General features: G+C 69.8%; 109 protein-coding genes, 2 tRNA genes, 3 pseudogenes and 1 riboswitch (2 of these 115 cut by a window edge). Of the genes and pseudogenes, 66 read left to right on the top strand and 48 right to left on the bottom strand.

What is annotated here, in order from left to right:
- The 10 genes from LQ757_RS18260 to LQ757_RS18215 all read left to right on the top strand — a co-directional run.
- Positions 1–857: the 3' portion of an Rv2578c family radical SAM protein gene (locus LQ757_RS18260; protein WP_231048694.1), read on the top strand. 247 nt of this gene lie to the left of the window's left edge; the window shows 857 of its 1,104 coding nt (coding positions 248–1,104); its start codon lies beyond the left edge, outside the window; its stop codon occupies positions 855–857.
- A 135-nt stretch (positions 858–992) separates the two neighbouring features.
- Positions 993–1,421 carry a hypothetical protein gene (locus tag LQ757_RS18255; RefSeq protein WP_231048693.1) on the top strand — a complete coding sequence of 143 codons (429 nt, stop codon included), beginning with the start codon at positions 993–995 and terminating at the stop codon, positions 1,419–1,421.
- Positions 1,422–1,523: 102 nt separating this feature from the next.
- Complete coding sequence (locus LQ757_RS18250) at positions 1,524–2,750, top strand: sensor histidine kinase (RefSeq protein WP_231048692.1); 1,227 nt, start codon at positions 1,524–1,526, stop codon at positions 2,748–2,750.
- The gene (locus LQ757_RS18245) at positions 2,747–3,985 is read left to right on the top strand and encodes a hypothetical protein (protein WP_231048691.1); all 1,239 of its coding nucleotides are present in this window, start codon (positions 2,747–2,749) and stop codon (positions 3,983–3,985) included. The genes LQ757_RS18250 and LQ757_RS18245 overlap by 4 nt, the downstream gene beginning before the upstream one ends.
- Positions 3,986–4,304: 319 nt before the next feature.
- Positions 4,305–4,919 carry a thymidine kinase gene (locus LQ757_RS18240; RefSeq protein ID WP_231048690.1) on the top strand — a complete coding sequence of 205 codons (615 nt, stop codon included), beginning with the start codon at positions 4,305–4,307 and terminating at the stop codon, positions 4,917–4,919.
- Between the two features lie 78 nt (positions 4,920–4,997).
- Entirely contained in the window at positions 4,998–6,770 is a 1,773-nt protein-coding gene (locus LQ757_RS18235; RefSeq protein WP_231048689.1) for a DUF4012 domain-containing protein, read from the top strand.
- Between the two features lie 317 nt (positions 6,771–7,087).
- Complete coding sequence (locus tag LQ757_RS18230) at positions 7,088–8,557, top strand: sugar transferase (RefSeq protein ID WP_231048688.1); 1,470 nt, start codon at positions 7,088–7,090, stop codon at positions 8,555–8,557.
- A gap of 78 nt (positions 8,558–8,635) precedes the next feature.
- Positions 8,636–9,511 (top strand): glucose-1-phosphate thymidylyltransferase RfbA, encoded by an 876-nt coding sequence (gene rfbA, locus LQ757_RS18225; RefSeq protein WP_231048687.1) that lies wholly within the window; start codon positions 8,636–8,638, stop codon positions 9,509–9,511.
- A complete protein-coding gene (gene rfbB / locus LQ757_RS18220) occupies positions 9,508–10,518 on the top strand; it encodes a dTDP-glucose 4,6-dehydratase (protein ID WP_231048686.1) in 1,011 nt (336 codons plus the stop codon). The genes rfbA and rfbB overlap by 4 nt, the downstream gene beginning before the upstream one ends.
- A gap of 80 nt (positions 10,519–10,598) precedes the next feature.
- Positions 10,599–11,978: a sugar nucleotide-binding protein gene (locus tag LQ757_RS18215; RefSeq protein ID WP_231048719.1), complete on the top strand. Its 1,380-nt coding sequence runs from the start codon at positions 10,599–10,601 to the stop codon at positions 11,976–11,978.
- 42 nt (positions 11,979–12,020) lie between these two features.
- Here the strand turns inward: LQ757_RS18215 and LQ757_RS18210 are convergent, their stop codons facing one another.
- A complete protein-coding gene (locus tag LQ757_RS18210; RefSeq protein ID WP_231048685.1) occupies positions 12,021–12,470 on the bottom strand; it encodes a GtrA family protein in 450 nt (149 codons plus the stop codon).
- A gap of 61 nt (positions 12,471–12,531) precedes the next feature.
- Here LQ757_RS18210 and LQ757_RS18205 point away from each other — a divergent pair, with 61 nt between their 5' ends.
- The 5 genes from LQ757_RS18205 (at position 12,532) to LQ757_RS18185 (ending at position 18,404) form a co-directional block, all read left to right on the top strand.
- A complete protein-coding gene (locus LQ757_RS18205) occupies positions 12,532–13,311 on the top strand; it encodes a glycosyltransferase family 2 protein (protein WP_231048684.1) in 780 nt (259 codons plus the stop codon).
- A complete protein-coding gene (locus LQ757_RS18200) occupies positions 13,308–14,876 on the top strand; it encodes a hypothetical protein (protein ID WP_231048683.1) in 1,569 nt (522 codons plus the stop codon). Before LQ757_RS18205 ends, LQ757_RS18200 begins: the two co-directional genes overlap by 4 nt.
- 108 nt (positions 14,877–14,984) lie before the next feature.
- The gene (locus LQ757_RS18195) at positions 14,985–15,836 is read left to right on the top strand and encodes a universal stress protein (RefSeq protein WP_231048682.1); all 852 of its coding nucleotides are present in this window, start codon (positions 14,985–14,987) and stop codon (positions 15,834–15,836) included.
- Positions 15,837–15,950: 114 nt separating this feature from the next.
- Positions 15,951–17,066 (top strand): heparan-alpha-glucosaminide N-acetyltransferase domain-containing protein, encoded by a 1,116-nt coding sequence (locus LQ757_RS18190; protein ID WP_231048681.1) that lies wholly within the window; start codon positions 15,951–15,953, stop codon positions 17,064–17,066.
- Between the two features lie 36 nt (positions 17,067–17,102).
- Positions 17,103–18,404 (top strand): UDP-glucose dehydrogenase family protein, encoded by a 1,302-nt coding sequence (locus LQ757_RS18185; RefSeq protein WP_231048680.1) that lies wholly within the window; start codon positions 17,103–17,105, stop codon positions 18,402–18,404.
- A gap of 143 nt (positions 18,405–18,547) precedes the next feature.
- On the opposite strand, the gene LQ757_RS18180 is transcribed toward LQ757_RS18185, so the two are convergent.
- From LQ757_RS18180 to LQ757_RS18170, 3 genes are all read right to left on the bottom strand, one after another.
- A tRNA-Pro gene (locus LQ757_RS18180) sits at positions 18,548–18,621 on the bottom strand.
- Between the two features lie 74 nt (positions 18,622–18,695).
- Complete coding sequence (locus LQ757_RS18175) at positions 18,696–19,670, bottom strand: metallophosphoesterase (protein WP_231048679.1); 975 nt, start codon at positions 19,668–19,670, stop codon at positions 18,696–18,698.
- Between the two features lie 7 nt (positions 19,671–19,677).
- Positions 19,678–22,329, bottom strand: coding sequence for a transglycosylase domain-containing protein (locus LQ757_RS18170; RefSeq protein ID WP_231048678.1), 2,652 nt, complete (start codon positions 22,327–22,329; stop codon positions 19,678–19,680).
- 155 nt (positions 22,330–22,484) lie between these two features.
- On the opposite strand from LQ757_RS18170, the gene sp36 reads away from it, so the two are divergent.
- Positions 22,485–22,718 (top strand): Sp36 family protein, encoded by a 234-nt coding sequence (gene sp36, locus LQ757_RS18165; RefSeq protein WP_231048677.1) that lies wholly within the window; start codon positions 22,485–22,487, stop codon positions 22,716–22,718.
- Positions 22,718–23,188 carry a RidA family protein gene (locus LQ757_RS18160; RefSeq protein ID WP_231048676.1) on the top strand — a complete coding sequence of 157 codons (471 nt, stop codon included), beginning with the start codon at positions 22,718–22,720 and terminating at the stop codon, positions 23,186–23,188. Before sp36 ends, LQ757_RS18160 begins: the two co-directional genes overlap by 1 nt.
- A gap of 75 nt (positions 23,189–23,263) precedes the next feature.
- Here the strand turns inward: LQ757_RS18160 and acs are convergent, their stop codons facing one another.
- Entirely contained in the window at positions 23,264–25,216 is a 1,953-nt protein-coding gene (gene acs / locus LQ757_RS18155; RefSeq protein WP_231048675.1) for an acetate--CoA ligase, read from the bottom strand.
- Positions 25,217–25,672: 456 nt separating this feature from the next.
- Here acs and LQ757_RS18150 point away from each other — a divergent pair, with 456 nt between their 5' ends.
- The 5 genes and pseudogenes from LQ757_RS18150 (at position 25,673) to LQ757_RS18130 (ending at position 28,758) form a co-directional block, all read left to right on the top strand.
- Positions 25,673–26,701 (top strand): TadA family conjugal transfer-associated ATPase, encoded by a 1,029-nt coding sequence (locus tag LQ757_RS18150; protein ID WP_231048674.1) that lies wholly within the window; start codon positions 25,673–25,675, stop codon positions 26,699–26,701.
- Positions 26,698–27,732: a type II secretion system F family protein gene (locus tag LQ757_RS18145; protein ID WP_231048673.1), complete on the top strand. Its 1,035-nt coding sequence runs from the start codon at positions 26,698–26,700 to the stop codon at positions 27,730–27,732. The genes LQ757_RS18150 and LQ757_RS18145 overlap by 4 nt, the downstream gene beginning before the upstream one ends.
- 61 nt (positions 27,733–27,793) lie before the next feature.
- Positions 27,794–28,024, top strand: coding sequence for a DUF4244 domain-containing protein (locus tag LQ757_RS18140; protein ID WP_231048672.1), 231 nt, complete (start codon positions 27,794–27,796; stop codon positions 28,022–28,024).
- Positions 28,005–28,217 (top strand): annotated as a pseudogene (locus LQ757_RS19315) (TadE family type IV pilus minor pilin); the annotation flags it as partial. The gene LQ757_RS18140 and the pseudogene LQ757_RS19315, both read left to right, overlap by 20 nt.
- A 130-nt stretch (positions 28,218–28,347) precedes the next feature.
- The gene (locus LQ757_RS18130; protein ID WP_231048670.1) at positions 28,348–28,758 is read left to right on the top strand and encodes an Rv3654c family TadE-like protein; all 411 of its coding nucleotides are present in this window, start codon (positions 28,348–28,350) and stop codon (positions 28,756–28,758) included.
- Between the two features lie 12 nt (positions 28,759–28,770).
- Here LQ757_RS18130 and LQ757_RS18125 read toward each other — a convergent pair whose 3' ends face one another.
- The gene (locus LQ757_RS18125) at positions 28,771–29,007 is read right to left on the bottom strand and encodes a hypothetical protein (protein ID WP_231048669.1); all 237 of its coding nucleotides are present in this window, start codon (positions 29,005–29,007) and stop codon (positions 28,771–28,773) included.
- A 207-nt stretch (positions 29,008–29,214) separates the two neighbouring features.
- Between LQ757_RS18125 and topA the strand changes: the two genes are divergently transcribed.
- From topA to LQ757_RS18100, 5 genes are all read left to right on the top strand, one after another.
- Positions 29,215–32,001 carry a type I DNA topoisomerase gene (topA, locus tag LQ757_RS18120; RefSeq protein ID WP_231048668.1) on the top strand — a complete coding sequence of 929 codons (2,787 nt, stop codon included), beginning with the start codon at positions 29,215–29,217 and terminating at the stop codon, positions 31,999–32,001.
- Complete coding sequence (gene tmk, locus LQ757_RS18115; protein WP_231048667.1) at positions 31,998–32,621, top strand: dTMP kinase; 624 nt, start codon at positions 31,998–32,000, stop codon at positions 32,619–32,621. The genes topA and tmk overlap by 4 nt, the downstream gene beginning before the upstream one ends.
- A gap of 77 nt (positions 32,622–32,698) precedes the next feature.
- Positions 32,699–33,895 (top strand): DNA polymerase III subunit delta', encoded by a 1,197-nt coding sequence (locus LQ757_RS18110; protein WP_231048666.1) that lies wholly within the window; start codon positions 32,699–32,701, stop codon positions 33,893–33,895.
- Positions 33,892–35,460, top strand: coding sequence for an alpha/beta hydrolase (locus LQ757_RS18105; protein WP_231048665.1), 1,569 nt, complete (start codon positions 33,892–33,894; stop codon positions 35,458–35,460). Before LQ757_RS18110 ends, LQ757_RS18105 begins: the two co-directional genes overlap by 4 nt.
- A 76-nt stretch (positions 35,461–35,536) precedes the next feature.
- Positions 35,537–35,609 (top strand) — tRNA-Thr (locus tag LQ757_RS18100).
- A 169-nt stretch (positions 35,610–35,778) separates the two neighbouring features.
- On the opposite strand, the gene LQ757_RS18095 is transcribed toward LQ757_RS18100, so the two are convergent.
- Positions 35,779–36,567 (bottom strand): SGNH/GDSL hydrolase family protein, encoded by a 789-nt coding sequence (locus LQ757_RS18095; protein WP_231048664.1) that lies wholly within the window; start codon positions 36,565–36,567, stop codon positions 35,779–35,781.
- 121 nt (positions 36,568–36,688) lie between these two features.
- On the opposite strand from LQ757_RS18095, the gene LQ757_RS18090 reads away from it, so the two are divergent.
- Genes LQ757_RS18090 through LQ757_RS18070 form a run of 5 tightly spaced genes read left to right on the top strand, consistent with a single transcriptional unit; the run spans position 36,689 to position 41,920 of the window.
- Positions 36,689–37,675 (top strand): Gfo/Idh/MocA family protein, encoded by a 987-nt coding sequence (locus tag LQ757_RS18090; protein ID WP_231048663.1) that lies wholly within the window; start codon positions 36,689–36,691, stop codon positions 37,673–37,675.
- A 51-nt stretch (positions 37,676–37,726) separates the two neighbouring features.
- Complete coding sequence (locus LQ757_RS18085; protein ID WP_231048662.1) at positions 37,727–39,220, top strand: D-alanyl-D-alanine carboxypeptidase/D-alanyl-D-alanine-endopeptidase; 1,494 nt, start codon at positions 37,727–37,729, stop codon at positions 39,218–39,220.
- A gap of 35 nt (positions 39,221–39,255) precedes the next feature.
- Positions 39,256–40,497: a M20/M25/M40 family metallo-hydrolase gene (locus LQ757_RS18080; RefSeq protein WP_231048661.1), complete on the top strand. Its 1,242-nt coding sequence runs from the start codon at positions 39,256–39,258 to the stop codon at positions 40,495–40,497.
- Positions 40,494–41,147 (top strand): isochorismatase family protein, encoded by a 654-nt coding sequence (locus tag LQ757_RS18075; RefSeq protein WP_231048660.1) that lies wholly within the window; start codon positions 40,494–40,496, stop codon positions 41,145–41,147. The genes LQ757_RS18080 and LQ757_RS18075 overlap by 4 nt, the downstream gene beginning before the upstream one ends.
- Positions 41,144–41,920: an alpha/beta fold hydrolase gene (locus tag LQ757_RS18070; RefSeq protein ID WP_231048659.1), complete on the top strand. Its 777-nt coding sequence runs from the start codon at positions 41,144–41,146 to the stop codon at positions 41,918–41,920. Before LQ757_RS18075 ends, LQ757_RS18070 begins: the two co-directional genes overlap by 4 nt.
- 21 nt (positions 41,921–41,941) lie before the next feature.
- Here the strand turns inward: LQ757_RS18070 and LQ757_RS18065 are convergent, their stop codons facing one another.
- The 9 genes from LQ757_RS18065 to hpaH form a co-directional block, all read right to left on the bottom strand.
- Positions 41,942–42,796, bottom strand: coding sequence for a glycosyltransferase family 2 protein (locus tag LQ757_RS18065; protein ID WP_231048658.1), 855 nt, complete (start codon positions 42,794–42,796; stop codon positions 41,942–41,944).
- A 21-nt stretch (positions 42,797–42,817) separates the two neighbouring features.
- On the bottom strand, positions 42,818–44,020 hold the full coding sequence (locus LQ757_RS18060; protein WP_231048657.1) for an FAD-dependent oxidoreductase: 1,203 nt from the start codon (positions 44,018–44,020) through the stop codon (positions 42,818–42,820).
- Positions 44,017–44,439, bottom strand: coding sequence for a sugar 3,4-ketoisomerase (locus tag LQ757_RS18055; protein WP_231048656.1), 423 nt, complete (start codon positions 44,437–44,439; stop codon positions 44,017–44,019). Before LQ757_RS18055 ends, LQ757_RS18060 begins: the two co-directional genes overlap by 4 nt.
- Before the next feature lie 47 nt (positions 44,440–44,486).
- Entirely contained in the window at positions 44,487–45,653 is a 1,167-nt protein-coding gene (gene hpaD, locus LQ757_RS18050) for a 3,4-dihydroxyphenylacetate 2,3-dioxygenase (protein WP_231048655.1), read from the bottom strand.
- Positions 45,654–45,732: 79 nt separating this feature from the next.
- A complete protein-coding gene (gene hpaE / locus LQ757_RS18045; RefSeq protein ID WP_231048654.1) occupies positions 45,733–47,268 on the bottom strand; it encodes a 5-carboxymethyl-2-hydroxymuconate semialdehyde dehydrogenase in 1,536 nt (511 codons plus the stop codon).
- 29 nt (positions 47,269–47,297) lie between these two features.
- Entirely contained in the window at positions 47,298–47,999 is a 702-nt protein-coding gene (locus LQ757_RS18040; RefSeq protein WP_231048653.1) for a GntR family transcriptional regulator, read from the bottom strand.
- Positions 47,996–49,573, bottom strand: coding sequence for a fumarylacetoacetate hydrolase family protein (locus LQ757_RS18035; RefSeq protein ID WP_231048652.1), 1,578 nt, complete (start codon positions 49,571–49,573; stop codon positions 47,996–47,998). The genes LQ757_RS18040 and LQ757_RS18035 overlap by 4 nt, the downstream gene beginning before the upstream one ends.
- A 201-nt stretch (positions 49,574–49,774) precedes the next feature.
- A complete protein-coding gene (locus tag LQ757_RS18030; RefSeq protein WP_231048651.1) occupies positions 49,775–50,602 on the bottom strand; it encodes an aldolase/citrate lyase family protein in 828 nt (275 codons plus the stop codon).
- A complete protein-coding gene (gene hpaH, locus LQ757_RS18025) occupies positions 50,587–51,372 on the bottom strand; it encodes a 2-oxo-hept-4-ene-1,7-dioate hydratase (RefSeq protein ID WP_231048650.1) in 786 nt (261 codons plus the stop codon). The genes LQ757_RS18030 and hpaH overlap by 16 nt, the downstream gene beginning before the upstream one ends.
- 159 nt (positions 51,373–51,531) lie before the next feature.
- On the opposite strand from hpaH, the gene LQ757_RS18020 reads away from it, so the two are divergent.
- A complete protein-coding gene (locus LQ757_RS18020) occupies positions 51,532–52,431 on the top strand; it encodes a TIGR01777 family oxidoreductase (protein ID WP_231048649.1) in 900 nt (299 codons plus the stop codon).
- Positions 52,432–52,594: 163 nt separating this feature from the next.
- A complete protein-coding gene (locus LQ757_RS18015) occupies positions 52,595–53,983 on the top strand; it encodes an MFS transporter (protein WP_231048648.1) in 1,389 nt (462 codons plus the stop codon).
- Between the two features lie 243 nt (positions 53,984–54,226).
- On the opposite strand, the gene LQ757_RS18010 is transcribed toward LQ757_RS18015, so the two are convergent.
- Positions 54,227–55,891, bottom strand: a complete 1,665-nt coding sequence (locus tag LQ757_RS18010) for a thiamine pyrophosphate-binding protein (RefSeq protein ID WP_231048647.1) — start codon at positions 55,889–55,891, stop codon at positions 54,227–54,229.
- A 189-nt stretch (positions 55,892–56,080) separates the two neighbouring features.
- Positions 56,081–56,242, bottom strand: coding sequence for a hypothetical protein (locus tag LQ757_RS18005; RefSeq protein WP_231048646.1), 162 nt, complete (start codon positions 56,240–56,242; stop codon positions 56,081–56,083).
- A gap of 171 nt (positions 56,243–56,413) precedes the next feature.
- Here LQ757_RS18005 and LQ757_RS18000 point away from each other — a divergent pair, with 171 nt between their 5' ends.
- Entirely contained in the window at positions 56,414–56,722 is a 309-nt protein-coding gene (locus LQ757_RS18000) for a VHS/ENTH/ANTH domain-containing protein (RefSeq protein ID WP_231048645.1), read from the top strand.
- Between the two features lie 74 nt (positions 56,723–56,796).
- Here LQ757_RS18000 and LQ757_RS17995 read toward each other — a convergent pair.
- The 3 genes and pseudogenes from LQ757_RS17995 to LQ757_RS17985 form a co-directional block, all read right to left on the bottom strand.
- Positions 56,797–56,880, bottom strand: a pseudogene (locus LQ757_RS17995) (aldehyde dehydrogenase family protein); the annotation flags it as partial.
- Positions 56,881–56,889: 9 nt separating this feature from the next.
- Positions 56,890–57,216, bottom strand: a pseudogene (locus LQ757_RS17990) (AraC-like ligand-binding domain-containing protein); the annotation flags it as partial.
- Complete coding sequence (locus tag LQ757_RS17985) at positions 57,213–57,707, bottom strand: FAD-dependent oxidoreductase (RefSeq protein ID WP_231048644.1); 495 nt, start codon at positions 57,705–57,707, stop codon at positions 57,213–57,215. The pseudogene LQ757_RS17990 and the gene LQ757_RS17985, both read right to left, overlap by 4 nt.
- Before the next feature lie 290 nt (positions 57,708–57,997).
- On the opposite strand from LQ757_RS17985, the gene LQ757_RS17980 reads away from it, so the two are divergent.
- From LQ757_RS17980 to LQ757_RS17970, 3 genes are all read left to right on the top strand, one after another.
- Complete coding sequence (locus LQ757_RS17980; RefSeq protein WP_308195658.1) at positions 57,998–59,509, top strand: glyceraldehyde-3-phosphate dehydrogenase; 1,512 nt, start codon at positions 57,998–58,000, stop codon at positions 59,507–59,509.
- Positions 59,510–59,713: 204 nt separating this feature from the next.
- Positions 59,714–60,889: a thiolase family protein gene (locus tag LQ757_RS17975; protein ID WP_231048643.1), complete on the top strand. Its 1,176-nt coding sequence runs from the start codon at positions 59,714–59,716 to the stop codon at positions 60,887–60,889.
- A gap of 149 nt (positions 60,890–61,038) precedes the next feature.
- Positions 61,039–61,827: an SDR family NAD(P)-dependent oxidoreductase gene (locus LQ757_RS17970; protein WP_231048642.1), complete on the top strand. Its 789-nt coding sequence runs from the start codon at positions 61,039–61,041 to the stop codon at positions 61,825–61,827.
- A gap of 68 nt (positions 61,828–61,895) precedes the next feature.
- On the opposite strand, the gene LQ757_RS17965 is transcribed toward LQ757_RS17970, so the two are convergent.
- The 3 genes from LQ757_RS17965 to LQ757_RS17955 all read right to left on the bottom strand — a co-directional run bounded on the left by LQ757_RS17965 (position 61,896) and on the right by LQ757_RS17955 (position 64,849).
- A complete protein-coding gene (locus tag LQ757_RS17965) occupies positions 61,896–62,867 on the bottom strand; it encodes a hypothetical protein (RefSeq protein WP_231048641.1) in 972 nt (323 codons plus the stop codon).
- On the bottom strand, positions 62,864–63,205 hold the full coding sequence (locus LQ757_RS17960; protein WP_231048640.1) for a PadR family transcriptional regulator: 342 nt from the start codon (positions 63,203–63,205) through the stop codon (positions 62,864–62,866). The genes LQ757_RS17965 and LQ757_RS17960 overlap by 4 nt, the downstream gene beginning before the upstream one ends.
- A gap of 201 nt (positions 63,206–63,406) precedes the next feature.
- A complete protein-coding gene (locus tag LQ757_RS17955; RefSeq protein ID WP_231048639.1) occupies positions 63,407–64,849 on the bottom strand; it encodes an XRE family transcriptional regulator in 1,443 nt (480 codons plus the stop codon).
- A gap of 128 nt (positions 64,850–64,977) precedes the next feature.
- Here LQ757_RS17955 and LQ757_RS17950 point away from each other — a divergent pair, with 128 nt between their 5' ends.
- Together LQ757_RS17950 and LQ757_RS17945 are read left to right on the top strand one after the other, a co-directional pair.
- Positions 64,978–66,834, top strand: coding sequence for a phosphoenolpyruvate carboxykinase (GTP) (locus LQ757_RS17950; RefSeq protein ID WP_231048638.1), 1,857 nt, complete (start codon positions 64,978–64,980; stop codon positions 66,832–66,834).
- Between the two features lie 133 nt (positions 66,835–66,967).
- A complete protein-coding gene (locus LQ757_RS17945; protein WP_231048637.1) occupies positions 66,968–67,354 on the top strand; it encodes a DUF1622 domain-containing protein in 387 nt (128 codons plus the stop codon).
- A gap of 63 nt (positions 67,355–67,417) precedes the next feature.
- On the opposite strand, the gene LQ757_RS17940 is transcribed toward LQ757_RS17945, so the two are convergent.
- From LQ757_RS17940 to LQ757_RS17920, 5 genes are all read right to left on the bottom strand, one after another.
- Positions 67,418–67,918, bottom strand: a complete 501-nt coding sequence (locus LQ757_RS17940) for a 2'-5' RNA ligase family protein (protein ID WP_231048636.1) — start codon at positions 67,916–67,918, stop codon at positions 67,418–67,420.
- A 66-nt stretch (positions 67,919–67,984) separates the two neighbouring features.
- Positions 67,985–68,827, bottom strand: a complete 843-nt coding sequence (locus tag LQ757_RS17935; RefSeq protein ID WP_231048635.1) for a hypothetical protein — start codon at positions 68,825–68,827, stop codon at positions 67,985–67,987.
- A 147-nt stretch (positions 68,828–68,974) separates the two neighbouring features.
- The gene (locus LQ757_RS17930; protein WP_231048634.1) at positions 68,975–70,909 is read right to left on the bottom strand and encodes an ABC transporter ATP-binding protein; all 1,935 of its coding nucleotides are present in this window, start codon (positions 70,907–70,909) and stop codon (positions 68,975–68,977) included.
- A 93-nt stretch (positions 70,910–71,002) separates the two neighbouring features.
- Positions 71,003–71,893, bottom strand: a complete 891-nt coding sequence (locus LQ757_RS17925; RefSeq protein ID WP_231048633.1) for a carbohydrate kinase family protein — start codon at positions 71,891–71,893, stop codon at positions 71,003–71,005.
- Positions 71,877–72,797: a pseudouridine-5'-phosphate glycosidase gene (locus tag LQ757_RS17920; RefSeq protein ID WP_231048632.1), complete on the bottom strand. Its 921-nt coding sequence runs from the start codon at positions 72,795–72,797 to the stop codon at positions 71,877–71,879. Before LQ757_RS17920 ends, LQ757_RS17925 begins: the two co-directional genes overlap by 17 nt.
- A gap of 81 nt (positions 72,798–72,878) precedes the next feature.
- Between LQ757_RS17920 and LQ757_RS17915 the strand changes: the two genes are divergently transcribed.
- From LQ757_RS17915 to LQ757_RS17900, 4 genes are all read left to right on the top strand, one after another.
- The gene (locus tag LQ757_RS17915) at positions 72,879–73,805 is read left to right on the top strand and encodes an ABC transporter ATP-binding protein (RefSeq protein WP_231048631.1); all 927 of its coding nucleotides are present in this window, start codon (positions 72,879–72,881) and stop codon (positions 73,803–73,805) included.
- Positions 73,806–73,864: 59 nt separating this feature from the next.
- Positions 73,865–74,701, top strand: coding sequence for an ABC transporter permease (locus tag LQ757_RS17910; protein WP_231048630.1), 837 nt, complete (start codon positions 73,865–73,867; stop codon positions 74,699–74,701).
- 5 nt (positions 74,702–74,706) lie between these two features.
- A complete protein-coding gene (locus tag LQ757_RS17905; protein WP_231048717.1) occupies positions 74,707–75,531 on the top strand; it encodes an ABC transporter permease in 825 nt (274 codons plus the stop codon).
- A gap of 151 nt (positions 75,532–75,682) precedes the next feature.
- Positions 75,683–76,279 (top strand): DnaJ family domain-containing protein, encoded by a 597-nt coding sequence (locus LQ757_RS17900; protein WP_231048629.1) that lies wholly within the window; start codon positions 75,683–75,685, stop codon positions 76,277–76,279.
- A gap of 43 nt (positions 76,280–76,322) precedes the next feature.
- On the opposite strand, the gene LQ757_RS17895 is transcribed toward LQ757_RS17900, so the two are convergent.
- On the bottom strand, positions 76,323–76,841 hold the full coding sequence (locus LQ757_RS17895; RefSeq protein WP_231048628.1) for a hypothetical protein: 519 nt from the start codon (positions 76,839–76,841) through the stop codon (positions 76,323–76,325).
- Between LQ757_RS17895 and LQ757_RS17890 the strand changes: the two genes are divergently transcribed.
- Positions 76,840–77,352 (top strand): SRPBCC family protein, encoded by a 513-nt coding sequence (locus tag LQ757_RS17890; RefSeq protein ID WP_231048627.1) that lies wholly within the window; start codon positions 76,840–76,842, stop codon positions 77,350–77,352. The two genes, LQ757_RS17895 and LQ757_RS17890, sit on opposite strands and share 2 nt — an antisense overlap.
- Positions 77,353–77,506: 154 nt before the next feature.
- On the opposite strand, the gene arfB is transcribed toward LQ757_RS17890, so the two are convergent.
- The 4 genes from arfB to LQ757_RS17870 all read right to left on the bottom strand — a co-directional run bounded on the left by arfB (position 77,507) and on the right by LQ757_RS17870 (position 80,854).
- The gene (gene arfB, locus LQ757_RS17885; RefSeq protein ID WP_231048626.1) at positions 77,507–77,944 is read right to left on the bottom strand and encodes an alternative ribosome rescue aminoacyl-tRNA hydrolase ArfB; all 438 of its coding nucleotides are present in this window, start codon (positions 77,942–77,944) and stop codon (positions 77,507–77,509) included.
- Between the two features lie 158 nt (positions 77,945–78,102).
- Positions 78,103–79,047 (bottom strand): leucine-rich repeat domain-containing protein, encoded by a 945-nt coding sequence (locus LQ757_RS19490; RefSeq protein ID WP_231048625.1) that lies wholly within the window; start codon positions 79,045–79,047, stop codon positions 78,103–78,105.
- 175 nt (positions 79,048–79,222) lie between these two features.
- Positions 79,223–80,239: an alpha/beta fold hydrolase gene (locus LQ757_RS17875; protein ID WP_231048624.1), complete on the bottom strand. Its 1,017-nt coding sequence runs from the start codon at positions 80,237–80,239 to the stop codon at positions 79,223–79,225.
- A gap of 126 nt (positions 80,240–80,365) precedes the next feature.
- Positions 80,366–80,854 (bottom strand): dihydrofolate reductase family protein, encoded by a 489-nt coding sequence (locus tag LQ757_RS17870; RefSeq protein WP_231048623.1) that lies wholly within the window; start codon positions 80,852–80,854, stop codon positions 80,366–80,368.
- 24 nt (positions 80,855–80,878) lie between these two features.
- Here LQ757_RS17870 and LQ757_RS17865 point away from each other — a divergent pair, with 24 nt between their 5' ends.
- The 3 genes from LQ757_RS17865 to LQ757_RS17855 all read left to right on the top strand — a co-directional run bounded on the left by LQ757_RS17865 (position 80,879) and on the right by LQ757_RS17855 (position 82,567).
- Positions 80,879–81,316 carry a VOC family protein gene (locus LQ757_RS17865; RefSeq protein ID WP_231048622.1) on the top strand — a complete coding sequence of 146 codons (438 nt, stop codon included), beginning with the start codon at positions 80,879–80,881 and terminating at the stop codon, positions 81,314–81,316.
- Positions 81,317–81,434: 118 nt separating this feature from the next.
- Positions 81,435–81,983 carry a hypothetical protein gene (locus LQ757_RS17860; protein WP_231048621.1) on the top strand — a complete coding sequence of 183 codons (549 nt, stop codon included), beginning with the start codon at positions 81,435–81,437 and terminating at the stop codon, positions 81,981–81,983.
- Positions 81,984–82,123: 140 nt separating this feature from the next.
- Positions 82,124–82,567, top strand: coding sequence for an SRPBCC family protein (locus tag LQ757_RS17855; RefSeq protein WP_231048620.1), 444 nt, complete (start codon positions 82,124–82,126; stop codon positions 82,565–82,567).
- A gap of 91 nt (positions 82,568–82,658) precedes the next feature.
- On the opposite strand, the gene LQ757_RS17850 is transcribed toward LQ757_RS17855, so the two are convergent.
- The 3 genes from LQ757_RS17850 to LQ757_RS17840 form a co-directional block, all read right to left on the bottom strand.
- Positions 82,659–83,069 carry a hypothetical protein gene (locus LQ757_RS17850; RefSeq protein ID WP_231048619.1) on the bottom strand — a complete coding sequence of 137 codons (411 nt, stop codon included), beginning with the start codon at positions 83,067–83,069 and terminating at the stop codon, positions 82,659–82,661.
- 223 nt (positions 83,070–83,292) lie between these two features.
- Positions 83,293–83,775 (bottom strand): hypothetical protein, encoded by a 483-nt coding sequence (locus LQ757_RS17845; protein WP_231048618.1) that lies wholly within the window; start codon positions 83,773–83,775, stop codon positions 83,293–83,295.
- Positions 83,772–84,422, bottom strand: coding sequence for a uracil-DNA glycosylase family protein (locus LQ757_RS17840; protein WP_231048617.1), 651 nt, complete (start codon positions 84,420–84,422; stop codon positions 83,772–83,774). The genes LQ757_RS17845 and LQ757_RS17840 overlap by 4 nt, the downstream gene beginning before the upstream one ends.
- A gap of 232 nt (positions 84,423–84,654) precedes the next feature.
- On the opposite strand from LQ757_RS17840, the gene LQ757_RS17835 reads away from it, so the two are divergent.
- The 13 genes from LQ757_RS17835 to LQ757_RS17775 all read left to right on the top strand — a co-directional run bounded on the left by LQ757_RS17835 (position 84,655) and on the right by LQ757_RS17775 (position 97,723).
- Positions 84,655–84,924 carry a hypothetical protein gene (locus tag LQ757_RS17835; protein WP_231048616.1) on the top strand — a complete coding sequence of 90 codons (270 nt, stop codon included), beginning with the start codon at positions 84,655–84,657 and terminating at the stop codon, positions 84,922–84,924.
- A 274-nt stretch (positions 84,925–85,198) separates the two neighbouring features.
- Entirely contained in the window at positions 85,199–86,443 is a 1,245-nt protein-coding gene (locus LQ757_RS17830) for a DUF1254 domain-containing protein (protein WP_231048716.1), read from the top strand.
- A 382-nt stretch (positions 86,444–86,825) separates the two neighbouring features.
- Positions 86,826–88,559, top strand: a complete 1,734-nt coding sequence (locus LQ757_RS17825; RefSeq protein WP_231048615.1) for a nitrite/sulfite reductase — start codon at positions 86,826–86,828, stop codon at positions 88,557–88,559.
- 35 nt (positions 88,560–88,594) lie between these two features.
- Positions 88,595–89,362, top strand: coding sequence for a phosphoadenylyl-sulfate reductase (locus tag LQ757_RS17820; RefSeq protein WP_231048715.1), 768 nt, complete (start codon positions 88,595–88,597; stop codon positions 89,360–89,362).
- Positions 89,359–90,369, top strand: a complete 1,011-nt coding sequence (cysD, locus tag LQ757_RS17815) for a sulfate adenylyltransferase subunit CysD (RefSeq protein WP_231048614.1) — start codon at positions 89,359–89,361, stop codon at positions 90,367–90,369. Before LQ757_RS17820 ends, cysD begins: the two co-directional genes overlap by 4 nt.
- Positions 90,369–91,721 (top strand): sulfate adenylyltransferase subunit 1, encoded by a 1,353-nt coding sequence (locus tag LQ757_RS17810; protein ID WP_231048613.1) that lies wholly within the window; start codon positions 90,369–90,371, stop codon positions 91,719–91,721. The genes cysD and LQ757_RS17810 overlap by 1 nt, the downstream gene beginning before the upstream one ends.
- The gene (locus LQ757_RS17805) at positions 91,718–92,830 is read left to right on the top strand and encodes an ABC transporter substrate-binding protein (protein WP_231048612.1); all 1,113 of its coding nucleotides are present in this window, start codon (positions 91,718–91,720) and stop codon (positions 92,828–92,830) included. The genes LQ757_RS17810 and LQ757_RS17805 overlap by 4 nt, the downstream gene beginning before the upstream one ends.
- A 9-nt stretch (positions 92,831–92,839) precedes the next feature.
- Entirely contained in the window at positions 92,840–93,583 is a 744-nt protein-coding gene (locus LQ757_RS17800; RefSeq protein WP_231048611.1) for an ABC transporter ATP-binding protein, read from the top strand.
- Positions 93,573–94,604 carry an ABC transporter permease gene (locus tag LQ757_RS17795; protein ID WP_231048610.1) on the top strand — a complete coding sequence of 344 codons (1,032 nt, stop codon included), beginning with the start codon at positions 93,573–93,575 and terminating at the stop codon, positions 94,602–94,604. The genes LQ757_RS17800 and LQ757_RS17795 overlap by 11 nt, the downstream gene beginning before the upstream one ends.
- A complete protein-coding gene (cobA, locus tag LQ757_RS17790; RefSeq protein WP_231048609.1) occupies positions 94,601–95,413 on the top strand; it encodes a uroporphyrinogen-III C-methyltransferase in 813 nt (270 codons plus the stop codon). Before LQ757_RS17795 ends, cobA begins: the two co-directional genes overlap by 4 nt.
- A gap of 103 nt (positions 95,414–95,516) precedes the next feature.
- Complete coding sequence (locus LQ757_RS17785; protein WP_231048608.1) at positions 95,517–96,932, top strand: FAD-dependent oxidoreductase; 1,416 nt, start codon at positions 95,517–95,519, stop codon at positions 96,930–96,932.
- Positions 96,929–97,270, top strand: a complete 342-nt coding sequence (gene fdxA, locus LQ757_RS17780) for a ferredoxin (RefSeq protein ID WP_231048607.1) — start codon at positions 96,929–96,931, stop codon at positions 97,268–97,270. Before LQ757_RS17785 ends, fdxA begins: the two co-directional genes overlap by 4 nt.
- Before the next feature lie 99 nt (positions 97,271–97,369).
- Complete coding sequence (locus LQ757_RS17775) at positions 97,370–97,723, top strand: hypothetical protein (RefSeq protein ID WP_231048606.1); 354 nt, start codon at positions 97,370–97,372, stop codon at positions 97,721–97,723.
- 28 nt (positions 97,724–97,751) lie between these two features.
- On the opposite strand, the gene LQ757_RS17770 is transcribed toward LQ757_RS17775, so the two are convergent.
- Positions 97,752–98,051: a four-helix bundle copper-binding protein gene (locus LQ757_RS17770; protein ID WP_504751514.1), complete on the bottom strand. Its 300-nt coding sequence runs from the start codon at positions 98,049–98,051 to the stop codon at positions 97,752–97,754.
- Between LQ757_RS17770 and LQ757_RS17765 the strand changes: the two genes are divergently transcribed.
- A complete protein-coding gene (locus LQ757_RS17765) occupies positions 97,960–98,229 on the top strand; it encodes a hypothetical protein (RefSeq protein WP_231048604.1) in 270 nt (89 codons plus the stop codon). The two genes, LQ757_RS17770 and LQ757_RS17765, sit on opposite strands and share 92 nt — an antisense overlap.
- 353 nt (positions 98,230–98,582) lie before the next feature.
- Here LQ757_RS17765 and LQ757_RS17760 read toward each other — a convergent pair whose 3' ends face one another.
- Positions 98,583–99,947: an MFS transporter gene (locus LQ757_RS17760; protein WP_231048603.1), complete on the bottom strand. Its 1,365-nt coding sequence runs from the start codon at positions 99,945–99,947 to the stop codon at positions 98,583–98,585.
- 317 nt (positions 99,948–100,264) lie between these two features.
- On the opposite strand from LQ757_RS17760, the gene LQ757_RS17755 reads away from it, so the two are divergent.
- Positions 100,265–100,714: a DUF2269 family protein gene (locus LQ757_RS17755; protein ID WP_231048602.1), complete on the top strand. Its 450-nt coding sequence runs from the start codon at positions 100,265–100,267 to the stop codon at positions 100,712–100,714.
- Positions 100,715–100,784: 70 nt separating this feature from the next.
- On the opposite strand, the gene ribH is transcribed toward LQ757_RS17755, so the two are convergent.
- From ribH to LQ757_RS17730, 5 genes are all read right to left on the bottom strand, one after another.
- Positions 100,785–101,261 (bottom strand): 6,7-dimethyl-8-ribityllumazine synthase, encoded by a 477-nt coding sequence (gene ribH, locus LQ757_RS17750; RefSeq protein ID WP_231048601.1) that lies wholly within the window; start codon positions 101,259–101,261, stop codon positions 100,785–100,787.
- Positions 101,258–102,556, bottom strand: coding sequence for a GTP cyclohydrolase II (gene ribA, locus LQ757_RS17745; RefSeq protein WP_231048600.1), 1,299 nt, complete (start codon positions 102,554–102,556; stop codon positions 101,258–101,260). The genes ribH and ribA overlap by 4 nt, the downstream gene beginning before the upstream one ends.
- On the bottom strand, positions 102,553–103,218 hold the full coding sequence (locus LQ757_RS17740) for a riboflavin synthase (RefSeq protein WP_231048599.1): 666 nt from the start codon (positions 103,216–103,218) through the stop codon (positions 102,553–102,555). Before LQ757_RS17740 ends, ribA begins: the two co-directional genes overlap by 4 nt.
- A gap of 1 nt (position 103,219) precedes the next feature.
- Positions 103,220–104,308 carry a bifunctional diaminohydroxyphosphoribosylaminopyrimidine deaminase/5-amino-6-(5-phosphoribosylamino)uracil reductase RibD gene (ribD, locus tag LQ757_RS17735; RefSeq protein WP_231048598.1) on the bottom strand — a complete coding sequence of 363 codons (1,089 nt, stop codon included), beginning with the start codon at positions 104,306–104,308 and terminating at the stop codon, positions 103,220–103,222.
- Positions 104,309–104,380: 72 nt separating this feature from the next.
- A riboswitch (FMN riboswitch) is annotated at positions 104,381–104,526 on the bottom strand.
- A 58-nt stretch (positions 104,527–104,584) separates the two neighbouring features.
- A complete protein-coding gene (locus LQ757_RS17730; RefSeq protein ID WP_231048597.1) occupies positions 104,585–105,574 on the bottom strand; it encodes a sugar-binding transcriptional regulator in 990 nt (329 codons plus the stop codon).
- A gap of 151 nt (positions 105,575–105,725) precedes the next feature.
- Here LQ757_RS17730 and LQ757_RS17725 point away from each other — a divergent pair, with 151 nt between their 5' ends.
- The 3 genes from LQ757_RS17725 (at position 105,726) to glpK (ending at position 110,098) form a co-directional block, all read left to right on the top strand.
- Complete coding sequence (locus LQ757_RS17725) at positions 105,726–107,486, top strand: glycerol-3-phosphate dehydrogenase/oxidase (RefSeq protein ID WP_231048596.1); 1,761 nt, start codon at positions 105,726–105,728, stop codon at positions 107,484–107,486.
- Positions 107,487–107,750: 264 nt separating this feature from the next.
- The gene (locus tag LQ757_RS17720; protein ID WP_231048595.1) at positions 107,751–108,524 is read left to right on the top strand and encodes an MIP/aquaporin family protein; all 774 of its coding nucleotides are present in this window, start codon (positions 107,751–107,753) and stop codon (positions 108,522–108,524) included.
- A gap of 59 nt (positions 108,525–108,583) precedes the next feature.
- Positions 108,584–110,098 carry a glycerol kinase GlpK gene (glpK, locus tag LQ757_RS17715; RefSeq protein ID WP_231048594.1) on the top strand — a complete coding sequence of 505 codons (1,515 nt, stop codon included), beginning with the start codon at positions 108,584–108,586 and terminating at the stop codon, positions 110,096–110,098.
- Positions 110,099–110,235: 137 nt separating this feature from the next.
- Here glpK and LQ757_RS17710 read toward each other — a convergent pair whose 3' ends face one another.
- The 4 genes in view from LQ757_RS17710 to LQ757_RS17695 are tightly spaced (at most 33 nt apart) and all read right to left on the bottom strand, a layout consistent with a single transcriptional unit that may run on beyond the window.
- The gene (locus LQ757_RS17710) at positions 110,236–110,982 is read right to left on the bottom strand and encodes an HAD family hydrolase (protein WP_231048593.1); all 747 of its coding nucleotides are present in this window, start codon (positions 110,980–110,982) and stop codon (positions 110,236–110,238) included.
- Positions 110,979–111,557, bottom strand: coding sequence for a GNAT family N-acetyltransferase (locus tag LQ757_RS17705; protein WP_231048592.1), 579 nt, complete (start codon positions 111,555–111,557; stop codon positions 110,979–110,981). Before LQ757_RS17705 ends, LQ757_RS17710 begins: the two co-directional genes overlap by 4 nt.
- Position 111,558: 1 nt before the next feature.
- Entirely contained in the window at positions 111,559–112,569 is a 1,011-nt protein-coding gene (gene trpS, locus LQ757_RS17700; RefSeq protein WP_231048591.1) for a tryptophan--tRNA ligase, read from the bottom strand.
- A gap of 33 nt (positions 112,570–112,602) precedes the next feature.
- A protein-coding gene (locus tag LQ757_RS17695) for an exodeoxyribonuclease III (protein WP_231048590.1) crosses the window boundary here: on the bottom strand, positions 112,603–112,688 show its 3' end. Its footprint extends 754 nt past the window's final position; the window shows 86 of its 840 coding nt (coding positions 755–840); its start codon lies beyond the right edge, outside the window — the gene reads right to left on this strand; the stop codon is at positions 112,603–112,605.

The raw sequence follows: 112,688 nt of genomic DNA, 5'->3' as shown, positions 1-112,688 counted from the left end.
AGTACCTCGACTTCGATGCGGGCGACGACTTCAACCGGCAGATCATCGTCAAGGTCAACGTCGGCGACGTGTTGCGCACCGAGCTGGCGAAACCCAAGTGGCGGCACGAGCCGGTGGCGCTCGGCACGAACACCGACCCGTACCAGCGGGCCGAGGGCCGGTACGAGCTCATGCCGGGCATCATCGGGGCGCTCGCCGAGAGCGGCACGCCGTTCAGCATCCTGACCAAGGGAACGCTGCTACGACGCGACCTGCCGCTGCTCGCCGCGGCGGCGGAGCATGTGCCGGTCGACCTGGCGATGTCGATCGCGATCTACGACCACGAGTTGCAGCAGTCGGTCGAACCCGGCACGCCGAGCGCGAAGGCGAGGCTCGCCACGGTCACGGCGGTGCGCGAGGCGGGCTTCGACTGCTCGGTGTTCCTCATGCCGATCCTTCCGTACCTCACCGACACGAGGGCACACCTCGATGAGGCACTGCGGCAGGTCAAGGCATCCGGTGCGACGAGCGTGCTCTACGCAGCGCTGCACCTGCGCGGCAGCGTGAAACCCTGGTTCATGCAGTGGCTCGAGCAGGAGCATCCCGAACTCGTTCCGAAGTACCGGTCGATGTACTACGGCAACAATGCCTACGCACCCAAGGCCTACCGACGGTGGCTCGGTGAACGCATTCGCCCGCTCATCCGGGCGCACGGCCTCGCACGCGCCCGCGAAGACCCGGTCACGGGCGGCATCCGTTCGTCGGCACTGGCGCAGGCAACACGATCGGCGACGGCGGGCAACTCGACCGGTCCGCTCTCGGACACCGAGCTGCCGACCGCGTTCGGGTCTCCGCCCGACCCGTCGGCCCTCTTCTGACGAGTTGTCTCGGTCGAAAGTGCAGGCGTCGCCGCATTCGAGGGCGGGGAGTGCACTTTCGGCGAGGTGAGGCGAGGTTGGGTGGGGTTGGGGACTCGACCGGCGAGTGACGCGCGTCGCTCGTAGGCTGGTCGAGTGACTCCTCCCGACCGGGCACGGCGCTGGGCACTGCTCATCCTCGCGATCTACTCGGCGCTGGTCGCGGTCGTCGGGATCATGCCGCGGCCGATCGATCGAGGATTCACGCCGTGGATCCGCGGGCAGATGGCCTATCTTCATGGTCACGGCCTCAGGGGCTGGATCAACTACGAGGTCGTCGAGTATGCCGCGCATGCCCTGGCGTTCGTGCCGATCGGGATCCTCGCCGTGGTGGTTGCCGGCCGAAGGCTCGCATGGCTCGCGACTCTCGTCGTGATAGGTGTTGGCGTGCTCGCCGAGTACGGTCCGTCGATGCTGGAGTTCGGGTCATCCCCATTGACGCTCGACGCGCTGCTCAACGCGGTCGGTGCTGCCGCCGGCGCTGCGATCGGGTACTGGGCGATGCCGGGCCGGCGGGAGACCTGACAGGTCCGTCAGTTATGACGAACGCCGTCGCAATTGCGATAATTCGCTGACCCGATTCGCTGACGCGCGCCTCGGGCACGCTCGCGATACGGAGGACGCACGATGACCCTGGGGTTGCCGGGCGCTCTCGCGCGCGCCACGCTGAGCCATTCGCTCGCGCGCGCCGGGCACGCCGCGGCCTTCGTGGCGCTCGGGCTCGCGGTCATCCTGGCGTTGCTTGTCGCGTCGACGGGCTATGCGCCGGCGGGCTGGTCGGCCGCGGGACTCGTGGCGGGCATGGCAGCGCTGCTGTTCCTCGTCGCGCGATACCCGACGGTGCCGCTCACTGTCGTCTACCTCGTCGTCGGCACGGGCATCGTGTTCGCGATCACCACGCTCGTCATGAACACGGAGGTGTTCGAGAGCACCAACAACGTGGTGCTCGCCTTGCCGTGCCTCGCGCTGATGCTCGTCGGCGGGGCCGGCGCCGGATCGGTCATCGCGATCGTCTGGGCGACCCTCGGGTACGGGCTCGGCGAAGCCGCGCTGCTCCTCGGCTCGCGGCTCGTCGGCGCCGAGTTCGCGCCCAGCCTCGCGACGACGGCGGCGTTCATCATCCTCGTCATCGTGCGTGCCTTCGACGGGCTCTCGCGCCGCCGGAACCCGCGGGGAGCCACCGGGCTGCACGACGCGAGTCGGCATTCGCGCGAGCTCGCCATCCGCCACGAGTACGAGCTGCGGGCCACCGCACGCCTGCACGACACCGCGCTCAGCCACCTGATCGCCATCTCCGCGGCGGGTTCGGGGCCCGTCGACGAGCGGCTGCGCGCCGGCATCCGCGAGGATCTCGGCCTGATCATCGGCCGCGATTGGGCGAGCGGGCTCGCACCGGCGCCCGCGGCACCGGCGCTCGCGACACCGGCGCCCGCGACACCTGGCCCTTCCCCCACCCCCGACGACGCCTACCCGCCGCTGCGCCACGCACTCGCCGCCGCCAGGAACGCGGGACTCGAGGTGCGCATCACGGGCGACCTCGCCGTGCTGCGCGCCCTCGACCTGACCCGCGCCCGCGCGGTCGACGAGGCCGTCGCGCAATGCCTCGTCAACGTGGCTCGGCACGCGCAGGTCGCCGAGGCCGAGCTCGTACTGGGCATCGGCGGCGGCGACGTGACCGTCGCGGTCATGGACACGGGCGTCGGCTTCGACGTGCACGACGTTCCGTTCGACCGCATCGGCCTGCGCACGTCGATCCGTGCGCGCATCGAGCAGGTGCAGGGCAGCGTTCGCCTGTGGTCGACGAAGGGCATCGGCACGACGATCGTGATCACGGTCCCCGAGGGCGACGCATGAGCGCGGGCGAGACGGGCGAGCGGATGTCGCAGCGCGAGCGGATGACCCGGCCGCGAACGATCCCCGAAGCCCGCGGTCTGAGTGGGGGAAGCATTCGCCTGACCCAGCAGGAGGCTGACCCGATCGGCGCGATCACGGCATCGCCGATCGTGGCGATCGGAGCGATCCTCGCGTTCGTCGGCTCGATCGCCCTCACGATCGCCCACTGGGGCGAGGTGAGCTCGACGCTCGCAGCGGTGCTCGCGATCGTGTTCGTGGCGGGGGCGGGCTTCGTCGCATCGCGGTCGGCTTCGCCTGCGCGGGCGCCGTTCACCGCCGATCGGCTCTGGCTCGTCGTGTCACTCGCCGTCGGCGGGGCCATCGCCGAGTACGTGAGCACGATCGGTGCGAACCGCTACCTCTACGACGACTTCGGGCCCTTGGTGATCGGCATGATGATCCTCTCGGTGGCGCCGTACTGCACGTGGAGGTCGCTCGTGTTCGCGGGGCTGACGGCGTCGGCGGTGCTGTCGATCCTGGTGGCGGGCGGTTCGCCCACCATCGCCACGGGCGCCCCACCGCTCGCCCTCATCGTGGTGGGTTCGGCGCCGGTGCTCGCGATGACGGCCGCCGCAGCGAGCTACTCGTACACCGTCGTCGCCGCGACGCTCGCGTGGCACCGAGAGGCCAACCGGGCAGCGCTCGAGCATGACGTCGCGCTGCGTTCGGGGTTCGCGCAGTCGGGGTCGCCGAGCAGGGTGTCGGTGCTCAGACGCGAGGTGCTGCCGTTCCTTGCGGGAGTGATGACGGCCGAACGCGTCTCGGTCGCCGACGCCGATCGCGCGCGCGAGCTCGCCGAGGCACTGCGACGCGCGCTGCGCGCGGGCATCGAGTCGACGTGGCTCGACGCACTCGCGGCGAGCCTCAGCGCGACGAACGAAGTGACGATCGGGATCGTCGACCCGATGGGCGCCGCGGTCGAGCTTCGTGAGGACCAGCGGTCGGTGCTGACCGCGCTCATACTCTGGCTCGGCGACGCGGGGCGAGCGCGGAGCATCCGCGTCTCGTTCACGACCGGCGGCGACCACGGATGCATCGTGGTCGACGCCGACCTCGGCGAGCAAGCGCCCTCGAAACGCGAGATCGACCGTTTCGTGGCCGTGGCACGCGCCGCGGCGCTCGGCGCTGAGGGGCAGGTGACGCACGAGCATGTGCGCGTGCAGCTGACCTACCAGCTCGGAACGTCGGTCGAGTAGCGACGAAGTCGCGCATCGAGACTTCCTCGCCCCCCGGTTGTAGGCTCGGGTGGCGGAGAAGTGGGACTTCTACGACACCTTGGCCGTCATGCAGCGGCTGGGACTCACGTCGGAAGCAGAGCCTCCCTCGCGAGCTAGTGTCGTGCGTCCTGGGTCTCGCGCGATCGGCGGCACCTCACACAGCACCCCCGGGAACCGGGCGAGGTCGCGGCCGAGCGTCACCCAGGTCGCGACGTCCACGCGCCGATGAACGCGTCGAGCCACGCCCACGACTGCAAGAATGTGCGAGTGCAACTGACCTACCGGCAAGGCGAGTGAGATGGCGAAACTGTACTTTCGCTACGGGGCGATGAACTCGGGCAAGTCGACGGCGCTGCTGCAGGCTGCCTTCAACTACGAGGAGCGAGGGCACGAGGTGCTGCTCGCGAAGCCCGCGATCGACACCAAGGGCGATCGCGACATCGTGAGCCGACTCGGTGTCGTGCGCGAGGTCGACTTCACGATCGCGCCCGACTCGAGTGTGCTCGACGTGTTCCAGCAGCATCGCAATCGGATCATCGAAGACCATGGCCGCGACGTGAGCTGCCTGCTCATCGACGAGGCGCAGTTCCTCAGCGCTGAGCAGGTCGACGACCTGTTGCGCATCGCCCTCATCGACGATGTGCCGGTTCTGGCGTACGGCATCCGCACCGACTTCCAGACCGTGGCGTTCCCGGGCAGCCGTCGCCTGCTCGAGGTGTCGCACAGCCTCGAAGAGCTGAAGACCATCTGCCGGTGCGGCCGCAAGGCGATCTTCAACGGTCGACGCATCGACGACGTTTTCGTGTTCGACGGCGACCAGGTCGCGATCGACGGCGAGCTCGTCACCTACGAGTCGCTGTGCGGCGTCTGCTACCTGCAGGAGAGCGGCGGGGTGCTGAACGGGCGTCACTGACCGCGCTGGCGCCACGACGCCTGAGAATCAAGCTGGTGAGTCGCTGATTCCCGCGCGTGACCACCTAATATTGCTCGGGTGACCACCCGAGCCGAGAAGCAGAAGCGTCCGTTGATCCGCAGCGCCCGCCTGTGGGTGCCGATCGGCATCCTCGTCGTGCTCATCGGGCTGGTCGTATGGGGCGTCGTCCTGGCCAACAAGGCGTTCGCGACGCAAGACGCGCTCGAGTCGGCGATTCCGCTCGCCACCGAGACGCAAGACCTCATTGCAGCCGGTGATGTCGAGGGTGCGAAGGCGTCGGCGAGTCAGCTCACCGAATACACCGCCGAGGCGCGTGCGAACACCGACGATGTGCTGTGGCGCTCCGCCGAGTGGGTGCCGATCGTGGGCCCGAACATGGCGGCAGTGCGCGTCGCCTCGACGGGGGCCGACGAGCTCGTGAACGGTGCGGTCATTCCGGCGACCGAGATCAGCATGGACGCGTTGAAGCCGAACGGCGGCGCGATCGACGTGGCCGCCGTGCAAGAGCTCGCCGACAAGGTCGAGCAGGCGTCGGGCGCGATCGACCAGGTCTCCGCCGAGCTCGACGGGGTCGACCGCGATGCGCTCATCGGCCCGGTGGCCGCGGGCATCGACCGGCTCGACGAGGCCGTCGGGCAGCTGAAGCCCACCCTCGACGCCGCGAACACGACCCTGCAGGTGCTGCCTGCCGCGCTCGGCGCTGAAGGGCCGCGCAACTACCTCATGCTCTTCCAGAACAACGCAGAGTCGCGGGGCACGGGTGGCAATCCGGCCGCAATCGTCATGATCAACGTCACCGACGGCAAGCTCACGATCACGCAGCAGGCGCACAGCGGCGACTTCAACAACAACCGGCCGACGCCGATCATGGAACTCGACCCCGAGACCGCCGCCCTCTACGGCGACAAGATCGGGCGCTTCATGCCCGACATCACGCTCACGCCCGACTTCACCGAGAGTGCCGAGCTCATGCGGGCGTACTGGGCCGAGTCGTTCGGCACGCCCATCGACGGGGTGCTCTCGTTCGACCCGGTCGCCCTCAGCTACCTGCTCGGCGCCACCGGCCCCGTCAAGCTCGCGACCGGCGAGACCCTCACCGCCGACAACGCGGTTTCAGAACTGCTGAACCAAGTGTACTTCCGCTACGAGCCCGAGTTGCAGGACGCGTTCTTCGCGTCGGCCGCCGCATCGATCTTCACTGTCGTCAGCTCGGGTGCCGGCGACACGAGTGACCTCGTCGAGGCGCTCAGCCGCGCGGTCGACGAGGGGCGCCTGCTGTACGTGCCTTCGGCCGAGGCCGAGGCCGCACTCATCGATGGCAACCGCGTCGATGGAAAGCTGCCGGCCGACAATTCCGAGAAGACCATGGTCGGCGTGTACGTCAACGACGTCACCGAGGGCAAGCTCGACTACTACGCCAAGCTGTCGGTGGCTGCGACATCCGATCAGTGCACTGCAACCGAACCTGCGTTCACGACGACCGCGACGTTCGCGTCGACGCTCGACCCGAATGCGGTCGACGGGCTCGCACGCTACATCTCGCCCGCCAGGTTCTTCCCGAAGGGCGTCATCGCGACCGAACTGGTGTTGTACGGTCCGGTCGGGTCGACGTTCACCGGCGCGACCGTCGACGGCGCGCCCTCGGTGGCGACCGCCGTGCCGCACCTCGACCGGCCGGCCGTCAAGGTCAGCATCGTGAACCAGCCGGGGGCGTCGCACACCGTGGTCGCGAACTTCACCGGGGCGGCGGGGGAGTACGGGCCGCTCGAGGTCTGGCACACGCCCATGGTGCAGCCGACCGAAGTGACCATCGAGACCCCGGGCTGCTAGGGCGCCGGTACCGGTAACGGCACCGCCGGCCGCGCCGGTGGCCGCCAGCGCCGTCGGCGCGGCCGCCGGAGCCCGCTGCTCCGGTGAATGGCCCCCCAATCGGGGGATGTGCCACGCGGCCGACCGCGCCTAAGGTAGGAGCCTGGGCCGTGTGCCCGACCACGACACCCCTTCCCGAAGGGGCCGAAGGCCCCTTACCCGAGGGGTCCAACCCCTTCCCCGAGGGGCCCGACACCCGATACACCCGACCGATCGCGTAGCGATCTCCACCGACGGCACCCGCGCGCGCGGGTGCCTGCGGTGACTGAGGCGGCATCATGGCGCTGAGCGAGTACACCGAGACCACGTCGAGTGCGCTCGTCGACCGGTGGCAGCGTGGCTATGCCACGAGATTGTTCGCCACCGACCTGCTCGTGCTGGTGGTCGTGGTCTACGGTTCTCAGTTCCTGAGGTTCGGCGCGGATGCCGCCGAGCAGCTCATCGCTCGCAGCGAGGCGCAGCGCTTCGAGATCACCTATTCGCTCGTCTCGGCCCTGCTCATCGTCGCGTGGCTTGCCGCACTCGGACTCTTCGGCACGCGCGACCAGAAGATCATCGGCAGCGGCTCCACCGAGTACAAGCGCATCGCCGACGCGACGATCCGCGTGTTCGGAGTGCTCGCCATCATCGCCTTCCTGCTGCAGGCGCAGCTCGGTCGCGGCTACCTGCTCATCGCGCTTCCCACCGGACTCGCCCTGCTGCTCGCCAGCCGGTGGCTGTGGCGCCAGTGGCTCAACCGTCGGCGCGCCGAAGGCGAGTACAGCTACCGGGCGATCCTCATGGGCGAGCGGGCATCGTCGGCGCACGTCGCGCGGCAGATCATGCGCGACCCCAGCAACGGCTTCGTCATCGTGGGAGCGGTCACGCAGGGCGGCAGCGCGGGCGAGCTCGCGCCCGGTGTACCCGTGCTCGGGTCGTACGACCGTGCGATCGAGGCGGTCGACGCGTCAGAAGCCGACACCGTCGTCTTCACCGGAGCCGACATGATCAGTCCGCGACAGCTGCGCCAGTTCGGCTGGGATCTCGAGACCCGCTCGGTCAACCTGATCGTCGCGCCGGCATTGACGGATGTCGCAGGACCGCGCATCCACGCACGACCGGTCGCCGGGCTGCCCCTCATCCACGTCGACTATCCCGTGTTCGAGGGCAACAAGTACGCGGCGAAACGCGCCTTCGACCTGATCGCGTCGTTCGCAGGGCTCGTGCTGCTCAGCCCGCTGTTCCTCGCGCTCACCATCCTGATCCGCAGCGACAGCCACGGGCCGGCGGTGTTCCGCCAGGAGCGCGTCGGGCTCAACGGGCGGCGGTTCAAGATGCTGAAGTTCCGCTCGATGGTGGTCGACGCCGAGCAGCAGCTGCCGAGCCTGCTCGACCAGAGCGAGGGCAACGGCGTGCTGTTCAAGCTCAAGTCCGACCCTCGTGTCACGAAGGTCGGCGCGATCCTGCGCAAGTACAGCCTCGACGAGCTGCCGCAGCTCGTGAACGTGTTGCGCGGAGACATGTCGCTCGTCGGTCCGCGGCCGCCGCTCGCCTCCGAGGTCGAGCGTTACGACGAATCCGCCCAACGCCGGCTGCTCGTCAAGCCCGGCATCACCGGCCTCTGGCAGACCGAGGGCCGCAGCAACCTGTCGTGGGACGACAGCGTGCGTCTCGACCTCTACTACGTCGAGAACTGGTCGTTGACCGGCGACATCATCCTGCTCTACCGCACGGTGCGCGCGGTGGCCCGGCCCGACGGGGCGTACTAGGTCTCGAGACGGCGCTGGCGCGCCTCCTCGACCCACGGCTGGTCGCTACTCGACCGGCGTGTACGGCAGGATGGAGTGGTGAAAGGCATCATCCTCGCCGGCGGCTCGGGCACGCGACTGCACCCCATCACGCTCGGGATCTCGAAACAGCTCGTTCCGGTCTACGACAAGCCGATGATCTACTACCCCCTGTCGACGCTGATGCTCGCGGGCATCCGCGACATCCTGATCATCACGACGCCGCACGACGCCGCACAGTTCCAGCGGCTCCTCGGCGACGGATCGCAGCTCGGGGTCTCGCTGCAGTACGCGGTACAGCCCGAGCCCAAGGGGCTCGCGCAGGCGTTCACGATCGGCGCGGACTTCATCGGCGACGACCGGGTGGCGCTCGTGCTCGGCGACAACATCTTCTACGGTCCCGGAATGGGCGCACAGCTGCGCCAGTACGCCGAGGTCGAGGGCGGGGCGATCTTCGCCTATTGGGTCGCCGATCCCACGGCCTACGGCGTCGTCGAGTTCGACGGCGACGGCCTCGCCCGCTCGCTCGAAGAGAAGCCGGCCCACCCCAAGAGCAACTACGCGGTGCCCGGCCTGTACTTCTACGACAACTCGGTCGTCGACATCGCGGCGGGCCTGAAGCCGTCGGCGCGCGGCGAGCTCGAGATCACCGATGTCAACGCCGCCTACCTGCGCGAAGGGCGACTGCGCGTGAGCGTGCTGCCGCGCGGCACCGCGTGGCTCGACACCGGCACGTTCGACGCGATGGCCGCCGCGAGCGACTACGTGCGCACCATCGAACAGCGGCAGGGACTCAAGATCGGCGCACCGGAAGAGGTCGCCTGGCGGCAGGGCTGGCTGTCGGATGACGCGTTCCGCGCCTGCGCCGAATCACTCACGAAATCGGGGTACGGCAGCTACCTGCTCGACGTGCTCGCGAGGGGGAAGGACGCATGACCCGCCTGCTGGTCACCGGCGGCGCCGGATTCATCGGTTCGAACTTCGTGCGATACGTCGTCGCGAACACCGACTTTGAGGTCGTCGTGCTCGACAAGCTCACGTATGCGGGCAACCTCGCGTCGCTCGAGGGGTTGCCCGACGGCCGGGTGCGGTTCGTGCGCGGCGACATCGCCGACGCCGCGCTCGTCGAGCAGCTGACGGCCGAGCTCGACCCCGGCACCGACGCGATCGTGCACTACGCCGCCGAGTCGCACAACGACAACTCGCTGAGCGATCCCCGGCCGTTCCTCGACACCAACGTCATCGGCACCTACACGCTCATCGAGGCGGCTCGTCGTCGCGGCATCCGCTTCCACCACATCTCGACCGACGAGGTCTACGGCGACCTCGAACTCGACGACCCGGCGCGCTTCACCGAGGCGACCGCGTACAACCCGTCGAGTCCGTATTCGTCGACGAAGGCCGCATCCGACATGCTCGTTCGCGCCTGGACCCGCAGCTTCGGGCTGCGCGCCACGCTCAGCAACTGCTCGAACAACTACGGGCCCTACCAGCACGTCGAGAAGTTCATTCCCCGCCAGATCACGAACGTGCTGCGCGGCGAGCGACCGAAGGTCTACGGCACGGGCGCCAACGTGCGCGACTGGATCCACGCCGACGACCACTCCGCCGCGGTGCTCGCGATCCTCGCCGGGGGCAGGATCGGCGAGACCTACCTCATCGGCGCCGACGGCGAGCGATCGAACCTCGACGTCGTCGGCGACATCCTGTCGGCCCTGGGTCGTGAGCGCGACGACTTCGACCTCGTGAGCGACCGGCCCGGGCACGACCTGCGGTACGCCATCGATTCGACCAAGCTGCGCGACGAGCTCGGCTGGCGCCCGCGCTACCAGGACTTCGCGTCGGGGCTGCAGGCGACCGTCGACTGGTACCGCGCGAATGAGGATTGGTGGGGGCCGCAGAAGCAGGCGACCGAAGCCAAGTACGCGGAGCTGGGGCGGTGAGCGGTGGCGACCGTCGGTCGAGTAGCGCCGGCGGAGCCGACGCGCATCGAGACCCCGCCGCGGCCGCTGCGCCGCGAGCGCTGGCGGTGCATCCGACCGTCATTCCCGGCCTGCTGATCGTCGACCTGCCCGTGCACCGCGACAACCGCGGATGGTTCAAGGAGAACTGGCAGCGCGCCAAGATGACCGCGCTCGGCCTGCCCGACTTCGGGCCGGTGCAGCAGAACATCTCGTTCAACGGCGACGTCGGCACGACGCGGGGCATCCACGCCGAGCCGTGGGACAAGTTCGTGTCGGTCGCCACCGGGCGCATCTTCGGCGCGTGGGTCGACCTGCGCGAGGGGCCCGCGTTCGGGTCATCCGTCACTCTTGAAATGGGTCCCGATCAGGCGGTATTCGTGCCCAGGGGAGTCGGCAACGCCTACCAGACGCTCGAGCACGACACCGCATACGCCTACCTCGTGAATGCGCACTGGCGGCCCGACGCCGAATACCAGTTCGTGAACCTCGCCGACGAGACGGTCGCGATCGAGTGGCCGATCGCGTTGGAGTCGGCCGAGCTTTCCGACAAGGACCGGGCGCACCCTCGGCTCGCTTCCGTTCGGCCGGTTTCGGCGGCCCGACCGGTCGTCATCGGCGGAAACGGCCAGTTGGGGCGCGCGTTGCGTCGGTTGATTCCGGATGCCACGTTCCTGACACGCGCAGAACTCGACGTGTCGGATGCCTCGGCGCTGGAGTCACTCGATCTCTCCGGTTGCTCGGCGATCATCAACGCCGCCGCGTACACGAACGTCGACGGGGCCGAGACGACCGCCGGCCGCGCGACGGCGTGGCAGGTCAATGCGACCGCGGTGGGCGCGCTGGCGGGGCTCGCTGCGCGGCTCGGCGTGCCCTTCGTGACGGTGTCGAGCGACTACGTCTTCGACGGCACGGTCGAGTCGCACGCCGAAGACGAGGCCTACAGCCCCCTCGGCGTGTACGGGCAGAGCAAGGCGGCGGGCGAGCTCGCGGCCCGGGCTGCTCCGCGCCACTACATCGTGCGCACGAGCTGGGTCGTGGGCGACGGGCCGAACTTCGTGCGCACCATGGCCTCGCTCGCCGCGAAGGGCGTCGACCCGCAGGTGATCTGCGACCAGCAGGGGCGCCTCACCTTCGCCGACGACCTGGCGCGGGGCATCCTGCACCTGCTCTCGTCCGAAGCGCCGTCCGGCGTCTACAATCTCTCGAGTTCGGGGCCCGTGATGTCGTGGTTCGACGTCGCACGCGCGGTGTTCGAGCTCACGGGACACGATCCCGAGCGTGTGGTCGCGACGACTGCCGAGGCGTACGCGTCCGGGCGTGGAGCGGTGACGACGGCCCCGCGGCCGAGGCACAGTGCGTTCGACCTCGGGCGCCTCGAGGCGACCGGGTTCGTGCCGCGCGATACCGTGGTCGCGCTCAGGGAGTATCTGGCAGGGTAAGGGCACGGTAGGCGTCCGTTCTCGACATGCGGCGACCGCTGGTCAGGGCGTCTTCGGGGGAGCCGTGCGGAACACGACGCTGTGGTACAGCCAGAAGCGCACGAGCACCACGATGACGATGCTGACCAGGTTGACGCCGTTCACGATGAATGGCCCGACCTCGCGACCGAGAAGGGCACTGGCGGCTTCGATGCCGGCCCACACGAGCAGTGCGCCCAGCGCGGTGCAGATCGCGTTCGCCAGCACGAAGAGCACGATCTCCTGTGTGCGGCCACGGCGGTCGCGGTGGCGGAACGTCCACTCGCGATTGCCGAAGTACGCGTTCACGAGGGCCACGAGCGACGCGACGACCTTCGCCGGCACCGGGTCCCACCCGAGCGCGAGGTACAGCAGGTTGAACACACCGATCTCGATGAGCGTGCTGATTGCACCCACGGTGAGGAACCGGGCCCCGAGCCCGGCAATTCGGCGCCATCGGGCTCGTTGCGACATCTCGACTACGCTACTACCCAGACTCGTGCAACCACTGCACGTCAGCTGCTTGGGAGACGGCGTGCGCCTGAATCACCTCGCCGTGGTCATGCCGGCATACAACGAAGCCGTCGGCATCCCCGGCTTCGTGCGAGAACTGCACGCGAACCTCGCTCCGCTCGCCGAGCGGCTCGACATCGTCGTGGTCGACGATCGATCGACGGATGCCACTGCCGGGGTGCTCACCGACCTCGCGGCCGAGCTGCCCGGCCTGCACGTGATCACCGCCGAGCAGAACCGCGGGCACGGTCCCACCGCGCTCTCCGCCTACCATGCCGGCCTCGAACTCGAGCCCGACCTGATCGTGCACGTCGACGGCGACGGCCAGTTCCACGGCGCCGACCTCGCACGACTCGTGACCGCCTCCGTCGACACCGGCGCCGACGTCGTGCACGGCGTCCGAACCGGTCGCACCGACCCCTGGTTCCGTCGCGTGCTCACGGCATCCGTCGGCGTGCTCGTCACGGTCGCCGCCGGGCGGCGCATCCCCGACGTGAACACCCCGTTGCGCGCCTACCGCCCGACCACCCTGCGCACCCTCGTGGCCGCGGTGCCCGAGGGCGCGCACGTGCCGCACGTGCACTTCTCGATCGCCGAAGCCCGCGGTGGTGCCTCGGTGCGCTACCTGCGCGTGGCGAGCCTGCCGCGCCGCGGCGGCGACGCCCAGGGCACGATGTGGAGCGAGGGCGACGCGGTGGTGCAGCCGCAACCGATGCTGCCGCCGAAGCGCCTGCGCGAGTTCGTGCGCGCGGCAGCGGTCGAGCTGTGGCATGTCTCACTGAAGCCGGGGAAGCGATCGTGACGGTCGAGGCGCCGCCCCGCGGCATCCGCTCGGTCGATCTGTCATTCCGGCCGATCGACCTGGTCTTCTGGATCGCCGTCATCGGCGTCGTCCTCGCGAATCTCGCGGTGCTCGGGCCGGCGCTCACGAGCGTGCGCCTCTGGGAGGACGAGGCCTTCAACCTCACCGTGCCGCTCAACCTGCTGCGTGGGCTCGGGTATTCGAGCGACGGCACGCTCTCGGGCAGCACGATCACGCCGTTCGACGTGCGCATCTCGACCGGGCCGGTCGTGATGCTGCCGATCGCAGGGCTCCTGGCGCTCGGCATCGAGCCGGTGCTCGCCGGCCGGCTCGTCGGACTGCTCGGCTGGATCCTGCTGCTCGGCAGCCTGTGGCTCATCGGCCGGCGTCTCGGCGGGCGATGGGCCGGGCTCGTGGCAGCAGCGGTTCCGCTCGCGTACGCGGCCGACCCGCTGCCGTCGCCGATCCAGACGCCCATCGACGTGCTCGGCGAGGTGACCGCCGCCGGGCTGCTCGCGGCGGCGCTCGTGGTGCTGCACCGGCGGCCGTGGCTCGCGGGACTGCTCGTCGGCCTCGCCATCCAGACCAAGTTCATCGCGCTGCTCGCCGTGCCCGCCTTCGCCCTCGCGGCGTTGCTCGACGCGCCCGGCTCGAGCATCTGGCAGCGCGTGCGCGCCACACTGCCGAGGGTGTTCGGCGCCGCCGGTCTCGCGGCCGCGCCCACGTTCGTCTACGAGGTCGTGAAGTTCCTCTCGCTCGGGCCCGAGGCGGGCATCGAGAACCTGCGCAATTTCGGATGGTTCCTGCTCGGCGGCGGGCAGTTCGGCTACAAGGTGCCGCCGATCGACAAGCTCAACGTGTTCATCGGGGCGTGGCACCTGCCCGCATGGGTCGTGCTCGGGCTCGTCGCGCTCGGCATCATGCTCGCCGTGCTCGGGGCGATCGCCGTCGTGCGACGGCCGAGGCTGCTCGCCGAGGCCGGAGCGTCGCGCGCCGGGCTGCGTGAGTTCGCCGTGGTCGCCGGTGTCGCCGTCCTGGGGCTCGTGACGTACCTCGTGTGGTGGCTGATGTCGTCGCACACCCCACCCTGGTTGCGGCATCCGGCGCCCGGGGTGCTGGCATTCCTGCCGGTCGCGATCGCGGCGGTCGTGGTGCTCGCCCGCGTGGCCCTGAATGCGAAGTCGTGGGAGCGCGCGCGGCCTGCGGGTGGGGTGATCCTGCGGGTCGTCACGGGAGTGCTCGCGGTCGCGGGCGTCGCGGTGATCTCCGTGTCGCTCGTCGGACGCATCGTGGGCCATTCCTACGGCATCTGGGAGACGCTCGACGACCAGCGCGCGGCGGCTGCCGACATCGCCGAGTTCGGCTACGACAGCCTCGCCAGCCCGTGGGGCGGCGGCGTCAGCGTGATCGTCATGTCGGGCGCCCACGCCGGGCTCACCGACGCCGGTCGCGCCGTCGCCGGCGACCCGCGCGTGTGGCCGGGTGAGCCGGCCGAGGCCTGCGAGTTGATGCTGCAGAGTGGCGACTATCGGCTCTGCGAGCCGCCCGTGCCGGCCGGCGGCTGACCTGACGCTCGCGCACGTCGCCCGGGCAGGAACCCCGAGCGGATGCCCCGCCGCACGCCTCTGGCTTCGCCGCGACATCCGCGGGATCATGGGAACCAGGGAGGCATCATGCGCGAGATCATCGTCGGTGTGAGCACCGCCGTGGACGCCGGCCTGCACGCGGTGCGGTGGGCGGCCCGACGAGCGTCGATGCGGGGCGCGAGGCTGCACATCGTGCACGTCATCGACCTCGCCGTCGAGACGACGCGCGACGCCGACCTGATGGCCGCTGCGAAGGCCGAGGCGCAGGGAGCCATCGACGCGGCGATCGCCATCGCCATCGAGGTCGACCCCGACCTCGAAGTCGTCACCACGTTCGAGCACGGTCCCGCGACCGAGGTGTTCGACGAACTGTCGCGCAATGCCGAACTGCTCGTCGTCGGCAGCGACTGGCACGGCGGCAAACGACCCAGTCGTCGCGGGGTGCATAGCCTGCGCATCGCCGCCGGAAGCCACGTGCCCGTCGCAGTGATCCCCGACATCGACGTCACCGGGCGACGCGGGGTCGTCGTCGGGGTCGACGGGTCCGCATCATCCGCCACCACGCTCGAGTTCGCGGCATCCGAGGCCGAACGCCTCGGCGAGCCGCTCATCGCCGTGCACGCGTGGGACCTCGGCGTGATCGTCGGCGCCGAGTACGGCTACGGCGTCTCCATGGTCGACGACGGCGACCTCAGCTCGGCCGCGCGTGAACTGCTTGAGACCGCGCTGCAACCCGTCGTGGCTGCACACCCGGAGCTCGAGATCGACCAGCGCGTGGTCGTCGGCGACCCGGTGGTCGCGCTGTCCGATGCGGCCGACGAGGCCTCGCTGCTCGTCGTCGGCAGCCATGGGCGGGGAGCGCTCGCGCGGTTCCTGCTCGGATCGGTCAGTCACGGCATCCTCGCGCATCTCGAGGGGCCCACCGTCGTCGTGCGCTGAGAGAGCGTCGGTCGAGTAGCGAAGGGTATCGAGACCATGCGGCGAGGGTCTCGATACGCGCCCTGCTGCGTCGGGCGCTACTCGACCGACCGGGCGTATGCGAGGCTGTGACACATGGTCGATCGCGCACCCGCAGCGACGCCTGCCGCGCGCGTCGACGGCGTCGATGCCGCCCGTGGCCTCGCGCTGATCGGCATGTTCATCGCGCACGTGTCGCCGGCCGTGGCATCCGCTGATCTCACGTCGCTCATCGAGCTGGCCGACGAACGCCCACGCCTGCTGTTCGCACTCACGGCGGGCATGGGCCTCGGGTTCATCACCGGCGCCACCCGGCCGCTCGTCGAAGGCCGCGGCCCGCTGCGCAAGCAGATCGCGATCCGCGCGGTCATCCTGATCATCCTCGGACTCGGCATCGCGATCACGCTGCACCCGCTCGTGTTCATCATCCTCGACGTCTACGGCGTCGCGTTCCTGCTGCTCCTGCCGCTGTTGTTCATTCCGCGGGGCGTGGCGCTCGGCGCCGGCATCGTGCTGCTCGCGGTCGCGCCCGCGCTCGCCGAGCTCGCGAAGCGGACCGCGTTCGTCGCCGAGTTGGACGCGTCGTCGCTCGGGCTCGTCGCCGACTGGTTCGTGAGCGGCGCGTATCCGGTGCTCGTGTGGGTCGCGGCGATGCTCATCGGCCTCGCGCTCGTGCGCTACGACCTCGACTCGCCTCGCGTGGTCGCCGTCGCGGCGCTCATCGGCGCCTATGCCGCCGCGACCCTGCTGCCGGTCGCGGCGCTCATGCCCGGCGGCAACGCCGCGCCCCCGGTCGACGCGCTCGGCGCCGACGCGCCCATGTCGGCGACCACCACCGAGGCCGTGCGGCTGTCGATCGAGGCCGTCGGCAACGTCGGCGTCGGCGTGGTCGTCGTCGCCGCCATGCTGTTGCTGCTGCAGTTCGCCGTGCCGCCCGTGCGGCGCGTGGCCGGACTGGTGCTCTCGCCGATCACCGCCATGGGCTCGATGCCGCTCAGCGTCTACACCCTGCACCTCCTCGTCATCGCCGCGGCGGTGCGCACCGAGAACGGCGTGCGCACCGACGATTCCTGGGAGCTCCTCATCGCCCTCATCGTCGGCTCGATGCTCTTCGCCTGGCTCTGGCGGCGCTACATCGGTCGCGGCCCGCTCGAGCAGCTGCTGCGGTGGGCGAGCGGGCGAAGCCGAGCGGATGTCCCGTCGCACGCGTAGGGCAGAATGGTCAGGGTTTGTGACGAAGGAGAAGCTGTGCGTATTTCGGTGATCGGTTGCGGGTACCTCGGTGCCGTGCACGCGTCGGCCATGGCCGAGCTCGGGCACGAGGTCGTCGGCATCGACGTCGACGCGGCGAAGATCGCCGAACTCGCGGCAGGGCGTCCGCCGTTCTTCGAGCCCGGACTGCCCGAGATCCTCGCCTCGGCGACCGCGACGGGCCGGCTGCGATTCAGCACCGACATCGCCGACGCGGCCGGCGCCGATGTGCACTTCATCGCCGTGGGCACGCCGCAGGCCGCCGGAACGCACGCGGCCGACCTGACCTACGTCGACGCTGCGGTCGAGTCGCTGCTGCCACACCTGGCCGAGGGCGCGCTCGTCGTCGGCAAGAGCACCGTTCCCGTCGGAACAGCTGCGCGCCTCGCCGCTCGCATCGCCGAGGCTGCCCCGCACGCGACGCTCGCGTGGAACCCCGAATTCCTGCGCGAGGGGTTCGCCGTGAAAGACACCCTCGAGCCCGACCGGCTCGTCTACGGCGTGGCCGACGACCACGCGACATCAGTGCTCGATCAGATCTATCGCGCCGCGATCGAGGCCGGCACGCCGCGCGTCGTCACCGACTACGCCACTGCCGAGCTCGTGAAGGTTGCGGCCAACGCATTCCTCGCCACCAAGATCAGCTTCATCAACGCCATGAGCGAGATCGCCGACGCCACGGGCGCCGACGTCACCGCGCTCGCCGATGCGATCGGGCACGACGCGCGCATCGGCCGGCGGTTCCTCAACGCGGGCGTCGGCTTCGGCGGCGGCTGCCTGCCGAAGGACATCCGTGCGTTCACCGCCCGCGCCGAAGAGCTCGGCCGCGCTGACTCGCTCGCGTTCCTGCGCGAGGTCGACGAGATCAACCTCAGGCAGCGGCAGCGGGTCGTCGACCTCGCCGTCGAGGCGCTCGACGGCAGTGTGCACCAGAAGCGCATCGCGGTGCTCGGGGTGACATTCAAGCCCGAGTCCGATGACGTGCGCGACTCACCGGCACTCGACGTGGCCGTGCAGCTCAAGGGCCTCGGTGCCGAGGTCATCGCCACCGACCCCGAGGGCATCGAGAACGCGCGGCGCCGGCACCCCCAGCTCGACTACACGACGTCGACCCGCGAGGCACTGCGCGGCGCCGACCTCGTCGTGCTCGTCACCGAGTGGCGCGAGTACCGCAACCTCGACCCCGTCGAGACAGGCCAGCTCGTCGCAGCGAAACACGTCATCGACGGTCGCAACGTGCTCGACGCCGCCGCGTGGCGTGCCGCCGGGTGGACCTATCGCGGCCTCGGACGCCCGTAGGCGCGCGCGGCCGTAGAGCGCAGGCTCCGGCGGCGCTCGGCGCCTCGCGAGGGCGCCTGGCGCCGGTCTGAGCCCCCGCGTGAGGCGCGACGTGAGCTGGGAACGACGAAGGCCCTCTTCGCCAGAAGAGGGCCTTCACAATGTCGGGGTGACAGGATTTGAACCTGCGACCTCGTCGTCCCGAACGACGCGCGCTACCAAGCTGCGCCACACCCCGGTGCCCTTGCGGGCCGGTGCCCTTGCGGGCCTCAACAAGGATAGCCGATAAATCGAGGCCGTCCGACCAGCCCGCTACTCGGTCGGAACCAGCGTGAGCAGTGTCGCCTCGGGCGGGCACGCGAAGCGCACCGGTGCGTAGATCGACGTGCCGAGGCCCGCCGACACGTTGAGGAACGCCGACCGCAGGCCGTGTCGCCACACGCTGAGGCCCTTCACCTGCGTGCGCGGGATGTCGCAGTTGGTGACGAGCGCGCCGACGCCGGGGAGGCACACCTGGCCGCCGTGCGTGTGCCCCGCGAACATGAGCTGCGCCCCATGGTTCACGAATGAGTTCAGCACGCGCTGGTAGGGCGCGTGCGCCACGCCGACCGTGACGGTCGGGCGACGCTTCGTGACGGATGGCTCGTCGGGCCAGGTCTCGTCGCCGAGCGGATCTTCGGCGCGCAGGTCGTCGATGGCCGCGGTGATCAGGTCGAGGCGGTCGTAGCCCTTGTGCGGGTCGTCGACGCCGAAGAACTCGAAGTGCGTGCCGCGCAGGTCGAGGCTCGCAGCGGTGTTGTCGAGATCCTGCCAGCCGAGGTCGCCGAAGAACGCGTGCAGCGCGTCGATGTCGAGGAGCTTGGACCTCGCGATGTGCTTCGACGGGCCGAAGAAGTACGTGAACGGGTTCTTCAACGCCGGACCGAAGTAGTCGTTCGAACCGTTGACGAACACGCCCGGCACGCCACGGAAGGCTTCGAACGCTCGCCGGATGCCCTCGATGCCGCGCTCATGGCCGAGGTTGTCGCCGGTGTCGACGATGAGGTCGGGCTCGAGGTCGGCGAGGCCGCGCACCCAGTCCTGTTTCTCGCGCTGCCACGGGGCCATATGCAGGTCGGTGAGGTGCAGCACCTTGATCGGCTTCGCGCCGGGCGGCAGCACCGGGACATCCGCCCGGCGAAGCGTGAATCGGGTGCGCTCGACGAGTGATCCGTACGCGAATGCGGCGGCGCCCGCCGCGCCGATCGCAAGTGCGATCCGCGCGACGGGCGTCAGACGGGTTGCCAATCGGGGCTCAACCGGCCTCGGGGGCGGCGCCGTCGCCGGGGCCGCCGTCGCCGTTGCCGCCGCCGTTACCGAGTCGGCCGATGGTGATGGTCACCTTGTCGCCGCGCTTGGCGTTCTCACCGGCGCCGGGCGACTGCGAGATCACCACGCCGACCTGGGCCGGATCGATCGTGTCCTCCTCGCGGCGATCGACGCGGAAGCCCGCCGCGGTGAGCGCGGCCTCGGCCTGGTCGGCCGGCTGACCGGTCACGTCGGGGACGCTGGCCCCGTTGCCGCGGCTGATCTTCAGCGAGATCACCGCACCCCTACTGGCGGTGCCCGACGGGTTCTGCGCACCGATGGTGCCCTGGGGTTGTGCGGAGTCGACGTCGCCGTCCATGGTCCAGCCGAAGCCGGCGTCCTCGAGCGCCTTCTGCGCAGCCTCGGGGGAGAGGCCGAGCACGTCGGGCACCGACACCTGCGGTGCGAAGAGGAGGTTCTGCGGCGGCTCGGGGAACGACTCGCCGGGGTACTTGCTGTTCGCGACGTCCATGACGCGCGGCCAGATGTTGTGGCGCAGCACCGCAGCCTCGCCGGCATCGAAGTACGTCTCGCGCAGGTTCACGTGGCCGGTGACGTTGTAGACGCCGACCACAGTGGCGACGCGCGTCGAGGCGCCGCTCATCCAGGTGGCCTCGGCGTTGTCGGTCGTACCGGTCTTGCCGATCATCGGGGTGCCCTGCGTGTCCATCTTGTAGAGCGACGACGAACCGGTGCCCGAGGTCATGACGCGCTGCATCGCGTGGTCCATGCCGGCCGCGACCTCGGCGGTCACGGCCTGCTTGCACTCCGACTTCGGAGCCTCGATCGGTTCGCCCTTGGCGTTCGTGATCTTGTCGATGGCGATCGGGGTGCACGAGACGCCCTTGCCGGCGATCGCCGCGAAGGCGGTGGCCATGGCGAGGGGGGCGACCTCTTCGGTGCCGAGCACGGCAGAGGGCTGGAAGGTCCACGAGGGCTCGCTCGCGGGCGTGCCGAGCTCGCCGCCGTCGGCGCGACCGTCGCTCATGAGCGCCGTCGCGGTCTTCTTGATGCCGCAGAGGTCGAGCTGCTTCGCCATGGCGACGAAGCCCGTGTTGTAGGAGTTCACCGTGTTCTGCAGCGCGCTCCAGTAACCGCCCTGCTCACCGAGGTCGTTGCGGGGGTCCCAGCCGTCGACGTTCACCGGGCCATTGCAGCTGTCGTTGAACGTGCCCCAGTTCGAGCGCTTGCGCGCGTCGACGCCCTCGTTGACCGAGTGGCCCTCGTTGAGCCATTCGCCGAGGGTGAAGACCTTGAACGTCGAACCGGGCTGGAAGCCGCTCGAGCCGCCGTAGTTGTGGCGCGCGTTGTAGTTGACGGCGCTGTAGTTGTTGCCAGTCTCGAGCACCGTCGGGTCGCTGCTGTAATCCTTGTTCTGCGCCATCGCGAGGATGCGGCCGGTGCCGACCTGGACCGAGACGACGGAGCCGCCGATGTCGACGCCCTCGGCCGACTTCGGCACGTTCTCGTTGAGCGCAGAAGTGGCCGCGTTCTGCAGGTCCATGTCGATGGTCGTGTAGATGTCGAGCCCGCCCTGCTTGAGCATCTTGGCGCCCTCGTCGACGTCTTCGGTCTCGGGCTTGTCGAACTTGTTCTTGATCTCCCACGTGACGTAGTCGCAGAAGAACGCGTACACGGGTGCCGCCTGGCAGCCGGTCGCGGGCTCGGTGATCACGGGCACCACGGGCGTCGCGACGGCGGCGTCGTGCTCTTCCTGCGTGATCTTCTTCTCTTTGAGCATTTCACCGATGATGTAGTCGCGGCGGTCCTTGTTGGCCGCATACGGCACGGTCTCGCCATCGACGACGGTCGCGGCGCCGTTCGTCTCGCTCTCGGGGTAGTCGAGGCGGAACTTCTCGGGGTTGTTCACGATCGCGATGAGGCTCGCCGCCTGCGGCAGCGTGATGTCCTTCGCGTTCGTCTTGAAGTAGTACTGCGCGGCGGTCTGCACGCCGTAGACGGTGCCGCCGAACGCGGCGATGTTCAGGTAGCCCTGGAGGATCTCGTCCTTCGAAGCCTGCTTCTCGAGGGTGATCGCGTAGCGCATCTCTTTGAGCTTGCGGTCGACCGTGGTCTCGGTGTGCTGCTCCCAGGCGGCGATGCGTTCTTCTTCGGTCTTCGCCTTCGCCATGTCGTTGTTCACGAGCACGTTCTTCACGTACTGCTGCGTGATCGACGAGCCACCCTGCGTGTCGCCCGCGACGACCGTATTGAGCGCGCCGCGCACGGTGCCGGCGATGTCGACGCCGCCGTGGTCGTAGAAACGCGGGTCTTCACCGGCGATCGCGGCATCTTTCAGGTACTGCGAGACGTACTCGAGCGGAACCTCTTCGCGGTTCTCGTCGTAGAACGACGCCATCGCCGAGGGGGTGCCGTCGGACTTGACGGCGTAGATGGTCGACTTCTGAGCGAGCTCGCCGGGCTCGAGGTAGCCGGGCAGGTTCTCGAACATCGTGATGCTGTTGTTCGCGGCCATGCCGGTGACGGCGAGTGCCGGGGTCACCGCTGCGGTGACGAGAACGCCGGCGAGAGCGCTCATGCCGACGAAGCCGAGGATACCCGCGCCGACATCGCTCTTCGTACGTTTTTGGGCAGACATATAGTGGAGCGTAACGGAGAAATCTGGCAAAAGCCGCTATGCGCCCAGTGCGCCGCGATGCCTTTCCAGACACGCCGTGAAGCACCGAATCTCTGCACGCCATCGTACGCGCCGACCGCACCGATCCACCGAACCGCACCGTCAAGGAGTCGCACATGCCGACCTGGGAGTACATCACCACTCCGCTGCTCATCCACAACACCGCCGCGATCCTCAACAACTGGGGTTCCGAGGGCTGGGAGCTCGTGCAGATCGTGCAGGGGCCCGAGGGCGGTCTCGTCGCGTACCTCAAGCGCCCGGTCGGCGGCGAGGCCTCGGCAGCGGCATCCGCCGGCGCCGCGGCCGCCGCACAGGCGGCCAAGCAGTTCGAGGGCGAGGGTCACGCCTGATGGCGGCGTTCGAGTCGCGGCTGGCCGAGCTCGGCATCGAGCTTCCCGAGGTCGCGCCGCCCGTCGCCGCGTACGTGCCCGCAGTGGTCACCGGCACCCACGTGTACACCTCGGGGCAGCTGCCATTCACGGCGGGCGCGCTGCCGGCGACCGGCAAGGTCGGCGACGGCCACGGACTCGTGCCGGCCGACGATGCCAAGGGCTACGCCCGCACGTGCGTGCTCAACGCGCTCGCGGCCGTGCGCGCCGAGATCGGCTCGCTCGACCGGGTCACTCGTGTCGTGAAGCTCGTGGGCTTCGTCGCCTCCGATCCGACGTTCACCGGCCAGCCGGGCGTGATCAACGGGGCTTCCGAGCTGCTCGGCGAGATCTTCGGCGACGCCGGCCGGCACGCACGCTCGGCCGTCGGCGTGGCCGTGCTGCCGCTCGACTCGCCCGTCGAGCTCGAACTGGTCGTCGAGTTCGCCTGACTCGTTCGGTACCAAGACGGATGCCCCGGCGGGAATGCTTCCGCCGGGGCATCCGTCATTCGCGGTCGAGGATCGCTACTTCACCTGCTCGCTGATGATCTGCATGATCGACGTGTCGGCGAGGGTGGTGGTGTCGCCGATCTGGCGGCCCTCGGCGAGGTCGCGCAGCAGGCGGCGCATGATCTTGCCCGACCGCGTCTTCGGCAGCTCGTTCACGATGAACACCTGGCGGGGGCGGGCGATCGCGCCGATCTGCGTCGCGACGTGCTTGCGCAGTTCTTCGGAGGCGGCCGCGGCGTCGGCTGCGGCATCCGACTGGCTCGCCTTCAGGATCACGAATGCGACGACCGCCTGCCCGGTGGTCTCGTCGGATGCCCCGACCACGGCGGCCTCGGCCGTCCACGGGTGCGCGACGAGCGACGACTCGATCTCGGCCGTCGAGAGCCGATGGCCCGACACGTTCATGACGTCGTCGACCCGGCCGAGCAGCCAGATGTCTCCGTCTTCGTCGTGCCGCGCGCCGTCGCCGGCGAAGTACTTGTCGCCGAACTTCTCCCAGTAGGTCTCCTTGAACCGCTCGGGGTCGCCCCAGATGCCGCGCAGCATCGACGGCCACGGTTCGCTGACGACGAGCAGGCCGCCGTTCTCGCCCTCGACGGGGGTGCCGTCGTCGCTGAGGATGTCGATCGAGACGCCGGGGATCGGCACCTGCGCCGACCCCGGCTTCAGGTCGGTGATGCCGGGCAGCGCGGAGATCATGATCGCGCCGGTCTCGGTCTGCCACCACGTGTCGACCACGGGGATCGAGCCGCCGCCGATGACGTGGCGGTACCAGATCCACGCTTCGGGGTTGATGGGCTCGCCGACCGAGCCGAGCAGACGCAGCGAGCGCAGGTTGAACTCGTGCGGGATCTGCCGGCCGAGCTTCATGAACGAGCGGATCGCGGTGGGCGCCGTGTAGAGGATCGAGACCTTGTACTTCTCGACGATCTCCCACCAGCGGCCCGGGTGGGGGGTGTCGGGCGTGCCCTCGTAGAGCACCTGGGTGGCGCCGTTCGCGAGCGGGCCGTACACGACGTACGAGTGCCCGGTGACCCAGCCGACGTCGGCCGTGCACCAGTACACGTCGGTCTCGGGGTGCAGGTCGAACACGTACTTGTGCGTGAACGCGGTCTGGGTGAGGTAGCCGCCGCTCGAGTGCACGACGCCCTTGGGCTTTCCGGTGGTGCCCGACGTGTACAGGATGAACAGCGGGTGCTCGGCGTTGAAGGCCGCCGCATCGTGCTCGGCCGACGCCGCACCGACGGTCTCGTGCCACCACTGGTCGCGGCCCGCCTCGAGCGCGATGTCGTTCTCGGTGCGCTTGACGACGAGCACGTTCTCGACGCTGCCCGCGGTCTTCGCGATCGCCTCGTCGACGGTGGGCTTGAGCGGGAACACCCGCCCCTTGCGGTAGCCGCCGTCGGCCGTGATGACGAGCTTCGCCTCGGCGTCGTCGATGCGAGACGCAAGGCTGTCGGAGCTGAAGCCGCCGAACACGACCGAGTGGATGGCGCCGATGCGTGCGACCGCGAGCATGGAGATGACGGCCTCGGGAATCATCGGCAGGTAGATGGCGACGCGGTCGCCCTCGCCCACCCCGAGGCCCTCGAGCACGTTCGCCGCTCGCTTGACCTCGTCGGTGAGCTCGGCGTAGGTGATGTCGCGGCTGTCGCCCGGCTCGCCCTCGAAGTGGATGGCGACGCGGTCGCCGAGGCCGGCCGCGACGTGACGGTCGAGGCAGTTGACGGCGACGTTGAGCTCGCCGTCGTCGAACCACTTCGCGAACGGCGGGTTCGACCAGTCCAGCGTGCGGGTGAAGGGCTTGTGCCAGGTGAGCAGTTCACGGGCCTGGTCGGCCCAGAAGGCGAGGCGATCGGCCTTGGCGGCCTCGTAGAGGGCCGGGTCGGCGACGGACTGGGCGGCGAACTCGGGGCTCGGGCGGAAACGCCGGATCTCCTCGAGCGCGTGATCGATCTGAACGGTCATGGTTCTGCGGTCGCTCCTTCGCGATTGGTTCCACGGATGGGTCGCCTGCCCCACCAGCAGAGTACCGCCAGCCCGCGGTGGCGCTGCACACGCGTCGAAACACGACCGTAATCTGCTCTTCCGTGCAGGGCCCGCAAGGGGTTACTGTGCCCTTGCGCAGAGAAATCTGCTTGTCCGCACAAATGAGGACGAATAATGCTTGCGCATTGTTCTGCAAGCCGTATGCTGGGTTGCGCCCGGACACTCGTTTCGAGGCCTGCAGCACTCGTGATTCCCCCCAATCCCTGTGCTGCCGAGGCGGCACCTGTTCCCCCCAATGGGTGCCGCCCCCTTTCGTTAACAGCGCGGTAGGCGCAGCGGGTCGAGTCCTCCTCCACAACGGCGTGGCGGAGGCTCTTTCCATATGTCCACCCGATCGGATGTCCCGCGGTCGAGCTGATTTCCTACGCTCGCGGCATGAGCATCCCCTTCGTGGCAAGCCCGTCATGGGGCACGCGACGGTCTGAATCGGCCGTCGCTCCGGATGACGGCGAACCGGCGGTCGAGCCGTCCACCGCGATACCGGTCGATCTCTCGGTGCTCGGACCGCTCGAACCGTTTGCGGCCTCGGGTCCCGTCACCGATCTGTTCGTCAACGGCGAGCACGGCCTCTGGGTCGATCGCGGCGCCGGCGCCCGCCACGAGCCCGGCTGGTTCGCCGACGAAGCCGAGGTGCGAGCGCTCGCGGTGCGGCTCATCGCGCGAGGGGGCCGTCATGTCGACGAGGCGACCCCCGCTGTCGACGTCCGCCTGGACAGGGGCATCCGCGTTCACGTGGTGCTGCCGCCGGTGTCGGCGACCGGAACGCTCATCTCGGTGCGCATTCCGCGCACGGCGGGATTCTCGCTCGCTGCGCTCGCGCGCGCCGGAATGCTCGAGGAGGCGCAGCGGGCCCGGCTCGGCACCGCGGTCGCCGCTCGCGAGAACATGCTCGTCACGGGCGCCGGCGGCACGGGCAAGACCACCCTGCTCGCGGCGCTGCTCGGCGAGGCGCCCGAGCGCGAGCGCATCGTCGTCATCGAAGACGTCTCCGAGCTGCAGATCGCGCATCCGCATGTCGTCGCCCTCGAGGCCAGGCAGGCGAACCTCGAGGGCACCGGGCGGGTCGGGCTCGATGCGTTGCTGCGCGAGGCTCTGCGCATGCGTCCCGACCGGCTTGTCGTGGGCGAGTGCCGCGGAGCCGAGCTGCGCGAACTGCTCGCCGCACTGAACACCGGTCACGACGGCGGCGCCGGCACCCTGCACGCGAACTCGCTGGCGGATGTCCCGGCCAGGCTCGAGGCGCTCGGAGCGACGGCCGGGCTCTCGCCCGACGCGGTCGCCCGTCAGACGGTGAGCGCGTTCGACCTGGTGCTGCACCTCGAGCGGGTCGCGGGCACCCGACGGCTCGCGCAGCTCGGCCGGTTCGAGCAGCACGGCGACCGACTCGGCATCGAGGCACTGTGAACGGGCGACAGGCGGGCGGAGGAGCGGCCGCATTCATCGAACGGCTTCGCTCGTGGCGGCGCCGGCCCGACGCGGCTGCCGAGGTCGACGCGATCGCGAGCGTCACCGAGCGGGTGGCCGTGCTGCTCGCTGCGGGTGTCCCCGCCTCGAACGTATGGCGGCACCTGCAATCGGTCGGCCGGGGCGGCGGCGCGGCCGAAGCTGATTCCGCTGACGCGGCACCATCGGCCGATGCGGCCGTGCTGGCTGCCGCGGCGCACGCGGCCGGGGCCGGCGAACCGGTCGGCGCCGTCATCGTCGCCACGAGCCGCGAAACCGCCGGCGCCTCATCGGCCTGGCCGGTGCTCGCCGCAGCATGGACCGTCGCGGCCGAGTCGGGCGCCCCGCTCGCCGCGAGCCTCAGGGACCTCGCCACCGTGCTGCGTGACGAAGCGCAGCTGCGCCGTGAGGTCGGGGCCGCGCTCGCGGGGCCCGCTGCGAGTGCTCGACTCGTCATGGCGCTCCCCGCGATCGCCGTGCTCTTCGGCGCCGCCCTCGGCTTCGACACCTTCGGAGTGCTGTTCGGCAATCCGCTGGGGCTGGCGTGCCTCGTGGTGGGTGCCCTGTTCCTCTGGGGCGGGCAGCGCTGGAACGGCCGGCTCGCCCGCGCGGCGTCGCAGTCGAGGGCCGATGCCGGACTCCAGCTCGAGCTGCTCGCGATCGCGATGTCGAGCGGCACCTCGATCGAGCGGGCGCGCGACCTCGCACGTCGCGTCATGCGCGAGTACCTGCCCCACGTCGGTGACGGCGGTGAGGTCGAGGCGGTGATCGAACTCTCGGCGCGGGCCGGCGCCCCCGTCGCCGAGCTGCTGAAGGCCGAGGCGTTCCGCGTGCGTCGCGCCGCCCGCGCCGAGGGCGCCGCCCGCGCCGCGGCGCTCGGCGTGCGGCTCATGCTTCCGCTCGGCGTCTGCGTGCTGCCGGCGTTCGTGCTGCTCGGCGTCGCGCCCCTCATGATCTCCGTCATCTCGGGAACTCTCGGTGGTGCCGTGTGACGAATCCGAACTCGTGCCATCCTCCTGCCGGTTCGCCGGCACCACACGAAAGCAGGTCACCATGCACCACACCCCCATCGCCCCGCGCAGCGCCGGCACCGGCCGACTCACCTCAGCGGTGCGCGCGGTCTCACGCCGGCTCGCCGGCGAACGCGGCGCGGCGACGGCCGAGTACGCCGTCGCGACCATGGCCGCCGTCGGCTTCGCCGGACTCCTCGTCATCATCCTGCGCGGCGACGAGGTGCGCGAGATCCTCACCGAGCTCGTCCGGAATGCGCTCACGGTCGGCTGACGGCGATCAGGGCAGCGTGACCGCGGAGTTCGCGGTCGCGCTGCCCGCGATCGCCCTCGTGCTCGCGGCCTGCCTGGGGTCGGTGCAGCTCGCCGCCCAGCAGGTGCGGCTGACGGATGCCGCTGCCGACGCCGCGCGCGCCCTCGGCCGGGGCGAGTCGGCGGCCGAGGCGGCGGCGATCGCCGATCGAGTGGCGGGTGGTGCGACGCTTCGGGTCGCGGTCGATGAGCCGTTCGTCTGCGTACGCTCTCGGCATCGGGAGCGGGTGTGCTCGCGGCGGTTCAGCTGCGGGCGGAGTCGTGCGCCGTCACCGGGGGCCGCTGATGCGCAGCGAAGCCGGGACGGGCCGGCCGGCGGTGCGAGCCGGCACCTCGGCGCGGCGGCGCCGAGCCATCGGCGACGAGTCGGGCGCCGCGACGGTCGTGGCCATCGGGCTCGTGGGCGCGATCGTGGCCCTTGCGGCAGTGCTCGCACCCACGCTCGGCGTGTTCGTCGCGACGCAGCGGGTTGCGAACGCCGCAGACGCCGCCGCGCTCGCCGCGGCGGATGCAACCTCGGGTGCCGTACCGGGTGTTCCGTGCGACCTCGCCGCGAGCGTCGCAGCCCGCAACGGTGCGACCCTCACGGGGTGCGACATCGACGGCCCGGCGGCATCCGTCACCGCGCGATCGACGATGTTCGGCTTCGCCGTCGTCGCTCGCGCTCGAGCAGGCCCGCCCAGGTGGGAGGAGTGAGACGGTCGCCGTTCAGTCGAAGACGGTCTCGATGAATCGGTAGGAGACCGCCGAGGGACGGTCGTCGCCGGGCGAGTCGAACTCGAGGCCCGCGGCACGTGCATAGATGTAGCGCTTGCCGGCGTCGGCGTTCAACTCGAGCCGCGGACGAGGGTCGCCCGAGTCGAGGAATGCCGTCGCGACGGTCTTTCCCTCGAGCGGTCCGTCGATCAGCTTGGCCGTGTACGAGGCAGTCGATGACGTTTCCATAGGGCCAATCTTCCTCCGCCGTGTGCGAAGTGCAAGTGGATCATGGGCGACAGACGACGAACCTCATCTCGGGTTCGACGTGGGGTCTTCCCCGCAATGGTGTGTATCGTGTGCCTGTCGGCCGAGTGCACCGCCGACCATGGCACACCGCTGGGGGCGCGGCTAAAATGTGCGTTCTCATCTCATGGAGTACTACAGAGGAGTCTGGTGGCAGACGTGAAGAAGCTGGTCATCGTCGAGTCGCCGACCAAGATGAAGTCGATCGCCCAATACCTGGGCGACGGCTACGAGGTGCTGTCGTCGGTCGGCCACATCCGTGACCTGATCGAGCCGAAGAACCTCCCCGCAGAGCTCAAGAAGGGCCCGCTCGGCAAGTTCTCGGTCGACGTCGAGAACGGCTTCGAGCCGTACTACGTGGTCTCCGACTCCAAGAAGAAGACCGTCGCCGAACTCAAGCGCGCACTGAAGAACGCCGACGAACTGCTGCTCGCCACCGATGAGGATCGCGAGGGCGAGGCCATCGCGTGGCACCTGCTGCAGGAGCTCAAGCCCAAGGTGCCCGTGCGGCGCATGGTCTTCCACGAGATCACGAAGGACGCGATCCAGGCCGCGAAGGACAACACCCGCGAGCTCGACACCGCGCTCGTCGACGCCCAGGAGACCCGCCGCATCCTCGACCGCCTCTACGGCTACGAGGTCTCGCCTGTGCTCTGGCGCAAGGTCGGCCCGGGTCTCTCGGCCGGTCGCGTGCAGTCGGCGGCAACGCGCCTCGTGGTCGACCGCGAGCGCGAGCGGCTCGCGTTCGTCTCGGCCGAGTACTGGGACCTCCTGGGCAGGTTCGCGCCCGAGGCATCCGGTTCGTCGTTCCAGGCGAAGCTCGTGCGCGTGGGTGGCGAGAAGGTCGCCAACGGCAGCAACTTCGACGACCTCGGCAGGCTGAAGGGCAAGGCGGTCGTGCTCGACGAGCCGACCGTGCGCGCGCTCGCCGACGCGCTGCAGGCCGACGATGTGCGCCGCACCGTCACGAAGCTCGAGACGAAGCCCTGGTCGCGCAAGCCGTCGGCGCCGTTCACGACGTCGACGCTGCAGCAGGAGGCCGGCCGCAAGCTCCGACTCTCGGCGCGCGACACCATGCGGGTCGCCCAGTCGCTCTACGAGAACGGCTACATCACCTATATGCGCACCGACTCGGTGGCGCTGTCGCAGCAGGCCGTCAACGCCGCCCGCACCCAGGCGACCAAGCTCTACGGCGCCGACTCGGTGCCCGACAAGCCCCGCGTGTACGTGGGCAAGTCGAAGAACGCGCAAGAGGCGCACGAGGCCATCCGCCCGTCGGGCGAGGTGTTCCGCACGCCCTCCGAGCTGCAGAGCGCGCTGCGCGGCAGCGAGCACGCCCTCTACGACCTGATCTGGAAGCGCACGGTCGCGTCGCAGATGGCCGACGCGAAGGGCCAGACCGCGACGGTCACGATCGAGGTCGGTCCGACGCGAGCCGATGCCCCGGTGCCCGAGGGCGCCACCGCGCCAGTCGCGAGCACGATCGCCGAGTTCACGGCGAGCGGCACCGTGATCACGTTCCCCGGCTACCGTGCCGCCTACGAAGAGGGCCGCGACGAGGAGCGCAACGCCGACGACGCGTCGGGCGAGGCGAAGCTGCCGAAGCTCACCGAGGGCGAGCAGATCGGGCTCGACGAGCTCGAGGTGAAGGGCCACCAGACGAGCCCGCTGCCGCGGTACACCGAGGCGAGCCTCGTGAAGCGGCTCGAGGAGCTCGGCATCGGCCGACCGTCGACGTTCGCGTCGATCATCTCGACGATCATCGACCGCGGGTACGTGACCCGCCGGGGCCAGGCGCTCGTGCCCAGCTGGGTGGCGTTCTCGGTCGTGCGGCTGCTCGAGGAGCACTTCGGCGACCTCGTGGAGTACGACTTCACCGCCGAGATGGAGGACGACCTCGACCGCATCGCAGCGGGCGAGGCCGACCGGGTCGACTGGCTGAACGGTTTCTACTTCGGCTCCGACCACCACCGGGGCCTGCGCCAGGTGGTCGACAACCTCGGCGACATCGACGCCCGCGAGATCAACTCGGTCACGATCGCCCCCGACATCACGCTGCGCATCGGCAAGTACGGTCCCTACCTCGAGACCGTCGATGCGGATGCCGCTGCCGGTGCCGAGGCGTCGCCGCGCCGGGTGAACCTGCCCGAAGACCTCGCGCCCGACGAGCTCACCGAGGCGAAGGCCCGTGAGCTCATCGAGGCACCCGTGCAGGGCGACCGCGTGCTCGGCGAGAATCCCGCGAACGGCAAGCAGGTCGTCGTCAAAGACGGCCGGTTCGGCCCGTACGTCACCGAGCTCGAGCCCGAGCCGCCCGCAGAAGCCGCCGAGCCCACCGTCGACCCGGCCACCGGCGAGGTCGTCGACGCGCCGACCAAGCCCAAGCGGGGCGCGAAGAAGCCCGCGGCGGTCAAGCCGCGCACGGCGTCGCTCTTCAAGAGCATGCACATCGAAGAGGTCGACCTCGACACCGCGCTCAAGCTGCTCGACCTGCCCCGAACGGTCGGGGTCGACCCCGAGTCGGGCGTCGAGATCACCGCGCAGAACGGCCGCTACGGGCCGTACCTGAAGAAGGACGCCGACACCCGCACGCTTCCGAGCGAAGACGCGATCTTCGACATCGACCTGGCAGGAGCGCTCGAGCTGTTCGCGCAGCCGAAGTACGGCGCGCGCCGTGCGTCGAGCGCGCTGAAGGAATTCGACAACGACCCCGTGAGCGGCAAGCCGATCAAGGTGAAGGACGGCCGATTCGGGCCGTACGTCACCGACGGCACGACGAACGCGACGATCCCGCGCGCAGAGTCCGTTGAAGAGATCACGTTCGAGCGCGCGGTCGAGCTGCTGCAGATCAAGCGCGACAAGGGCCCGGCGGCGCCGCGCGCGAAGAAGGCGCCCGCCAAGAAGACCACGACCCGCAAGACGGCGACGAAGAAGTGAGCGCGACGGGCCTCTTCATCACCTTCGAGGGCGGTGACGGCTCCGGCAAGACGACGCAGGCGTCGCTGCTCGGCGAATGGCTCGCCGAGCAGGGCCGCGTGGTCGTGCGCACCCGTGAGCCGGGCGGCACCGACGTCGGCATCGAGGTGCGCGAGATCGTGCTGCACCACCGCGGCGACATCGCCCCGCGCGCCGAGGCCCTGCTCTACGCGGCTGACCGCGCGCACCATGTGGCGACCATCGTGCGTCCCGCGCTCGAGCGTGGCGACGTCGTCATCCAGGACCGGTACATCGACTCGTCGGTCGCCTACCAGGGTGCCGGACGCGTGCTCGACCCCGCCGAGGTGCGGGGCATCTCGGAGTGGGCGACGGGCGGCCTCGCGCCCGACCTCACGATCCTGCTCGACCTCGACGCCGAGGCCGCACGTGAGCGGCTCGACGGGGCGCGCACCCGTTACGACCGGCTCGAGGCGGAGGCATCCGAGTTCCACGATCGCGTCCGCAGCGCCTACCTCGCGCTCGCCGAGGCCGAGCCCGAGCGGTTCCTCGTCCTCGACGCGGCGGCACCGGTCGACGAGATCGCCGCGGTCGTTCGTGCCCGCGTCGCCGGGTTGCTGTGAGCGCTGCCCTGCGTGGGCGCGCTGGCGCGGTGCCGGATTCTCGGTTGCCTGTCGGGAGCGGAAGGTAGCGTTCTCACGTGAGCGTATGGAGTGAGCTGACCGGGCAGGACGCCGCCATCGCGGTGTTCCGTGCGGCGGCCGAGGCAGCCGGCGCGGCGCAGGGCGGGTCATCCGACTCGGCGTCGCCGTCAGGCTCGCAGCAGATGACGCACTCGTGGCTCATCACCGGTCCGCCCGGCTCGGGTCGATCGAATCTCGCCTACGCGTTCGCGACCGCACTCATCTCGGGCCGGCCCGACGGCGACGAGCCGACCCGCATCCAGGTCGAGGCGCGCAGCCACCCCGACCTGCACGTACTCGCCACCGAGGGCGTCATCATCAAGGTCGCCGACGTGCGCGACATCGTCAAGCGCTCGCACTACTCGCCGTCGGTCGGCCGGCACCGGGTCATCGTCGTCGAAGACGCCGACCGCATGACCGAACAGACCTCGAACGTGCTGCTGAAAGAGCTCGAAGAACCGCCCGAGCGCACAGTGTGGCTGCTGTGCGCGCCGAGCGAGGCCGACCTGATCCCGACCATTCGCTCGCGGGTGCGCTCGGTTCGGCTGCAAGTGCCGAGCATCGCCGATGTCGCGGCCCTGCTCGAACGTCGCGACGGCGTCGATTCCGCGCTCGCCGAGCGGGCCGCGCGCGAGGCGCAGAGCCACATCGGCATGGCGCACCGGCTCGCCACCAACGACGAGGCGCGGGCGCGACGCGCCGAGACCCTCGAGCTCGCGCTGCGCGTGCGCTCGGCGGCGACCGCGGTGTCGACGGCGGCACGGTTCCTCGAGATCGCCGGCGACGACGCCAAGGCGATCACCGAGCTGCGCGACGCCGAAGAGCGCGAGCACGCGCTGCACTCGCTCGGCATCGCGCCCGGGCAGGCTGTGCCCCCGGCGCTGCGGCCGCAGATCAAGGCGCTCGAAGACGACCAGAAGCGCCGGGCCACGCGCAGCCTGCGCGACGGCATCGACCGCATCCTCGTCGACCTCGCGTCGCTCTACCGCGACATCCTGCTCCTGCAGCTCGACGCCGACGTGCCGCTCGTCAACCGGGAGATGACTGCCGACCTGCGGCAGGCCGCAGCCGCCGCCACACCGTCGCGCACGCTCGCGACACTCGACGCCATCCAGACCGCACGCACCCGCATCGAGGGCAACGTGCAACCCGCACTCGCGCTCGAGGCGATGCTCGTCTCAGCGATCCGCACGACCGAACGAGGGGCCGCATGAGCGCACCGCACATCCGATCGCGAACGACGAGCCGGGGTCGGCGTGGCGCCACGCTGACCGTTACGGTCGCCGCCGCGGTCGCCGCGCTCCTCACCCTGAGCGGGTGCGTGCCGTCGCTGCTCGCACAGGAGAAGCCCGTCTCCACACCCACCGGCGAGCAGGTCGCACCTGAGCTCGAGCCGTTCTACTCGCAGGTGCTCGAGTGGGACGGGTGCGGTGAAGGCATGACGTGCGCCACCGCGAAGGCGCCGCTCGACTGGAGCGACCCCGGCGCGGGCGAGATCGAACTCGCGCTCTCGCGCCACTCGGCGACGGGCGACAAGGTCGGGTCGCTGCTGCTCAACCCCGGGGGGCCGGGCGGTTCGGGCTACGACTTCGTGATCGACTCGCTCGACTTCGCGGTCGGCGAGCCGCTCAAGCAGCGATTCGACGTCGTCGGGTTCGACCCGCGCGGCGTCAACCGGTCCACGGCCGTCGCCTGCTACGACGCGGCCGCAATGGACGAGTTCCTCTTCGGCGTCGACCCGGCCGAGCGGGGCAGCGACGAGTGGATCGAGAACCGTGGTGCCGCGAACGCGGCCTTCGGAGAGGCGTGCCTCGACGAGACCGGCGACCTGCTCGCCAACGTCGACACCGAGAGCGCCGCGCGCGACCTCGACCTGCTGCGCGCCGTGCTCGGCGACGACGAGCTGAACTACCTCGGGTTCTCGTACGGCACGTTCCTCGGGGCGACCTACGCCGAGCTGTACCCCGACAAGGTCGGCCGGCTCGTGCTCGACGGGGCGCTCGACCCGACGGCGAGCACATTCGACGTCAACAAGGCGCAGGCCGTCGGGTTCGAGGGTGCGCTCGAGGCCTACCTCGAGAACTGCCTCGCGGGTGACGAATGCCCGTTCAGCGGCACGGTCGACGACTCGGTCGACGAGATCGGCCGCCTGTTGGCATCGGTCGACGTCAGCCCGCTCCGGGGCAGCGACGGCCGCATGGTCGACGGCGACACCCTGTTCACGGCGATCATCTACCCGCTCTACAGCCCCGAATCATGGCCCTTCCTCAGCGAGATGCTCGCCGCGACCATGTTCGGCGACGGCGATGCGGCCCTCTCCTTCGCCGACGGCTACCACGGGCGCGACGCCGACGGCACCTACCTCGACAACTCGACCGAGGCGTTCCGGTCGATCAACTGCCTCGACTATCCCACGCAAGTCGACGTCGAGGTCATGCGCGAGGAGGCGGCGGAGATCGCTGCAGCCGCACCGACGTTCGGCCCGTACATGAGCTACGACGACCTCACGTGCAACGGCTGGCCGCACGAGTCCACTCGCGAGCCCGCCGAGATCCACGCAGAGGGCGCCGCCCCGATCATGGTCGTCGGCACCACGGGTGATCCTGCGACTCCCTACGAGTGGTCGGTCGCGCTCGCCGACCAGCTCGAGAGCGGTGTGCTCGTCACCTACGAGGGCGAGGGCCACACGGCGTACAACAAGTCGAACGCGTGCGTCAGCGACGCGGTCGAGTCGTATCTGATCGACGGCACGGTGCCCTCTTCCGACCCGAAGTGCTGACGTGGTCAACGCCCGCCGAAAATCCCGCTACTATTGACTCTCGTGCCAGCCGGTGCGCCCCGCGCGCCGCAGTCACGCCGCCTTAGCTCAGTCGGCAGAGCGTCTCACTCGTAATGAGAAGGTCGTGGGTTCGATTCCCACAGGCGGCTCTCACCGGGCCCGGTCTCTTCGGAGGCCGGGCCTTCACTGTTCCCCCGTACATTCGTGCCGTCAGCCTGGCGGGGCAAACCGAGGCGTCGCCCGCACAACGAACGGCCCGGGGTCGCCGGGCCGTTCGCATCTCACGCGAGGAAGAAGCGCGTAAGTCTGGGGAGGGTGTCAGCGCACCGCCTCGATCACGGCGGCATACGCCTGATAGCCCTCGGCGTTGGGGTGCAGGAACGTTTCGAGGTTTCCCGGGTCCTGGCCGAGCCATGGGTCGGGACCGAAGGCGCCGTGCCCGAGGAATGCGGCGGTGACGTCGGCGAAGACGACGTTCGCACCCTGCGCCTGCGCGGCGCTCACGGTGGCCGCGAGGACGGCATTCAGGGTCGCCGCGCCGAGATTCACCCCGTCGGCGACGCCCGGCGCGAGTGGGAGCGGGTATCCGGTGACGACGACGCGCGCGTTCGGCGATCTGCTGCTGATCGCGGCGATCGTTGCGCCGGCCTCGGGGCCGAGCTCGGTCGTGAGGTAGGTGTTCGCCGCGGCGAGTGCGATGAGGCACGGCTGGGCATTCGGATCCGGGACGCACGCGGCGAGCAGGCCCGGAAGGTTCACGCCGTTCGCACCGATGGTCAGCGTGACGAGCGTCGTGCCTCGGTTGATCTGCGCGAGCTGCGCATCGACGTCATCGAAGTCGGCTCCAGTGCACGAGGCGTTGCGCAGCAGGTTGACTCGGGGCACGGCGTCGAGCAGGGCCGGATACCCGAGCGGGCTGCGCAGGCATGCGTCGATGTAGACGCCAGTGCCCTGGCCGGCGGCGAACGAATCGCCGAGGGCGACGTACTTCGCGACCGGGGAGGATGGAGCGGCCGCCGCCGGCCCCGCGACCCCGATGGGAACAGCGAACAACGCGATGATGGCCGCGACGACCATGGCGCGACCCTTGCCGAATGCAGTCGTCATGGGCCAACGCTAGACCCGAACATGAGTGATCCACAGCATCCCCGAACGGGGGACACGGGGCAGCCTCGAACGGAGAGCCCCGTGGCAGCCCGGCCCGATGGCAGCCAATAGGCTGTGCGACATGAGCGAATCTCTGCGCTGGGGCATCCTGGCGACCGGCGGCATCGCCCGCCTCTTCACCGGCGACCTGAAGCGCAACGGCTTCGACGTGCGGGCCGCCGGCTCGCGATCGCAGGCGAGTGCCGACGCGTTCGCCGCCGAGTTCGAGATCCCGCATGCCTACGGCAGCTATGAAGCCCTCGTCGCAGACCCCGACATCGACGTCGTCTACGTCGCGTCGCCGCATCCGCACCACGCGGCACACGCGACGCTGGCGCTCGAGGCGGGCAAGCACGTGCTCATCGAGAAGCCGTTCGCGCTGAACCAGGCCCAGGCGAGGCAGGTCGCCGACGTCGCCGCCGCACACGAGCTGCTCGCGCTCGAGGCGATGTGGACGAGGTACCTGCCGCACATGGCGCGCATCCACGAACTCATCGACTCGGGTGCGTTGGGCGAGGTGCGCTCGGTCATCGCCGACCACACCCAAAAGCTGCCCGACGACCCCGCTCACCGCATCAACGCGCTCGAGCTCGGCGGCGGTGCGCTGCTCGACCTCGGCATCTACCCGGTGTCGTTCGCGTGGGACGTCTTCGGCGCCCCGAGAACCGTGCAGGCCTCGGCCACGTTCAAGGCCACGGGCGCCGATGCGCAGGTCGCCACGATCTTCGGCTACGAGGGCAACCGCATGGCCTCGTCGATCTCGGCGAGCGACACGAAGGGCCCGAACACCGCCGTCGTGCTCGGCAGCGAGGCGCGCATCGAGATCGACGCCGTTTGGTACACGGCGACGTCGTTCCGTCTCGTCTCGAACGACGGCACCGTGCTCGAGGAGTACGCCTCCGATGTGAACGGCCGCGGCATGCACTATCAGGCGGCCGCCCTCGAACGGCTCGTCGCCGATGGTCGGCTCGACGGCGGCGACGCGCTGCCGACCGCCGAGAGCGTCGCGATCATGGGCACGCTCGACGAGATCCGTGCACAGATCGGACTGCGCTACCCCGGCGAATAGGGTGGTGCGGCCTGCTGGATCGGCTTCAGCACGACCGCGTACAATGCCCGGGTGCACGACGAGACGGATGCCCCGGGCGTCGACCCGGGGCGCACCGACCCCGGTTCGAGCATGGCAGTGAGCCGCGGACCCGGCGGTGGGTCATCCGTCGTCGCCTTCGTGCGCCGGCACCGTCTCGCGGTGACCATCACGGCCGCGGCCCTCGTACTCGCCCTCGCGGGCACGGGCGCGGTGTTCGCCGGAGCCGCGACGAACGCCGGCGCGAATGCCGCCATCGAGCCGAGCACGACCCCGACACCCACCGCCGAGCCGGCACGCGCGGTGCCGGCCGAAGCGGTCGCGGCGAGCCGCGTTCGCACCTGCTCCGTCGCCGAGGCCGCCGCCGACCCCCGCCTCGCGAACATGCAGGCGCAGGTCGTGAAGGCGTCGACGGGCGAGGTGCTCTACGATCGCGGCGGCACCACCCCGTCGCGCACCGCGAGCGTCATGAAGGTGCTCACCTCGGCCGCGGCGCTCTCGGTGCTCGGGTCCGGCTACCGAGCCACGACGACCGTCGTGAAGGGCGCCGAGCCAGGCTCGATCGTGCTCGTCGGCGGCGGCGACGTGACCCTCTCGCGCACGCCGAGCGGCGACGAGACCGCGTACCCCGGCGCTGCGCACCTCGACGAACTCGCCCGCCAGGTGCACGAGGCGTGGGCCGCCGACCCCGCGAACCCGCCCATCACGAAGCTGATCCTCGACGCGAGCTACTTCGGCGGCGAGGAGTGGCACGCGAGCTGGGCGCTGTCCGAGCGCGAGCTCGGCTACATGCCGAACATCACGGCCCTCATGGTCGACGGCGACCGCGACGACCCCTACACGAACACCTCGTGGCGCAGCGAGGACCCCATCGGCCGTGCCGGCCAGGCGTTCGCCGACGAGCTCGGTGGAGTCGGCACCATCGAGCGGGGCACCGCACCCGCGGGCGCAGCGCAGCTCGGCGCGGTGTCATCGCCGACCGTCGCCGAGCTCATCGACAAGGCACTCGTCGTCTCCGATAACACGGTCGCCGAGATGCTCGCACGGCTCGTCTCGATCGAGACCGGCGCGGGCAACACGTTCGCCTCACTGAACGCCGGAATCCTCGAGGGACTCGAAGGCTACGGCGTCGACGCGGCCGGCATCACGATCGTCGACGGCTCGGGCCTCTCGCCCGACAACGCGGTGCCGCCGTCGTACCTCACGCGCCTGTTCGCGAAGGTGAACGCCCGCGAGGCGAGCCTCGGGTACATCCTCGACTCGCTGCCCATCTCGGGCGAACGGGGATCGCTCGCGTACGACGACCGGTTCTGGGGCGACAACTCGGTCGCCGACGGCCGGGTCATCGCGAAGACGGGATGGATCGACACCGGGTACACGCTGAGCGGGGTCATCCGTGCCGCCGACGACACCGATCTCACGTTCGCCGTCTACGCGCTCGGCGACGTCACCGAAGAGGCCAAGACCGCCATCGACACCCTCGCGACCGCGTTCTACCGTTGCGGCGACAACCTCTCGAACCAGTGAGCGGCGGCGGGGCGGTGGTGCAGTCAGGCGAGCGGATGCCTCGCGCCGAGGTCGTCGCGCTCACCCGCCGGCTCGTCGCGATCGATGCCACCAACCCGTCGCTCGTGCCGGGGGGAACGGGCGAGCGGGAGCTCGCCGAGGTCATCGTCGCCTGGCTCGACGATCACGGCTTCGACGTGCGCCTCATCGGCGCCGACCCGGCCAGGCCGAGCGTGCTCGCGCGCCGGCGCGGCACCGGTGGCGGTCGCACGCTGCTGCTCGCGGGGCACCTCGACACGGTCGGCGGGGCGGGGTCGGGCGCGGCCGGTGCGGGCGGGGTCGACGGTTCGAGGTCGGATGCCCCGGGGTCGAGCGCGTCCGACGCGGATGCGATCGGCGCCCGCATCGTCGGTCGCGGTGCGTACGACATGGCGGGCGGTCTCGCCGCGGCGATGGTCGCCGCGGCCGAGGCTCCTGCCGACCTCGCCGGTGATCTCGTGCTCGCGTTCGCAGCCGACGAGGAGTTCGGCTCCGTCGGCATGGAGGAACTGCTGGCGGCGATCGACGCCGAGGCGGAGGCACCCGCCGACCGGTGGCCGCGCCCCGATGCCGCCGTCGTGCTCGAACCGACCGACCTCGAGGTGACCCTCGCGCACCGCGGATTCGCGTGGTATCGCGTCGAGTACGAGGGCGTCGCCGCACACGGATCGCAGCCCGAGCTCGGGGTCGACGCCATCGACCACGCGCTCGACGGGCTCGTGGCGCTGCGCGCGCTCGCGACCGAGATCGAGGCGCGCCCGCGGCACCCGCTGCTCGGTGCCGGAAGCGTTCGCGTGGCGACGATCGAGGGCGGCACCGATGCCGCGACCGTCGCCGACCGGTGCGTGCTGGGGGTCGAGCGCCGTACGCTGCCGGGTGAGCCCGACCCTGCGGCCGAGTTGGCGCGGGTGCTCGCGCCGTCGCAGCCCGCACGCATCGTCACGCTCGTCGCACGGCCCGCGATGGAGGCCGACGCAGACTCGCCGATCGCCCGGGCCGTGCTCGCGGCTGTCGAACGCGCCACCGGTGCGCCGCCGGTGCGACGCGGCGACCCGTGGTGGACCGACGCCGGACTCATCGCCGAGGCCGGCATTGACGTCGTGCTCGTGGGGGCGACCGGCGGTGGAGCCCACGCCGACGAGGAGTGGGTGTCGGTCGAATCGCTCGGAACGCTCGTCGACGCGCTGGACGACGTCATCCGCGCCATCTGCGCCGAGAATGACGAGAATGGATGGCAGGACGGAAGGAGCCGACCATGACCCGAGCCCTGTTCATCATCGACGTGCAGAACGACTTCACCGAGGGCGGTGCGCTCGGCGTCGACGGGGGAGCGGCGGTCGCAGCCGGCGTCACCGAACTGCTGACGAGGCGGCGCGGCGAGTACGAGCTCGTGTTCGCCTCGCGCGACTGGCACGCCGGGGATCACGACAACGGCGGGCACTTCGCACTCGACTCCGAACCGAACTTCGTCGACACCTGGCCGCCGCACTGCGTCGCCGGAACACCCGGTGCCGAGTACCACCCGGCCCTGTCGATCGACGAGGTCGACGTGCACATCCGCAAAGGCCAGGGGGTGCCCGCGTACTCGATCTTCGAGGGCACCGACGACGCGGGCGACACGGTGAGCGCCGTGCTCGCACGCCACGGCATCACCGACATCGACGTCGTCGGCATCGCGACCGACTACTGCGTGCGGGCGAGCGTGCTCGACGCCCTCGAGCACGGGCAGCACGTGCGCGTGTTCACCGACCTCGTCGCGGGCGTCGCGCCCACCTCGTCCGAAGCGGCGCTCGCCGAGCTCGGCCACGCGGGCGCGACGATCACGGAGTCGAGCGTGTTGGCCGGCGCCGGGTCCGAAGCCGGCGACGCCGGCGCCGGTGCGGCCGGTGACGCCGAGGCCGGCGCGTGAGGCCCGCGGGCGCCACCCCGGTCCCCACCCTCTATGCCGAGAGCGCCGACGGCGTGCTCATCGGCTACCGGCTGCGCGGCGAGCGAGCAGCCGATACCCCGCTCCCGCCGGTGCTGCTGGTGCACGGGTTCGCTTCGAACGCGTCCGTCACCTGGGAGGGCACCGGCTGGGTGCAGGCACTCGTCGAGACGGGTCGCGAGGTGATCACCGTCGACCTGCGTGGACACGGCGACAGCGACAAGCCCGTCGACGCCGACGCCTATTCGCCCGAACTGCTCGGCGCCGACCTGCAGGCCGTGCTCGACTCGGCCGGCGTCGCACAGGTCGACGTCATCGGCTACTCCATGGGCAATCGCGTCACCTCGGCGCTCGCGACACTCGCCCCCGAACGCGTTCGACGCGTCGTCGTCGGCGGAGCGGGGCCGAACGAGCTGTTCGCCTCCTGGGACCTCGACGAGGTGCGCGCCGTGCTGGCGCACGACGAGTGGGCGGGACATCCGCTCATCGAACAGGTGCTGCGTCCCGCCATCGAAGCCGGCGCCGACCGGGAGGTGCTGCTCGCGGTCATCGAGGGGGTCTCGGGGTCGCCGCTCGCGATCCCGGGCGACATCCCGACGCTGTTCGTCGTCGGCGAGAACGACCCGGTGCCGGCTGGCGTGCAGCAGCTGGCGCTCGACTGGGAGGCCGACCTCGTGACCATCCCGGGTCGCGACCACGTCTCGACGCTGACGGCCCGCGCCTTCAAGACGGCCGCGATCGAGTTCCTCGGCTGAGGCGGGGGCTCGCGCACGAGGTCACAGACCGAGGCGACGGAAGGTGCGCTTCATCCCGCTCGGCAGGCGGCGACCGTAGACGCGGCGCCAGAGATGGCCGGTGAGCCGCGCCTTCTGAATCCCTGTCAGGGAGCTCCTGCGGATCTCGGCGATGCCCGACCGGCGCAGTGCGAGCAGCTGCGTGCTGTCGTGCGGCCACTTCTTCGAAACGCTTCCGGCCTTGTAGTACTTCTCGCACAGCATCCGGGGCACGCGCACGAACTCGCCGATGAGCGCGAGCCCGAGCAGCCACGTCCAGTCGGCGGAGTACTCTCCCTGCTCGTTCGGGTGGATGCCGCCGACCTCGGCGAACGCCGAGGCACGGAAGAGCCCGCGGTTCGGCACCCACCAATCGCCCGGGCGGCGCACCATGACGCGGCCACGCTCGACGGCGGATTCGACGCCGTCGAGTTCGTCGAACACGTGCAGGCTCGCCCGGCCGTCGACCTCGTGCACCGTCATGTCGCTGAAGGCGAGCACGGCCCGATCGTTCGCACGCAGGGCCTCGACGAGTTCCTCGACGTATGTCGGCGCGACGACATCGTCGTGGAACGCGAAGAACATCAGCTCGCCGCCGGCGCGTGCCATGAGGTCGTTCGAGTTGCGCAGCCACCCGAGGTTGGCATCGCGCTCGACGATGCGAGCGTTCGCATGGCTGTCGGCGAATCGGCGCACCACCGACAGCGTGTCGTCGGTCGACCGATCGTCGCCGATGAGGATCTCGAGGTGGGGCCACGTCTGCGCGGCGAGGCTCTCGAGCGTTCTCGTGATGAATTCCGCACCGTTGTAGGTGGGAACGAGCGCGGTGACGAGCGGGGTCCACTGTTGCGCCGGCATCGGCGTTCCTTCCTGCGGCACTCAGCCGGCGATCTCGGCGGCGAGCCGGCTGGCGCTCCACGGTGCGGTGGAGTACTTGCCGGTGTCGACCGAATAGTAGGCGCCCCGCCGTTCGACACCGTAGCGGTCGCGACGATGCAGCCCCGAGCTCGGATCGTCGAGGGCACCGCCCCGCGACTGCGCGAACACGAAGCCGCCGTGCACGATCGTGTCGACGGCGTCGTCGAACACGCGGCCGACGCCGGGCATCACCCGTTCGAGCGCGACGCGCACGTCGTCGATGAACGCCTCGAGGTCGGGCCCGGTCGGGAGAGCCGGAGCGTCCAGTTCCAGTTCGGCGCCCTCGGCGACGAGTCCGACGGGGTACCACGAGAGGTAGAAGTCCCGGCCGTTGTAGTTCTTGACGTCGCCGAAGGGCCCGACGGCGACGATCGTGCTCGGCACGTCGTGTTCGGCTCGGGTGCGGATGAACACGCAGAGCCGGTAGCGGTGATTCCACGGCCCCTGCGGGGCCAGGCCCGCCGTCGTGTCGACCGTGAGCCGGCCGCTCCAGAGCGCGTTCACCACGACATCGAAGTCGTCGTCGCCGCCATCGGTGCGCACGCGCCAGCGCCCATCCGGCGCATCGATCGGCTCGGCCGCGAGGACCGTGGTGCCGAGGCGAGACGTCACGCCCGGTTCCGCGGCGACGGCCTCGGCGAGCCGATTCGCGAACCACCGGGTGTCGACCGAGCGCTCGGGCACGCGGAACCCCGCCACGATTCCCTCGCCGGCGATGTCGCTCAGTTCGGCTGGTGCGAGGTCGGTCACCTTCGCGTCGGACACGTCGACGAGGTAGCGTGCGGCATCGGGATGTCGCTGAATGAGCTCGCTGATCGCGTCGAACTTCGCGCGCATGACGTCTGCGCCCACGACCGAGTCCCGGTGCAGCAGGTAGATGTCGTCGTCGGCGGTGATGTGCCCGTCGAGATCGCCGACGAGTTCGCGGGCGTAGTGCCCGAACAGCAGGCCTCCGGGAAGGATGTGCTCGGCCGTTGCCGTCGTCGGGTCGGCGCCGTACAGGTATCCGAGGTGGATCTTGCCCTCGTTCCAGCGGCTCGTCGCGGCCATCGGCGCGGCCTCGCGGTCGAAGAGGGTCACGTCGAGACCTCGGCGAGCCAGATTGATCGCGAGCGCACTGCCCATGATGCCGGCGCCGAGGACGGCGGCGCGCCGACGGCTCACGAGGACGCCCCGGATTCGACCGGGTCGCCGCGTACGTACTCGGCGGAGTCGTACGGACCGTCGGCGAACACGATGAGCGTCGACCCGTCGTCGAGGTAGGTCTGCTGCGCCCAGACACCCGGCTCGATCAGTACCGCGGGGCAGTCGGCGTCGAGGGTGACCCGAGCGCGCTCACCGCGGTGGCTGAAGTCGACATCGATGACCCCGCTCGCACGGAACAGCACTTGGCGGACCTGCCGGTGGGCATGGCCGCCCCGGACTGCTCCTCGCGGTGCGTTCACGACGAACGTGCGGGCGACGCTGAAGTCGGCGTCATCGAGGGTGATCGGGGTGAGCGAACCGCGGTGGTCGCGGAAGCTCTCGAGCTCGAGGACGCGCACTGCACCGTCGAGAAGGACGGACTCTCCGTTGGCCGACATGCACAGAACTGTATATCGCCTGAACGACCAGACAGGAGAAGACGCGGTTACAGCTGGTGGCCGAGCTTGTACTCGCCCTTCTTCCACTCGGGCATGGACTCCTCGCCCTCGGCCGCGCGGGTGTACGAGAAGCCGTCGGCGCCGATCGTCACCGCCATCTCGCTCGCATCGGTGCGGGCGACGACCTCCTTGGGGTTGCCGTCGAGGTCGAGCACGAGCGAGGCGTCGGTGTACCACGAGGGCACGACGGGGTTGCCCCACCAGTCGCGGCGCTGGTTGTCGTGCACGTCCCACGTGACGACGGGGTTGTCGGGGTCGCCCGTGTAGTAGTCCTGCGTGTAGATCTCGACTCGGTGGCCGTCGGGGTCGCGCAGGTACAGGTAGAACGCGTTCGAGACGCCGTGGCGTCCGGGGCCGCGCTCGATCGCGTCGGAGCGGCGGAGCGCCCCGAGCTTGTCGCAGATCGCGAGGATGTTGTGCTTCTCGTGCGTCGCGAACGCGACGTGGTGCATGCGGGGGCCGTCGCCGCCCGTCATCGCGGTGTCGTGCACGGTGGGCTTGCGTCGCATCCACGCGGCGTAGACGGTGCCCTGCTCGTCCTGGATGTCCTCGGTGACGCGGAACCCGAGCGACTGCATGAAGTTCACGGCGCGCGGCACGTCGGGGGTGACCTGGTTGAAATGGTCGAGCCGCACGAGCTCGCCGGGCGTGTGCAGGTCGTAGCGCCACGAGAGCCGCTCGACGTGTTCGGTCTGGAAGAAGAACTCGTACGGGAAGCCGAGCGGATCCTCGACCCGAACCGAGTCGCCGATGCCCTTGGTGAAACCCTCCGAGCGGCGCTCGACGCGACATCCGAGCTCGGTGTAGAACGCGACCGCGCGGTCGAGGTCCTCGGGGGTGCGCACGCGGTACGAGAACGCGGCGACCGCCGCGAGCTCGCCCTGGCGCAGCACGAGGTTGTGGTGGATGAACTCCTCGGTCGAGCGGAGGTAGATCGCCTCCTCGTCCTCCTCGGTGACGTAGAGGCCGAGCACGTCGACGTAGAACTCGCGCGAGGCGGCGAGGTCGGTCACGACGAGCTCCATGTACGCACAACGCAGGATGTCGGGCGCGGGGGCGGTGGGGGTCGGGATGGGGTTGTCGGTGTGGATCGGCGCCTCCTGGCTCACGTAGAAGCCCGAGGAGGTGAGGGTCATGTCGTCGCGGTTGGTCATGTCAGCGTCCTTGCCTGGGGTATGGGATGTCTCGGAGTGGTCTCGATACGGCGCTGGCGCGCCTACTCGACCGACAGTTTCAGCGCGGGTCGGGGTCGTCGAGCTCAGTCACGTTGTGGTGCTCGGCCTTGCCGAATGTCGGGTTGTGCACGGCACCGAGGGTGATGTGCACGGCCTGCTGGTCGGTGTAGAAGTCGATCGAGCGGTAGCCGCCCTCATGGCCGAGGCCCGAGGCCTTGACGCCGCCGAACGGGGTGCGCAGGTCGCGCACGTTGTTCGAGTTGAGCCAGACCATGCCGGCCTCGACCGCCTGCGAGAAGTTGTGCGCACGCTTCAGGTCGTTCGTCCAGATGTAGGCGGCGAGCCCGTACTTGACGCCGTTGGCGAGCTCGAGCGCCTCTTCGTCGGTGTCGAACGGGGTGATCGCCACGACCGGTCCGAAGATCTCCTCCTGGAAGATGCGGGCGTCGGGGGCCACGTCGGCGAATACCGTAGGGGCGACGTAGTTGCCGGTGGGGAAGCCCTCGGGCCGACCGCCGCCGGCGACCAGGCGACCCTCGGTCTTGCCGATCTCGACGTACGACATCACCTTGGCGTAATGCTCCGGGTGCACGAGCGCCCCGACCTCGGTCGCAGGGTCGTGCGGGTCGCCCACGACGACGCGCTTGGCCTGCGCGGCGTAGCGCTCGACGAACTCGTCGTACACCGGGCGTTCGACGAGGATGCGCGAACCGGCCGTGCAGCGTTCGCCGTTGAGCGAGAACACGCCGAAGATCGTGGCGTCGATCGCGGCGTCGAGGTCGGCGTCGGCGAACACGACGGCCGGCGACTTGCCGCCGAGCTCCATCGAGAGGCCCTTGAGGAACGGTGCGGCGTTCCCGAAGATCAGCGATCCGGTCGAGCTCTCGCCGGTGAACGAGATGAGCGGCACGTCGGGATGCTTCACGAGCGCGTCGCCCGCCTCTTCACCGAGCCCGTTGACGAGGTTGAACACGCCCTTCGGCAGGCCGGCCTCCTCGAAGATCCCGGCCCATAGCGATGCCGAGAGCGGGGTGAACTCGGCCGGCTTCAGGACGACGGTGTTGCCGGTGGCGAGCGCCGGGCCGAGCTTCCACGACTCGAGCATGAACGGCGTGTTCCAGGGCGTGATGAGCCCGGCGACGCCGATCGGCTTGCGGTTGACGTAGTTGATCTGGCGGCCGGGCACCTTGTAGGTGTCGTCTGCCTGCGCCACGATCAGGTCGGCGAAGAACCGGAAGTTCTCAGCCGCACGCCGCGCCTGCCCGAGGGCCTGCGTGATCGGCAGGCCCGAGTCGAACGACTCCAGCTCGGCCAGCTGCGCGTCGCGGGACTCGACGATATTGGCGACCTTGTGCAGCACCCGCGAGCGTTCGCGCGGGAGCATCTTCGGCCACGGGCCTTCGCGGAAGGCTCGTTCGGCTGCCGCGACGGCCCGGTCGATGTCGGCCTTCTGGCCCGCGGCGGCCTGCACGTAGGTCTCGTTCGAGACGGGGTCGAGGACGTCGAAGGTCTCGCCGCCGACCGAGTCGACGAACTCGCCGTCGATGTAGTGGCGGATGCGGTCGGGCAGGCCCTCGGGGATGTGGTGCGTCATGGCTGATGCTTTCCGATCGATGGGTGGATTCAGGCTGAGATGGCGGATGACTCGGGGCCCGGGACATCCGTCGCGTGCGGCTTGTGCTCGCTCTGGTACGCGAGCACCGCGTCGAGCGTGGCGGTGCGGTGCCGGCGTGCCGCGAGTTCGATGTCGAGCGGGTCGGCGCCCGTCTCGATGAGGTCGAGGATGCGGTCGTGCTCGTCGACGGACTCGAGGGCCCGTCCGGGCACGAAGCTGAACGACGAGTCGCGCAGCACCTTCATGCGGTTCCAGCCGCGGTGCACGAGGTCGAGGATGTGCGGGTTCGGGCACTCCTCGAACAGCACCGAGTGGAACTCGAGATTGAGCTCGGTGAACCGATGGGGATCGAAGTCGTCGAGCGAACGGCGCATGCGCGCATTGACCTCGCGCGCCCGGCGCAGGTGGTCGGGGGTGAGCTGCGACGCCGAGAGCGCGGTGGCCGCGCCCTCGACGAGCGCGAGCGTCTGCATGGTGTGCAGGTACTCGGTCTCCTTGATGAGCGCGACCTGTGCGCCGACGTTGCGTTCGAACGTCACGAGTCCCTCGGCCTCGAGCCGGCGGATCGCCTCGCGCACGGGCACGACGCTCACGTCGAGCTCACGGGCGATCGAGCCGAGCACGAGCCGGTAGCCTGGCACGTAGCGGCCGTCGTCGATGCGTGCGCGGATGAAGCCGTAGGCCCGCTGCGACTTGCTCTCGGCGCTCACCGCGACTCCTCGGTGGGTCGAGGAGCGCCCGGCGAAGCCGGTCGCGTCTCGAGACCTGCGCGGTACCGAGCGAGCCATTCCGCGTTCATGGGGAACAACCCGTCGACGGATGCCCCGCCGGCGACCTGCTCCGCGACGTAGGCGTCCTGCCGCTCCTGCTCGGCCGCCTCGGCGGCCACCTCGGCGACGAGGTGCGGCGGGATCACGATGACGCCGTCGCCGTCGCCCACGATGACATCGCCCGGCTGCACGGCGGCGCCGCCGCAGGCGATGGTGACGTCGACCTCCCACGGCACGTGCTTGCGCCCGAGCACGCTCGGGTGCGAGCCCTGCGAGAACACGGGGATCTCGAAGCCGGCGACTGCGTCGAAGTCGCGCACCCCGCCGTCGGTGACGATGCCGGCCGCGCCGCGCACCTGCGCGCGCAGCGCGAGCACGTCGCCCACCGTGCCGGTGCCGCGCTCGCCGCGGGCCTCGACCACGAGCACCTCGCCTGGCTCGACGGTGTCGAACGCGACCTTCTGCGCGTTGAACCCGCCACCGTGCTGCGCGAACAGGTCGGGGCGGAACGGGATGAACCGCAGCGTCTTGGCCGTGCCCAGGATGCGGTCGCCGGGGTGGTTGGCGCGCACCCCCTCGATGAAGATGTCGTGATAACCGCGCTTGCGCAGCGCGACGCTCAGGGTCGCGACGGCGGTCGACTCGATGAGCTCGCGCACCTCGTCGGTGAGGACGTCGGCGGCTTGCGCAGCCGCTGAGGCCGACGGCGGCTCGGCGGTCAGTGCGCTCGCGCGACCGGCGGCGACCGCCGCCGCGAGCTCGGACTTGCTGCCCCACGCCTCGACGCGCTGCAGGTCGTCGACGGCGGGCTTGGTGCCGAAGTCGCCGAACTCGGCCGTCCCCTGCGTGACCGTCGTCACGAGCCGGCCGGTCGACGGCGCCCCGGGAGCCTCGGGCGCGTCGACCTCGACCTCGACGACATCACCGGGCACGATCACCGAAGAGCCCGCCGGTGTGCCCGTGAGGATGACGTCGCCGGTCTCGAGCGTCATGAGCTGCGACAGGTCGGCCACGAGCCGTCCGAAGGGGAAGAGCAGCGTCGCCGACGAGTCATCCTGCACCAGTTCGCCGTTGACCCACGTGCGCACGCGCCAGGCGTCTTCGCCGATGCCGTCGGTGGGGATCGCGGTCGGGCCGAGCGGGGTGAACCCGTCGCCGCCCTTCGAGCGCACGTTCGAGCCCTTGTCGGCGGCGCGCAGGTCGTAGACGCCGAGGTCGTTGGCGGCGGTGACGGATGCCACGTGGCTCCAGCCGCGCTCGGGAGTGACGCGTCGCGCGGGCTCGCCGATGATGAGGGCGATCTCGCCCTCGAAGGCCAGGAGTTCGGTGCCGGCGGGGCGCTCGAGCGTGCCGCCCGATGCCGCGATCGACGAGGAGGGCTTGATGAAGTAGCTCGGCTGCGCCGGGGTGCGACCGCGTTGGGCCGCTCGCGACGGGTAGTTGAGGTGGACGGCGATGACCTTGCCCGGTGTGGGGATGCCGCCGCCGCGCGTCGCGGTGAAGTCGTTCGTCATAGACGTCCTCGTCTCTCAATATCTGAAATGATATACGATCTGCGGGTGGAGCGCCAGAGCAGCCGACTCCCGCCCGCGTTGTCGTCGCCCGTGCCCCGAAGCCCACTCGCGGGAATTCGGAGGAGTTCGGCCGTTCCGCGGTCGACTGGGGATGTCGGCGTCCTCGGATCTGCAGACGTCCTCAGAATCGGCGGCGACATGTCAGTAGCTCGTGCGGGGGGCGTCGGCGCCCGGGACATCCGCCCCGGTTTGCGGGATGAAGCGGTCGGCGAGCCCCTCGGACGCACGCGCCAGGATCGCCACGTCGGCGCCGACCGCGACGAAGGATGCCCCGGCAGCCAGATAGCGCTCGGCATCCTCGGGCACGAACGCGTTGACACCCACGGGCTTGCCCGCGGCCCGACCGGCCTCGATCGACGAGAGCACGGCGGCCACGACATCGGGGTGGCTCTGCTGCCCGAGCACGCCCATCGAGGCGGCGAGGTCGGCCGGCCCCACGAAGAGCGCGTCGACCCCGCCGACCGCGGCGATCTCGGCAGCCGCTGCCACGGCCGCCGCCGACTCGATCTGCACCGTGAGGCTGATCGTCGCGGAGGCGTGCTGCAGGTACTCCTCGACGCGGTTCCACCGCGACGACCGGGCGAGCGATGCTCCCACGCCGCGAACACCGCCACCCGGATACCGCATCGCCCGCACGAGCTCGGCGGCCTGCTCGGCAGAGTCGACCATCGGCACGAGCAGGTTCTGCACGCCGAGGTCGAGGTACTGCTTGAGCACGACCGTGTCGCCGATCGGCGGGCGCACGACCGGGGCGACGGGGTAGCCCGACATGGCATACAGCTGCCCGAGGATCGACTCGAGGCCGTTGGGGGAGTGCTCGGCGTCGATGAGCACCCAGTCGACGCCGCTTCCCGCCGCGATCTCGGCGATGATCGGGCTGCCCGAGCAGACCCACATGCCGACCTGCGGGCGAGACGCCGCGGCGATGCGCGCGGCGAACGTCTCGGGAAGGTTCACTCGAACCGGCATGTGACCGCCCCCAGCTGTCCGTAGTCGGCGTGCACCGTGTCGCCGCGTTCGACCCACATCGGTCGCGTGAACGACCCGGCCAGGATGATCTCGCCCTCGCCGAGCGACTGCTCGTGCTGCGCGAGCTTGTTCGCGAGCCAGGCCACGCCCATCGCGGGGTGCCCGAGCACCGCCGCGGCGACGCCCGACTCCTCGATGGTCTGGTTGCGGTAGAGGAGTGCCGAGACCCAGCGCAGGTCGACCTCGTCGACCTTCACGGGCCGCCCACCGACGACCATCGCGCCCATGGCTGCGTTGTCGCTGATCGTGTCGACGATCGTGCGTCCCTGCAGTTCGATGTGCGAGTTCAGGATCTCGAGCGCCGGAACGACGTAGGCCGTGGCATCGAGCACGTCGAAGACCGTGACATGCGGGCCCTCGAGCGGCTTGGCGAGCACGAACGCGAGTTCGACCTCGATGCGCACGTTCGAGAAGCGGTCGAACTCGACGGATGCCCCGGACTCGAGCACCATGTCGTCGAAGATCACGCCGTAGTCGGGCTCGGTGATGCCGGTGGCGACCTGCATGACCTTCGACGTGAGGCCGATCTTGCGGCCCACGAGCCTCGCGCCCGACTCCCGCCGTGAGTCGGCCCAGCGCTTCTGCACGGCATAGGCGTCGTCGACGGTCATGTCGGGGTTCCGGGCCGTGAGCAGTGGCACGGTGGTGCGGTCGCGCTCGGCGGCGGCGAGTTCGTCGGCGATCGCCGAGATACGGGAGGGGTCGAGCACGTGAGCTCCACTTCGTCGTCGAGATTGCTGCTTGCCTGTGATCGTATACGATTCATCGCCGGATGGCGCGCCGGAGGCGTCGGCTATGGTCGCCACATGGGCAGAGCGGGTCTCCGCGGACCCACGCCGCGGTTCAGACGCCCGGGCGAAGGAGGTGTCATGGCCACCGTGGTGATCGGCGGGTCGTCCGGCCTCATCGGCACCGCGCTCGCGCACAGCCTGCGCGCGGATGGAGTGACGGTGATGCGGCTCGTCCGCCGGCCGGCGCGACGCGCCGACGAGATCGAGTGGCTCACGGGCGACCGACCCCTCGATCCGCGACTGTTGGCGGGCGCGAAGGCGGTCGTCGGTCTGAACGGGGCGAACATCGGGCGACTGCCATGGACCCGGAAGTACCGACGCATCCTGCGCGAATCGCGGCTCGGCCCCACGCGTGCCCTCGCGACCGCCCTCCGAGCGCTCGCGGACGACGCGCCCGCGTTCGTCTCGGCGTCGGCGGTGGGGTACTACGGCAGTCGCCCCGGCGTCGAGCTCACCGAGGGGTCCGATCCGGGCACGACATTCCTCGCACGCCTCTGCATGGACTGGGAACGAGAAGCGCGTCGAGCCGGTGATTCGTGCCGGGTCGTGGCCATCAGAACCGCGCCGATCCTCCACCGCGATGGAGTGCTCAAGCCGCTCATCCGCCTCACCGCGCTCGGCGTCGGCGGGCCCATCGGGCGGGGCACCCAGACGTGGCCGTGGATCTCGCTCGAAGACGAGGTTCGCGCGATCAGGCACGTCATCGACTCCGACATCTACGGCACGGTGAACCTGTCGGGGCCGACGCCGGCGACGTCGAACGACATCGGGCGATCGATCGCGCACGCGATGCACCGACCGTTCCTGGTGCCGGTTCCGGAATGGGCGCTCAGGCTCGTCGTGGGGCGCGACCTCACCGAGTCGGTCCTGACCACCGACGCCCGCGTGCGCCCGGTGGTCCTCGAGCGCACGGGGTTCGAATTCACCTACCGCACCGAACACGAGGCGACCGTCGCGGCGCTGGCGGTCACGCGGTGATCACCGTGTGTCCGGATGAGCAGCGTCGAGCAGCACCGCGGCTGGTTGCGATGTATCCGAAATCGTATATTATTCTGAGGAACAAGCCTCGCCCCGGATCATCGATCCGACGACGCGAACGCCACCCCCGCCCGCGGACCCGACAGAGGAGTCGAATACCGCCATGACCGCGACATCAGCCAATGGGAGCACTGGGTTCCACGCCAAGACGCGACCGCACGAGCTTCGTCGAGTAGCACTCGCCACCGTGATCGGCACCACCATCGAGTGGTACGACTTCTTCCTGTACGCGAGCGCCGCCGGGCTCGTCTTCGGCGCGCTCTTCTTCGCGCCGGCCGGCCCGCAGTTCGCTACCATCCTGGCGTTCGCCACCGTCGGCATCAGCTTCCTCTTCCGTCCGCTCGGTGCGTTCCTCGCCGGCCACTTCGGCGACAAGGTCGGCCGCAAGGCCATGCTCGTGGTCACGCTCATCCTGATGGGTGCGGCGACGACCCTCATCGGGGTCCTGCCGACCTACGAGCAGATCGGCATCGCCGCGCCCATCCTGCTCATCCTGCTGCGCATCCTCCAGGGGCTCTCGACCGGTGGCGAGTGGGGCGGTGCGGTGCTCATGGCCGTCGAGCACGCGCCCGACGACAAGCGGGGCCGACTCGGCGCATTCCCGCAGATCGGCGTGCCGATCGGCCTGCTCCTCGCCTCGGGCGTGCTCGCGCTCATGACCGGTGTCATCTCACCCGGTGACGCGTTCCTGGAGTGGGGCTGGCGCATCCCGTTCCTGCTGAGCTTCGTGCTCATCATCGTCGGCATCGTCGTGCGCCGCGCGGTCGACGAGAGCCCCGTGTTCCAGGAGATCGCCGCGAAGAAGGAGGAGGCGAAGACCCCGATCTTCACCCTGTTCCGCAAGCACTGGCTGCTCGTGCTGCTCGCCGCCCTGACGTTCGCGGGCAACAACGCTGCGGGCTACATGACCACGGGCGGGTACCTGCAGAACTACGCGACGATGCCGATCGAAGAGGGCGGTCTCGTCGGCATGGAGCGCACCCCTGTGCTGCTCGCCGTCGCCGGAGCATCCGTCGTCTGGCTCATCTGCACGTTCGCGGCCGGCATCGTCTCGGACCGCATCGGCCGGCGCAACACCTACATCATCGGGTGGATCGCCTTCCTCGCGACGGTGTTCCTGCTGTTCCCCCTCGCGACCACCGGCAACCCCTGGCTGCTGTTCCTCGGCGTCTCGCTCTTCGCGATCGGCAACGGCTTCACCTACGGCCAGCAGGCGGCGTACTTCACCGAGCTGTTCCCAGCGTCGATCCGCTACTCGGGTGTCTCGATCACCTACGCGATCGGTGCCATCCTCGGTGGCGCGTTCGCCCCGACGATCGCGGCCTGGCTCGTGCAGTCGACCGGGACGGCCACGTCGGTCGCCTTCTACATCGCGGGCGTCATGATCGTCGCGTTCGCCGCAACCCTGCTGCTGCGCGACCGCACGCGCATCCCGCTCGGGCCCGACCACGAAGCCGAGCAGGCGAGCCGCCACTTCATCTGGGAGAAATAGCGCCGACGCTTCCCGCGCCGCGCGCCGCGCGCCGCGCGCAGCGCTCCGCCCGCGCAGCGCCCCGCCCGCTCACCGTTCCGGGGGTGCATTCGTGCCAGAAATCGGTGCAACCGGCGCCGAGATGGCACGAAAGCACCCCCGGAAGGCGCGGGCACGGGAATGCGCCACGAAGTGCACAAGCGAGCGGATGCCCCGCGCCGAGTGTTCGGCGCGGGGCATCCGCTTCTTCGTGCGGAGGCAGCGTCAGCTGTTCACGCGGATGATCTCCTGCTGGTAGGGCGCGATCACTCCGCCTGAGATGCGGCAGTCGAGCAGGAGGAACGGGCGCTCGTCGGCGGGTCGAGCGGCCCAATCGGCGAGCCGGTCGAGATCGGCGAGCTCGCGCACGACGACGCCCTCGGCGCCGACCGCGGCGGCGAGGCCCGCGAAGTCGGTCTCGGGGATGAGCATGGGCGCCTCGGCGAGGCCCTTGAGCCCGTAGAGATTCACCTCGGCGCCGTAGGCCGCATCGTTCCAGACCACGGCCAGCCCTCGGCCGCGGGCGACGCGCACCGCGCTCTCGAGGTCGGCGAGCGCCATGAGTCCGCCGCCGTCGCCCGTCGTGAGCACGATCGTCGAGTCGGGGCGGGCGAGCGCCGCGCCGGGGACGCTCGGGAAGCCGAGCCCGATCGACTGGAATGCGGTGCCGACCATGATCATGCGGTCGGGGGAGGCCACGGGCCAGTACATGTTCGCCCAGCCGATGAAGTGACCGCCGTCGGAGACGACGACGCGATCCTCGGGCAGCAGCTCGCCGATGCGGGCGGCGACGGCACGCGGGTCGAGCCGCCCATCGGGTGCGACCCGGTCGCCGGCCTCGTAGGCGCGTGCGGCCGCGACGTCGACCGACTCGCGCCACCCCGACGGGCTCGCGCCGATCACGTGCAGCTCGTCGACGAGGGCGCGTGCGACGACCCCGGCGTCGGCACGGAGGAACGACGAAACGTTCGGGTGCGTCGCCGCCGCGGCGACATCGACCTGTACGACCCGCGTGCCCGGGGCGAAGAGCTCGCCGAAGCGCATGGTGAACTGGTTGAGCGACGCGCCGAACACGACCGCCACATCGGCCTCGTGCACGAGCCGCATCGCCTCATCGGCGCCGAACCCGCCGGCGACGCCGAGGTCGTAGCGCTCGTCGGGGAACACGCCTCGGCCGAGTGCAGTCGTGAGCGTGAGCGCGCCCGTGGCAGCGGCGAGGGCGCCGAGCGCCTCGCCGGCGTCGGCGAGCCAGGCGCCGCGGCCCGCGAGCAGCAGCGGGCGACGCGCCGTGGCGAGCGCCGCGACCGTGTCGACGAGCACCTGGGTGGCGAACTCGCCCTTCGGCGTCATGGGCGACGGAATGCGCAGGGCCGGAGCCGGGACATCCGCCCTCGCGTCGGGCTCGCCGACCTCGAGTCCTGCGACGTCGTAGGGGATCGCGAGCACCGCCGCGGTGCGGTTGGCCAGCGCGTGCTCGATCGCGAGCACGGTCGTGGCTGCGACATCCGTTCGGCCCACCGTGAACGTGCGCGCGCCCACGCCCGAGGCCATCGCGATCTGATCGACGCCCCACGGGCGCGAGCCGGTGGTGGGTTCGTCGCCGACGACGAGAACGAGCGGGATGCGCGCCTGCACCGCCTCGGCGAGTGCGGTGAGCGTGTTCGTGAAGCCCGCGCCGTAGGTGGCGGTCGCCGCCGCGATCCGCCCGGAGGCACGGAAGTGCGCGTCGGCGGCGACGACACCGCCGGCCTCGTGGCGCATGGCGGTATAGCTCGTCGACGTGCGGTCGAGGGCGTCGAGGAACAGGGCGTTGCCGTTGCCCATCACGCCGAAGACGTGGTCGATGTGGGCCGAGAGCGTGTGCGCGACGAGTGCCGAGACGGTGGGCATGACGAATTCCATTCGAGACGATGACGGATGTTGGCTCCGTATGTGTCTCGCGCGGCTCAGGTGTCGGCCCGGTCGGCTTCGTGCCCATTTTTCGAGCACCGGCGCCTCGTGGCGCCTGGACGCAACGAGTCTATCGAACCGACGCCCGGGCGCGGTTCGGTGACTGCAGCGTCGGCTTCGACGCGCGGGTCAGGCCCTGCGGCTGCCCATCATGCGCACCAACCAGACGATCGCGGCGATCACGAGCAGCACGATGCCGACCCAGAGCAGGAAGTTCAGCGACTGCACGAATCCGCCGGTGAACAGCAGGATGATCGCGATGATGGCGACGATGATCAGGAGGATGTTCATGGATCTTCCCTTTCCCTTGCGATCCCGCGCCGTGCGGGGGCGCCGGCGAGGATCTCGGGACCACTCGACCACACCGAGGCCCGGCATGTCGAGCGGTTGCGCGGCCAGTCGTCATGCGTGTAAGGGGTCGACAGGCGGAAACGAGAGGTCGACGTGCACCAGAATGATCGGATGAAGACGATCCAATTGCGCCGGTACATCCTTGTCGACGGTTCCTACGACGAGTTCGTCGCCTGGTGGCGTGAGTCGGTCGTCGCAGTCCGCACCGGGGGCGGGTTCGCGATCGAGTTCGCTTACGGCATCCGTGAGTCGAACGAGTTCGTGTGGGCCGTGAGCACGCCGGGCGACCGCGACGAGTTCCTCGCCCTCGAGGCCGCGTACATGGCCTCCGACGCGCGCGCCGCCGCATTCGACGGCGTGCCGCAGCGCATCGCCGTGCACGACATCCGCTTCGTCGACGACGAGCCGCTCGCCGGCTGACCAGCGAAACACGGATGCCGCGGGCCTGACCGGCTCGCGGCATCCGTGTGTTGCCGGTCTGCGGTGTCGGGTGTTCAGCCGTTGATGATCTGGGGGATGCCGAGGGACTTGAGGCCTTCGACGCCGAATTCGAGGCCGAAGCCGGATTGCTTGGCGCCGGGCTGCATCAGTGTCTCGCGGTCGTCCTGCACCAGCAGGCCGGTGCCCTCGAGCTGGATGCCCAGCTTGAAGTACCGGCGCTCCGTGTCGGCGACCAGTCGCGGCGTCCGCTCGACGGTGTGCTCGGTGGCCGAGACGATCGAGAAGTGCACGCCGTCGACCTCGGCATGGCTGATCGAGCCGCTGAACGGGTCGGGGCGATCGCTCGTCACGTGCAGCGGCACGAACGACTCGCTCACCGCGGTACGGAATCTCGAGAACTCGGTGATCTCGGTCGCTGCATGCGGAGTGCGTCGCGGTGCCGGCGGCGTGAGTTGAGGGTTCAGGTGGTTCATCGCTGCGACACCTCGCGGAACTCGTCGATCAGGCCGCGGGCGGTCGTGATCCCCGTCTCGATGGCGCCGTCGACCACGACCCCGTTCCAGCCCTTGGCCCAGTCGGCGCCGGCGAATCGAAGTCGCGTCTCGCGGCCGTGGAACACGCTCCAGCCCTCGACGAACTGGCCGCTGCGCGGTGACGCCCAGGTCTGGCCCGACCACGGGTCGGCGTTCCAGTCGTGTCCGGCGGTCTCGAGCACCTCGAGGTCGGGTCGCCAGCGGCGCACGAGTTCCTGCACCGACACGCGGTCGTCGAGGTCGATGGCCGTGTGGTCGGGGCCGAACCCGACGAGGATCGTGGTGTCGTCGTCGAGGAAGTACTCGCTGCGCACGAGGGCGATCGGGTTGCCTGTGGGCGCGTAGGCGATCATCGAGTGGTGCCCCGCGATCTTGATCCAGATCTGGGCGTACCGGCTGCGGCGCACGAAGCCCGACGTGTACCGCCGCATCGGCCACGGCACCGATGCCGTCGACGCGCCGCGCCTCGGCGAATCGGAGTGACCGCGGGATCCACGTGACTCCAACACTGATGCCAGATTGGCATCAGTGTCGGAGTCGGCAAGGGATCGCGAGCGGATGCCGCGGGCACCCACTGTGGTCGTCGTGGCGGGTCGGGGCATCCGCTCGCGACAGCGCGTACAGGATTCGCGCAACGACGGGTCGATACAATACGGGCACACCCCCAACTGACTGACGTGGTCGATGCTGCCCATCCGCGCGCTCGGCCGAGAGGATGAACGTGTCTCACGAGTTCGACGCCCGACGTGCCGAGTGGATCGCCAAAGAAGAGCTCGCCGAGCGGATGATCCCGCTCATCGGCGGCCTCTACCGAGACCACGGGGTGGTGACCTCCATCCACGGCCGCCGGCTCATCAACCGTTCGGCCATCGAGTTGCTGAAGGCGCATCGCTTCGCCCGGCAGGCGGGTGACGTCGAGCTCGACCTCGCCGACACCATGCTGGTGCTCGAGGCCCTGCGCGAGATCGCCCCGGGCCCCGCCTCGATCGACGTCGCGCGTCTCGTCACGCGTTACGCCGACGCCGTCGGCGAGGGCGACGCGCGCGGACTCGCCGACTTCGTGCGCGCCGAGCTCGAATCGGTCATCGCGGCGGGCGACGCGGCCGGCGAGGCCGTCGTGCCCGAGGCATCCGGAACCGACGTGGTGCTCTACGGGTTCGGTCGCATCGGGCGCCTGCTCGCCCGTATCCTGATCGCGCACACCGGTGGCGGTCACGGCCTGCGGCTGCGCGCGATCGTCGTGCGCAAGGGCAGCGAGAACGACCTCGTGAAGCGTGCGAGCCTGCTGCGCCGCGACTCGGTGCACGGGCCGTTCCAGGGCACCATCGAGGTCGACGAGCAGGCGAACACGATCCTCGCGAACGGCACGCTCATCCAGGTCATCTACTCGAACGACCCGGCCACGATCGACTACACCGCGTACGGCATCGACGACGCGATCGTCGTCGACAACACCGGTCGCTGGCGCGATGAAGAGGGGCTGTCGCAGCACCTGCGCTCGACCGGCGTCTCCAAGGTGCTGCTGACCGCACCCGGCAAGGGCGCCATCAAGAACATCGTGCACGGCATCAACACCGACGACATCGAGCCGGCCGACACGATCCTCTCGGCAGCCTCGTGCACGACGAACGCCATCACGCCCGTGCTGAAGGCCGTCAACGACGCCTACGGGGTCGTCCGCGGTCACGTCGAGACCGTGCACTCGTTCACGAACGACCAGAACCTCATCGACAACTTCCACAAGGGCGACCGGCGCGGGCGCTCGGCCGCGCTCAACATGGTCATCACCGAGACCGGTGCCGCGAAGGCCGTCGCGAAGGCACTGCCCGAGCTCGCGGGCAAGCTCACCGGCAGCGCCATCCGCGTGCCGACGCCCGACGTGTCGCTCGCGATCCTGAACCTGCAGCTCGAGCGGCCGGCCGACAAGGCGTCGATCAACCGCTACCTGCGGCAGGTGTCGCTCACGTCGCCGCTTCGCCAGCAGGTCGACTACATCGAGTCGCCCGAGGTGGTGTCGACCGACTTCGTCGGATCGAACCGCGCCGGCATCGTCGATGGCCTGGCCACCATCGCCGACGGCACCGACGTGGTGCTCTACGTCTGGTACGACAACGAGTACGGCTACTCGTGCCAGGTCGTGCGGGTCATCGAGGCGATGGCGGGCACGCACCCCGTCGTGCTGCCCGAGCGCCAGCCGGTGCTGCTCGCGCGCGAGGCCGTGCCCGTCGGCTGAGTCGGCGCGGCGCCGTCCGCGGCTCCGCCGCCCCCGTCCCGAAAACAGGAAGACACGCCGCACGCGCAACGAGAACAGGAACCAGCGACCGGTTGCGTCGCGAGGTTCCTGTTTTCGGGACGTGGCGGATGCCCCGACGCCGGCAGTGCCGGAGCGAAGTGCACCCGGGACATCCGTGCCTCCCGGCCGTCGTAGGCTGAGGGAATGAGCACTGAAGCCGTCATCGTCGACGTCATCCGCACGCCCGTCGGGCGCGGCAAGCCCGGGGGCATCCTCTCGGGCGTGCACCCCGTCGACCTGCTCGCGGGCGTGCTGACGGCGCTCGTCGACCGCAACGACCTCGACCCCGCACTCATCGACGACGTCATCGGCGGGTGCGTCAGCCAGATAGGCGAGCAGAGCTACAACATCACCCGCAACGCGGTGCTCGCCGCGGGCTTCCCCGAGCACGTGCCGGGCACCACGATCGACCGGCAGTGCGGGTCGAGCCAGCAGGCCGCGACGTTCGCCGCCCAGGCCGTGCTCGCCGGCCACGCCGACATCGTGATCGCGTGCGGCGTCGAGTCGATGAGCCGCGTGCCGCTCGGCTCGAGCGCCGCGGGCGCCGACCCCTACGGCACCCGCATCCGTGCGCGCTACCCCGACGGGCTCGTCAACCAGGGCGTGTCGGCCGAGCTCATCGCCGCGAAGTGGGGCTTCACGCGCGATGAGCTCGACGAGTTCGCGGCCCGCTCGCACCGGCTCGCGGAGGCCGCGGGGGAGTCGGGCGCGTTCGCGACCGAGCTCGTGCCCGTCGCGGGCGTCGACTCCCTCACCGACGAGACCGTGCGGCCCGCGACATCCGTCGACTCCCTCGCGGGGCTGAATCCCGCGTTCCGCACCGACGCGCTCGCCGAGCGGTTCCCCGAGCTCGACTGGCGCATCACGCCGGGCAATTCGTCGCCGCTCACCGACGGGGCATCCGCAGCGCTCATCATGAGCGCCGAACGCGCGTCGCAGTTGGGACTCACTCCGCGCGCCCGCTTCCGGTCGTTCTCGGTGGTCGGCAGCGACCCGCTGTACATGCTCACGGGGGTCATCCCCGCGACGTCGAAGGTGCTCGACCGCGCCGGCCTCACGCACGACGACATCGACGCATACGAGGTCAACGAGGCGTTCGCGTCGGTTCCGCTCGCGTGGGCGCGCGAGACCGGGGCGGATGTCGCGAAGCTGAACCCGCGCGGCGGCGCGATCGCCCTCGGGCACGCGCTCGGATCGAGCGGCACGCGCCTGCTGACGACCCTCGTCAACCAGCTCGAGGCCACCGGTGGCCGCTATGGGCTGCAGACGATGTGCGAGGGCGGCGGCATGGCGAACGCCACCGTCATCGAACGCCTCTGACGGGGGCGGCGCCCACCGCCGAGTGTTTCCGTTTCTGCCCGTGGTTTCCGCGGCAGTGGCGACACCCGGCGGAAACGGAAACGCTCGACTCCGACGAACGCACGACGCAGACCCCGGCACAGGCCGATCGCACGACGAAAGGACACCACATGGAACTCGACGGCGCCTCCGCGATCGTCACCGGCGGGGCCTCGGGCCTCGGGCGCGCCACCGCGCGTGCACTCATCGAAGGCGGGGCATCGGTCGTGCTCGTCGACCTGCCCGGCCCTCGCGGTGACGAGGCCGCCGCAGAGCTCGGTGACCGGGCCCGATTCGTCGCCGCCGACGTCGCGAACGAGGCCGGGGTGCGGGCCGCCGTCGACGCGGCCTCGGCGCTCGGGCCGTTGCGCGTCGCCGTCAACTGCGCCGGCATCGTCACCGCGAACCGCACGGTCGGCCGCGGCGGCCCGGCACCGCTCGATGCCTTCGAGCGCACGATCAGGGTGAACCTCATCGGCACGTTCAACGTGACGCGCCTCGCGGCAGCGGCGATGGCCGCGACCGAGCCGGTCGAAGGGGCGCTGCCCGGGGGACCTGCGACCGCCGAGCGCGGCGTCATCGTGAACACCGCATCGGTCGCCGCGTTCGACGGCCAGATCGGGCAGGCCGCGTACTCGGCGTCGAAGGCGGCGGTCGCCGGGATGACCCTGCCGATCGCGCGCGACCTGTCGAAGCTGCTCATCCGCGTCGTCACGATCGCGCCCGGCATCTTCGAGACCCCCATGATGGCGGGCATGACCGACGAGGTGCGCTCGTCGCTCGAGGCGCAGGTGCCGCACCCCTCGCGTATGGGACATCCGACCGAGTACGCGGCCCTCGTACGCTCGATCATCGCGAACCCGATGCTGAACGGCGAGACGATCCGCCTCGACGGCGCGATCCGCATGCAGCCGAAGTAGGCGGCGCCCGGCCGAGCGAGCACGGCGGATGTCCCGGGGTCGGACCCCCCGGGACATCCGCCGTTCGTTCAATACCCGCCGAGCGCCGAACCGCCGCGGTTTCGCGCGGCCTTCACGAACCCGTCGATGATGTCCCACACGGCGACGCCGACCACGACGAACACGATGACCGTCACGGTGATGCCCGAGGCGTCGCCCCAAGGCCAGTCGATCGCCTCGACGAACTCGGGGGCGAACAGCTGCCCGCTCAGGAAGAGCCACAGCGCCGGCACCGTGAACGCGACGTTCAGCAGCACGTTGAGGGAGGCCATGGTCCACGTCCAGCCGCGCAGGTAGATGACGACCGCGAAGACGATCTCGAGCGCGAGCAGTCCGATGAAGTACGGGAGCCAGAACGACCACAGCGCAGGGTCGAGCACCGGGATCGGCTGGCGCTCGCCGTCGATCCAGACGATGCCGAACTGCTGCCACACGATGGCGACGGCGAAGAGCGTGAGGAACACGACCGACCCGATCAGGTCACCGAGTCGCCCGGCACGGGCGTCGTCGCGTGGCTGCGGCAACTGATCGGGCGTCCACGTCGTGACGGGCACCGAGGTTCCGGGCGAGCGCTCGAGCACCGCGAAGACGAGGGTCACCCAGAAGCAGAGGTGAACGCCGACCGAGAGCGCCGTGCCGATGGTCGTGCCGATCATCTCGCCCACGGCCGCGCCCGAGATCAGCTGGCCGAGCAGCACGCCCACCGCGGCGATGGGCACGACGATGGCGAGCAGCAGCTTCAGCAGTCGCCACCAGGTGAGGAAGTACTTCGGCCCGATGAGCTGCAACGGCCGGTCGATATAGCTCGACGCGAGCTGCAGCGGGTCGCCGAGTTCGACGAGGGCGGCGTGCTCGGCGTCGGCAGGCGCGGCGCCCCGCTCGACGTGGGCATCGATCACGTCGCCGATGCGCTCGCGCAGCTCGCGACCGAACTCGGCGCGTTGCGTCTCGGGCAGGGTGCGGGCGGCGGCGCACACGTAGCGGTCGGTGAGGGTGGTCATCGTGCTTCTCCTGTGTCGAGTCGTGCCAGGGCGTCGTCGATGCGACGCCAGTCGGTGGTGAGTGCGGCGGCGAGTCGCTCGCCCGAGGGACTGGTGCGGTAGAACTTGCGGGGCCTCGCCTCTTCGGTGTTCCACTCGCTCGTGAGCAGGCCCTGCTTCTCGAGCCGGCGCAGCAGCGGGTAGAGCGTGTTCGCGTCGACGAGGATGCCGAGCGCGTTCAGGGATTCGAGCAGCGCGTACCCGTAGTCGGGGGTGCGCAACCGGATGAGGCAGGCGAGCACCACGGTGCCGCGGCGCAGCTCCTGGATGTGGCCCAGAGTGGTCTCGTCGGTGTCCATGTGTCACACGATACTGTGTGACACACACTAATGCAAGAGGTACTTCATTGGGTCAATGGATGGCCCGGCTCGAGCAATACCATCGCGCGCGCGATGAAGGGTGGCAATGCGCGAGTCGAAGGAGGGATGTGGACGACACGCCGGGTGTGTGCGGCGTGTCGAACGAGACACTCCTGCAACTCGTCAGCGCGCGAGCCCGCCCTACTGCTCGGCGTGCGACTCGAGGAACTCGTACACCTCGGCGTCGTCGACGCCGGGGAACGTGCCAGAGGGCAACGGCGACAGCACGTGCGCGTGCAGGCGGGCGCTCGGCCACGCCTGGCCCGACCAGCGCTCGGCCAGGCCGTCGGGCGCGCGGCGGCAGCAGTTGTCGTCGGGGCACGTCGACACCGCGCGCATGGTCGTCTCGCGGCCGCGGAACCACTTCGCCTGCGCGAAGGGCACCCCGACCGTGATCGAGAACTCCGCGGCATCCGTTCGCCCTGTCTGGGTGGCGCACCAGAACGTGCCCGCAGGCGTGTCGGTGTACTGGTAGTTCTCGGTCGTGCGGTTCGTGTGCTCGAACGCGGTGCGCGCGCTCCACTTCTTGCAGACCCACTGGCCCTCGATCGATCCGGTGACGTCGGTCGGCAACGGCAGGCCGTCGTTCTCGTACCCCTTCTGCAGTGCGCCGTCGCCGGCCACCCGCAGGAAGTGCAGGGTCATGTCGAGGTGCTTCGTCGCGAGGTTCGTGAAGCGGAGCGCCGCAGCTTCGTGCGTGACGCCGAACGCGTCGCGGAAGTCCTCGATGGCGAGCCGCTTCTCTTTCTTGGCCTGTGCGAGGAAGGCCACCGAGGCCTCCTGCGGCATGAGGCACGCCGCGGCGAAGTAGTTGATCTCGAGCCGCTGCCAGAGGAATTCGACGTAACTCGCGGGAGGCGTGTGCCCGAGCAGCCGGTGCGCCATCGCCTGCAGGGCCATCGAGCGCAGACCGTGGCCGCCGGGGATCGATGCGGGCGGCAGATAGATGCGTCCGTTCGCGAGGTCGGTGATCGACCGGGTCGAGTCGGGCAGGTCGTTCACGTAGATGAGCTGGAAGCCGAGTCGCTCGGCCATGACGCTCACCTCGCGGTGTGTGAGGGCGCCCTGGCGGTGCCCCGCCGCGGCGACCTGCTCTTCGGCGAGCTGCTCGATCTCGGGAAGGTAGTTGGCGCGGTCGCGCATGCGCTCGCGGAGCTCGGTGTTGGCGCGGCGAGCCTCTTCGGGGGTCGCGATCGCCTCGCTCGCGCGACGCTGCAGCTCGCGGTGCAGGCCCACGATCGCGGCGAGCGTGTCGTCGGTGATGCCGCGCCCCGGACGGATGGCGGGAAGCCCGAGGGTCGCGTAGAGCGGGCTCGACTGCGCCCGCCCGAGTTCGAGCTCGAGTGCGGCGCGCCGGCTCGGCGCCTCGCGCGCGAGGAGTTCGGGGAGTCCGACGTCGAGGGCTGCGGCGAGGGCGTCGAGCGTCGACAGCTTCGGCTCGCGCTTGCCGTTCTCGATGAGCGACAGCTGGCTGCCGGCGAGGCCGATCGCGTCGCCGAGCTGGTCGAGGGTGAACCCCCGCTCGCCGCGGAAGTGGCGGATGCGATGACCGAGCGTCGCGAGGTCGGGTGAGCCTGCCTTCATGGATTAAGAATATCGAAAGATCGCGGATTCTTAAGACCGAAAATACGGCGTCGGATGTCCCGAATTGGCGCATTCTGGAAACACGAACTTCTCCGGAACGGCCGGAACCCACCTGGAAAGGCACGAAGATGACCATCTCCGACGTCGCACCCGGCACCGAGGCATCCCATCGCGCCCGAAACGAGCGTGGCACCACCGACCAGGCGCTGCGCGCATGGGTCGACGAGATCGCGGGCCTCACCAAGCCCGACGAGGTCGTGTGGTGCGACGGCTCGAAGCACGAGGCCGACTTGCTGACGAAGCAGCTCGTCGCCGAGGGAAAGCTCATCAAGCTCAACCCCGAGTGGCGCCCCAACAGCTACCTCGCACGCACCGATCCCCGTGACGTGGCGCGGGTCGAGGACCGCACGTTCATCTGCTCGACGTACGAAGAGGACGCCGGTCCCACGAACAACTGGCGTGACCCGCGCGAGATGCGCGAAGAGCTCACGCACGTGTTCGACGGCTCCATGAAGGGCCGCACGATGTACGTCGTGCCGTTCTCGATGGGCCCCCTCGGCGGCCCGATCTCGCAGCTCGGCGTCGAGATCACCGACTCGCCCTACGTCGTGCTGTCGATGGGCATCATGACCCGCATGGGCGACGCGGTGTACCGCCTCATCGAGGCCGGCGAGCCGTGGGTGCGCACCGTGCACTCCGTGGGCTACCCGCTCGTCGACGGCGTCGGCCACCGCCGCGCCGAGATCGAATGGCCCTGCAACGACACGAAGTACATCGTGCAGTTCCCCGACTCGCGCGAGATCTGGTCGTACGGCTCGGGCTACGGCGGCAACGCCCTGCTCGCCAAGAAGTGCTTCGCGCTGCGCATCGCGAGCGTGATGGCCCGCGACGAGGGCTGGCTCGCCGAGCACATGCTGCTCATCAAGATCACGTCGCCCGAGGGCAAGTCGTACCACGTCGCGGCCGCGTTCCCGTCCGCGTGCGGCAAGACCAACCTCGCGATGCTGCGCCCGACGATCCCCGGCTGGAAGGTCGAGACAATCGGCGACGACATCGCCTGGATGCGCCCCGGCGCCGACGGCCGGCTCTACGCGATCAACCCCGAAGCCGGCTTCTTCGGCGTCGCCCCGGGAACGGGCGAGACGACCAACCCGACCGCGGTGCAGACGCTCTGGGGCAACACGATCTTCACGAACGTCGCGCTGCGCCCTGACGGCGACGTCTGGTGGGAGGGACTCACCGACGAGCCGCCGGCCGAGCTCACCGACTGGGAGGGCAAGCACTGGACCCCCGACTCAGGTCGTCCGGCCGCCCACCCGAACTCGCGCTTCACGGTCGCTGCCGCGCAGTGCCCGCAGATCTCCGACGACTGGGACGCGCACGACGGCGTGCCGATCGACGCGATCCTGTTCGGCGGTCGCCGCGCGACGAACGTGCCGCTCGTCGCCGAGGCGCGCTCGTGGAAGCACGGCGTATTCATGGGCGCGACCATCTCGTCCGAGCAGACCGCGGCCGCCGAGGGCACCGTCGGCGAGCTGCGACGCGACCCGTTCGCGATGCTGCCGTTCTGCGGCTACAACATGGCCGACTACTGGGGCCACTGGGTGAAGATGGGCCGGGTGCTCGGCGAGAACGCGCCCAAGATCTTCCAGGTCAACTGGTTCCGCAAGGGCGCCGACGGCAAGTTCCTCTGGCCCGGATTCGGCGAGAACTCGCGCGTGCTCGAGTGGATCGTCGGCCGCGTCGAGGGCAGCGCCGACACCGTCGACACCCCGATCGGCCTCCTGCCGGCGGCCGAGTCGCTCGATCTCGACGGCCTCGAGATCACTGATGACGCGTTGTCGCAGCTGTTCGACGTCGATCGGGCCTCGTGGCTCGCCGAGTGCGACCTCACCGAGGAGTACTTCGCGCAGTTCGGCGACCGCGTGCCGGCCGCGCTGAAGGCCGAGCTCGCGAGCCTGCGCTACCACCTGCAGCACTCGTAGGGCGTACCGCACGCACAGACCAGGACCGGGGCCGCGCACGGGAAGGCGCGCCCCGGTCCTTCGTGTGCGGGCGGCACGTCGCACGGCCGCCCGCCGCCTCCGGGGCTAGCGTGTGCCGCAGAGGGGGTGCGCGATGGAGTTCGGCAGCGTGATCGCGATGGTCGGCGAGGTCATCGACATCCTGGGCGTCATCGCGATCGTCGTCGGGGTGCTCTACGCGAGCATCGATGCGGCGTTGCGCGGCCTGCGCCGGGTCAGCCCGGTCTACACGAGGTTCAGGCGCGTGCTCGGCCGGGCCATCCTGCTCGGACTCGAACTGCTCGTCGCGGCCGACATCATCAAGACCGTCGCGGTCACGCCTACCCTCGACTCGGTCGTCGTGCTCGCGATCATCGTGCTGATCCGGACGTTCCTCAGCTGGTCGCTCGAGCTCGAGGTGTCGGGCCGGTGGCCGTGGCAGAAGCGCGGCGCTGCGGACGTCGAGGTCGATGCAGCCGACGCCCGCGCCGAGCGGGCGTGAATCCGGCGAGCGCGCACGAGTATTCATGCGCGCTCGTCGGATCTGCACGCGGTCGGCGGATGGTCAGCGTGGAGGTGCCGACGCCGGGCCCGATGCCCCGCTGAGCTGCATCGCGGCGATGACCCGCCGGTGATGCGAGCCTTCGGGCGGCCGCATGTCGATCAGGGCGACCGAGCCGAGCGTGACCCGCTCGCCGGTGTGCAGCCGACCGTGGCGCTTGCGGGTGACATGCGGGCGGAACTCGGCACGCGGATGGCCGGTGTCGATGCCCGCGCGATGCAGGGCGTCGAGCGTTCGCCGCCGAAGTGCGGCCAGCTCACCACCGTCGCGCACGAGCGTGACCGGCACGTCGCGGTGACGGCCGAACATCGCCTCCTCGCCCGCGGTGGCGCGCACGACCGCGGCACCCGTGGTCGCCGTACGAACCGCGTCGGCGACGAGGCCGGTCGGATGCTCCGTGGAGAAGGGTTCGACGAGCGTGACGTGCAGCGGCCAGTCCGCCACCGTGAATTCATCGCCGGCGGCGAGCGGCACGAGCGGGAGCACGACGACGAAGCGCGCCATCCGGTGAGTCTAACCGGGTGGCGCGCTCGGTCGAAGCGTGTGGGCGAGGCGAGTGGGAACGCCGTGTCAGCGTCCGTCGTCGCCGTGCGGCTCGTCGAGCCGGCCGAGCACGCGCAGCATCGCGGCGGGTGCGTAGCGGAACTCGATCGTGCCGCTCGCGCCCGGCTCCGACGTGCCGATCCATGTGCTCGACCCCTCATGCACACGCACCCAGCCCTGCTGGAACAGCAGGTCGGTACCGATCACGAAGGCCATCGCGGGAGTGTCGCCCTGGCGCACGGCGATCGAGCCCTCGAACACCTGCGACGCCGACGCGTCCTGGTCTTCACGGCACTGGACGCCCACGAGCGGGCGGAAGATCGGCGTCGCGAAACCCGGGGTCTCGAACGGGCTGGCCTTCGCCGCGTCGGGGACGATGCCGAAGTTCACGCTCGTCGACGCGAGGCTGAGCGAGGCCTGTCCGTCGAGCACGAGTCGGCTCGACACGCGGAAGCGGTAGTAGAGCCGGCCGGCGTCGCGCGCGGCAGGCAGCACTGCGACGCTCGCCCAGTTGCGCGACCAGCTGAGGGGCGCGCCCTCGCGGTTCGGCGGGTCGTACAGGGCGGCGGTGATGCGCACGGCACCGTCGGGCTGCGTCGCGGCGGCACGCAGGGCGCTGCGTCCGCGGTCGCTCTCGGGCATCTCGTCGCGCACGGCGGTGAACGCGGGCAGGCGCTGCGGCTCCCAGTGGCGCAGCCAGCCCTGGATGCCGGCCTGGATGCGGTCGAACGAGTTGCCGAGTCCGTTCCGCTGCGAGCTCGCGGCGTTCTCGGCGCCGTCCTCGGCGTTGGGCAGGTCGTCGATGAGGTCGACGGGAAGCTCGTCGAGGCGCGCGATCTCGCGGGCGTTCGTGACAGTGGCGATCGTCATGATGGTCCTCCGTGGGGGAAATGGCTCGTGACATCCGAGAACCGGATGCGATTCCCCCACGCTACGAACCAGCCGCCGTCGAACCATCCGAGCAGGCACTGAGGTTTGTTCGGGATGTCCCTGAGCCCGCCCGCGCGCCGGACCCGGTCAGACGAGCAACTGGTGCGCCGCGAGTTCGCGGTAGAGCGGCACCGCGGCGACGAGTTCGGCGTGGGTGCCCTCACCGATGACGCGCCCCTCGTCGACCACGACGATGCGATCGGAGTCGATCACGGTCGACAGCCGGTGGGCGATGACGATGAGCGTGCGGCCGGCCGCCACGGCGTCGATCGCCTCGCGCATCATGCGCTCGTTGACCCCGTCGAGCGACGACGTCGACTCGTCGAGGAGCAGGATCGGGGGAGCGGCGAGCAGCGCTCGGGCGATCGCGAGGCGCTGGCGCTCGCCGCCCGAGAGCATGATGCCGTCTTCGCCGACCGCCGCGTCGAGCCCGGCCGCGTCGCGGTCGAGCACCGAGCCGAGGTTCACGGCGCGCAGCACGTGCTCGCACTCGGCGTCGGTCGCGTCGGGAGTGCCGAGCTTGAGGTTGTCGCGCAATGAGCCCGCCAGCACCGGGGCATCCTGTTCGACGTAGCCGATCTGCGCCCGCAGCTGGGCACGGTCGATCGAACGCAGGTCGAGTCCGCCCATGCGCACGACGCCGACCGACGGGTCGTAGAACCGCTCGATGAGCGCGAGCATCGTCGACTTGCCGGCGCCCGAGGGGCCCACGAGGGCGATGCGCTGCCCGCGCGGCACCTGGAACGACACACCTCGCAGCACGGGCTGCCGGTCGGTGACCGAGGGTTCGGGGAGGTGCTCGTCGGGCGACTCGTTCGCGGGGTCGGCTGGGTCTTGCGGGGTGGCGGCGTACGCGAAGTGCACGCCGTCGAACTCGATCGCGGGGGCATCGGGCAGCACGCCCTCGTTCGCGTGGCCGACCATGAGGGCGAGCGGGGCGAGCTCGCGGTCGTGCGTGTCCTCGTCGGGCAGGTCGAGGATCTCCTGGATGCGGCCGAGTGCACCGAGCGCGAGATTCACCGAGGTGATCGCTCCGAAGGCCTGCCCGAGGGGCAGGATCATCATGAACAGGAACAGGATGAACGCGACGAGGTCGGACACCGTGATCGCCCCTGAGGCGACGCGGAATCCGCCGACGCCGAGCACCACGAGGAACGACACCTGCATGGCGATGCCGGCCACCGGCACGATGAGCGCCGAGATCTTCGCGACCTTGACCCCCATCGTCCAGGCGCCCTCGGCCTCGGCCTCGACATCGCGAACCTCGCGGTCGGTCGCGCCCGACGCGCGGATGGTGCGCACGGCGCTGATCGCGCGCTCGACCGACGCGGCGACGTCGCCCACCTTCTCCTGCGCCGCGTGCGACGCCTCGCGCACCCGCCGCGAGAGCAGCGTCACGGTCGTGATGGCGATGACGACGACGAGCACCGTGAGGCCGAGCAGCACGGGGTCGATGACGAGCATGGCGATGAGCGCGCCGACGAACGTGACGGCGCCGCCGATGGCCTCGACGAGGCCCTGGGTGAGGACGGCGCGCAGCATGGTCGTGTCGCTGCCGACGCGTGAGACGAGGTCGCCGGTGCGGCGGGTGTCGAACTCGGCGATCGGCAGGCGCAGCAGCTTGCCGATGAGTCGCTTGCGGCTCGAGAGCACGACGCCCTCGCCGGTGCGCTGCAGCAGGTAGTGCTGGTAGCCGGTGATGATGCCGCTCACGACGACGAGGGCGATGAGGCCCCAGACGATCCAGCCGAGCGTCTCGCCGGCTTCGACGATGTCGATCACCTGCGCGACGAGCAGCGGCTGGGCGAGGCTCGTGAGTGCGCCGATGACGCTGAGCACCGCGACCCAGATGAGTACCGGGCGGTGCTCGAACAGGAACGGCAGCAACTGCCGGAAGGTGGCGCGTGGTCCGCTGGGCTCGCCGCCGCCGCGTCCGCCGCGTGCGAACGGCGATCTGCGGGTGGGTCGGGCGGTGCGGTCGGCCCGGGTCGAACGCCGGGTCGCGGTTTCAGTGGTGCTCATCGTCTCTTCCTCGGTGCGCGGCGGGCGGATGCTCCATCCACGAGCCGTCTCATCACCGCAGAGAAGCCTACGTGGCCTACCTGCGTCCGTGCCTCAGGTGTGCGCGCCGGGGTTGGTCAGCACGGACGCCGCCCGTTCGTGGCCGGCGCGGCATGCGGCCGCGACATCCGACCCGCGCAGCGTCGCCGCGATGAAGCCGGCGGCGAACGCATCGCCGGCCCCCGTCAGGTCGCGGATCCCGTCGACGGGTGCAACGTCGATGCGCGCGGCGAGCTCGCCGCGTTCGACCACATCGGTCGGCAGCGGCCCGTGCTTGATGACGACGGTGGGCGCCACGGATGCCGCGACCGGGCCGCCGCCCGAGAGACCGAGCAAGGCCGCCTCGTCTTCGTTGGCGAACAGCACGTCGGGGCCGATCGCCCGAATGAGTTCGAGCGCCGGATCGACGCCGATGCCTGTGAGCAGGCCCGTCGACGACGCGTCGACCGACACACGCGCGCCGACGGCCCGACCGAGCACGGCGAGCCGACGCAGCTCGGCGCGCATCGGTTCGCGCTCGAGGCCGTATGCGGGCAGGTGCAGCCAGGCCACGCCGTCGAGCCAGCCGGGCTCGACTCCGGCGAGCTCGGCCGACGCGCCGCGATCGGGGAACATGGTGCGCTCGCCCTCGGCGTCGACGAGCAGCACGACCGTTCCCGTGCGCCCCGACCGCTGCACGCGCACGTCGACCCCGGCCGACGCGAGGTCGTCGGCGAGCGCCGCCCCCGCGGCATCGGCGCCCACCCGCCCGATGAAGCGCGTCGGCACGAGCGGCGCGGCCAGGGCCGCGACGTTCGCCGCACTGCCGCCGCGGGCCCGGAACACCCGGGCCGCCGTGTCGGTGGCCGCGCGCACGGGTTCGTCGACCCACACGACGACGTCTTCCACGAGGTCGCCCGCGACGGCGAGCACGCCGCCCACCGACGGCTCAACCTGCGAGTGCACGAGCGATCTCGGCGCCGAGCGCCACGTTGCCGCGGTAGACGTCGAGGTTCACGTCGAGGCTTCGCCCGCCGGTGGCCCGCTGCATGTGGTCGAGCAGGAACGGCGTCGTGTCGTGCCCCGTGATGCCGGCGGCGGATGCCGCGGCCAGCGCCTCGGCGAGCACCCGGTCGTGGAACACGGGGTCGAGTTGGCTCGCCTCGTCGATCGGATTCGCGACGAGCACCGCGGCCGACAGGCCGAGTTCGTCGCGGGCGCGGGCGAGGGCGGCGGCCTCGGCAGCCGTGTCGACGCGGTAGTCGAGCGCGAAGCCGGAGTCGGCGACATAGAAGCCGGGGTAGCGGTTCGTGCGATACCCCACCACGGGGACGTTGAGGGTCTCGAGGCGTTCGAGCGTCGCGCCGATGTCGAGGATCGACTTCACGCCCGCACTCACGAGCGTGATCGGGGTCTCGGCGAGCGTGGTGAGATCGGCCGACTCGTCGAAGGTCTCGCTCGCCCCCCGGTGCACGCCGCCGAGGCCGCCGGTCGACATCACCGCGATTCCGGCCCGGTGCGCGAGCCAGGCCGTCGCCGCGACGGTGGTGCCGCCGTCGAGCGCCTTCGCGCGCGCGATCGGCAGGTCGCGCACGCTCACCTTCACGACATCGTCGCGCGTGCACAGTCGCTCGGTCTCGGTAGCCGACAGGCCGACGATCGCGACGCCGTCGATCACGCCGATCGTCGCGGGCACGACGCCGACCGCCCGCACCGCCTCCTCGGACTCGACTGCGATCTCGAGATTGCGCGGGCGGGGGAGCCCATGGCTCAGGATGGTCGACTCGAGCGCGAGCACCGGCGCGCCGCCGTCGACGGCGGCGCGCACCTCGTCGCTCACACGGATCGCCGAGACAAGTTCGGGCTGCATGCCGCCATCGTAGGGCGGGGCGCCGACGATCGCCCCGGACGGGCCCACGGATGTCGGTACTGCGCACTATCGTGAGTGCTTGTGTCGCAGCCAGTCATCGTCGCCAGAGACCTCGTGAAGCGCTATGGCGAGTTCGCCGCCGTCGACGGCATCTCGTTCGAGGTCGCGCCGGGCGAGTCCTTCGGGCTGCTCGGCCCGAACGGCGCCGGCAAGTCGACGACCATGCGCATGGTCGGCGCCGTCTCGACCCGAACGGCCGGCGACCTCACGATCCTCGGGCTCGACCCCGACCGGTTCGGCCCCGAGATCCGGTCGCAGCTGGGCGTCGTGCCGCAGGCCGACAACCTCGACACCGAGCTGCGAGTCCGCGAGAACCTGCTCGTCTACGGCCGCTACTTCGGACTGCCGCGCAAGCTCGTCGCCGAGCGGGCCGACGAACTGCTCGCGTTCGCGCAACTCGAAGACAAGGGCAAGGCCAAGGTCGACTCGCTGTCGGGCGGCATGAAGCGCCGCCTCACGATCGCGCGCGCCCTCGTCAACGATCCGCGGGTGCTGCTGCTCGACGAGCCGACCACCGGCCTCGACCCGCAGGCGCGGCACATCCTCTGGGATCGGCTGTTCCGGTTGAAAGAGCAGGGCACGACCCTGCTGCTGACGACCCACTACATGGACGAGGCCGAGCAGCTCTGCGACCGGCTCGTGGTCGTCGACAAGGGCACGATCATGGCCGAGGGCACCCCTGCCGCGCTCATCCGCCGCTACTCGTCGCGCGAGGTGCTCGAGATGCGGTTCGGCAGTGACCGCAACGCCGACGTCGCCGGTCGTCTCGCCGGCATCGGCGATCGCCTCGAGGTGCTGCCCGACCGCATCCTCGTCTACAGCGAGAACGGCGAGGCTGAGCTCGAGCGCATCACCGGCGCAGGGCTGCACCCGATCACGAGCCTCGTTCGGCGGTCGAGCCTCGAAGACGTGTTCCTCCGGCTCACCGGGCGGAGCCTCATCGAATGAGCGAGGTTCGTCGGTCGAGGAGCGCCGCCGAAGGCGACGCGTATCGAGACCCTTCGGCGATGGATGCCGCATCCGACGTCACGCGCGCGGCGCTCGCCGCCGGGCGCAACCCGCGCCGGTGGGGCGCGTGGTACGTGGCCGAGCACCGGTTCCGCGTCATGCGCAGCTACACCGGCACGGTCGTCGTCGCGGGCATCGGCAGCCCTCTCCTCTACCTCTACGCGCTCGGTGTCGGACTCGCGACGATCGTCGACGGCAGCGTCGGCGCCGAGCCCGTCGGTGGCGTGAGCTACCTCGTGTTCGTCGCGCCGGCACTGCTCGCGAGCGCAGCGGTCACCGTCGCGGGCGAGGAGTTCACCTACCCCATCATGCTCGGCTACAAGTGGAACCCGACCTTCTCGGGCATGCACGCAGCCCCCATCCGACCGCAGCAGGTCGCCGACGGGGTCATCCTCTCGGTCGCAGTGCGCATGCTCGTCAATGCGGTGCTGTTCTTCGCGCTCATGCTCGTGTTCGGCGCCGTGCCCGCGGCCACCGGGTTCCTGGCCATCGCGTCCGCCGTGCTCACCGGGCTCGCTTTCGGCGCCGTGCTGATGGCCTACACCTCGACCCTCGAAGAAGACACCGGGCAGCTCGCCATGGTCATGCGCTTCGTGGTGCTGCCGATGACGCTGTTCTCGGGCACATTCTTCCCCCTCACCGTGTTCCCCATCTGGCTGCAGCCGATCGGCTGGATCTCGCCGCTCTGGCATGGCACCGAGCTCGCGAGGGTGTTCACCTACGGGTATCCCGAACCCATCTGGCTCACGGTCGTGCACGTCGCCTACCTCGTGGCGATGTTTGCGGTCGGCTGGGTCTGGGCGCGCCGCATCGCCGTGAGGAGGCTCCGCAAGTGAGTGACCTGACCCAGCGCGACCTGGCGCCCGCGAGCCTGCGCGTCCGCCCGGCGAGGTCGCTGTACGCGGGCAACGCGCGAGCTGTCATGTTCCGCGGGTGGCGCGCGACGCGCAGCACGAACTGGCTCGTGATGGTCAGCGGCTTCTTCGAGCCGATCTTCTACCTGCTCGCCATGGGCATCGGCCTCGGCACCCTCGTGGGCGACGTCTCGACCGAGGGCGGACAGGTGGTGCCCTACGCGGCGTTCATCGCGCCGGCCCTGCTCGCGGTCGCGGCCATGAACGGCGCCATCTACGACTCGACGTGGAACGTCTTCTTCAAGATGCAGTTCGCGCGACTCTACGAGGGCATGCTCTCGACCTCGCTCGGGCCGCTCGACGTCGCGCTCGGCGAAATCATGCTCGCCCTGTTGCGCGGGGCGCTCTACGCGGTCGGCTTCCAGATCGTGATGCAGGCGCTCGGGCTCAACCTCTCGTGGTGGGCGTTGCTCGCGCTGCCGGCCGTGCTGCTCATCGCCTTCGGCTTCGCGAGCGTCGGCATGGCGATCACGAGCTATATGAAGACCTTCCAGCAGATGGACTGGATCAGCTTCGTGATGCTCCCGATGTTCCTGTTCTCAGCGACGTTCTACCCGATCACGGTCTACCCGCAGTGGCTGCAGTACGTCATCCAGGCGCTCCCGCTCTGGCACGGCGTCGAACTGGTGCGCGGCCTCACGACGGGCGCCGTCGACTGGGGCATGCTCTGGCATGTGCTCTACTACGCCGTGATGATCGCGATCGGGCTCGTGTTCACGACCAAGCGGTTGCGGGCGTTGTTCCTCGACTGAGGTACACCCGACGCCCCGACGGAGGCGACGAATCGGATGTCTCCGTTGCCCCCGTCGGGGATCGCCAGGGCCATCGGGCGCATGCGACGCGCTCACCGAGGGGGCGTCGTATCGTGGAAGACGGATATCCGACGCGCGAAGGAGGTCGAGGATGAGCGAGGATCCGCAGCGCGCAGCGTGGCAGTACCGGCTCGATCGCCTCGCCCGTGAAGAGGCGATCGCCCGTGGCGAAGAGCCCGATGTCGCCGATCTGGCGCCCGAACCGGCTCGACCGTCCACGCAGGCTGAGCGGTCGGCGTACGTGGAGAACGCGATCCAGCAGGCCATCCGTCGCGGCGAGTTCGACAACCTCCCCGGCGCGGGAAAGCCCCTTGAGGGATTGACCGGGCAGCACGACCCCGACTGGTGGATTCGTCGCAAGATCGAGCGCGAGCAACTGAGCGGATTGGGTCCGCCCGCGCTCACCCTGCGGGTCGAGAGCGCTGGACTCGAGGCCCACCTGGATCGAATGCACCGCGAATCCGAGGTCCGTGAGGCAGTCGAAGACTTCAATCGGCGCGTGATCGAGGCGCGCCGCCAGCTGCTCGGCGGGCCGCCCGTCGTGACCCCGACTCGGGATGCCGGCGGTGAGGTGCGTGGATGGCGCGAGCGCCGCGAAGCCCGACAGCGTCAGGCGACCGAGGAGCGCGAACCGCTCGAGCGTGAGCAGAGGACGTCACGAAAGCGGTGGTGGAAGCGTCGCGACTGAGGATCCCTCAGTGGGGACCGCGGCGCTGTCGGCTCAGCCGGCCTCAGGTCAGTGCCGCACAGATGGCGGCCTGCTCGTCTGGTTCGGCGTCGTGTTGACCGGCCAGCGAGACGACGTTGTGTTCGGGGTCATAGACGATGCGGCCGACGTCCTGAATCACCAGTCCCTCGCCGGCGGCGAAGCCCATGATGCGGAACCCGACGAGCGTGTGGCTGAACTCATCGGTGTCTCCGATTCGGGTGAACATCTCCTCGAAGACGCCGCGGATCTCGACCTGCCGCTGAGTCACACTGTTTGTGAGCACGTCGTTCGCCTTGAGCTTCACCGAGACCCGGTGAACGTCGCCGGCGGAGTCGAAGAAGGTTCGGACTGTGACGTGAGCGGTCAGGCTTGCATCGATCGCGACCCCGTCGCAGTCGATGAAACCCGGGATCTCCGCCTGATCGTCGAAACTGGACGTTTCAGGAGGTGCCGCGGCCGCGGGGCCGGCGATCGCAGTCACGGCAAAGACAATCGGGACCACAACGGCGCAGAGGGCAAGTCGTCTGAATGACGTAGCCATGGCCGAACTTTATCGCTTCGGTTCCGTGTCGAAGACCCCCAGTCTTGGGGTAACTACAGAGCCGACGAAGCGGCAACCCTACGGGTCGGCGGGCCGGAGCCCGCATATGTCAGTAGAGGTTCACCGACCGATCGGAAAGGTCTTCGCCTGGTACGCCGACGACCACGTGCGGAACCACCCTCGTTGGGATCCCGACATCCAGCTCGAAGCGACCTCCGAAGCGCCGATCGCCGTGGGGACGATCATCCGCCGGCGAAATGTCCGTTCCGGCACACCGGTGGACGGCACCATGGAAGTGGTGGAGTTCGAACGGGACAGGACGTTCGCAGTCATGATCCGGGAAGGTGGATACGAGATGCCGGGCCGGGCCAGCTTCGAATCCGTCGATCCGACTACGACCTCGGTCACGATCGCCGCAGAGGTCCCGGGTTCCGTCAACGAAGCGCTGATCACCGATCGGATGCAGAGAAGCGCCAAGAACATCAGGGCGCTGATGGAAGACGAGCTCTGACTCGGCGCACGGGCCCGGCTCGGTGCCGACAATGCGGCGACTCGGGCGACAACCAGACCGCCGGACACGTCGTCGATGACCATTGGGTGACGCTCACTCGGAGGCGATGATGACGCTGCCCCGCGAGGGATCCCTCAACGAATCCGGCGGGTGGTCAGTCGTGAGGTGGGCGACGCAGTCGCTTGACGTCGGTGCGCCGCTTCTTCGCTTCCAAACGCCTTTCCTTGGCACCCCGACTCGGACTCGTCGGTCGTCGCGACGGTGACGGCGGCCGCAGCGCGTCGGCCACGACGGCGGCGAGCCGAGCGCGCGCAGCATTCCTGTTGCGCAATTGAGCGCGGTGCTCAGATGCTGTGATCGTCAGTACTCCGTCGACAACGCGACCACTCAGACGCTCGAGGAGCCGCTCCCGCTGGAGCGAAGAGAGGACGGCCGAGCCTGCGACATCCCACACGAGTTCCGCTCGGGAGTCGGCAGTGTTCACACCCTGCCCGCCGGGACCGGATGACCGCGAGAACCGCCAAGACAGCTCGGACTCGGGGATGGTGAGTCCTGAGTCGATCCGAAGACCGGGACGGTGCGCAGCGGGCATGGATCCATCATCCTCTTGCGCTCGAGATGCGCCCGCACACGGATCCGCGACTGGGGCATCAGCGACATCCAGCTGGCCGGGCTGCCTCGCCGGCGTCTGGTGCCCCTCGTGTCGCCCGGATTTGCTCGATGGATGGGTCGAAGGGATTCACAGGCGCGTCACTGAATGATGAACAGTCCTTCTCGTCCGGCCAGTGGGCTGACGTCCTGGACTGCTGAGCCACTCAGGTCGAGCTCGGTGAGGTTGGTCAGTCCGGACAACGGGGAGAGATCAGTGAGGGACGTGTTTCCGTAGAGGTAGAGCCGCTCGAGGTTCGTCAGCCCGGCAAGGGGGGTCAGGTCGGACAGACTCACATCGGTTGTCAGGTGAAGCTCGATCAGGCCGGTCAACTCGGCCAGCGGTGTGAGGTCGGTCAAGTCCGGGCTCTCCGTTACAAGGAGCCTGCTGAGGCCGGCCAACCGGGCCAACGGGGAGAGGTCCGTGACAGCAGGATTCCTGGACAGCACGAGGTCGGTGAGATCGGTCAGGTCGGCCACCGGGCTGATGTCGGCGAGGTTGCCCAAGCCGGCGAGGGTCAGCTTGCTGAGGCCTGTCAGTTCCCTCAGCGGACTGAGGTCGGCGAGCGGGCTGTCGGTCACCTCGAGGTAGGTGAGACCGGTCATCCCTGCAAGCGAGCTGAGATCGCTCAGGTACGGATTATTCACCAGCCAGAGGGTGTCGAGGGTGGGATGGCCGGCCAGTTCGGCCAGCTGGGCGAAATCGGTGAGCTTCGGGTTATCGATGAATTTCAGCGCGGTGAGATTCGGAAGTGCAGCGAGCTGTTCGATCCCATCGAGGGTCGTCATCCCGCTGCAATCCACCTCGGTCAGCCGTTCAGGATCGTCGACGCCGAAGAGGGCCATGCTGTATTGAAGGCAACCCGCCACCGTGCCATCCGTATGTAGGGTCGGCGGCCAGGTGGGAGTGGTCGACGGTTCGACGGAGGCCGGTTCGACCAGGGTCGTGCCTTCGGAGCCTGGTGCACAGCCGCTGAGAACTGCCACCGCCCATACCGCCGCGAGCAGCGTTACCGCTTGCCAGGCTGACTGTCGAGATGATCGCACGACGCTAGGGTATCCGCGCCCACGGCGGCCCGGCTCGAGTTGACAGGGGTCCAGAGAAGGGTCTCGACCCAGTTGATCCGCGTCCATCCTCACGCCCATCGCGCGGCCGGTAGGGATGCCGCAGCTCAAGGTTCATGGAGGGCGCGGGCCAGATCCGAGCGATACGTCGAAGCACTCACTGAATCCAGGCGAGGATCTCGCGTGGAAGGCGACCGCTCATGGCAGCGCGGACGTGCCCCATGCCCTCGAACCAGACCAAAGTGCAGTCAGGGATGCCCGCCGCTGTCTCCCTGACGATATCGGGTGTGAAGAACTGATCGTTGTCGCCGCAGAGTAGTAGGACCGGCACCGCGATATGCCCGAGCACAGCCTGGGCGTCGAAGGCTGCTTCGGCCTCTGCCTCCACGATAAGGTCGTCGGGAGGGGTGTGCGAACTCGCGAACATTCGGCCGACAAGCGGGCCGAGCCGGCGCCGCAGTCCCGCCATCTCGTCACCGGGGAGGACGTACTCGAGGGCGATCGCACCGGCATCGCCGAACCGTCCCTCTGCGCGCGCACGAGCCCATCGCAGGTCCAGTTCCCGTCCGCGTTCCGTGATCGTCGCAGCGGCGAGCGCGAGGACCACGCGGCCGATCAGGGCGGCATGTTCGGCCGCGAGGTAGATCGCGATCATCCCGCCATAGGATTCGCCGATGACGATGTCGACGTGTCCACCGAGCTCGTCGCGGATGAACCGCGCGTAGTCGTCTGCCATGTCGGCGACCGTGTGGCCCTCGGGCATGTTGCGTCGCCTGCACACCTGCCACACCGTGTACCCGGCCTCCGCGTACGGCTGGAGCTGCGCAAGGATTCCCCTCCTCGCAAGGCCGCCCGTCGGGATTTCACTTCCGGGCCCGCCGGGGATGAAGAGGATCGTCTTGCGCCCGTGACCGAGCACCGTGTACTCCATTCCGTTGGCGGTGACTGAAACCCGAGGCGTGGACACATCGACGCTCGCGCGTTTGCGCCGAGCCACGAGAGCGCCTGCCGCACCGATCGCAGCGAGCAGGGCGAATGCGCTGATGAGCCAGGCGGCTCGCCTACGCCCCGTCTCGCGTTCCGTTGCGGCCATTGGCCCTCCCCATGGCGACCACTGAGCGGCCCACCCATAGTGGCCATGATCCCCCACACCGGTGGTCGACGCCAGAGACACCCGAGTTGCGAGTGAGGCGTCGGGTTGTGTTTACGCTCCTCATCCCGTTGATCGACCGGTCAGTGCTCCATGGGCAGCCCGCCACCCGGGCCACCGGCCCGAAGCCCGGGCCGAGCCGTCGGGCACTCAGCGCCTGGTGTCGTACCTGGCCAGCACCACGCCGTCGGGAAACGTCCGGGTCTCGAGCAGGCTCAGGTTCACCCAGTTGTCCAGGGCTGTGAAGAACGGCGTGCCGCCGCCCACCAGGACCGGATGGGTGACGATCGCGTACTCGTCGATCAGCCCGGCCCGCATGGCCGCCGCGGCGAGTGTGGCACCGCCGATTTCCATGGGGCCTCCGTCGTCGACCTTGAGCCGGGTGATCTCGGTGACCGCGTCGCCGGTGACCAGACGGGTGTTCCAGTCGACCGTGCTGGTCGTGGAGGAGAACACCACCTTCGGCATGTCTCGCCAGCGGCCAGCGAACTCGATCGCCGCCGGTGTGGCACCCGGCTGCTTGTCAGCGGTCGGCCAGTGGGAGCTCATCGTCTCCCACAGCTTGCGCCCGTACAGCGCCAGGCCCGTCGCCGAAAACTGGCACGCGATGTTTAGGCTGGCCAGGTGAGTATGCCCCATATTCGCTTTCGCATCGGTCTTCGCGTGGAGGACGTTGAAGCCGCGCGACGCTTCTATGAGGGCCTCGGCTTCGAACCCACCGCGACTATTCCCAATCATGAGGGTCGCCCGGTCCTGGCTATCCTCGAGGGTCAAGGAGTCAGCCTCATCGTTGACGCACTCGAGGGCCTGCCGTTCCCCGACACAGATCGCGAGCAGAGCATCCGGCGCGGCCCACGGGGCCTCGGCGTCGTCATCGGGCTGATAGTCGAGAACCTCGAGCACAGCCGTCGGTACTTCGAGCAGGCCGGCGGCGAGCTCACGAGCGAGCCGCGCGACGAACCCTGGGGTGCACGGGTCTTCAGTGCACTCGATCCCTTCGGATTCGAGTGGGAGATCTCCCAGCCGACAACGAGCACCGAGCCCGACAACGGGGCAGCCGCGACGCAGCAGGCCTGGTTCGGCGGGTCGCCGGACGCGTAGGTCGCTCGCCCGGAGGCACTGTCTCGCGGGACCGCTCAGCCTAGTGAATGATGGCTTGACGAACGGCGAAGCGCCCACCTGCCGAGCTTCGCATGTTCGGCGCCGAGGAGCCTCTAGGGTGGGCGATATGGGCCGTATGCGGGCAATTCGGGGGAGCGGCGCGCTCGGGCTTCCGGTGGCGGTGGCGGTGGCGGTTGCGGTGAGCGGATGCACGGTCGCGACGGATCCGGTGCCCACATCGCCGACGACCCGCACGAATGCGCCCATCCCGTCCGCATCTACGGCTCCGGTATCCTCGGCGGTCAGCGAGTTCGAGCAGCAGCTGCCCCTCACCGGGCTCTTCGTCTCGCAAGCCACGGAGACAAGTGGAACCGCCCGGATCGAGCGCCGTGCAGATGGCTCAGTCTGGGTGATCCTTGAGGACTTCGACACCGGAGAGGGCTCCGACCTTCGTTTGTACCTCAAAGAGGACCCGTTGCTTCAAGATGCGGAAGGCCACTGGGGTTCCGCCGAGGACGGCTACGAGATCGCGTCGATCGATCCGATGGCCCCAACGCAGGAGATCGAGGTGCGCGGCGCCTCGGACATGCCTGCGATACGGACGCTCACGGTGCTGAACTACGTCGCCCCGGATTTCCCGGCGTTCGGCTCCGCCGCACTCGGCTGAGCGAGCGGACTTTCTGAGCGAAGCCCACGCTGCTGGCTCGCTCATCTCGATCGGCGCGTTGCCCGTGGTTGGTCCGCCAACGGACGTCCGCAGGTGGATCCCCGAGCGGCGACGCGCGGCTGGTCGCGGAGAATGTTGTTGTGGTTTCCACTTTTACGCTCGTCACCGAATCCTCCGTGGCGGCTGGCTCGCTCTTCGATATCTCGCTCGACATCGACTCGCATGTTGAATCGATGGCGCGATCGGGCGAGCGTGCGATCGCGGGTGTCACATCAGGTCGCATCGGCCTTGACGAGACCGTGACGTGGCGAGCCCGGCACTTCGGCATCTGGTTCACCATGACGTCGAAGATCACTGCACTTGAACGACCACACCGGTTCGTCGACGAACAAGTCGAAGGCCCCTTCAAGGCATTCACCCACGTGCACGCGTTCGAACAAGTGGACGGTGGCTCACGGATGGTCGACACCATCACGGTGGCGTCTCCCCTTCTTGGGCGGCTGGCGGAGCGTTTGGTGCTGGTGCCCTACCTTCGCCGACTCATCGCTGGACGAAACAAGCAACTCGTCGAGGCGCTCAGCTGACCGCCCGCTGTCGGATCGCCTGCCGGGTGGTCATTCGGTCGGAAGTGCCGTCAGGAGCCCTTCCGTTGTGCGGGAAGGTGATCACTGAAGTTCAAGTCAGTTCACCCAAAGGTATGGTCCCGATCGTCAGGCCGAGGGAAAGTACCAGGCCTACGCCCAAGGCGAGACCACCGCCGACGAACAGCACTGTGCGAACAACCGGCAACGTGGTACGAGCTGCGATCGCCGCGGCGATTCCCGTGACGAGCAGCCACACGACAGCGAGCAGGAATGATCCGATCTGGATTCCGAACAGGGCCTCGTCCGCATGCAGGGCAGCGGTATCGCCGTACTCCGCGGCCGCGGCGCTGTAGCTCTGGTACTCATCGATGCTCAGTGCGAGCAGGACCGAGAGGAAGAACGCCGGCACGAGCCCGGCAACAGCCAGGATGATTATCCACCTGATCCCGGTCGACGATCTGCGCTGATTCGTGCGGTCGGGCAGCGGTTTCACATCTGGCATGTTCGGGAGCATATCGAGGAGCAACCGGGTACTTGATCGCGACCGCTGTTATCCATCAGCGGGCAGTTTCGCTCGCAGGATGGCGGTGCGCGACCCGAAGCCGTACCCGCGCTTCAACGACCGCGACTACGCGGCGTTCGTCGAGGACGACACCGGCATCCGCTTCGAGTTCAGGTTCAACCCACCGCGCGAAGCGGTCGCGGGCCGAGGCCGGTCCTCGGCCTCAGGCGGGCTCTCGCCGCGTATGCACCATCCGCCAGTTGACGGGTGCCCAGGTGGCGCCGTCGTCGAACGAGAAGTCCTGCTCCCAGACGGGATTCGGGCCATCGGTGTCGAGCCAGCGGAATCGAGCGAGGAACGCGGTGCCACGGTGCTCCGCAGGGCCGATGAACGTGCCGACGCCACGGTCGAAGCGGCCCCGTACTGGGTCGTCGAGCACACCCGGGCGCGAGGCCGACGCCCACCAGATCGACCACTCGTCGGTCTCGGGCGAGTGGAGGCGCAGCGAGTAGCCGTCGAACGCCGTGCCGTCGGCGAGCGTTCCGCGGGTCTGGTCGGCCGTGCCGAGGCCGCCGAGGATGCTTTCGACCTCGGCGACGGATGCGAACTCGACCCAGGTGGTGCAGTCGGGATCGAGCGGATCGGTCAGCCGCCGGTGCTGCACCGACCAGGTGCCGAGGAGGAAGTCGAAGTCAGTCGCACTCATGGTCGGACGGTATCGGGTGCCGCCGACATGATGCGGCAACTGTCGTGTGCTCGCCCCGACAGCTCTCGGTTCAACGCATCGGCGACCGCGGCCCGGAGAGCGGGCACCGTCTCAGCCTCGAACCACGGATTGCGCTGCTGCCAGGCGATGTTGCGCGGGGACGGGTGCACGACGGGGAAGACCTCTGGCCCGTAGTCGCGCCAGTGGCGAACGGTCTCGGTCAGCGTCGGCCGCCGCTCGGGCAGGTAGGCGCGCTGGGCGTGGGCGCCGACGAGCACGGTCAGCCGAAGGTTCGTGAGCTGCGAGAAGAGCAGCGGATGCCACGTGGCCGCGATTCCCCGTCGCGGCGGCAGATCGCCCGAGGCCGCCTTGCCCGGGAAGTAGAAATCCATCGGCACGATCGCGAACGCACTCGGGTCGTGGAAGGTCGCGCGATCGACACCGAGCCACCGGATGAGGGTGTCGCCGCTGGCATCGTTCCAGGGGGTGCCCGACTCCTGCGCCCGACGCCCCGGAGCCTGACCGACGAGCAGGACGCGCGACTCGGGCGCCGCCGCGAAGACGGGCTGCCAGCCGAGTTCGGTGAAGCGCGCATTCTCCGCATCGGCGACGATCGCGTCGCGTATCCGCCGGATCTCGTCGGTCATGGTCGTTTCAGAGTACGGCGAAGGGGTGGATGCCTGTGACATCCACCCCTCGTCGTTGCCAACGCTGGCGGGCTAGCCGCGTGAGGGTCATGCACGTCGCGCCACCACGACGCGAAACCCCCACGCGCGCCGCCCTATAGCAGGTCCGTCAGCGGACGTCCGGTGGCGGATCGGCTTCCGGGCGCAGCGTGGGTCGTACGAGCCGCGGGCTGCGGACACCGGATAATGAAGCATGTCCTCCTCCGTTGAACGCCGCTCCAATCCGGCTGCCTGGGCCGCGTTCTGGTTCGCGCTGGCCGGCCTCGTGCTCATGCCCATCCCGCTGTTCATCGGGCTGATCCTCGGCGGCGGCCTCTCGATCGTCGCCGCAATCCTCGCAGTGATCGCCCTCTTCAAGGGGCTCGCCCGCGGCGGCAAGGGCATCGCGCCCGTCGTGTTCGCCGCGATCTTCATCGCGCTCACGTGGGGCGGCATCTCGGTCGGGGGCGGCATCGTCTGGTAGGTCGACCGGCCCGATGATAGTCGATAGAACCCTCGTATTCGAGACACCCGAGTTCTGCCCACTAAGCCGTGTTGCTCAAGCCCACTGGCGTGTTTCGACGCGTGGCAGTCGTGTCCTTCCGTGAGTGCGTCCTAGGCTGACGACGTTCGAGTAGATCCGGGGGACATCGATGACGGTTCAGCAGAGAGTGACGACGGCCTACGCGGCAGAGGTAGCGAGGCTGGCGTACTTGTGGGGATGGCCGTTGGCGAATATCCACAATCGGCGCGTGTTCATGGAGCAGCTACCAGGCCCGGGTTTGTTGGCCGGTATCGTGCCCGCGGGTCCGCCGAATCATGTCGGCATGCTGCACGACTACATCCGGCCGGAGGAGCGGATCGTGGCGTGCCCGAACCAGGATGTGGTCTACGGGTTCGGCCCATTGGACGCGAACCTCGGCCCCGCCGTTGTCCAGGTCCCCGATTTCGGCGACCGGTTCTGGGTGTATCAGGTCGTCAACCAGCGCACCGACTCGTTCGTCGAGCTCGGGAAGATGTATGGCACGAAGCCGGGCCACTATCTGCTTGCTCCGGAGGGCTGGGATGGAGCGGTGCCGGACGGGATCGCAGGGGTGTTCCGGTACGACACGCGGTGCGGGGTGGTGATCCCGCGCGTGTTCATGGACGATACGCCCGAGGACCGAGAGTCCGTACAGCCGTTCCTCAACCAGATCAGCGTGTATCCGCTGGCGGACTTCGACGGGACGATGAAGGTCACCGACTGGTCACAGGCGCCGGCGTTTGGTGAGGCCAACGCGACATCCGGGCAGGAGGAGACGCAGTGGGTCGACCCGACCACGTTCTTCGCCTCATTCGGTGAGGTGCTGGATGAGGTCCCCCCGCTGCCCGGCGAGGAGGCCATGTATTCGTGGTTCCGTGCCGTCCTGGCGGCAGCTGAGAACGACGATGAGATCGCCGCCGCGTGCCGTCAGGCCGCGATCGACGCGGACCCGGTGGCGAAGGAGTTGTTCGAGTTCCGCAACTACGGCATCCCGGTCGCCCACAACTGGACCACGCAGCGCAACGGCGCCCAGTTCGGCACCGACTACCTCATGCGCCTGGCCGTCGGTAAGTCGAACATTTTCGTCAACACGCCCACCGAGACCACCTACTTCTACCAGGACCTCGACGCGGACGGTGAGCGCCTCGACGGCACCCGCACCTACACGGTGCGGTTCGAGAAGGACCAGCTGCCGCCCGTGCGCGGCTTCTGGTCGCTGACGGTCTACAACAAGCATCACTTCTTCCATCCCAACGACCTCGACCGGTACTCGCTGGGCACGAAGAACAAGGACCTCACCTTCGGGGACGACGGCTCCCTCACGCTCCTCGTCGGCGGTGATGCACCACAGGATGAGGGCCTGCATTCGAACTGGCTCCCCGCCCCCGCCGAGGAGTTCTCCGTCTACCTGCGCACCTACTGGCCGGACGACAGCATCCTCGACGGCACGTGGGCACCTCCCGCCGTCACCCCTGTGTAGGCAGCGTCGATCGGTGTGGTCTGGAGCCGGTGCAGGGTCACGGCGAGACAGAGCCCGGCGTGGTAGTTCCGGGCGGTCTTGTCTGAGCGCATCGCATGCCGCGCCACTGTTGAGCTTGTTGAAGCAGCGTTCCACGACGGTGGCGGAGCACTGCCATCCGCCAGCGAAGGAAACAGCCCCGCGACATCCGTTCGTGCTCGCCGCTCGCGGCCGCGCCGGAGCATAGCGTCGATCGGCGCGCGGAACCGATTGTGACGCAGCATTGCCGCGATTGACCCCGTGTTGCCTTCCTTGCCGTGATGTGACGACGCGCGCCCCGGCCTCGCACGAACCCGCCTAGCCTCGGTCGAAACCCGCAGTCCCGCGGTGACCGAGGAGAGACATGACGCAGGAGACGATCGAAGCGCCGGCCCGGCCGGCAGCTCGTTCCGGCGAGCGTGCGCCGCGTCCGGCGAGCCGTCCGCACGGGCAGTGGAAGGTCGACGGCACGGCACCGCTCAACGCCAACGAGGTGTGGAAGCAGGAGGACGGCGGCCTCGCCGTGCGCGAGCGCATCGAGAAGGTCTACGCGGCGAGCGGGTTCCAGAGCATCGACCCGACCGATCTGCACGGACGGTTCCGGTGGTGGGGCCTCTACACGCAGCGCAAGCCCGGCATCGACGGCGGCAGGACCGCCACGCTCGAGCCGCACGAGCTCGAAGACGAGTACTTCATGCTGCGCGTCCGCATCGACGGCGGGCAGCTCACGACCGAGCAGTTGCGGGTCATCGGCGGCATCTCGACCGAGTTCGGGCGCGACACCGCCGACCTCACCGACCGGCAGAACGTGCAGCTGCACTGGATCCGCGTCGAGGACGTGCCCGAGATCTGGCGCCGGCTCGAGGCCGTCGGACTCGGCACCACCGAGGCGTGCGGTGACGTGCCCCGCGTCGTCCTCGGCTCCCCGGTCGCCGGCATCGCCGCCGACGAGCTCATCGACCCGACGCCGCAGATCGACGAGATCACGAGCCGCTTCATCGGCGACGAATCGCTCGCGAACCTGCCGCGCAAGTTCAAGTCGGCCATCACCGGCCACGCCAGCCAGGACGTCGTGCACGAGATCAACGACGTCGCGTTCGTCGCGGTCGAGCACCCGTCGCTGGGCATCGGGTACGACCTGTGGGTCGGCGGAGGCCTGTCGACGGCGCCGCGGCTGGCCGAGCGACTCGGTGTGTTCGTGTCGCCCGACCGCGTGGCCGATGCGTGGCACGGCGTCGCGCAGATCTTCCGTGACTACGGCTACCGGCGCCTGCGCAACAAGGCACGCCTGAAGTTCCTGCTCGCCGACTGGGGCACGGAAAAGTTCCGCGACGTGCTCGAGACCGAGTACCTCGGCTACGCCCTGCCCGACGGCCCGGCCGCGCCGAAGCCGGTGGCGCAGGGCGATCACGTCGGCGTGCACCGGCAGAAGGACGGACGGTTCTACGTCGGCGCGACGCCCATCGTCGGTCGTGTGTCGGGCCCGATCCTGTCGCGGCTCGCAGACCTCGTCGAGGCCCACGGGTCGACCCGGCTGCGCACCACGCCGCACCAGAAGGTCGTCATCCTCGACATCCCCGAGGACCGGGTCGAGTCGCTCATCGAGGGCCTCGACGAACTGGGCCTGTCGGCCCGACCGAGCCTCATCCGCCGCGGCACGATCGCGTGCACGGGCATCGAGTTCTGCAAGCTCGCGATCGTCGAGACCAAGGCGTACGCGACGGCTGCGGTGCTCGACCTCGAAGAGCGGCTGGCCGCCTTCGACCTGCCGCACCCGATCAGCCTGCACGTGAACGGATGCCCCAACTCGTGCGCGCGGATCCAGACCGCCGACATCGGGCTCAAGGGCCAGCTCATCATGGACGACTCGGGCGAGCAGGTTCCCGGCTACCAGGTGCACCTCGGCGGCGGGCTCGCCTCGCGCGACCGCGACGAAGCCGGTCTCGGCCGCACCGTACGCGGCCTGAAGGTGACCGCCGACGGCATCGCCGACTACGTCGACCGTGTCGTCACCCGCTTCCTCGACGAGCGTGACGCCGCGGCCGACGAGACGTTCGCCGAGTGGGCGCACCGAGCCGACGAGGAGGCCCTGCGATGAGCGCGCGAAACGTCGGTCGGGCGCCGGAGGAGCGCATGGAGACCACCACGGGTCTCGATACGGGGGCTTCGCGCCCTACTCGACCGACGGGATTGCGGTCGCGCGACGAGCTGCGGGCCCTCGCCGAGGCGGGCAACCTCGAGCTCGGCAGCAGCACCGCCCACGAGGCATCCGCCGGCGACGTCGTCGCCTGGGTCGCAGAGCATTTCGCGACGGATGCCGCAGCGGTGGCCTGCTCGATGGCCGACGCCGTGCTGCCGCACGTCATCGCCGAGCAGCTGCCCGGTGTCGACGTGCTGTTCCTCGACACCGGATACCACTTCCCCGAGACGTACGTGACGCGCGACGAGGTCGCCCGCGCCCTCGACGTGCGCATTGTCGACGTGCTGCCCGAGCAGACCGTCGCCGAGCAGGACGCCGAGTTCGGAGCCGAGCTCTTCGCGAGAGACCCGGGCCTGTGCTGCGCCCGCCGCAAGGTCGAGCCGTTGCAGCGCGCGCTCGGCGGGTACGAGGTGTGGTTCACGGGCGTGCGCCGCGAGGAGGCACCGACCCGCTCGAACACGCCCCTCGTGCAGTGGGACGAGCGCAACGGACTCGTGAAGGTCAACCCGCTCGCGGCGTGGACGTTCGACGAGCTCCTCGACTACGCCGGCGCGCACCAGGTGCCCGTGAACCTCCTGATGTCGCACGGCTACCCCTCGATCGGCTGCGAGCCGTGCACGAAGCCCGTCGCCGCGGGCGAAGACCCGAGGTCGGGCCGTTGGGCCGGCCTCGCGAAGACGGAATGCGGGTTGCACCTATGAGCGAGACCACGACACACCCGCGGGTTGAGGAGGTCGCGCAGCGACCGTCTCGAAACCCGTCTGCGCAGGCGGGTTTCGAGACGCGTCCTTCGGTCGCTCCTCAACCCGCGAGTCGGGCGCTCTCCACGCTCGACGCCCTCGAGTCGGAGTCGATCCACATCATCCGCGAGGTGGTGGCCGAGTTCGAGCGGCCCGTGCTGTTGTTCTCGGGTGGCAAGGACTCCGTGGTCGTGCTGCACCTTGCCGCGAAGGCGTTCTGGCCGGCGAAGGTGCCGTTCCCGGTGCTGCACGTCGACACGGGGCACAACTTCCCCGAGGTCATCGACTTCCGCGACCGCACGGTCGAGCGCCTCGGGCTCCGGCTCGACGTGGCCGCCGTGCAGGACTACATCGACGACGGCCGCCTGCAGGAGCGCGCCGACGGCACCCGCAATCCGCTGCAGACCCAGCCTCTGCTCGACGCGATCGCGGCTGGACGCCACGACGCCGTGTTCGGCGGCGCCCGCCGCGACGAGGACAAGGCCCGCGCGAAAGAGCGCATCCTGAGCCTGCGCGACGAGTTCGGCCAGTGGGACCCGCGCAACCAGCGTCCCGAGCTCTGGGACCTCTACAACGGGCGCCACACCGTGGGCCAGCACGTGCGGGCATTCCCGATCTCGAACTGGACCGAGCTCGACGTGTGGCGCTACATCGAGCGCGAGGGCATCGAGCTGCCGCCGCTCTACTACGCACACGAGCGCGAGGTGTACCGCCGCGACGGCATGTGGCGCGCGGTCTCGGAGGTCTCGCCGGCCCTCCCCGGCGAGGCGATCGGGCGCCGCAGGGTGCGCTACCGCACGGTGGGCGACATGAGCTGCACGGGCGCGGTCGAATCCGACGCGGCATCCGTCGCCGACGTCGTGCGCGAGGTGGCCACGTCGACCCTCACCGAGCGGGGCGCGACGCGCGCCGACGACCGCATCTCGGAGGCCGCCATGGAGGATCGCAAGAAGGACGGGTACTTCTGATGAGCGACGCGTTGTTCCGGTTCGCGACGGCCGGCTCGGTCGACGATGGCAAGTCGACCCTCGTGGGCCGCCTGCTGCACGACTCGAAGGCCATCCTCGCCGATCAGCTCGAATCCGTCGCCCGGACGTCGGCCGAGCGCGGCTTCGGCGGCGAGCCCGGCGCGATCGACTTCGCGCTGCTCACCGATGGTCTGCGCGCCGAGCGCGAGCAGGGCATCACGATCGACGTCGCCTATCGATACTTCGCCACGGGTCGCCGGTCGTTCATCCTCGCCGACTGCCCCGGCCACGTGCAGTACACGCGCAACATGGTCACGGGCGCCACCACTGCCGACGCCGTCGTCGTGCTCGTCGACGCGCGCAAGGGCGTGCTCGAGCAGACCCGACGCCACCTCGCCGTCGTGCAGCTGCTTCGCGTTCCGCACGTGATCGTCGCGGTGAACAAGATCGACCTCCTCGACTACGCGGAGGCGGCGTTCACGCGCGTCGCCGACGAGGTCACGGCGCTCACGCGCGAGCTCGGCCTGCCCGGCGCGCACGTCATCCCGGTCTCGGCCCTGGCGGGCGACAACGTCGTGGACCGGTCGGCGAACACGCCCTGGTACGAGGGGCCCGCGCTGCTCGAGCTGCTCGAGGCCCTCCCGTCGCTCGACGAGATCGAGACCGAGCTCGAAGCGCTGCGGATGCCGGTGCAGTTCGTCATCCGCCCGCAGGGCGCACTCGCTCCCGACGTCGCCGACCCCGAGCGCTTCCGCGACTACCGCGCCTTCGCCGGGCGCATCGCCTCGGGCACCGTGCGCGTCGGCGATCCCGTGCAGGTGTTCCCGGGCGGCGCGACGACCACGGTCGTCGGCATCGACGCGGGTCCGCTCGAGCTCGACTCCGCGTCGGCGCCGCAATCGGTGTCGCTTCGGCTCGCCGATGAGCTCGACGCGGCGCGCGGCGCCGTGATCGCGGCATCCGGTTCATTGCCCGTCGCGCGCCGCGAGCTCGACGCGTCGGTCTTCCAGCTCGACCCACGGCCGCTCGTGCCCGGTGCGCGCGTGCTCGTGAAGACCGGCACCTCCACCGCGCAGGCGCTCGTCACGGCCGTGCACGGTCGGCGCGACCTCGCCACGCTCGCGCTCGAGCCGGCCGACCGGCTCGAGGCCAACGATATCGGCCAGGTGGCCCTCAAGCTCTCGGCCGAGCTCCCCGTCGAGCCCTATGCCGACCACCGACGTGCGGGTGCGTTCCTCGTGATCCACCCGCAGGACGGCGCGACCCTCGCGGCCGCGATCGTCACCGACCCCGCCGCACCCGCGACGGGAACCCCCATCCGCACCGCCACCCCAGAAGGAGCAACAGCATGAACGCCACATCCCGCGTCCGTTCCCGCCTCGGCCTGGTCGGCGGAATGATGATGGCCGGTGCGATCGTCGCCTCAGCCGTGCTCACCGGCTGCAGCGCCCAGTCCGCGTCGGGCGAGACCGCTGCGGACGACGCGGCCGCCGCCGGTTCGCCTGCCGAAGAGCTGCGCCTCGGCTACTTCGCCAACGTCACGCACGCGCCGGCGCTCGTCGGCCTCGAGGAGGGCTTGTTCGAGGACGCCCTCGGCGAGACGAAGCTGAGCACCCAGGTGTTCAACGCAGGTCCGGCAGCGATCGAGGCGCTCTCGGCCGGCGCGATCGACGCGACGTACATCGGGCCGAACCCGTCGATCAACACGTTCATCCAGTCGGGCGGTCAGTCGGCGCGCATCGTCGCGGGCGCCGCGACCGGTGGTGCGGCGCTCGTCGTGCGCGACGGCATCGAATCGCCGGAGGACCTCGAAGGCACGACGCTCGCGACGCCGCAGTTGGGCAACACGCAGGATGTCGCGCTGCGCTCGTGGCTCGCCGACGAGGGCTTCGAGACCGACACCACCGGCGGCGGCGACGTGCACATCACGCCGACCGAGAACGCGCAGACCCTCACCCTGTTCCAGCAGGGCGGGCTCGACGGCGCGTGGTTGCCGGAGCCGTGGGTCTCCCGGCTCATCGTCGACGCCGGCGCGCAGGTGCTCGTCGACGAGGCCGACCTCTGGGAGGGCGGGAACTTCCCGACGACCGTGCTGCTCGTGAACGCCGACTTCCTCGCCGAGCACCCACAGACCGTCGAGGCGCTGCTCGACGGCCACCTGGCATCGGTCACCTGGCTCGACGAGAACGCCGCAGACGCCCCCACGGTGATCAACGCCGCCCTCGAGGCCGAGACGGGCAAGCCGCTCGCCGATGAGGTCATCACGCGCGCCCTCGAGCACGTCAGCTTCTCGGTCGACCCGCACGCGGAGACGTTCACGACGCTCGTCGAGAACGGACTTGAAGCGGGCACGCAGAAGGACGGCTCGATCGAGGGGCTCTTCGACCTGCGCCTGCTGAACGGGCTGCTCGAAGGCGACGGCGCCGACCCGGTCTCGGCCGGCGACCTCGGCGAGCAATAGGAGCGGACCATGAGCGGGCAGACGGCCATCCGCATCGAGCACCTCGGCAAGCGCTTCGGCGCCGGCCCCCTCGTGCTCGACGACGTGAACCTCGACATCGGGTCGGGTGAGTTCGTCTGCCTGCTCGGCGCCTCCGGCTGCGGCAAGTCGACGCTGCTGAACCTCATCGCGGGGCTCGATCGGCCGACGACGGGCACGATCGACGCGCCCACCGAAGGCGCCGCCGTGATGTTCCAGGAGTCAGCCCTCATGCCGTGGCTCACCGCCCGGCAGAACGTGGAACTTGCGCTGCGCCTGCGCGGAGTGCCGCGAACCGCCCGTCGCAGCGGAGCACTCGAACTTCTCGACGTCGTCAACCTCGCGGATGCCGCCGAGAAGCGCCCGCACGAGCTGTCGGGCGGGATGCGCCAGCGCGTCGCCCTGGCCCGGGCCCTCGCGCAGGACAGGCCCGTGCTCCTCATGGACGAGCCGTTCGCCGCGCTCGACGCGATCACGCGCGACCTCCTGCACGAGGAGCTCGAGCGCGTATGGCGCCAGACGGGCCGCACCATCGTCTTCGTCACACACAATGTCCGCGAAGCTGCTCGGCTCGGGCAACGGGTCGTCCTCCTGTCGTCCCGGCCCGGCCGAGTCGCGGGCGAGTGGCGCATCGCCGAGACATCCGGGCGCCGCATCGAGTCGCCCGAGGTCGCGGCGCTCTCGATCGAGATCACGGAACAGCTCCGGAAGGAGATCCGCCGAAATGCCGCGTGACACCCTGATTGAAGAAGCCGAGGGTCGAGGAGCGGGTCGAGGAGCGCCGGAGGCGCGTCTCGAGACCCAGCGTCTCGAGACCCAGCGTCTCGAGACCCGGGCGCGCGAGGCCGAGGCGGGTTTCGCGACGCCGCTGCGCGGCTCCTCAACCCACGACCACGACGATCTCCGCAGCCTCGAGGCCGGCCTCGACCGGCTGCAGACCACCGCCGACGGACGGCCCAGCGCCTGGCGCCGCTTCACCACGAGCGTGCTTCCGCCCATCCTCTTCGTCGTCGTGCTGCTCGTCGCCTGGCAGCTCTACGTGGTGATCGCCCAGCCCCGCCCCGATCTCGCCCCAGGCCCGCTCGACGTGGCGGGCGCCATCGGAACCGCGTGGGAGTCGGGTCGCCTGCAGCTGGCCGTGTGGACGAGCCTCGAGCGCGGCGTGCTCGGCTTCCTCATCGCGGTCATCGTCGGCACGCCGCTCGGGCTCCTCCTCGCCGAGGCGAAGCCGCTGCGACGCGCGGTCGGCCCGATCATCTCAGGCCTGCAGGTGCTGCCGTCGGTGGCGTGGGTTCCGGCCGCGATCATCTGGTTCGGCCTCTCGGATGCCACGGTGTACTTCGTCGTGCTGATGGGCGCGGTGCCGTCGATCGTGAACGGCCTCATCGCCGGCGTCGAGCAGGTGCCGCCGCAACTGCGGCGCGTGGGCACCGTGCTCGGCGCCGGACCGGGACGCCTCGCGACGCTCGTGGTGCTCCCCGCCGCGTTGCCGGGCTACGTCGCCGGGCTCAAGCAGGGCTGGGCGTTCTCGTGGCGCTCGCTCATGGCCGCCGAGATCATCACGACCGGCGGCACGATCGGGTTCGGCCTCGGCTCCATGCTCGACCAGAGCCGCGAACTCGCCGACCTCGCGGGGGTGCTCGCCACGATCCTCGTTATCCTCGCGATCGGCATCCTCATCGAGCTCGTGTTCTTCGCCCCGCTCGAGCGCCGGATGCTCCGCCGCCGCGGCCTGCTCGTGGAGCGGGCGCGATGAGCGGGTCTCGATACGGCGCTGGCGCGCCTGCTCGACCGACGGGGCGGGTCACGCTCGTCGGCGCCGGACCCGGCGACGCGGGCCTGCTCACCATCCGCGGGCTACGGGCGCTCGAGGACGCCGACGTGATCGTCGCCGACCGGCTCGGCGCGCGCGGCGTGCTCGACGGACTCGCCGCCGACGGCGTCGAGCTCACCGCCGAGGTCGTCGACGTCGGCAAGCTCCCCGGCCACCACGCTGTGCCGCAGGACTCCATCAACGAGCTGCTCGTCACCCTCGCGCGCGATGGCAAGCACGTCGTGCGCCTCAAGGGCGGCGATCCGTTCATCTTCGGCCGCGGCGGCGAGGAGGTCGCCTTCTGCCGCGACCACGGCGTCGACGTCGAGGTGGTGCCCGGCATCACGAGCGCGATCTCGGTGCCGGCGATCGCGGGCATCCCGCTCACGCACCGCGGCCTCGCCACGACGTTCACCGTGGTCACCGGCCACGACCAGATCCAGTCGCTCGGCGGCGGACGCGACCACACGGTCGTGCTTCTCATGGGCATCGGCACGCTCGCGAACTCCGCGATCACCCTCGGCCGCGGTGAACGCGGCGCCGACTGCCCCGTCGCGATCATCGAGGACGGCTACGGACCCGCCCAGCGGGTCACTGTGGGCACACTCGACACGATCGCGCTGCAGGCCGCGCGTCGCGGCATCCGCTCGCCCGCCGTCGTCGTGGTCGGCGACGTCGTGACCCTCAGCCCGTACGCGCCCCTTCCGTGGGTTGAGGAGGCGCCCCGGCGCCGTCTCGAAACCCGCCGATGAGGTTTCGAGACGTCGCTCCGCTCCCTCCTCAACCCACGGGTTTCGAGACGTCGCTTCGCTCCTCCTCAACCCGCTCCGCCCCCCACCGAAAGGCCATGCCCTCATGACCCTCACCCTTCGCGTCGCGATCGTCGGCGCCGGCCCCGCCGGCATCTACGCCGGCAACATCCTGAACCGCCAGGTCGCCGAGGCCGGCGGCGAGGTCGCGATCGACCTGTTCGAGTCGCTGCCCGCGCCGTACGGGCTCATCCGCTACGGCGTCGCGCCCGACCACCCGCGCATCAAGGGCATCGTCAACTCGCTGCACGAGATGCTCGACGCGGGCACGATCCGGCTCATCGGCAACGTCGAGGTGGGCCGCGATGTCACGGTCGACGAGCTCCGCGACCGCTACGACGCGGTGATCTTCGCCACCGGTGCGCTGAAGGACGCTCCGCTCGACATCCCGGGCATCGACCTGCCGGGCTCCTACGGCGCGGCCGACCTCGTGGCCTGGTACGACGGGCACCCCGACGTGCCGCGCGACTGGCCGCTCGAGGCGGAGTCGATCGCGGTGATCGGCAACGGCAACGTCGCGCTCGACGTCGCGCGAGTGCTCGCGAAGCACCCGAAGGACCTGTTGTCGACGGATGTCCCGGCGAACGTGGTGGCGGGCCTCGAGGCGTCGCCCGTGACCGACGTGCACGTGTTCGGTCGCCGCGGCCCCGGACACGTGAAGTTCACGCCCATCGAGCTGCGCGAGCTCGGCGAGGTGCCCGACGTCGACGTGATCGTGTACGACGACGACTTCGAGCGCGCCCAAGGCGACCCGCATGCCGAGCAGTTGCATGCCTCGAACAACCAGGTCAAGGTCATGACGCGCACCCTGAACGGCTGGCGCAAGTCCGCCGACTGGACCTCGACGGCGTCGCGCCGGCTGCACCTGCACTTCCTGCACGCGCCCGTCGAGGTGCTCGGCGGCGAGCGCGTCGAGGCGGTGCGCTTCGAGCGCACGCGGCCGGTTGGCGACGGCTCCGTCGCGGGCACCGGCGAGTTCGTCGACGTGCCTGTGCAGGCCGTCTACCGCGCGGTCGGCTACGCGAGCTCGCCCGTGCCCGGGGTTCCGTTCGACGAAGACCGCGCGGTCATCCCGAACGACGGCGGCCGGGTGACGGATGTCGCGGGCACGCCGATCCCGGGCGTCTACGCCACCGGGTGGATCAAGCGCGGGCCTGTGGGCCTCATCGGGCACACGAAGGGCGACGCCCTCGAGACCATCACGAACCTGCTGGCGGATGCCGCAGCGGGCGCGCTGCCCGCCCCCACCGTCTCGGCGGGGCCCGACGGCGACGAGGTGCTCGGACTGCTCGAAGGCCGCGACATCCGGTACACCACGTGGGCCGGCTGGCTCGAGCTCGACGCGCACGAGCGCGCCCTCGGCGAGGCATCCGACGCCCCCGTCTCGCGCGAGCGCATCAAGGTCGTGCCGCGCGACGAGCAGGTGGCGATCTCGCGCGCCGGCGCCTTGGTCGCCTCGTGACGTACGTCATCGCGCTGCCCTGCGTCGACGTCAAGGACCGTGCCTGCATCGACGAGTGTCCCGTCGACTGCATCTACGAGGGTGAACGCTCGCTGTACATCCACCCCGACGAGTGCGTCGACTGCGGCGCCTGCGAGCCGGTGTGCCCCGTCGAGGCGATCTACTACGAAGACGACCTGCCCGACATGTGGGCCGACTACTACAAGGCCAACGTCGAGTTCTTCGAGATTTCGACAGGCTCAAGCCAGGCTCTCGGCTCGCCCGGCGGCGCCGCGAAGGTCGGCGTCATCGCCAAGGACCACCCGGTCATCGCCGCGCTGCCGCCCCAGGCGCACTGACCGGCGCACTGAACGCGCACTGTTTCCGCGTGTGACAGCGGCCGCGACATCCGCCGTTCGCGCGCGTATCGTTGCGGAATCGAACCACGAGGAGCCATCATGTCGCACCGCGAGCCGCACGCCGCCACCGAGCCCCGCACGGGCACGGTCATGGGCATGCGCGGCTGCGAGTCGGCGACCGAGTGCTCGAGCGACCGGCCCGGGCACCGACTCAACGCGATGGCGCGCCGGCTCGCCGCGACGACCGCGAGCAAGTGGGTCGACGGATTCGTCGTGTCGACCGACGATGCGGGGTTCGCGACGATCGCCGACTTCGACGGCGGAACGGCGCGGCGCGTCTGGCACCACGACGCGTTCGCGGGCGCACTCCGGGTCGGCGACCCGGTCGCGGTGCACGCGATCTACGGCGTGCTCGCCCGGGGCGCCGAGCGCTTCAGCGTCGCGTACGCCTGAAACGTCGCAGCGACGGATCCGCCCGGGCTCATGCCACCGGCATCGCCTCGCTCATCGAGCCCATCATCTTCTCGAGTGCCATGGCCGCCTGATCGCACGCCATCGCGCACATGCGGCAGTGCTCGCTCATCTCGGCATGCATCATGCACTCGGCCGAGCACGCGCGGCACATCATGATCGTCGTCTGCATCATCGACGACATCACCGCCATGTCCATGCCGTTCATGCGCAGCATCATGCGCATCATCGTGTCGCACATGTCGGCGCAGTTCGCGCACATTCCGGCGCACCGGCCCATGCCCTCGCCCGCGTCGGCGTCGGCGCACATGATGCACGCCTGCGCGCACGCGGAGAGCGCCTCGAGACACTCCTGCATCATCGCCGGATCCATGCCCTTCATGGGCATCTCCGACGACGACATGGCGCCCTTCATCATGTCCATCGTCATGTTCATCTGCACGCTCCACAGCTCCGGGCGGCCGGGCGTCGACGGTGCCGGCGGATGACTCGGCAGCCCTGTTGCCCGTCATGCTACGCCGCGGCTCTCGACCCCAGAAGGGGCGGCGTGTGACGTTCTCGTGAAGTTCCTCGCGCCCCCGCAGCCCGCCCGATCCCGTCACCCCCCGGATCCCGTCACGCCCGATCCCTGCCCGCCCGATCCCGTCACGAAAACAGGAAGACACGCCGCCTCGGTCGCGAAAACAGGAAGCCACGCCGACCGCGGACGTCCGGCTTCCTGTTTTGGCACCGGGCACCGGGCACCGGGCACCGGGCACCGGGCGTCGGCGGATGGGAGAGGGACGATGAGACGCACGAGGGGCCGGATGTCGCGACATCCGGCCCCTCGTCGAGAACGCGCTCAGGCGTCCATGTCGACGTCCTTGGTCTCCTTCGAGACGAGCAGCGCGATGAGCGTGAGCACCGCCATGACCGCCAGGTAGATGCCGACCCAGAACGGGCTGCCGCCGCCGGCCTGCCAGAGCGCGACCGCGATGAACGGGGCGACCGCAGCGCCGAGGATCGACGACACGTTGTACGAGATGCCCGAGCCCGTGTACCGAACATTGGTCGGGAACAGCTCGGGAAGCAGCGCGCCCATCGGCCCGAACGTCATGCCCATGAGCGAGAAGCCCACGACGAGCCAGAGCATGACGCCCCAGAATCCGGCGCCGAGCAGCGGAACCCAGAGCAGTCCGAACACGATGATGCCGAGCGTGACCCAGATGAGTGTCTTGCGGCGGCCCCAACGGTCGGCCCAGGGGCCGGACAGCAGGGTGAAGATGCCGAAGAAGACGACGCCACCGATGAGCATCAGTACGAATGTGCTGTACGAATAGCCGAGTCCGGGCAGTGCGCCCTCGGCGGCCTCGACCGGGGCGCGGCCGTACGAGAGCGAGAACGTGGTCATCAGGTAGAAGAGCACGTAGGTCGCGAGCATGAAGAACGTGCCAAGGATGAGCTGCTTCCAGTAGTTCCGGAACACGCTCGCGAGCGGCAGGCGGGTGAGCTTGCCCTGCTTCGACGCGTTCGAGAACGCGGTCGACTCGACCAGGCGCAGGCGCACCCAGAGACCGACGACGACCATGACGACCGAGAACAGGAACGGGATGCGCCAGCCCCAGTCGAGGAACGCCTGCGACGGCATCGAGGGGTCGTCGCTGGGAAGCATCGCCGCGATGATGAGGAACAGGCCGTTGGCGATGATGAAGCCGATGGGCGCTCCGAGCTGCGGGAAGGTGCCGTACCAGGCGCGCTTGCCCTGGGGTGCGTTCTCGGTCGCCACGAGCGCGGCGCCCGACCATTCGCCGCCGAGGGCGAAGCCCTGCGCGATGCGGAGGATGACGAGCAACAGGGGCGCGAGCCATCCGACCAGTGCGTACGTGGGCAGGACGCCGATCAGGAACGTCGCGATACCCATCGTGAGCAGCGCGCCGACGAGCGTCGCCTTGCGGCCGTGCTTGTCACCCAGGTGGCCGAAGACGACCGCGCCGAGCGGCCGCGCCACCATGGCGGCGCCGAACACCGCGAACGACGAGAGCAGCGCGGTCGTCGCGTCGCCCGCGGGGAAGAACAGGTGGGGGAAGACGAGCACCGCGGCGGTCGCGTAGACGTAGAAGTCGTAGAACTCGATCGTCGTGCCGATGAGGCTCGCGAGGATGACGCGACTGCGCGGATTGGCGGGGCTGGCGGGGGGTGCGACCGTGGTCGCGGATGGTGCGGACATTGCTGACGAGGACTCCAAGAGGGTGCGAAAGAACGCTGCGCCCCGAGGCACGTCGGTCAGGCGTCGGACCGGAGGCAGTGCAGGAATCGTCGCTTGTGGCAACCTTGTCACCCTACGCGGCGCCGCACGCACGCGGGCGCATGTCGGGTGCACGATGCGGTGAGCGGTGCGCTCCGTGCGGTGAACGGCGCCTCGCCGGTCGAGGAGCGAAGCGTCTCGAGACCCACCGGGGCCGGGAACCGAGGACCTCGGATGGGTCGAGGGATCGATCGAAGGTTCGATGCGACGCCGGAGGCCGCGTGGCTAGGCTTGGCGGCATGGATACCCTGATCTCGATTCTGCATGTCACCTCGGCCGTCTTCATCGTCGGGCCGATGGCGATCCTGCCCATGACCGCGATGCGCGCGGTGCGCGCCGGCAACGGCGGTCAGGTCGCCGTGCTCGCGAAGTCGACCATGGTGTTCAGCTGGCTGTCGCTCATCGTGTTCCTGCTCGGCTTCGGCGCGATGGGCATGGCCGATGAGGAGTTCGGGCTCACCTTCACGACCCCGTGGATCCTCTGGTCGATCATCCTCTACGTGATCGCGTTCGTGCTCAGCGTGTTCGTGGTCGTCCCCGCGATGCGGAAGGCCGCCGAAGCTCTGGCCGGCGATGCCGGATCGGGCGACGGCGCGGCCCAGGCCGGCTACCCGGCCATCGCGGCCGGCAGCGGCATCGTGTCGCTGCTGCTCGTCGCGGTGGTCGTGCTCATGGTCTGGAAGCCGTAGCCACCCGGTCGGTCGAGGAGCGAACCGTATCGAGACCACTCCCGAGGGTCTCGATACGGCGCTGGCGCGCCTACTCGACCGACCGCACGGCGCGGAGTGCGCGAGCGGTCGCGATCGCCGCTTCGGCGGCCTCGCGGCCCTTGTCCTCCTTCGAGCCGGGCAGCCCGGCTCGATCGAGGCCCTGCTGCTCGTCGTCGAGGGTGAGCACGCCGAAGCCGACGGGCTTGCCCGTGTCGAGGGCGACCCGGGTGAGCCCGTCGGTCGCCGCCGCCGACACGTACTCGAAGTGCGGGGTCCCGCCGCGGATGATCACGCCGAGCGCGACCACCGCGTCGGCGCCCGCCTCGAGGGCGGCCTTCGACACGACGGGCAGCTCGAAGCTGCCGGGCACGCGCGCGAGCGTGAACGACGCGCCCGACGCCTCGAGCGTGCGGGTCGCCCCGGCGATGAGCGCGTCGGTGATCCGGTCGTGCCAGCTGCCGGCGACGATCACGACCGAGAGGCCGCTGCCGTCGACGTCGAGTTCGGGGGATCCTGCTCCGCTCATGATGCGTGTCCTTCCAAGAGGGTCTCAGCCGCGGCGTCCGCGAGCTGCTGGTCGTCGATCGTGTGGCCCATGCGGTTGCGCTTGGTCTCGAGGTACCCGGTGTTGACGTCGACGACGCCCACCACGAGCGGCAGCCGCTCGACGACGTCGATGCCGTGCGCCTCGAGTTGGCGCACCTTCTCGGGGTTGTTCGTCAGCAGTCGAACGCGGTCGATGCCGAGGTCGGCGAGGATGCCGGTCGCGGCGCTGTAGTCGCGGGCGTCGATCGGCAGGCCGAGCGCGAGGTTCGCGTCGAGCGTGTCGAGGCCGTCCTCCTGCAGGCGATACGCCCGCAGCTTGTTGATGAGCCCGATGCCGCGGCCCTCGTGGCCGCGCAGGTAGACGACGACGCCGCCGTTGCGCTGGATCGTCGCGAGCGCGGCGTCGAGCTGCGGCCCGCACTCGCACTTGAGCGACCCGAACGCCTCGCCGGTCAGGCACTCGGAGTGCACGCGCACGATCGCGCCCGCGGCGTCGGCGGCGGGGTCGCCCGCGATGATGGCGACGTGGTCGGCGCCCGTGCTGCGGTCGCGGTAGGCGCGCACGGTGAACTCGCCGCGGTCGGTCGGCAGCGTGGTCTCGACCTCGAACGCGACGGGCGAGGATTCGGGAACGATCGCGGTCGCGGCATCCGCCCACGGGTCGCGACCGGTGTCGCGCAGCCAGTCGACGAGCGCCGCCACGGTCGTGACCGGCAGCCCCGCGCGCTCGCCGAGCGCGATGAGGGCGGGCAGCCGCATCATCTCGCCGCTGTCTTCCACGAGTTCGCCGATGACGCCCACGGGCGACAGGCCGGCGAGGCGCATGAGGTCGACCGTGGCCTCGGTGTGCCCGGCGCGCTCGCGCACGCCCCCGTCGACCGCACGCAGCGGCAGGATGTGCCCGGGGCGCTGCAACGACTCGGGCGTCGAGGTCGGCTCGGCCAGCACGCGCAGGGTGTGGGCGCGGTCGGAGGCGCTGATCCCGGTCGACGTGCGGTCGGCGGCGTCGACCGAGATGGTGTACGCGGTCGAGCGCGGGTCCTGGTTGCGCTCGGTCATGAGCGGCAGCTCGAGCCGATCGGCCACGGAGTTCGGCATCGGCGCGCAGAGATAGCCGCTCGTGTGGCGCACCATCCAGGCGATCCATTCCTGGGTCGCGAACTGCGCCGCCATGATGGCGTCGCCCTCGTTCTCACGACCCTCGTCGTCGGCGACGATGACGGGTTTTCCCGCGCGCAACGCGTCGAGGACTTCGGGAATGGTTGCCAGGCTCATTCGGCACCTCCGGTGCTGTGGATGGATGACGGGATCTCGACCGATTCGGTGCCGAGGCGGCCGGCGAAGCGCAGCATGCGGTCGACCTGGCGGGCGAGGATGTCGGTCTCGATGTTCACGCGGTCGCCGACGACGCGGTCGCCGAGCGTGGTCGCGGTGAGGGTCTCGGGGATGAGCGACACCTCGAACCACGAGCCGTCGGGCTCGTCGCCGATCGCGCTCACGGTGAGCGAGACGCCGTCGACCGCGATCGAGCCCTTGTCGACGACGAGCGGCGCGTGCGCCGCGTCGAGCGAGAAGCGGATGACCCGCCACGCGTCGCCCGGACGGATCTCGAGCACCCGTGCCGTGCCGTCGATGTGGCCCTGCACGATGTGCCCGCCGAGCCGGTCGCCCACCTGTGCGGCGCGCTCGAGGTTCACCGCCAGCCCTTCGCCGGCGGTATCGAGGGTCGACATCGCGAGCGTCTGGGCCATCACGTCGGCGGTGAAGCCCTCGGCGTCGAACTCGATGACCGTGAGGCACACGCCCGAGACCGAGATCGAGTCGCCGTGCTTCACGCCCTCGACGACGAGCGGCCCGCGCACGCTCAGGCGGGCGGCGTCGTCGGTTCGCTCGACGCGCGTGACGGTGCCGCGCTCCTCGATGATTCCGGTGAACATGTCAGTTCCTCTCGTCGGTGCTGGTCGAAGCATCTGTGCCGGTCGAGGGGCGCGCAGCGCCGCTGGAGGCCGGGTGCGCGACGAGCAGTACGTCGTCGCCGAGCCGTTCGATGTCGGTGAATACGAAGCGCCGCGCGCCGTCGATGGACTCGATGCCCAGGTCGCCGAGCGCGAGTCGCGGGCCGCCGAGCAGGGCGGGCGCGAGGTAGACGAGCAGTTCGTCGACGAGGCCTGCCGCGATGAAGGCGCTCGCGAGCGTCGGCCCGCCCTCGATGAACAGCGATCGGATGCCCCGGCGCTGGAGTTCCTCGAGATCTGCGGCCAGGTTGGTGCCGGTGAAGAACATGGGCGCGTGCGGGTGACGGGTGACCGATGCGTCGGCCGGAACCGCGCGTCGGCCGAACACCACGGGCGTGGGCTGCGCGTCGTAGAACTGGCCGCCGGGATCACGCGCGGTGAGTGCCGGATCGTCGGCGAGCACCGTGCCCGTGCCGACGGCGATGGCGTCGGCGCCGGAACGTCGGCGGTGCACGTCGGCCCGCGCGGCCGCGCCCGTGATCCATTGGCTCGTTCCGTCGGCGGCTGCGGCGCGGCCGTCGAGGCTCGACGCCCATTTCACGATCACGCGGGGGCGGCGGTTGCGAGCGGCGAACAGCCAGTCCTCGAGCAGGGCCTCGGCCTCGGCGGCGAGCACGCCGCCCGTGACCTCGACGCCCGCGTCGCGCAGGCGTTGCGCGCCGCCCGAGGAGTGGTCGCCGGGGTCGGCGACGGCGTAGACGACGCGCGCGACACCGGCCTCGATCAGGGCGGCGGCGCAGGGCCCGGTGCGGCCGATGTGGTTGCACGGCTCGAGGGTGACCACCGCAGTGGCGCCTTCCGCGGCACCCGGGGCGAGCTTCGAGAGGGCGTCGACCTCGGCGTGGGCCGTGCCCGCTCCGCGGTGCCAGCCCTCGGCGATGACCCCGCCGGCGCGCGAGAGGATCACGCAGCCGACCCGCGGGTTCACCCCGCGCGAGGGGCCGCGCGTGGCGAGCTCGAGCGCGCGGCGCATCGCCGCGGCATCCGCCATCGTGTGCGCTCCCGTGGTCATCCCTCGTCCTGCCTTCAGGGCTCCGGGGATGCTCGGCGCAGCCGAACAGGTCGACGACGCTGCGCGTCGCCGACACGTGCCGCCTCCCATCCGGACTTTCACCGTCGGTACCGGAATTCCACCGGTTCAACCGAATGCGCCCGATCTCTCGATCGAACGCGCCCGGCTCGCGGACTATAACCGCCGGTTCGGAATTGCACCGACCCCGGAGCACGTTTGTCGTGTCGATTCTACGTCAACGCGTGTGACCGAGAACTATTCCCGCCTCGTCAGGCGTCAACCGTCACGTGACTCGATCAGGGCGCGGGCCGTACCTTCATCGACGATGAGGTCGGTGATGAGCCCCGCGGCGAGTGCCCCGCGGAGGCTTGCGATCTTGGCCCTGCCCGAGACGACGCAGACCCGGCGCGGCGCACGCCGCAGGACCGAGAAATCGGGACCCGTCGCACGTTCGTTCAATGCGATGCCATCGCTCGAGCCGTCGGCCCGGTAGAACACGGTGGCGACGTCGCCGACGACGCCGTCGCGGCTGAGCGCCTCGTAGTCCGCGCGCTCGAGGTAGCCGCCCTGGTAGACGTGGCTCGGCACCTCGGCGAACGGCGAGCCGAGGCCGAACAGCGCGACATCCATGCGACTCTGCAGGTCGAGCAGGCGCCGCGTCGAACGTTCGCGCCAGAATGCCCGCCTGGTCTCGGGGTCATCGAAGAAGGCGGGCACGGGGAACTGCTGCACGTGCGCACCGAACGCGTCGCCGAAGCGGCGCAGCAGCTCGCTCGCATAGAGAATGCCGGTCGTGCGCAGGTTGCCGGCACCGTTGAGCTGCACGATCTCGGTGTTGTGGGTCGCCTTCGGCACGAGATGACGGCTCATGGCCGTCATCGTCGATCCCCACGCGATGCCGATCGTCTGGTTCGAGTCCACGTACTGGCCGAGAATCCGTGCAGCCGAGAGCGCGACGCGGTCGAGCCGGTCGACGTCGCTCGCGTGGTCGGGCACGGGGACGACGTGCGCGTGCACCTCGTGATGCTCGAGGATCTCCTGCTCGAGCCGGCTCGGCAGGTCGAGCGGCGAGTGGATCGAGATCTCGACCAGCCCGCTCGCCCGGGCATGGCTCAAGAGGCGTGAGATCGAGGATCGCGAGGTGTGCAGCTCGTGCGCGATCGCGTCCATCGTGAGGTCCTGCATGTAGTAGAGGTGCGCGGCCCGCAGTGCGTCGCGCGTCTTGCCCGACACCGTCTCAGTCTCGCCCGGCTCGTTCTCGATCATCCTGCTCTCCCATTGCACATATGTGCATGCGGCTTGCAATAGCGTGCGCGCATGCTCACGATGTATTCATCCACACCGGACCCGCCGGCGCAAGCCGATCGCGGCCGATGGATTCGCATCGAGTACCCACCGCATCGAGAAGAGGACAGCGATGTCTGCGAACCCCACGATCACGCAGCGACACCGCGACGGTCGCGCCCCGCGCCTCCGCCCCGAGGTCGCAGACCTCCGCGCCCGTCCGACTGCCGACGTCGTCGTCATCGGCGCCGGCATCAACGGCATCGCCACCTTCCGAGACCTCGCCCTGCAGGGCGTCGACGTGGTGCTCGTCGAGCGCGACGACTTCGTCTCTGGCGCATCGTCGGCCTCGTCGCACATGATCCACGGCGGCATCCGGTACCTCGAGAACGGCGAGTTCCGGCTCGTCCAGGAGTCGGTGCAGGAGCGCAACGCGCTCATCCGGATCGCCCCGCACTACGTCAAGCCGCTCGAGACGACCGTGCCGATCTTCTCGACGTTCTCGGGCATCCTCTCCGCGCCCCTGCGGTTCCTGACGCATCGGCAGGGCAAGCCCACCGAGCGCGGCGCCGCGCTCATCAAGGCCGGCCTGACCATCTACGACGCCTTCTCGCGCGACGGGGGAGCGGTGCCCCGCCACCGTTTCCACGGCCGCGGACGCTCGCTCGCCGAGCTGCCTGCCCTCAACCCCGACGTCAAGTACACCGCGACCTACTACGACGCCAGCATGCACGATCCCGAACGGCTCGCCCTCGATGTACTCTTCGACGGCCTCGCCGCGGGTCCGCGCGCCCGCGCCGCCAACCACCTCGAGGCGATCGGACTCGGCGCCGACGGAGTGCGCGTGCGCGACGGGCTCACCGGCGAGGAGTTCGCGATCGCCGCCGACGTCGTCGTCAACGCGTCGGGACCCTGGACCGATCTCACGAACGCGCGGCTCGGTCGCGCGTCGCGGTTCATGGGCGGCACCAAGGGATCGCACATCGTGCTCGACAACCCGAAGTTGCTCGAAGCGACCGCGGGCCGCGAGATCTTCTTCGAGCACGAGGACGGGCGGATCGTGCTCATCTACCCGCTCAAGGGCCGGGTCATGGTCGGCACGACCGACCTCGAGCACGACATGCGACAGCCCGCGGTGTGCACCGACGAGGAGGTCGACTACTTCTTCGAGCTCATCGCGCACGTTTTCCCAGCCATCCGGGTCGATCGGTCGCAGATCGTCTACCGCTTCTCGGGAGTGCGGCCGTTGCCGCGCCACGACGACACGCAGCCCGGGTTCGTGAGCCGCGACTACCGCATCGAGCGGGCGGATGTCGCGGAGGAGCGGCCGGGAACGACACTGTTGAGCCTCGTCGGCGGCAAGTGGACCACGTTCCGGGCCCTCGCAGAGCACCTGTCGGATGAGGTCCTGGGGCTCCTCGGGCGGGAGCGCGTGCGCTCCACGAAGGGACTCGCGATCGGCGGCGGCGCGGCGTTCCCGGCGACCGACGACGCCCGCCGGGTGTGGGTCGTGTCGCACGGCGACGAGGTCGGCAACGCCCGGGCCGAGGCGCTCCTCGAGCGGTACGGCACCCGCGCCTCCGACCTGCTCGGCGAGGTCGAGGGCGCCGAGGATCTCGCGCTCGACCACCACGCCGGGTACACCCGGGGCGAGATCCGCTGGCTCGTTCGAAACGAGCGCGTCGTGCACCTGCTCGACCTCGTGCAGCGCCGCACCAGCATCGCGTTCACCGGGACCCTGACGGCGCCCCTCCTCGTGGAGCTCGCCGACCTCGTCGCCGCCGAGCTGGAGTGGGACGCCGAGCGGCGTAACGCCGAGGTCGCGCACGCGCGCAGCGTGCTCGCCGATCGCCACGGCGTCGTACTCGCTCAGCTGGCAACTCCCGTGGGTTGAGGAGCGCCCGAGGAGGACGCGTCTCGAAACCCTCGCCCGAATGACGGCGGGTATCGAGACGTTGGTCTCGAGACGGCGCTTCGCGCCTCCTCGACCCGGCGCCTGTGTCGCTCCTCAACCCACGAGTGAATCTGCACAGACGTGCATCCAGAACCGCCTGATTCGGCGCCGATGGCCCGGTAGCTTCATCGAGGCCGGCATGGTCCGGTGCCCCCGGCGGGCGGATGCGACATCCGTTCGCCCACTCTCGAAGGAAAGGTCAACGTGGACAATCTCGGAATCGTGTTCCTCTCGGAACTCGTCGGCACGGCACTGCTGGTGCTGCTCGGCTGCGGCGTCGTCGCCAATGTCGCGCTCGCGAAGAACAAGGGCTTCGGCGGCGGGTTCCTGATGGTGAACTTCGGCTGGGGCCTCGCGGTCTTCGCGGGCGTCATCGTCGCGTACGCGTCGGGAGCCCACCTGAACCCCGCCGTCACCCTCGGGCTCGTCGCCAACGGCGCGCCCGAGTTCGGCAACCCGGCGTTCGGCACGGGGGTGCCGGTCGACGTCGTGTCGGTGCTGGCCTACATCACGGCCCAGTTGCTCGGCGCGTTCCTCGGTGCCGTCATCGCGTGGCTCGCCTACAAGCAGCACTTCGACGCCGAGCCCGAGCCCGCGAACAAGCTCGGGGTCTTCTCGACCGGCCCCGCGATCCGCTCCTACGGCTGGAACCTCGTCACCGAGATCATCGGCACCTTCGTGCTCGTGTTCGTCGTCATCGGTTTCGGGCGCAACGGCGACGCCTCCGGCCTCGCCGCGCTCGGCGCGCTGCCCGTCGCGCTCCTCGTGGTCGGCATCGGTGCCTCGCTCGGCGGCCCGACCGGATATGCGATCAACCCCGCCCGCGACCTCGGCCCGCGCATCGCGCACGCCGTGCTCCCGATCGCCGGCAAGGGCGGGTCCGACTGGGCCTACTCGTGGGTTCCCGTCGTCGGCCCGATCATCGGCGGGCTGCTCGCCGGCTGGGCCGCGATCCCGCTGCTGCCGCTCCTCGGCTGAGCCGCGGCATCCGATCACCTCTCCTCTCACCATTCACTGAAAGCAACGGAGTTTCTCAGATGGCCGACTACGTCCTCGCGATCGACCAGGGCACCACCTCATCGCGCGCGATCATCTTCGACAAGGCCGGATCGATCGTCTCGACCGGGCAGCTCGAGCACGAGCAGATCTTCCCCAAGGCCGGCTGGGTCGAGCACGACCCGGCCGAGATCTGGCGCAACACGGGGGAGGTCATCGGGCAGGCGCTCGGCAAGGCCAACCTCACCAGGCACGACATCGCCGCGGTCGGAATCACGAACCAGCGCGAGACCGCCGTGGTCTGGGACCGCACCACGGGCGAGCCCGTCTACAACGCGATCGTCTGGCAGGACACCCGCACGCAGGCGATCGTCGACCGCCTCGCCGCCGACGGCGGCGTCGAGCGCTTCAAGCACCAGGTCGGACTGCCGCTCGCGACCTATTTCTCGGGCACGAAGATCGTGTGGATCCTCGAGAATGTGCCCGGCGCACGCGAGAAGGCCGAGGCCGGCGACCTGCTGTTCGGCACGACCGACACCTGGGTGCTGTGGAACCTCACCGGCGGTGTCGAGGGCGGCGTGCACGCGACGGATGTCACGAACGCGAGCCGCACGATGTTCATGGACCTCGAGACCCTGCAGTGGGACGACGAGATCCTCGCGGCATTCGGCGTGCCGCGTTCGATGCTCCCCGAGATCAAGTCGTCGTCGGAGGTCTACGGCGTCGCGAACGAGCACTCGCTCCTGCGCGAGACGCCGATCGCCGGCATCCTCGGCGACCAGCAGGCCGCGACCTTCGGGCAGGCCGCCTTCGACGCCGGCGAGGCGAAGAACACGTACGGCACGGGCAACTTCCTCATCTTCAACACCGGTGAGGAGATCGTCCACTCCAGGAACGGGTTGCTCACGACCGTCGGATACAAGCTCGGCGATCAGCCCGTGCACTATGCGCTCGAGGGGTCGATCGCCGTCACGGGCTCGCTCATCCAGTGGCTGCGCGACAACGTGGGACTCATCTCGTCGGCGTCCGAGGTCGAGGACCTCGCGAAGTCGGTCGAGGACAACGGCGGCGCGTACTTCGTGCCCGCGTTCTCGGGGCTCTTCGCGCCGTACTGGCGCCCCGACGCGCGCGGCGCGCTCGTGGGCCTCACGCGGTACGTGAACAAGGGACACCTCGCCCGTGCGGCCCTCGAGGCGATCGCGTTTCAGACCCGCGACGTGGTCGGGGCCGTGAATGCCGACGCGGGGATCGACCTCACCGAGCTGCGCGTCGACGGCGGGGCGACCGCCAACGACACCCTGCTGCAGTTCCAGGCCGACATCCTCGGCGTGCCGGTGGTGCGCCCCGTCGTGGCCGAGACCACCGCGCTCGGCGCGGCCTACGCGGCCGGCCTCGCGGTCGGCTTCTGGTCGGGGCTCGACGACCTGCGCGCGAACTGGCAGGAGGATCGTCGCTGGACGCCCTCGATGGAGGCGGGCGAGCGCGAACGGCTCGACCGCAACTGGAAGAAGGCCGTCTCGAAGACCCTCGACTGGGTCGACGACGACGTCGCATAGGCCTCACCGCAGGTACGGTGGGACGACGGGTCGGGCGCATGGGGGTGCGCCCGGCCCGTTCTCGTGTCGTGGCGCGCCGCGCAGCGGTTGCGTCGCGTCGCGTCGCGTCGCGGCGCGGCGCCGCGGCGCCGCGCCGCTCAGGCGAAGCGTGCGGCGAGCAGCGGTGCGAGCTCGGTGAGCGAAGAGATCTCGACGACGCCGACCGACGACGCCGACGCCGCTTCGTCGTCGGCCATTGCTGCGCCCGTGCGATTCAGCCACACGCCCAGGATTCCCGCCGCGCCTGCTCCGACGGCGTCGGTGACGAGCCGGTCGCCGACGTAGGCTGCGGCGGTGACCGGTGAGTCGGCCTCGAAGCGCGCGACCGCCGACTCGAAGATGGCGGGATCGGGCTTCGTGATGCCGACATCGCCCGAGGCGATGACGTGGGCGAACCGGTCGAGAATCCCGAGTCGCTCGAGCTTCGCCCGCTGGAAGCCGAGCTCGCCATTCGTGATGATGCCGAACCGCACACCCTGCAGCGCCTCGTGGATGGCGTCGAGAGCCGGCAGCGCGTCGTCGTGCAGCGACCACGACTCGCGATAGCGCTCGAAGTAGCGGGCGAACCATGCGCCAGCGGCGAGTTCGTCGAGCTCTTCACCGTGCGCGAGCGCGAATTCGCGAGCCCGCGCCCGGCGCTGGCCTTCGAAGGTCAGCCGGCCCGCAAGGTAGGCGTGGTAATGCTCTTCTTCGAGGTCGTGCCAGAGCTGCTGTGCAGTGGCGCGCTCGGCCTCGTATGCCCGTTCGGCCATATGCAGCGCGATGCCCGCGTCGACCGCGGCGTGGTGTGCCATGAGGGTGTCGTCGAGGTCGAACAGCACGATCGGCGACCCCGCGACGGTCATCGCGTGCTCCCGAGGATCGGTTCCCAGCTCGCGTACGCATCGGCGTCGACGACGGCTCCGCGCTCGGCGCACCAGCCCGGCAGGGGAGCGCCGTCGCGCCCGGGAACGGTAGAATCGACGGGCGTCGTGCGGCGGAATCCCGCTGCGCGCGCCACCATCGTCGACGCGAGGTTGCCTTCGTTCGCCCGCCAGACGACGACCTCGAGGCCGCGCAGGCCGCCGTCGAGTGCCCACTCGCACACGGCGTTCGTCGCCTCGGCCATGTAGGCCGAACCGCGGTGCTCGGCGCCGAGCCAGAATCCGAGCTCGCCGCGCTCGGAGCGCAAGCTGATCACGCCGATGAGCGGCCCGCCTTCGGCGGTGCGGAGGGCCCAGGTCAGTTCGGACCCGGACTCCCACGCGGCGGGGACGTACTCGGTGAGGAAACCGCGCGCATGCTGCTCGGTGTACGGCCACGGTGTCGTGAGAAATCGCTCGAAGAGCGGGTCCTGGCAGTAGTGAGTGACCAGCTCGATGTCGCGTTCGACTGGCAGGTCGAGCACGAGTCGCGCTGTGCGCAGGGTCACCGGCATCATGTCAGCCCCGACGCACGAAGCCGACACGGTCGTAGACCTCGCGCAGGATGCGTTCCGCGCGCTCCGACGCGCGCTCGGCACCGACCGCGAGCAGCCGGTCGAGCTCTGCCGGATCTTCGAGCAGCTCGAGGGTGCGTGCGCGGATGGGCGTGAGCCGGTCGACGACGACCTCGGCGAGCTCCTTCTTGAGGTCGCCGTAGCCGCGCCCGTCGTAGCGTCGCTCGAGCTCGGCGATGGACTCGCCGGTCGTCGCCGCGTAGATATCGAGCAGGTTCGAGATGCCGGGCTTCGTCTCGGGGTCGTACCTGATTTCGCGCTCGGTGTCGGTGACGGCGCTCTTGAACTTCTTCGCCGTGACCGCAGGGTCGTCCATGAGCTTCACGAGACCCGCCTCTGAGGTCGCCGACTTCGACATCTTGGCCCTCGGCTCCTGCAGGTCGTAGATGCGGGCCGACTCCTTGGGAATCAGCGCCTCGGGCACGACGAACGTCTCGCCGTAGCGGGAGTTGAAGCGCCCGGCGATGTCGCGCGTGAGCTCGAGGTGCTGGCGCTGGTCGTCGCCGACCGGCACGAGCTCGGTGCCGTAGAGCAGGATGTCGGCCGCCATGAGCACCGGGTACGTGAACAGGCCCACCGTGGTGGCCTCGGCGCCCTGCCTGGCCGACTTGTCTTTGAACTGCGTCATGCGGCTCGCCTCGCCGAAGCCGGTGATGGTGCCGAGCACCCACGCGAGCTCGGTGTGCGCCGGCACATGCGACTGCACGAAGAGGGTCGAGCGCTCGACGTCGACACCCGCGGCGAGGTACTGCGCGGCCGTACGACGAACGTTGTCGTGCAGCGCCTTCGGATCCTGCGCCACGGTGATCGCGTGCAGATCGACCACGCAGTAGATGGGGTCGTACTCGTCTTGCAGTGCGACCCAGTTGACGAGCGCGCCGAGATAGTTGCCGAGGTGGAGCGAGTCGCTCGAGGGCTGCATGCCCGAGAAGACGACCGGGCGGATGGAGGTCATGTATTCAGCGTCCTAAATGCGTGGGAGGAATGGTCAGATGGCGTAGTCGACGACGACCGGGGAGTGGTCGGACCATCGCTCGTCGTAGGCCGCGGCTCGGTCGACCGTGTACGACGTGA

This window comes from Agromyces cavernae (assembly GCF_021044935.1).
Lineage (GTDB): Bacteria > Actinomycetota > Actinomycetes > Actinomycetales > Microbacteriaceae > Agromyces > Agromyces cavernae.
This window is presented reverse-complemented; position numbering and strand designations above follow the sequence as displayed.

Bases quoted from the DNA above. Each gene is read 5' to 3' on its own strand.
- LQ757_RS18250 (WP_231048692.1), top strand. From the start codon at position 1,524: ATGACCCTGGGGTTGCCGGGCGCTCTCGCGCGCGCCACGCTGAGCCAT.
- LQ757_RS18245 (WP_231048691.1), top strand. From the start codon at position 2,747: ATGAGCGCGGGCGAGACGGGCGAGCGGATGTCGCAGCGCGAGCGGATG.
- LQ757_RS18240 (WP_231048690.1), top strand. From the start codon at position 4,305: ATGGCGAAACTGTACTTTCGCTACGGGGCGATGAACTCGGGCAAGTCG.
- LQ757_RS18230 (WP_231048688.1), top strand. From the start codon at position 7,088: ATGGCGCTGAGCGAGTACACCGAGACCACGTCGAGTGCGCTCGTCGAC.
- rfbB (WP_231048686.1), top strand. From the start codon at position 9,508: ATGACCCGCCTGCTGGTCACCGGCGGCGCCGGATTCATCGGTTCGAAC.
- LQ757_RS18210 (WP_231048685.1), bottom strand. From the start codon at position 12,470: ATGTCGCAACGAGCCCGATGGCGCCGAATTGCCGGGCTCGGGGCCCGG.
- LQ757_RS18195 (WP_231048682.1), top strand. From the start codon at position 14,985: ATGCGCGAGATCATCGTCGGTGTGAGCACCGCCGTGGACGCCGGCCTG.
- LQ757_RS18190 (WP_231048681.1), top strand. From the start codon at position 15,951: ATGGTCGATCGCGCACCCGCAGCGACGCCTGCCGCGCGCGTCGACGGC.
- LQ757_RS18170 (WP_231048678.1), bottom strand. From the start codon at position 22,329: ATGTCTGCCCAAAAACGTACGAAGAGCGATGTCGGCGCGGGTATCCTC.
- sp36 (WP_231048677.1), top strand. From the start codon at position 22,485: ATGCCGACCTGGGAGTACATCACCACTCCGCTGCTCATCCACAACACC.
- LQ757_RS18160 (WP_231048676.1), top strand. From the start codon at position 22,718: ATGGCGGCGTTCGAGTCGCGGCTGGCCGAGCTCGGCATCGAGCTTCCC.
- acs (WP_231048675.1), bottom strand. From the start codon at position 25,216: ATGACCGTTCAGATCGATCACGCGCTCGAGGAGATCCGGCGTTTCCGC.
- LQ757_RS18150 (WP_231048674.1), top strand. From the start codon at position 25,673: ATGAGCATCCCCTTCGTGGCAAGCCCGTCATGGGGCACGCGACGGTCT.
- LQ757_RS18140 (WP_231048672.1), top strand. From the start codon at position 27,794: ATGCACCACACCCCCATCGCCCCGCGCAGCGCCGGCACCGGCCGACTC.
- LQ757_RS18130 (WP_231048670.1), top strand. From the start codon at position 28,348: ATGCGCAGCGAAGCCGGGACGGGCCGGCCGGCGGTGCGAGCCGGCACC.
- LQ757_RS18125 (WP_231048669.1), bottom strand. From the start codon at position 29,007: ATGGAAACGTCATCGACTGCCTCGTACACGGCCAAGCTGATCGACGGA.
- LQ757_RS18105 (WP_231048665.1), top strand. From the start codon at position 33,892: ATGAGCGCACCGCACATCCGATCGCGAACGACGAGCCGGGGTCGGCGT.
- LQ757_RS18095 (WP_231048664.1), bottom strand. From the start codon at position 36,567: ATGACGACTGCATTCGGCAAGGGTCGCGCCATGGTCGTCGCGGCCATC.
- LQ757_RS18090 (WP_231048663.1), top strand. From the start codon at position 36,689: ATGAGCGAATCTCTGCGCTGGGGCATCCTGGCGACCGGCGGCATCGCC.
- LQ757_RS18080 (WP_231048661.1), top strand. From the start codon at position 39,256: ATGCCTCGCGCCGAGGTCGTCGCGCTCACCCGCCGGCTCGTCGCGATC.
- LQ757_RS18075 (WP_231048660.1), top strand. From the start codon at position 40,494: ATGACCCGAGCCCTGTTCATCATCGACGTGCAGAACGACTTCACCGAG.
- LQ757_RS18065 (WP_231048658.1), bottom strand. From the start codon at position 42,796: ATGCCGGCGCAACAGTGGACCCCGCTCGTCACCGCGCTCGTTCCCACC.
- LQ757_RS18055 (WP_231048656.1), bottom strand. From the start codon at position 44,439: ATGTCGGCCAACGGAGAGTCCGTCCTTCTCGACGGTGCAGTGCGCGTC.
- hpaD (WP_231048655.1), bottom strand. From the start codon at position 45,653: ATGACCAACCGCGACGACATGACCCTCACCTCCTCGGGCTTCTACGTG.
- hpaE (WP_231048654.1), bottom strand. From the start codon at position 47,268: ATGACGCACCACATCCCCGAGGGCCTGCCCGACCGCATCCGCCACTAC.
- LQ757_RS18035 (WP_231048652.1), bottom strand. From the start codon at position 49,573: ATGACGAACGACTTCACCGCGACGCGCGGCGGCGGCATCCCCACACCG.
- LQ757_RS18030 (WP_231048651.1), bottom strand. From the start codon at position 50,602: ATGCCGGTTCGAGTGAACCTTCCCGAGACGTTCGCCGCGCGCATCGCC.
- LQ757_RS18020 (WP_231048649.1), top strand. From the start codon at position 51,532: ATGGCCACCGTGGTGATCGGCGGGTCGTCCGGCCTCATCGGCACCGCG.
- LQ757_RS18015 (WP_231048648.1), top strand. From the start codon at position 52,595: ATGACCGCGACATCAGCCAATGGGAGCACTGGGTTCCACGCCAAGACG.
- LQ757_RS18010 (WP_231048647.1), bottom strand. From the start codon at position 55,891: ATGCCCACCGTCTCGGCACTCGTCGCGCACACGCTCTCGGCCCACATC.
- LQ757_RS18005 (WP_231048646.1), bottom strand. From the start codon at position 56,242: ATGAACATCCTCCTGATCATCGTCGCCATCATCGCGATCATCCTGCTG.
- LQ757_RS18000 (WP_231048645.1), top strand. From the start codon at position 56,414: ATGAAGACGATCCAATTGCGCCGGTACATCCTTGTCGACGGTTCCTAC.
- LQ757_RS17985 (WP_231048644.1), bottom strand. From the start codon at position 57,707: ATGCGGCGGTACACGTCGGGCTTCGTGCGCCGCAGCCGGTACGCCCAG.
- LQ757_RS17975 (WP_231048643.1), top strand. From the start codon at position 59,714: ATGAGCACTGAAGCCGTCATCGTCGACGTCATCCGCACGCCCGTCGGG.
- LQ757_RS17970 (WP_231048642.1), top strand. From the start codon at position 61,039: ATGGAACTCGACGGCGCCTCCGCGATCGTCACCGGCGGGGCCTCGGGC.
- LQ757_RS17965 (WP_231048641.1), bottom strand. From the start codon at position 62,867: ATGACCACCCTCACCGACCGCTACGTGTGCGCCGCCGCCCGCACCCTG.
- LQ757_RS17960 (WP_231048640.1), bottom strand. From the start codon at position 63,205: ATGGACACCGACGAGACCACTCTGGGCCACATCCAGGAGCTGCGCCGC.
- LQ757_RS17955 (WP_231048639.1), bottom strand. From the start codon at position 64,849: ATGAAGGCAGGCTCACCCGACCTCGCGACGCTCGGTCATCGCATCCGC.
- LQ757_RS17950 (WP_231048638.1), top strand. From the start codon at position 64,978: ATGACCATCTCCGACGTCGCACCCGGCACCGAGGCATCCCATCGCGCC.
- LQ757_RS17945 (WP_231048637.1), top strand. From the start codon at position 66,968: ATGGAGTTCGGCAGCGTGATCGCGATGGTCGGCGAGGTCATCGACATC.
- LQ757_RS17940 (WP_231048636.1), bottom strand. From the start codon at position 67,918: ATGGCGCGCTTCGTCGTCGTGCTCCCGCTCGTGCCGCTCGCCGCCGGC.
- LQ757_RS17935 (WP_231048635.1), bottom strand. From the start codon at position 68,827: ATGACGATCGCCACTGTCACGAACGCCCGCGAGATCGCGCGCCTCGAC.
- LQ757_RS17930 (WP_231048634.1), bottom strand. From the start codon at position 70,909: ATGAGCACCACTGAAACCGCGACCCGGCGTTCGACCCGGGCCGACCGC.
- LQ757_RS17920 (WP_231048632.1), bottom strand. From the start codon at position 72,797: ATGCAGCCCGAACTTGTCTCGGCGATCCGTGTGAGCGACGAGGTGCGC.
- LQ757_RS17910 (WP_231048630.1), top strand. From the start codon at position 73,865: ATGGATGCCGCATCCGACGTCACGCGCGCGGCGCTCGCCGCCGGGCGC.
- LQ757_RS17900 (WP_231048629.1), top strand. From the start codon at position 75,683: ATGAGCGAGGATCCGCAGCGCGCAGCGTGGCAGTACCGGCTCGATCGC.
- LQ757_RS17890 (WP_231048627.1), top strand. From the start codon at position 76,840: ATGGCCGAACTTTATCGCTTCGGTTCCGTGTCGAAGACCCCCAGTCTT.
- LQ757_RS17895 (WP_231048628.1), bottom strand. From the start codon at position 76,841: ATGGCTACGTCATTCAGACGACTTGCCCTCTGCGCCGTTGTGGTCCCG.
- arfB (WP_231048626.1), bottom strand. From the start codon at position 77,944: ATGCCCGCTGCGCACCGTCCCGGTCTTCGGATCGACTCAGGACTCACC.
- LQ757_RS17870 (WP_231048623.1), bottom strand. From the start codon at position 80,854: ATGGGGCATACTCACCTGGCCAGCCTAAACATCGCGTGCCAGTTTTCG.
- LQ757_RS17850 (WP_231048619.1), bottom strand. From the start codon at position 83,069: ATGCCAGATGTGAAACCGCTGCCCGACCGCACGAATCAGCGCAGATCG.
- LQ757_RS17845 (WP_231048618.1), bottom strand. From the start codon at position 83,775: ATGAGTGCGACTGACTTCGACTTCCTCCTCGGCACCTGGTCGGTGCAG.
- LQ757_RS17840 (WP_231048617.1), bottom strand. From the start codon at position 84,422: ATGACCGACGAGATCCGGCGGATACGCGACGCGATCGTCGCCGATGCG.
- LQ757_RS17835 (WP_231048616.1), top strand. From the start codon at position 84,655: ATGTCCTCCTCCGTTGAACGCCGCTCCAATCCGGCTGCCTGGGCCGCG.
- LQ757_RS17830 (WP_231048716.1), top strand. From the start codon at position 85,199: ATGGAGCAGCTACCAGGCCCGGGTTTGTTGGCCGGTATCGTGCCCGCG.
- LQ757_RS17825 (WP_231048615.1), top strand. From the start codon at position 86,826: ATGACGCAGGAGACGATCGAAGCGCCGGCCCGGCCGGCAGCTCGTTCC.
- LQ757_RS17820 (WP_231048715.1), top strand. From the start codon at position 88,595: ATGGAGACCACCACGGGTCTCGATACGGGGGCTTCGCGCCCTACTCGA.
- cysD (WP_231048614.1), top strand. From the start codon at position 89,359: ATGAGCGAGACCACGACACACCCGCGGGTTGAGGAGGTCGCGCAGCGA.
- LQ757_RS17810 (WP_231048613.1), top strand. From the start codon at position 90,369: ATGAGCGACGCGTTGTTCCGGTTCGCGACGGCCGGCTCGGTCGACGAT.
- LQ757_RS17805 (WP_231048612.1), top strand. From the start codon at position 91,718: ATGAACGCCACATCCCGCGTCCGTTCCCGCCTCGGCCTGGTCGGCGGA.
- LQ757_RS17800 (WP_231048611.1), top strand. From the start codon at position 92,840: ATGAGCGGGCAGACGGCCATCCGCATCGAGCACCTCGGCAAGCGCTTC.
- LQ757_RS17795 (WP_231048610.1), top strand. From the start codon at position 93,573: ATGCCGCGTGACACCCTGATTGAAGAAGCCGAGGGTCGAGGAGCGGGT.
- cobA (WP_231048609.1), top strand. From the start codon at position 94,601: ATGAGCGGGTCTCGATACGGCGCTGGCGCGCCTGCTCGACCGACGGGG.
- LQ757_RS17785 (WP_231048608.1), top strand. From the start codon at position 95,517: ATGACCCTCACCCTTCGCGTCGCGATCGTCGGCGCCGGCCCCGCCGGC.
- LQ757_RS17775 (WP_231048606.1), top strand. From the start codon at position 97,370: ATGTCGCACCGCGAGCCGCACGCCGCCACCGAGCCCCGCACGGGCACG.
- LQ757_RS17765 (WP_231048604.1), top strand. From the start codon at position 97,960: ATGCGCATCATCGTGTCGCACATGTCGGCGCAGTTCGCGCACATTCCG.
- LQ757_RS17770 (WP_504751514.1), bottom strand. From the start codon at position 98,051: ATGTGCGCCGACGCCGACGCGGGCGAGGGCATGGGCCGGTGCGCCGGA.
- LQ757_RS17760 (WP_231048603.1), bottom strand. From the start codon at position 99,947: ATGTCCGCACCATCCGCGACCACGGTCGCACCCCCCGCCAGCCCCGCC.
- LQ757_RS17755 (WP_231048602.1), top strand. From the start codon at position 100,265: ATGGATACCCTGATCTCGATTCTGCATGTCACCTCGGCCGTCTTCATC.
- ribH (WP_231048601.1), bottom strand. From the start codon at position 101,261: ATGAGCGGAGCAGGATCCCCCGAACTCGACGTCGACGGCAGCGGCCTC.
- ribA (WP_231048600.1), bottom strand. From the start codon at position 102,556: ATGAGCCTGGCAACCATTCCCGAAGTCCTCGACGCGTTGCGCGCGGGA.
- LQ757_RS17740 (WP_231048599.1), bottom strand. From the start codon at position 103,218: ATGTTCACCGGAATCATCGAGGAGCGCGGCACCGTCACGCGCGTCGAG.
- ribD (WP_231048598.1), bottom strand. From the start codon at position 104,308: ATGACCACGGGAGCGCACACGATGGCGGATGCCGCGGCGATGCGCCGC.
- LQ757_RS17730 (WP_231048597.1), bottom strand. From the start codon at position 105,574: ATGATCGAGAACGAGCCGGGCGAGACTGAGACGGTGTCGGGCAAGACG.
- LQ757_RS17725 (WP_231048596.1), top strand. From the start codon at position 105,726: ATGTCTGCGAACCCCACGATCACGCAGCGACACCGCGACGGTCGCGCC.
- glpK (WP_231048594.1), top strand. From the start codon at position 108,584: ATGGCCGACTACGTCCTCGCGATCGACCAGGGCACCACCTCATCGCGC.
- LQ757_RS17710 (WP_231048593.1), bottom strand. From the start codon at position 110,982: ATGACCGTCGCGGGGTCGCCGATCGTGCTGTTCGACCTCGACGACACC.
- LQ757_RS17705 (WP_231048592.1), bottom strand. From the start codon at position 111,557: ATGATGCCGGTGACCCTGCGCACAGCGCGACTCGTGCTCGACCTGCCA.
- trpS (WP_231048591.1), bottom strand. From the start codon at position 112,569: ATGACCTCCATCCGCCCGGTCGTCTTCTCGGGCATGCAGCCCTCGAGC.